The sequence below is a fragment of the Nocardiopsis gilva YIM 90087 genome, assembly GCF_002263495.1.
In the GTDB taxonomy this organism is placed as follows: Bacteria; Actinomycetota; Actinomycetes; order Streptosporangiales; family Streptosporangiaceae; genus Nocardiopsis_C; species Nocardiopsis_C gilva.
Map to the genome: position 1 here is coordinate 4,966,428 of NZ_CP022753.1, position 115,343 is coordinate 5,081,770.

The 115,343-nt window shown below is 70.3% G+C and carries 91 protein-coding genes, 5 tRNA genes and 2 pseudogenes (2 of these 98 cut by a window edge); 34 read left to right on the forward strand and 64 right to left on the reverse strand.

What is annotated here, in order from left to right; genetic code table 11:
• Both CDO52_RS22120 and CDO52_RS22125 read left to right on the forward strand, forming a co-directional pair.
• Positions 1 to 536, forward strand: partial view of an arsenic resistance protein gene (locus tag CDO52_RS22120; RefSeq protein WP_017620397.1) — the 3' portion only. It extends 442 nt beyond the left edge of the window; 536 of the gene's 978 nt are visible here — the last part of the coding sequence; the start codon falls outside the window, past its left edge; its stop codon occupies positions 534 to 536.
• Positions 537 to 974: 438 nt separating this feature from the next.
• Positions 975 to 7,619, forward strand: coding sequence for a type I polyketide synthase (locus CDO52_RS22125; RefSeq protein ID WP_198345776.1), 6,645 nt, complete (start codon positions 975 to 977; stop codon positions 7,617 to 7,619).
• 81 nt (positions 7,620 to 7,700) lie between these two features.
• On the opposite strand, the gene CDO52_RS22130 is transcribed toward CDO52_RS22125, so the two are convergent.
• The 4 genes from CDO52_RS22130 to CDO52_RS27810 all read right to left on the reverse strand — a co-directional run bounded on the left by CDO52_RS22130 (position 7,701) and on the right by CDO52_RS27810 (position 9,357).
• A complete protein-coding gene (locus CDO52_RS22130; protein WP_394340764.1) occupies positions 7,701 to 7,943 on the reverse strand; it encodes a DUF397 domain-containing protein in 243 nt (80 codons plus the stop codon).
• Entirely contained in the window at positions 7,898 to 8,086 is a 189-nt protein-coding gene (locus CDO52_RS22135) for a DUF397 domain-containing protein (protein ID WP_017620395.1), read from the reverse strand. The genes CDO52_RS22130 and CDO52_RS22135 overlap by 46 nt, the downstream gene beginning before the upstream one ends.
• A gap of 5 nt (positions 8,087 to 8,091) precedes the next feature.
• On the reverse strand, positions 8,092 to 8,946 hold the full coding sequence (locus CDO52_RS22140) for a helix-turn-helix domain-containing protein (RefSeq protein WP_017620394.1): 855 nt from the start codon (positions 8,944 to 8,946) through the stop codon (positions 8,092 to 8,094).
• A gap of 177 nt (positions 8,947 to 9,123) precedes the next feature.
• On the reverse strand, positions 9,124 to 9,357 hold the full coding sequence (locus CDO52_RS27810) for a hypothetical protein (protein WP_017620393.1): 234 nt from the start codon (positions 9,355 to 9,357) through the stop codon (positions 9,124 to 9,126).
• Between the two features lie 146 nt (positions 9,358 to 9,503).
• Between CDO52_RS27810 and CDO52_RS22150 the strand changes: the two genes are divergently transcribed.
• Entirely contained in the window at positions 9,504 to 9,974 is a 471-nt protein-coding gene (locus tag CDO52_RS22150) for an ATP-binding protein (RefSeq protein WP_094932663.1), read from the forward strand.
• A gap of 141 nt (positions 9,975 to 10,115) precedes the next feature.
• Here the strand turns inward: CDO52_RS22150 and ligD (CDO52_RS22155) are convergent, their stop codons facing one another.
• From ligD (CDO52_RS22155) to CDO52_RS22185, 7 genes are all read right to left on the reverse strand, one after another.
• On the reverse strand, positions 10,116 to 11,027 hold the full coding sequence (gene ligD, locus CDO52_RS22155) for a non-homologous end-joining DNA ligase (RefSeq protein WP_017620391.1): 912 nt from the start codon (positions 11,025 to 11,027) through the stop codon (positions 10,116 to 10,118).
• 1 nt (position 11,028) lies between these two features.
• Positions 11,029 to 11,982, reverse strand: a complete 954-nt coding sequence (ligD, locus tag CDO52_RS22160) for a non-homologous end-joining DNA ligase (RefSeq protein ID WP_017620390.1) — start codon at positions 11,980 to 11,982, stop codon at positions 11,029 to 11,031.
• Positions 11,979 to 12,560 carry a DNA polymerase ligase N-terminal domain-containing protein gene (locus CDO52_RS22165; RefSeq protein WP_017620389.1) on the reverse strand — a complete coding sequence of 194 codons (582 nt, stop codon included), beginning with the start codon at positions 12,558 to 12,560 and terminating at the stop codon, positions 11,979 to 11,981. Before CDO52_RS22165 ends, ligD (CDO52_RS22160) begins: the two co-directional genes overlap by 4 nt.
• Positions 12,561 to 13,073: 513 nt before the next feature.
• Positions 13,074 to 13,703, reverse strand: a complete 630-nt coding sequence (locus CDO52_RS22170) for a GNAT family N-acetyltransferase (protein ID WP_017620388.1) — start codon at positions 13,701 to 13,703, stop codon at positions 13,074 to 13,076.
• Positions 13,696 to 14,322, reverse strand: a complete 627-nt coding sequence (locus CDO52_RS22175; protein WP_026126109.1) for a TetR/AcrR family transcriptional regulator — start codon at positions 14,320 to 14,322, stop codon at positions 13,696 to 13,698. Before CDO52_RS22175 ends, CDO52_RS22170 begins: the two co-directional genes overlap by 8 nt.
• 152 nt (positions 14,323 to 14,474) lie before the next feature.
• Positions 14,475 to 15,377: a serine hydrolase gene (locus tag CDO52_RS22180; protein WP_017620386.1), complete on the reverse strand. Its 903-nt coding sequence runs from the start codon at positions 15,375 to 15,377 to the stop codon at positions 14,475 to 14,477.
• Positions 15,374 to 16,294, reverse strand: coding sequence for a LysR family transcriptional regulator (locus tag CDO52_RS22185; RefSeq protein WP_017620385.1), 921 nt, complete (start codon positions 16,292 to 16,294; stop codon positions 15,374 to 15,376). Before CDO52_RS22185 ends, CDO52_RS22180 begins: the two co-directional genes overlap by 4 nt.
• A 216-nt stretch (positions 16,295 to 16,510) precedes the next feature.
• Here CDO52_RS22185 and bla point away from each other — a divergent pair, with 216 nt between their 5' ends.
• Positions 16,511 to 17,428 (forward strand): class A beta-lactamase, encoded by a 918-nt coding sequence (bla, locus tag CDO52_RS22190; protein ID WP_017620384.1) that lies wholly within the window; start codon positions 16,511 to 16,513, stop codon positions 17,426 to 17,428.
• A 102-nt stretch (positions 17,429 to 17,530) separates the two neighbouring features.
• On the opposite strand, the gene CDO52_RS22195 is transcribed toward bla, so the two are convergent.
• Both CDO52_RS22195 and CDO52_RS22200 read right to left on the reverse strand, forming a co-directional pair.
• Complete coding sequence (locus CDO52_RS22195) at positions 17,531 to 17,860, reverse strand: DUF4326 domain-containing protein (protein WP_017620383.1); 330 nt, start codon at positions 17,858 to 17,860, stop codon at positions 17,531 to 17,533.
• 211 nt (positions 17,861 to 18,071) lie between these two features.
• Positions 18,072 to 18,144 (reverse strand) — tRNA-Lys (locus CDO52_RS22200).
• A 594-nt stretch (positions 18,145 to 18,738) separates the two neighbouring features.
• On the opposite strand from CDO52_RS22200, the gene CDO52_RS22205 reads away from it, so the two are divergent.
• Complete coding sequence (locus tag CDO52_RS22205) at positions 18,739 to 19,284, forward strand: RICIN domain-containing protein (RefSeq protein WP_232524289.1); 546 nt, start codon at positions 18,739 to 18,741, stop codon at positions 19,282 to 19,284.
• A gap of 22 nt (positions 19,285 to 19,306) precedes the next feature.
• Here CDO52_RS22205 and CDO52_RS22210 read toward each other — a convergent pair whose 3' ends face one another.
• The 3 genes from CDO52_RS22210 to CDO52_RS22220 all read right to left on the reverse strand — a co-directional run bounded on the left by CDO52_RS22210 (position 19,307) and on the right by CDO52_RS22220 (position 22,400).
• A complete protein-coding gene (locus tag CDO52_RS22210; protein WP_017620381.1) occupies positions 19,307 to 20,098 on the reverse strand; it encodes an ATP-binding cassette domain-containing protein in 792 nt (263 codons plus the stop codon).
• Positions 20,095 to 21,150: an ABC transporter permease gene (locus tag CDO52_RS22215; protein WP_017620380.1), complete on the reverse strand. Its 1,056-nt coding sequence runs from the start codon at positions 21,148 to 21,150 to the stop codon at positions 20,095 to 20,097. The genes CDO52_RS22210 and CDO52_RS22215 overlap by 4 nt, the downstream gene beginning before the upstream one ends.
• Before the next feature lie 188 nt (positions 21,151 to 21,338).
• Positions 21,339 to 22,400, reverse strand: coding sequence for a substrate-binding domain-containing protein (locus CDO52_RS22220; protein WP_017620379.1), 1,062 nt, complete (start codon positions 22,398 to 22,400; stop codon positions 21,339 to 21,341).
• Positions 22,401 to 22,705: 305 nt separating this feature from the next.
• On the opposite strand from CDO52_RS22220, the gene CDO52_RS22225 reads away from it, so the two are divergent.
• A complete protein-coding gene (locus CDO52_RS22225) occupies positions 22,706 to 23,782 on the forward strand; it encodes a LacI family DNA-binding transcriptional regulator (protein WP_017620378.1) in 1,077 nt (358 codons plus the stop codon).
• Positions 23,783 to 23,902: 120 nt separating this feature from the next.
• Here CDO52_RS22225 and CDO52_RS22230 read toward each other — a convergent pair.
• The 4 genes from CDO52_RS22230 to CDO52_RS22245 form a co-directional block, all read right to left on the reverse strand.
• A tRNA-Lys gene (locus CDO52_RS22230) sits at positions 23,903 to 23,975 on the reverse strand.
• A 131-nt stretch (positions 23,976 to 24,106) separates the two neighbouring features.
• Positions 24,107 to 24,331: a hypothetical protein gene (locus CDO52_RS22235; RefSeq protein ID WP_394340765.1), complete on the reverse strand. Its 225-nt coding sequence runs from the start codon at positions 24,329 to 24,331 to the stop codon at positions 24,107 to 24,109.
• Positions 24,332 to 24,384: 53 nt separating this feature from the next.
• Entirely contained in the window at positions 24,385 to 25,365 is a 981-nt protein-coding gene (locus tag CDO52_RS22240; protein WP_094932664.1) for an N-acetylglucosamine kinase, read from the reverse strand.
• Positions 25,366 to 25,761: 396 nt separating this feature from the next.
• Positions 25,762 to 27,384 (reverse strand): AfsR/SARP family transcriptional regulator, encoded by a 1,623-nt coding sequence (locus tag CDO52_RS22245; RefSeq protein WP_017620375.1) that lies wholly within the window; start codon positions 27,382 to 27,384, stop codon positions 25,762 to 25,764.
• 323 nt (positions 27,385 to 27,707) lie between these two features.
• Between CDO52_RS22245 and CDO52_RS22250 the strand changes: the two genes are divergently transcribed.
• From CDO52_RS22250 to CDO52_RS22270, 5 genes are all read left to right on the forward strand, one after another.
• On the forward strand, positions 27,708 to 28,679 hold the full coding sequence (locus tag CDO52_RS22250; protein ID WP_017620374.1) for a MurR/RpiR family transcriptional regulator: 972 nt from the start codon (positions 27,708 to 27,710) through the stop codon (positions 28,677 to 28,679).
• A 122-nt stretch (positions 28,680 to 28,801) separates the two neighbouring features.
• Positions 28,802 to 29,734: an N-acetylmuramic acid 6-phosphate etherase gene (locus CDO52_RS22255; RefSeq protein ID WP_026126105.1), complete on the forward strand. Its 933-nt coding sequence runs from the start codon at positions 28,802 to 28,804 to the stop codon at positions 29,732 to 29,734.
• Between the two features lie 135 nt (positions 29,735 to 29,869).
• On the forward strand, positions 29,870 to 31,243 hold the full coding sequence (locus tag CDO52_RS22260) for an ABC transporter substrate-binding protein (RefSeq protein WP_017620372.1): 1,374 nt from the start codon (positions 29,870 to 29,872) through the stop codon (positions 31,241 to 31,243).
• Between the two features lie 208 nt (positions 31,244 to 31,451).
• A complete protein-coding gene (locus CDO52_RS22265; protein ID WP_017620371.1) occupies positions 31,452 to 32,381 on the forward strand; it encodes a carbohydrate ABC transporter permease in 930 nt (309 codons plus the stop codon).
• Positions 32,378 to 33,268, forward strand: a complete 891-nt coding sequence (locus CDO52_RS22270; RefSeq protein WP_017620370.1) for a carbohydrate ABC transporter permease — start codon at positions 32,378 to 32,380, stop codon at positions 33,266 to 33,268. The genes CDO52_RS22265 and CDO52_RS22270 overlap by 4 nt, the downstream gene beginning before the upstream one ends.
• A 63-nt stretch (positions 33,269 to 33,331) precedes the next feature.
• Here CDO52_RS22270 and CDO52_RS22275 read toward each other — a convergent pair whose 3' ends face one another.
• Positions 33,332 to 34,882: a DUF885 family protein gene (locus CDO52_RS22275; RefSeq protein WP_094932665.1), complete on the reverse strand. Its 1,551-nt coding sequence runs from the start codon at positions 34,880 to 34,882 to the stop codon at positions 33,332 to 33,334.
• A 185-nt stretch (positions 34,883 to 35,067) separates the two neighbouring features.
• On the opposite strand from CDO52_RS22275, the gene CDO52_RS22280 reads away from it, so the two are divergent.
• The gene (locus CDO52_RS22280) at positions 35,068 to 35,691 is read left to right on the forward strand and encodes a SanA/YdcF family protein (RefSeq protein WP_017620368.1); all 624 of its coding nucleotides are present in this window, start codon (positions 35,068 to 35,070) and stop codon (positions 35,689 to 35,691) included.
• Between the two features lie 62 nt (positions 35,692 to 35,753).
• Here the strand turns inward: CDO52_RS22280 and CDO52_RS22285 are convergent, their stop codons facing one another.
• The 7 genes from CDO52_RS22285 to CDO52_RS22315 form a co-directional block, all read right to left on the reverse strand.
• Positions 35,754 to 37,202 (reverse strand): hypothetical protein, encoded by a 1,449-nt coding sequence (locus tag CDO52_RS22285; RefSeq protein WP_094932666.1) that lies wholly within the window; start codon positions 37,200 to 37,202, stop codon positions 35,754 to 35,756.
• Between the two features lie 141 nt (positions 37,203 to 37,343).
• Complete coding sequence (locus CDO52_RS22290; RefSeq protein WP_033301297.1) at positions 37,344 to 37,988, reverse strand: SanA/YdcF family protein; 645 nt, start codon at positions 37,986 to 37,988, stop codon at positions 37,344 to 37,346.
• 136 nt (positions 37,989 to 38,124) lie between these two features.
• Positions 38,125 to 41,343 (reverse strand): tetratricopeptide repeat protein, encoded by a 3,219-nt coding sequence (locus CDO52_RS22295; RefSeq protein WP_094932667.1) that lies wholly within the window; start codon positions 41,341 to 41,343, stop codon positions 38,125 to 38,127.
• Between the two features lie 275 nt (positions 41,344 to 41,618).
• Complete coding sequence (locus CDO52_RS22300) at positions 41,619 to 42,392, reverse strand: hypothetical protein (RefSeq protein ID WP_017620363.1); 774 nt, start codon at positions 42,390 to 42,392, stop codon at positions 41,619 to 41,621.
• A 5-nt stretch (positions 42,393 to 42,397) separates the two neighbouring features.
• The gene (locus tag CDO52_RS22305; protein WP_017620362.1) at positions 42,398 to 44,425 is read right to left on the reverse strand and encodes a hypothetical protein; all 2,028 of its coding nucleotides are present in this window, start codon (positions 44,423 to 44,425) and stop codon (positions 42,398 to 42,400) included.
• An 89-nt stretch (positions 44,426 to 44,514) separates the two neighbouring features.
• The gene (locus tag CDO52_RS22310) at positions 44,515 to 45,432 is read right to left on the reverse strand and encodes a hypothetical protein (RefSeq protein ID WP_094932668.1); all 918 of its coding nucleotides are present in this window, start codon (positions 45,430 to 45,432) and stop codon (positions 44,515 to 44,517) included.
• 112 nt (positions 45,433 to 45,544) lie between these two features.
• Positions 45,545 to 46,258, reverse strand: a complete 714-nt coding sequence (locus CDO52_RS22315; protein WP_094932669.1) for a Crp/Fnr family transcriptional regulator — start codon at positions 46,256 to 46,258, stop codon at positions 45,545 to 45,547.
• Positions 46,259 to 46,519: 261 nt separating this feature from the next.
• On the opposite strand from CDO52_RS22315, the gene CDO52_RS22320 reads away from it, so the two are divergent.
• Positions 46,520 to 48,787: a UvrD-helicase domain-containing protein gene (locus CDO52_RS22320; RefSeq protein ID WP_017620357.1), complete on the forward strand. Its 2,268-nt coding sequence runs from the start codon at positions 46,520 to 46,522 to the stop codon at positions 48,785 to 48,787.
• Between the two features lie 142 nt (positions 48,788 to 48,929).
• On the opposite strand, the gene CDO52_RS28920 is transcribed toward CDO52_RS22320, so the two are convergent.
• Both CDO52_RS28920 and CDO52_RS22325 read right to left on the reverse strand, forming a co-directional pair.
• Complete coding sequence (locus tag CDO52_RS28920) at positions 48,930 to 49,097, reverse strand: hypothetical protein (protein ID WP_232524290.1); 168 nt, start codon at positions 49,095 to 49,097, stop codon at positions 48,930 to 48,932.
• 293 nt (positions 49,098 to 49,390) lie between these two features.
• Positions 49,391 to 50,248, reverse strand: coding sequence for a hypothetical protein (locus tag CDO52_RS22325; protein ID WP_232524291.1), 858 nt, complete (start codon positions 50,246 to 50,248; stop codon positions 49,391 to 49,393).
• Between the two features lie 293 nt (positions 50,249 to 50,541).
• Here CDO52_RS22325 and CDO52_RS22330 point away from each other — a divergent pair, with 293 nt between their 5' ends.
• The 3 genes from CDO52_RS22330 (at position 50,542) to CDO52_RS22340 (ending at position 54,165) form a co-directional block, all read left to right on the forward strand.
• The gene (locus tag CDO52_RS22330; protein ID WP_157745683.1) at positions 50,542 to 50,985 is read left to right on the forward strand and encodes a hypothetical protein; all 444 of its coding nucleotides are present in this window, start codon (positions 50,542 to 50,544) and stop codon (positions 50,983 to 50,985) included.
• A gap of 504 nt (positions 50,986 to 51,489) precedes the next feature.
• Entirely contained in the window at positions 51,490 to 53,040 is a 1,551-nt protein-coding gene (locus CDO52_RS22335; protein ID WP_094932671.1) for a hypothetical protein, read from the forward strand.
• Positions 53,041 to 53,274: 234 nt separating this feature from the next.
• The gene (locus tag CDO52_RS22340) at positions 53,275 to 54,165 is read left to right on the forward strand and encodes an EI24 domain-containing protein (RefSeq protein WP_232524292.1); all 891 of its coding nucleotides are present in this window, start codon (positions 53,275 to 53,277) and stop codon (positions 54,163 to 54,165) included.
• Here CDO52_RS22340 and CDO52_RS22345 read toward each other — a convergent pair.
• The 4 genes from CDO52_RS22345 to CDO52_RS22360 form a co-directional block, all read right to left on the reverse strand.
• The gene (locus CDO52_RS22345) at positions 54,162 to 55,277 is read right to left on the reverse strand and encodes a D-alanine--D-alanine ligase family protein (RefSeq protein ID WP_094932673.1); all 1,116 of its coding nucleotides are present in this window, start codon (positions 55,275 to 55,277) and stop codon (positions 54,162 to 54,164) included. The genes CDO52_RS22340 and CDO52_RS22345 overlap by 4 nt on opposite strands.
• Positions 55,278 to 55,344: 67 nt before the next feature.
• Positions 55,345 to 56,562, reverse strand: coding sequence for a trans-sulfuration enzyme family protein (locus CDO52_RS22350; protein WP_026126104.1), 1,218 nt, complete (start codon positions 56,560 to 56,562; stop codon positions 55,345 to 55,347).
• Positions 56,563 to 56,686: 124 nt separating this feature from the next.
• On the reverse strand, positions 56,687 to 57,694 hold the full coding sequence (locus CDO52_RS22355) for an NAD(P)H-dependent glycerol-3-phosphate dehydrogenase (protein ID WP_017620350.1): 1,008 nt from the start codon (positions 57,692 to 57,694) through the stop codon (positions 56,687 to 56,689).
• Positions 57,695 to 57,739: 45 nt separating this feature from the next.
• Entirely contained in the window at positions 57,740 to 58,597 is an 858-nt protein-coding gene (locus CDO52_RS22360; protein WP_083920010.1) for a lysophospholipid acyltransferase family protein, read from the reverse strand.
• A gap of 212 nt (positions 58,598 to 58,809) precedes the next feature.
• On the opposite strand from CDO52_RS22360, the gene cofC reads away from it, so the two are divergent.
• A complete protein-coding gene (cofC, locus tag CDO52_RS22365; protein ID WP_017620348.1) occupies positions 58,810 to 59,487 on the forward strand; it encodes a 2-phospho-L-lactate guanylyltransferase in 678 nt (225 codons plus the stop codon).
• Between the two features lie 105 nt (positions 59,488 to 59,592).
• Here the strand turns inward: cofC and CDO52_RS22370 are convergent.
• From CDO52_RS22370 to leuC, 4 genes and pseudogenes are all read right to left on the reverse strand, one after another.
• Positions 59,593 to 59,870: pseudogene (locus tag CDO52_RS22370) on the reverse strand (HU family DNA-binding protein).
• A 77-nt stretch (positions 59,871 to 59,947) separates the two neighbouring features.
• Positions 59,948 to 60,229, reverse strand: coding sequence for an SCO5555 family protein (locus CDO52_RS29700; protein WP_086003461.1), 282 nt, complete (start codon positions 60,227 to 60,229; stop codon positions 59,948 to 59,950).
• Positions 60,208 to 60,798, reverse strand: coding sequence for a 3-isopropylmalate dehydratase small subunit (gene leuD / locus CDO52_RS22380; RefSeq protein WP_017620346.1), 591 nt, complete (start codon positions 60,796 to 60,798; stop codon positions 60,208 to 60,210). The genes CDO52_RS29700 and leuD overlap by 22 nt, the downstream gene beginning before the upstream one ends.
• A 44-nt stretch (positions 60,799 to 60,842) precedes the next feature.
• The gene (leuC, locus tag CDO52_RS22385) at positions 60,843 to 62,240 is read right to left on the reverse strand and encodes a 3-isopropylmalate dehydratase large subunit (protein ID WP_017620345.1); all 1,398 of its coding nucleotides are present in this window, start codon (positions 62,238 to 62,240) and stop codon (positions 60,843 to 60,845) included.
• 204 nt (positions 62,241 to 62,444) lie between these two features.
• Between leuC and CDO52_RS22390 the strand changes: the two genes are divergently transcribed.
• A complete protein-coding gene (locus CDO52_RS22390) occupies positions 62,445 to 63,134 on the forward strand; it encodes an IclR family transcriptional regulator (RefSeq protein ID WP_017620344.1) in 690 nt (229 codons plus the stop codon).
• 463 nt (positions 63,135 to 63,597) lie between these two features.
• On the opposite strand, the gene CDO52_RS22395 is transcribed toward CDO52_RS22390, so the two are convergent.
• Positions 63,598 to 64,746 carry a PQQ-dependent sugar dehydrogenase gene (locus CDO52_RS22395; RefSeq protein WP_094932674.1) on the reverse strand — a complete coding sequence of 383 codons (1,149 nt, stop codon included), beginning with the start codon at positions 64,744 to 64,746 and terminating at the stop codon, positions 63,598 to 63,600.
• Between the two features lie 124 nt (positions 64,747 to 64,870).
• Between CDO52_RS22395 and CDO52_RS22400 the strand changes: the two genes are divergently transcribed.
• The 5 genes from CDO52_RS22400 to CDO52_RS22420 all read left to right on the forward strand — a co-directional run bounded on the left by CDO52_RS22400 (position 64,871) and on the right by CDO52_RS22420 (position 70,542).
• Entirely contained in the window at positions 64,871 to 65,800 is a 930-nt protein-coding gene (locus tag CDO52_RS22400) for a M24 family metallopeptidase (RefSeq protein ID WP_033301291.1), read from the forward strand.
• Positions 65,797 to 67,536 carry an SDR family oxidoreductase gene (locus CDO52_RS22405; RefSeq protein ID WP_094932675.1) on the forward strand — a complete coding sequence of 580 codons (1,740 nt, stop codon included), beginning with the start codon at positions 65,797 to 65,799 and terminating at the stop codon, positions 67,534 to 67,536. The genes CDO52_RS22400 and CDO52_RS22405 overlap by 4 nt, the downstream gene beginning before the upstream one ends.
• Before the next feature lie 57 nt (positions 67,537 to 67,593).
• Positions 67,594 to 68,571, forward strand: a complete 978-nt coding sequence (locus CDO52_RS22410) for a metal-dependent hydrolase (protein ID WP_017620339.1) — start codon at positions 67,594 to 67,596, stop codon at positions 68,569 to 68,571.
• A 75-nt stretch (positions 68,572 to 68,646) separates the two neighbouring features.
• On the forward strand, positions 68,647 to 69,735 hold the full coding sequence (locus tag CDO52_RS22415; RefSeq protein ID WP_094932676.1) for a PDR/VanB family oxidoreductase: 1,089 nt from the start codon (positions 68,647 to 68,649) through the stop codon (positions 69,733 to 69,735).
• A 192-nt stretch (positions 69,736 to 69,927) separates the two neighbouring features.
• The gene (locus CDO52_RS22420) at positions 69,928 to 70,542 is read left to right on the forward strand and encodes a TetR/AcrR family transcriptional regulator (RefSeq protein WP_017620337.1); all 615 of its coding nucleotides are present in this window, start codon (positions 69,928 to 69,930) and stop codon (positions 70,540 to 70,542) included.
• Between the two features lie 31 nt (positions 70,543 to 70,573).
• On the opposite strand, the gene CDO52_RS29590 is transcribed toward CDO52_RS22420, so the two are convergent.
• The gene (locus CDO52_RS29590) at positions 70,574 to 70,918 is read right to left on the reverse strand and encodes a type II toxin-antitoxin system RelE family toxin (protein WP_394296730.1); all 345 of its coding nucleotides are present in this window, start codon (positions 70,916 to 70,918) and stop codon (positions 70,574 to 70,576) included.
• Positions 70,827 to 71,078, reverse strand: a complete 252-nt coding sequence (locus CDO52_RS22430) for a hypothetical protein (protein WP_017620335.1) — start codon at positions 71,076 to 71,078, stop codon at positions 70,827 to 70,829. The genes CDO52_RS29590 and CDO52_RS22430 overlap by 92 nt, the downstream gene beginning before the upstream one ends.
• Positions 71,079 to 71,209: 131 nt before the next feature.
• Here CDO52_RS22430 and CDO52_RS22435 point away from each other — a divergent pair, with 131 nt between their 5' ends.
• Positions 71,210 to 71,731, forward strand: coding sequence for a hypothetical protein (locus tag CDO52_RS22435; RefSeq protein WP_051060861.1), 522 nt, complete (start codon positions 71,210 to 71,212; stop codon positions 71,729 to 71,731).
• A 4-nt stretch (positions 71,732 to 71,735) separates the two neighbouring features.
• On the opposite strand, the gene CDO52_RS22440 is transcribed toward CDO52_RS22435, so the two are convergent.
• Both CDO52_RS22440 and CDO52_RS22445 read right to left on the reverse strand, forming a co-directional pair.
• Positions 71,736 to 72,194 carry a carboxymuconolactone decarboxylase family protein gene (locus CDO52_RS22440; protein ID WP_017620334.1) on the reverse strand — a complete coding sequence of 153 codons (459 nt, stop codon included), beginning with the start codon at positions 72,192 to 72,194 and terminating at the stop codon, positions 71,736 to 71,738.
• A 135-nt stretch (positions 72,195 to 72,329) separates the two neighbouring features.
• Positions 72,330 to 75,410, reverse strand: a complete 3,081-nt coding sequence (locus tag CDO52_RS22445; RefSeq protein WP_157745685.1) for an AfsR/SARP family transcriptional regulator — start codon at positions 75,408 to 75,410, stop codon at positions 72,330 to 72,332.
• Between the two features lie 418 nt (positions 75,411 to 75,828).
• Here CDO52_RS22445 and CDO52_RS22450 point away from each other — a divergent pair, with 418 nt between their 5' ends.
• From CDO52_RS22450 to CDO52_RS22465, 4 genes are all read left to right on the forward strand, one after another.
• Entirely contained in the window at positions 75,829 to 76,230 is a 402-nt protein-coding gene (locus CDO52_RS22450; protein ID WP_017620331.1) for a hypothetical protein, read from the forward strand.
• Positions 76,231 to 76,347: 117 nt separating this feature from the next.
• A complete protein-coding gene (locus CDO52_RS22455) occupies positions 76,348 to 76,785 on the forward strand; it encodes a hypothetical protein (RefSeq protein ID WP_017620330.1) in 438 nt (145 codons plus the stop codon).
• 119 nt (positions 76,786 to 76,904) lie between these two features.
• Entirely contained in the window at positions 76,905 to 77,966 is a 1,062-nt protein-coding gene (locus CDO52_RS22460; protein WP_232524293.1) for a M23 family metallopeptidase, read from the forward strand.
• Between the two features lie 209 nt (positions 77,967 to 78,175).
• Positions 78,176 to 79,276, forward strand: coding sequence for an NlpC/P60 family protein (locus tag CDO52_RS22465; protein ID WP_094932678.1), 1,101 nt, complete (start codon positions 78,176 to 78,178; stop codon positions 79,274 to 79,276).
• Between the two features lie 168 nt (positions 79,277 to 79,444).
• Here CDO52_RS22465 and CDO52_RS22470 read toward each other — a convergent pair.
• The 7 genes from CDO52_RS22470 to CDO52_RS22500 form a co-directional block, all read right to left on the reverse strand.
• Positions 79,445 to 79,517: transfer RNA gene (locus CDO52_RS22470), tRNA-Glu, on the reverse strand.
• A gap of 124 nt (positions 79,518 to 79,641) precedes the next feature.
• Positions 79,642 to 79,714: transfer RNA gene (locus CDO52_RS22475), tRNA-Glu, on the reverse strand.
• A gap of 54 nt (positions 79,715 to 79,768) precedes the next feature.
• A tRNA-Gln gene (locus CDO52_RS22480) sits at positions 79,769 to 79,840 on the reverse strand.
• 143 nt (positions 79,841 to 79,983) lie between these two features.
• A complete protein-coding gene (gene gltX, locus CDO52_RS22485) occupies positions 79,984 to 81,441 on the reverse strand; it encodes a glutamate--tRNA ligase (protein WP_083920084.1) in 1,458 nt (485 codons plus the stop codon).
• A 150-nt stretch (positions 81,442 to 81,591) separates the two neighbouring features.
• Positions 81,592 to 82,272, reverse strand: coding sequence for a nitroreductase family protein (locus tag CDO52_RS22490; protein ID WP_033301830.1), 681 nt, complete (start codon positions 82,270 to 82,272; stop codon positions 81,592 to 81,594).
• Positions 82,273 to 82,441: 169 nt separating this feature from the next.
• Positions 82,442 to 83,242 carry a fumarylacetoacetate hydrolase family protein gene (locus CDO52_RS22495; protein WP_017621037.1) on the reverse strand — a complete coding sequence of 267 codons (801 nt, stop codon included), beginning with the start codon at positions 83,240 to 83,242 and terminating at the stop codon, positions 82,442 to 82,444.
• Between the two features lie 148 nt (positions 83,243 to 83,390).
• A complete protein-coding gene (locus tag CDO52_RS22500) occupies positions 83,391 to 86,627 on the reverse strand; it encodes an amidohydrolase family protein (RefSeq protein WP_017621036.1) in 3,237 nt (1,078 codons plus the stop codon).
• A 128-nt stretch (positions 86,628 to 86,755) separates the two neighbouring features.
• On the opposite strand from CDO52_RS22500, the gene CDO52_RS22505 reads away from it, so the two are divergent.
• Together CDO52_RS22505 and CDO52_RS22510 are read left to right on the forward strand one after the other, a co-directional pair.
• On the forward strand, positions 86,756 to 87,118 hold the full coding sequence (locus CDO52_RS22505; RefSeq protein ID WP_026126250.1) for an antibiotic biosynthesis monooxygenase family protein: 363 nt from the start codon (positions 86,756 to 86,758) through the stop codon (positions 87,116 to 87,118).
• A 131-nt stretch (positions 87,119 to 87,249) separates the two neighbouring features.
• Complete coding sequence (locus CDO52_RS22510; RefSeq protein ID WP_017621034.1) at positions 87,250 to 88,080, forward strand: DUF3152 domain-containing protein; 831 nt, start codon at positions 87,250 to 87,252, stop codon at positions 88,078 to 88,080.
• A gap of 487 nt (positions 88,081 to 88,567) precedes the next feature.
• Here the strand turns inward: CDO52_RS22510 and cimA are convergent, their stop codons facing one another.
• From cimA to CDO52_RS22525, 3 genes are all read right to left on the reverse strand, one after another.
• Positions 88,568 to 90,151, reverse strand: a complete 1,584-nt coding sequence (gene cimA / locus CDO52_RS22515) for a citramalate synthase (RefSeq protein WP_017621033.1) — start codon at positions 90,149 to 90,151, stop codon at positions 88,568 to 88,570.
• A 344-nt stretch (positions 90,152 to 90,495) separates the two neighbouring features.
• On the reverse strand, positions 90,496 to 91,614 hold the full coding sequence (locus CDO52_RS22520; RefSeq protein WP_017621032.1) for a branched-chain amino acid aminotransferase: 1,119 nt from the start codon (positions 91,612 to 91,614) through the stop codon (positions 90,496 to 90,498).
• A 248-nt stretch (positions 91,615 to 91,862) separates the two neighbouring features.
• Positions 91,863 to 92,927: a 3-isopropylmalate dehydrogenase gene (locus CDO52_RS22525; protein WP_017621031.1), complete on the reverse strand. Its 1,065-nt coding sequence runs from the start codon at positions 92,925 to 92,927 to the stop codon at positions 91,863 to 91,865.
• A gap of 997 nt (positions 92,928 to 93,924) precedes the next feature.
• On the opposite strand from CDO52_RS22525, the gene CDO52_RS22530 reads away from it, so the two are divergent.
• Entirely contained in the window at positions 93,925 to 94,404 is a 480-nt protein-coding gene (locus tag CDO52_RS22530) for a hypothetical protein (protein WP_017621029.1), read from the forward strand.
• A 56-nt stretch (positions 94,405 to 94,460) separates the two neighbouring features.
• Positions 94,461 to 95,138, forward strand: coding sequence for a hypothetical protein (locus CDO52_RS22535; RefSeq protein ID WP_017621028.1), 678 nt, complete (start codon positions 94,461 to 94,463; stop codon positions 95,136 to 95,138).
• Positions 95,139 to 95,343: 205 nt separating this feature from the next.
• On the opposite strand, the gene serA is transcribed toward CDO52_RS22535, so the two are convergent.
• The 7 genes and pseudogenes from serA to gatB all read right to left on the reverse strand — a co-directional run bounded on the left by serA (position 95,344) and on the right by gatB (position 105,973).
• Positions 95,344 to 96,930, reverse strand: coding sequence for a phosphoglycerate dehydrogenase (gene serA / locus CDO52_RS22540; protein ID WP_017621027.1), 1,587 nt, complete (start codon positions 96,928 to 96,930; stop codon positions 95,344 to 95,346).
• Positions 96,931 to 97,166: 236 nt separating this feature from the next.
• Positions 97,167 to 98,234, reverse strand: a complete 1,068-nt coding sequence (gene ilvC / locus CDO52_RS22545) for a ketol-acid reductoisomerase (RefSeq protein ID WP_332459745.1) — start codon at positions 98,232 to 98,234, stop codon at positions 97,167 to 97,169.
• Between the two features lie 16 nt (positions 98,235 to 98,250).
• The gene (gene ilvN / locus CDO52_RS22550; protein WP_017621025.1) at positions 98,251 to 98,775 is read right to left on the reverse strand and encodes an acetolactate synthase small subunit; all 525 of its coding nucleotides are present in this window, start codon (positions 98,773 to 98,775) and stop codon (positions 98,251 to 98,253) included.
• A gap of 23 nt (positions 98,776 to 98,798) precedes the next feature.
• Positions 98,799 to 100,586, reverse strand: a pseudogene (locus CDO52_RS22555) (acetolactate synthase large subunit); the annotation flags it as partial.
• 293 nt (positions 100,587 to 100,879) lie between these two features.
• The gene (locus CDO52_RS22560) at positions 100,880 to 101,155 is read right to left on the reverse strand and encodes a hypothetical protein (protein WP_094932679.1); all 276 of its coding nucleotides are present in this window, start codon (positions 101,153 to 101,155) and stop codon (positions 100,880 to 100,882) included.
• 116 nt (positions 101,156 to 101,271) lie between these two features.
• On the reverse strand, positions 101,272 to 103,980 hold the full coding sequence (locus tag CDO52_RS22565; protein ID WP_026126248.1) for a putative bifunctional diguanylate cyclase/phosphodiesterase: 2,709 nt from the start codon (positions 103,978 to 103,980) through the stop codon (positions 101,272 to 101,274).
• A gap of 445 nt (positions 103,981 to 104,425) precedes the next feature.
• On the reverse strand, positions 104,426 to 105,973 hold the full coding sequence (gene gatB, locus CDO52_RS22570) for an Asp-tRNA(Asn)/Glu-tRNA(Gln) amidotransferase subunit GatB (protein ID WP_394296737.1): 1,548 nt from the start codon (positions 105,971 to 105,973) through the stop codon (positions 104,426 to 104,428).
• A gap of 387 nt (positions 105,974 to 106,360) precedes the next feature.
• On the opposite strand from gatB, the gene CDO52_RS22575 reads away from it, so the two are divergent.
• Both CDO52_RS22575 and CDO52_RS22580 read left to right on the forward strand, forming a co-directional pair.
• Positions 106,361 to 107,560 carry a thioester domain-containing protein gene (locus CDO52_RS22575; RefSeq protein ID WP_017621020.1) on the forward strand — a complete coding sequence of 400 codons (1,200 nt, stop codon included), beginning with the start codon at positions 106,361 to 106,363 and terminating at the stop codon, positions 107,558 to 107,560.
• Between the two features lie 493 nt (positions 107,561 to 108,053).
• Positions 108,054 to 109,280 carry a Cys-Gln thioester bond-forming surface protein gene (locus tag CDO52_RS22580; protein ID WP_017621019.1) on the forward strand — a complete coding sequence of 409 codons (1,227 nt, stop codon included), beginning with the start codon at positions 108,054 to 108,056 and terminating at the stop codon, positions 109,278 to 109,280.
• Positions 109,281 to 109,560: 280 nt separating this feature from the next.
• Here CDO52_RS22580 and gatA read toward each other — a convergent pair whose 3' ends face one another.
• The 4 genes from gatA to ligA all read right to left on the reverse strand — a co-directional run.
• Positions 109,561 to 111,075: an Asp-tRNA(Asn)/Glu-tRNA(Gln) amidotransferase subunit GatA gene (gatA, locus tag CDO52_RS22585; RefSeq protein ID WP_094932680.1), complete on the reverse strand. Its 1,515-nt coding sequence runs from the start codon at positions 111,073 to 111,075 to the stop codon at positions 109,561 to 109,563.
• Positions 111,072 to 111,371 carry an Asp-tRNA(Asn)/Glu-tRNA(Gln) amidotransferase subunit GatC gene (gene gatC / locus CDO52_RS22590; protein ID WP_017621018.1) on the reverse strand — a complete coding sequence of 100 codons (300 nt, stop codon included), beginning with the start codon at positions 111,369 to 111,371 and terminating at the stop codon, positions 111,072 to 111,074. The genes gatA and gatC overlap by 4 nt, the downstream gene beginning before the upstream one ends.
• Before the next feature lie 131 nt (positions 111,372 to 111,502).
• Positions 111,503 to 113,563 carry a putative bifunctional diguanylate cyclase/phosphodiesterase gene (locus CDO52_RS22595; protein ID WP_094932681.1) on the reverse strand — a complete coding sequence of 687 codons (2,061 nt, stop codon included), beginning with the start codon at positions 113,561 to 113,563 and terminating at the stop codon, positions 111,503 to 111,505.
• Positions 113,564 to 113,921: 358 nt separating this feature from the next.
• Positions 113,922 to 115,343, reverse strand: the 3' portion of a protein-coding gene (gene ligA, locus CDO52_RS22600; RefSeq protein WP_017621016.1) for an NAD-dependent DNA ligase LigA. Its footprint extends 759 nt past the window's final position; the window shows 1,422 of its 2,181 coding nt (coding positions 760-2,181); its start codon lies beyond the right edge, outside the window — the gene reads right to left on this strand; it ends in the stop codon at positions 113,922 to 113,924.

Here is a 115,343-nt window from a genome sequence, read left to right on the forward strand (position 1 = left end):
GCGGACAGGCGGCGATGGTGGACGCGGGCACGCTCGCCGAAGCCGTCCTGCTGGTCCTCGTCGTCCCGCTCCTGGCAGCGGTGATCCTCCGGTGGGCGGCGGCGCGGTTCCGGGGCGCGGCATGGCGTGACACGGTGCTGGTGGGCGCCGCCTCGCGCGTCGTGCTGCCGCTGCTGTATGTCGCGGTCCTGGCGATGTTCGCCTGGCAGGCCCGCACCGTCATCGAGCACGGCACCGATCTGCTGGCGATGCTGCCGCCACTGGCACTGTTCTTCGTTGTGGCTCCGCTGGTCGCCGTAGGGACGGCCAGGCTCCTGCGGCTGCGCCCGGACGAGCGGGTGACGCTGACCATGACCACGGTGGCCCGCAACTCGCCCATCGCCCTGGCCATCGCGGTTGCGGCGTTCCCGGACCGGCCGCTGATCGCGGTCGCCCTCGTGGCCGGGCCGCTGCTGGAACTTCCGGTATTGGTCGTCCTGAGCCAGATCGTGCGTGTTCCGGGCGAATCCGGCACGGCGCCGCGCGCCGATCGCTAACGCCCGATAGCGATGGCCGCACAGCCGGTGAACAACGGATTGTAATTCCTTCAACACGCACCGAGCGCTTTCAGCATTCGGTCGCATTCACCGGCCGAATACCGCGATCTCCCCACGAACTCCCTGCACACGGGCCATACTGATGAACACGGACTGCGGACCACTGACGCGATGCCGGACGCGCGGTCGCAGCACCGTGATTCGCGCCGCCCCGCGACGACATCAGGACGCCCCGTGTCATCTGAATTCCCAACCCCCAACGCATCCCCTACTTCTCCTGCACTCCCCGACCGCCGCATCCGGATCATCCGAACGGATAGATAGCGCCCCGAACTTGCCTTTCTGACCGTGGGACGCTTTTCTTTTTCTATTCTATTTCTCGGAGGTTTTTTCGGCGTGCAAAAAAATGAGCCAAATTCCTCATATTCCGCGGTTCCGGTGGCGATCGTCGGTATCGGGTGCCGGCTACCGCAGGCACGCGGTCCCCGCATGCTGTGGCAGCTGCTCCGGGACGGTGTCGACGCCGTCTCCGCGGCGCCGCCGGAGCGCTCACCGGAAGCACGAAATGCCCTGAGCGCTCCAGGGACCCCTGGGGGACGGGGTGGGTTCCTGGACGGGATCGAGGAATTCGATGCCGCGTTCTTCAGCATCTCCCCCCGTGAGGCCATCTGGATGGATCCGCAGCAGCGGCTCCTGCTGGAGACGGCGTGGGAGGCGTTCGAGGACGCCGGCCTCACCCAGGATCAGCTCAGGGGAAGCGACACCGGGGTCTTCGTCGGCCTGCAGTCGGGAGAGTACTGGGAGCTTCTCCACCGCGCGGAGGAGTCCGGGGGGCCGGAGCGGGACCTCCATGCGGGCCTGGGCAGCGGCTTGCGCAGTGTCATGTCCGGCCGGATCTCCTACGCCTTCGACCTGCGGGGCCCATCGGCGACGGTGGACGCTGCCTGCTCATCGTCGCTGGTCGCGGTGCACCAGGCGGTGCAGAGCATTCGCAGTGGCGAGTCCGGGATGGCGGTGGCGGGCGGCGCCAACCTCCTGATCCGGCCGATCCTCTCGACGATCATGGCGGGCGCAGGGGCGCTCGCCCCCGACGGGCGGTGCAAGTTCGGCGACGCCGACGCCGATGGGTTCGTTCGAGCGGACGGTGTCGGGGTCGTCGTGCTGAAGCCGCTCGACCGGGCGCTGGCCGACGGCGATGACGTCTACGCCGTCATTCGGGGCACCGCGAGCGGGAACGACGGCCAGGCCAGCGGCTACCTGATGGCCCCTGCGGTCGAGGGGCAGCTGCGGACGATGCTCGCCGCCTACGCCGACGCCGGTATCGACCCGGCCACTGTGGACTATGTCGAGGCGCACGGCACAGGCACAAGCGTCGGCGACCCCGTCGAGCTGGAGGCGCTGGGCACGGTGCTGAGCCCCGGCCGCGATCCGGACCGCCCCTGCCTGGTCGGCTCCGTGAAGACGAACATCGGGCACACCGAGGCGACCGCGGGCGTCGCCGGGCTGATCAAAGCGGCGTTGTGCCTGAAGAATCGGGTGATCCCGCCGAGCCTGCACTGTCGGGAACCCCACCCGCTGTTGCCTTGGCAGGACTGGCGGCTGTCGATTCCGGCGGAGCGGGCGATGCCCTGGCCGGATACAGGGGACCGCGACCCGGTCGCCGGGGTCAGTTCCTCCGGCATATCGGGAACCAACGTGCACCTCGTGCTCACAGGCCTTTCCGAACCCGCACGGAAGGACGACGCCCCCGCACTCGCCGATGAGCCCGCACCCGACCCGAAGGAGAAGGCCGTCCACCTGCTCCCGCTGTCGGCCCGCGACCCGCAGGCGTTGCGGGAGCTCGCCGACTCGCACGCCGAGTACCTCGGCACCACCGGCCGGAATGTCCCCCTGCGCGATATCTGCCACAGCGCGGGCGAGCGGCGCTCCCACTTCGAACACCGGCTGGCCGTCACCGGTTCTGATCACACGGAGCTGCACGCCCGGTTGGCGGCCGCTGCCGCCGGTAATACGGAACCCGGGATCGTCGGACCGGGTGAGGCAGCGGAACACCGCGTGGCCTTCGTGTTCCCCGGGCAGGGGGCGCAATGGACCGGCATGGGCCGGGAGCTGCTGCGCGACTGCCCCGAGTTCCGGCGTGTCATCGAAGAGTTCGACGCGGCGATCGCCGCCGAGGCCGGGTGGTCGCTGCTGGAGCTGCTCAATGATTGCGACATGGACACGGCTCCCATCGATCGGGTCCAGCCCGCGTTGGTGGCGGTCGAGGCCGGAATAGCCCGGGTACTGCGCGACTGGGGGATCGAGCCGGACCTGGTGGTCGGACAGAGCATGGGCGAGATCGCCGCCGCGTACACCGCGGACGCGCTGAGCCTTGAGGACACCGTGCGGATCATCTGCCGACGGTCCACCCTGATGCGGCGGCTCAGCGGCCGCGGGGCGTCGCTGTGGACGGCCCTGTCCGAGGCGGAGGCCGCAGAACAGGCGGAACGGTTCCCCGACCGGGTCTCGATCGCGGTGATCAGCGGGCCAGGGAGCACGGTGCTGTCCGGCGACGCGGAGGCGATCGAGGAGATCCGTGCCGGGCTTGAGGCGAGCGACGTCTTCTGCCGCCTGATCAAGGTCGACATCGCGACACACAGTCCGCAGATGGCGGAACTGCGCGACGACATGCTCACCGAACTGGAGGAGCTCGCGCCGCGGGCCGCCCGGCTACCGATCTGGTCGACGACCGACGCCGGACCGATCGACGGCACCAACCTCGACGCGGACTACTGGATGCGCAACCTGCGGGAGCCGGTGCGCTTCGGGCCGGTCCTGCGGGAGATCGCCGACGCGGGTCCGCTGATCTGCTGTGAGATCAGCCCTCATCCGGTCCTGCTCCCGGCCTTGCAGGAGATCCTTGGGCCGGACGACCTCACCGTCAATCCCCTGCGCAGGGACCTGCCGGAGCGGACCGGGATGCTCACCGCCCTGGGGGAGCTCTATGTGGCCGGACGGCCAGTGTCGTGGTCCGCTCTCGTTGGTGACGAAGCCAGCTTCACCAGGCTGCCCACCTACCCGTGGCAGCGCGAGCGGTTCTGGTACACCGACCGAACGGGCGAGCCCGGTCCGGGGCAGGAGCAGGGGCACGGGCAAGCGCTGTTGGGGCTCCGGCAGGACCAGGGGGCCGACGGGGCCGACATCTGGGAGGGGCGCCTGGACCTCGCCCGCCACGCCTTCCTCCTGGACCACCGGGTGGAGGATGAGTCGATCCTTCCCGGGGTCGCCTATGTGGAGCTGGTACTGGAGGCGGTCGCCGAGCTGCATGGAGACGAGTCGGTGGCGGTGACCGACGTGGCTCTCGACCGCGCCCTTTTCCTCGACCCGGCCCGCGAACCGCTGATCCGGTTGCGCCTCCAGGCGACCGAACGGGGACAGGACGGCACCGTCTTCCGATGGTTCGAGGTGAGCAGCCGGAACAGCGAAGACACCGATAGCGGTGATGGGGGCGGCTGGATCGTCCACGCCCGCGGCCGCCTCCGATTCGGCGCCGCCGACCTCCCGGAGTCGTGGGAACCAGGGGCGTCACTGGCCGAGGTCCGGAAACGGTGCACCGCGGCCGTGCCCGCCGCGGACTTCTACCGGAGCCTGGGCCGCACGGGAAACCAGTGGAGCGGCGGCTTCCAAGGCATTACCGGACTCTGGCAGGGCGACCGTGAGGTGCTGACCCGGATCGAGCTGACCGACGACGTCTCCACGGCCGGTTTCCAGGTCCACCCGTGTCTGCTGGACGCGTGCCTGCACGGGGTGATCGCGGCGAAGTCCGCCGCGGGCGGCCCCGGTGGCTCCATCGTCGGCGGCGGGCTCGGCGCCGTCGTCTTTGGGCGTCGGCCACACCGGCGGGTGTGGTGCCATGCGCGGCTCACCGGCACGGACACGACCGGCTACCGGGGCGACGTGCGCCTCTACGACGACGAGGGAACGGTGGTCACCGACATCCGCGACGTCGGCGTCCGCTACCTGGAGCCAGGGCCGGAACCGCACTCCGCCGGGGTCGCGGCCGTCGCGGGGCCGACGGGTCCCGCGGACGACTCGGGTGTCTACACAGTGCGCTGGGAACCGGCCGATTCGGCGCCCGCGCCCGAAGCTGCCGAATCCGCGCCCGGCCCCTACGTTGTCTTCGCCGACTCCCGTGGAGTCGGCGAAGGACTCGTCGGCAGGCTCCGGTCCCACGGCCGGGACTGCGTCCTGGTCCGCCCCGGCGACGCCTTCCATCGGCTCGGGCCCGGGCACTACACGATCCGGCCCGGTTCGACCGACCAGCACCGGCAGCTGCTCACCGAGGCTCTAGCCGACACGCTCACCGACGGCAACGGCACAGATCAGGCGCACGTCGTCCACCTCTGGAGCCTCGACGCCACGACGCTCGCCGACGCCGAACGTCTTGGCTGCGCCGACGTGCCCGCACTGATGCGCGCCCTGACGACGCTCCCCGATCCGGCTCTGACCCTCGTCACCTCAGGCGCCCATGCCGTACACGACGGCGGCTGCCCCCACCCCGAGCAGGCACCGCTGTGGGGGCTGGGGCGGGCGATCACCAGTGAACTTCCCGGTCTGCGGCTCCGGCTCGTCGACCTCGACCCGGCCGCCCTGACGTCGGGTGCTCCGCACCAGGCGGCCCCCGACCCCGCCGCCAGCACGCGGCACATCGACGGCCTCCTGTCCGAGTTGTCCGCACCGGACACCGAGGACCAGGTGGCCTTCCGTGGGGGACGTCGGCTGGTTCCACGGCTGTGCCCGTACCGCGGAAACGGTGTCGGCACCCGCCCCGAACACCGTGGTGGCCCCGTGGAACTGGCCGTCGGAACCGCGAGCCCCACCGGGTCGACCCGTCGCGCGGCTCCCAGTCCGCTCACAAGGGCCGGCACGAGCGACACACCCAACACGCTCGACTCGCTGAGGCTTCAGCCGATGGCGGCGCGCCCGCCGGGGCACGGTGAGGTGGCCATCAAGTCGGCCATCGCCCCCCTCGCGTTCCGCAGTGTGCTGGTGGCCCTGGGGATCCTGGAGGCTCCCGACCCGGACCGGCCCGGCCTCGGGTTCGAGTGTGCCGGGACCATCACCGCTCTAGGCACAGGCGTCCGCGGATTCTCGGTCGGGGACGAGGTGCTCGCCCTCTCCCACCAGGCCATCGCCAACCACGTGCTGGCCCCGGCGACGCTAGTGTGCCGCCGCCCGGCCAACCTGGGGCTGGAGGAGGCGGCAACGGTTCCCGGCGTCTTCACCACCGCCGACGTGGCGCTGCGCCACGTCGCCCGGGTGCGGCCAGGGGAGAAGGTGCTCATACACAGCGCCGCCGGAGGCGTCGGACTGGCCGCCCTACAGATCGCCCGCCGCGAGGGCGCCGAAGTGCTCGCGACGGCGGGGACCCCGGAAAAGCGCTCCCTGCTGCGTTTCCTCGGCGCCACGGTCGTCGGCGACTCCCGGTCGACCGAGTACGCCGACACCGTCAGGGAGATCACCAACGGGTACGGCGTCGATGTCGTGCTGAACATGCTGTCCGGGGAACCGCGTGCGGCGAGTTTGGACCTGCTGGCCCCGTTCGGACGATGGATCGAGCTCACCAAGCACGACATCCTCCAGGGCGTCCCCATGGACATGCGACCGTTCGAGCGGGCGCTGAGCTTCACCTGCGTGGACGTCCTGCAGATGGCCTATGACCGGCCCGAACAACTCGGATCGTCGCTGCGCGAGATGACGGACCTGGTCGCCCGCGGCGAACTGCGACCGCTGCCATACCAGGTGTTCCCCGTTGAACGCGCCGCCGACGCCTTTCGCCTCATGGCCCGCAGCGGGCACACGGGCCGGGTGATGCTCTCCTTCTCTCGACCAGAGCAAGCATCGACATCGCCCCCGGCGCAGCACCCTCCCGTCCACGCGGACGCCGGATACCTGGTCACGGGCGGCGTCGGCGGCATCGGACTAGAGGTGGCACGGCGGCTGGTCGCGCGGGGAGCCCGCAACCTTCTGCTGGTGGGGCGCAGCCCGCTCACCCCAGAGCGGGCCGAGGCCGTGCGCGAACTGCGCGCCACGGCACACGTCGGCTACGAGGTTGTGGACGTCGCCGACGAACCGGGGATGAAGCGGGTTCTCACCGAGTGGGCGGCACAGGGCAGGCCGTCGATCCGGGGTGTGGTGCACGCAGCGGGGGTGATCGAGTATGCCGACGTCACCGACCTGACCGAGGATGACGTGTCCACGATGATGCGCCCCAAGGCGCACGGGGCAGCAGTACTCGACCGGCTGTTCTCCGGGCAGGACCTGGACTTCTTCGTCCTGTTCTCGTCGGGCTCGGCGCTGCTTCCCTCCCCCATGATCGGCGCCTACGCCGCCGCGAACGCCTACCTCGACGCTCTCGCTCACCGGCGGCGCGCCCGTGGCGAGGTTGCGACCAGCGTCGACTGGGGATTCTGGGCCAAGGTCGGCATGGTCGCCCGGTACCAGCGCGAGAAGGACATCGACATGACACCGGACGGCATGCGCAGCTTCGACCCCGATGAGGGACTCGCCGTCCTCGATCGGCTGATCAGCGACGGGACGACCCAAGCGGCTCTGCTTCCCACCGACTGGCGCCGCTGGGCCGAAGCCCACCCGACCGCGGCCCGCGTTCCGTTCCTGTCCCGGGTTGTCCCGGCGTCCGTGGACCACGGCACCGTAGGGCCCACACCCCCGGCATCCACCTCTCGGTCGGTTCCGACCAGCAACTCCCTTCCCACCGCCGAGCAGGACACCGCAACGAAGGAGATGGAGAACACCACCCTCACATCCCAACAAGAACCGCGTCCGGCACCCACCGGTCACGACGAGATCGTCGCCTACCTCCGCGACGTCACCGGCGAGATCCTCGGCCTTCCCTCCGCCCGTGTCCATCCACGGCGCGCCCTGAACTGCCAGGGCCTCGACTCCCTGATGGCGGTCGAAATCCGCGCCCGTATCAAGCGCGACCTGGGCGTCGACCTCCCCATCGTGAAATTCCTCAGCGCAGGAACCCTCACGGACCTGGCCACCGCCCTGATCGACCGATCCACGCCCGGCGGGAGGTGATCCCCTCCATAGCCTGACCGCCGCCTCCACGGCAAAAGGCCGCCCCACCGATGCGATCGTTGGGGCGGCCCTGTTCGGTGATCAGCCTTGGAAATCGCCTCTTTGGAGACCTCTGACAAAGGCGTGCCACTCCGCCTCGGGGAAAGTCAGAGCGGCAACACCCGGGTTCTTCGAGTCACGGAGTGCTGTGGCACCGACGAGGTCAGCGACCTCGACGCAGGCCTCGCGACCTCCGCTGTAGCTGCTCTTTCTCCATTCCGGCTGGTCAGACACTTGTCTCACTTGAGGTCTCCGGCCTGGAGCCCCCAGACGAAGGCACTCCACTCGGCATCAGCGAAGGTCAGAGCTACGGCATCAGGGTGCTTGGAGTCACGGATCGCGATGATGCCGGTGAAACAGGCGATTTCGACACAGTTGTTGTGCTGCCCGCTGTAGCTGCTCTTCCTCCACTTCCGCTGTTCAGACACTTGTCTCACTCTTCTAGGGCTTTGATGGCGTCGTCGATGAATCTGAGGGACTTGTCCGGGCTGAGCGCGGCCCCCTGCGCCCCTCCGAACATGGCCTCAAACTCATCCAAATCGTCGCTTTCCTCCAGATACAGGCTAGATGTCGGCGTGTCCATGTACGCGATACTGGTGTCTCTCGGGTCGGGAAAGTCCATGATGACGAAGCTTCCCGTGGTAGCAGCGTGCGCCCCCTCTGAGAAGGGCAGCACCTGGATGTCGATGTTGTGCCGAGCCGCCATGTGCGTCAGATGCGTCAGTTGGATCGTCATGACCTCATGGGAGCCGACGGTGCGTCGCAGTGCAGCTTCGTCGATGATCACCCAGTAGCGGGGTGGATTCACACGGTTCAGAATGTCTTGCCTCTTGATGCGTGCTGCGACCCGCTCCGCTATCTCTTCGTCAGACCGAACTCGGTTCGCACGAAAGATCGCCGTCGCGTAGTCAGGCGTCTGCAGCAGCCCTGGGATCACCTGGCACTCGTATGTTCGGATACGCGACGCTTCAGCTTCGAAGTCCGGCAAGGCTGAGGAGAGCACGGTCCTGTACCGCATCCACCATCCTCGCTGCTTGGCTTGACGTGCGCATTCATGCAGGCCAGCCCGGATCTCCTGGTCATCCTCCCCGTAGTAGTCGAGGAGTGTTTCAAGCTCTTCGGCGGACACGGCCTTTTTGAAGCCTGTCTCGATGCGGGACACCTTGGCCTGCTGCCACCCCAACTCCTTCGCAACCTGCCCTGTTGTCTTCCCAGTGGCTTCCCTGTAGCGACGAAGCTGGGCGCTGAGACGTCGCCGCCTCACGCTTGGGCTGTACACCTCCTGCATACGCGACAGTGTAGATCGCCTCCCGGATTTTTGCATAATGCAGAGAATCGCTTGACTGACTGAGTGATGCACTTCACGATTGATGTTGCCCGCAGTACTCAATCTTCGCGAAGCCAGACGCTCCTTAAGGGAGGTTTCCGCATGTCCGCACACACTTCTTCCCCTCACCCCGCGTCCTCAGAGGACAACCAACGCCGCGATCACCTCACCCGCCTTCTCACCGCTGTCCGTGCGCGCGGTGGGCTGGCGCTCCTCGCACTGGCAGGGACTGATCACCCCGTCCTCTACGTCCGCCACAGGGGCCGCCTCATGCCCGTCGTGGTCGTTCGCGGCGTCACCGGTGGGTGGTGGTTCATCTGGGGCCGTTCGGGCTTCGCCGATGCCGCGCACGTAGAGGTTGCCGCCGATCACCTGGCGGGGCCGCCCGTCCCTCCTCCTGACCGCGACCCGTACGGCCGGGTGGTGTCCCTGCCCCCGGCACGGGCCGCATCACCGCGGCTGCCGCAGTCTCCTTCGCAAGCCCACAACGGAATCGCCGTCAAGGCGGTGGCGTAGTAATGCCCGGATACCGGCTCGGCAGCCTCACCGCCGTATCCGAGTTCAAGGAATTCCCCGGGCAGCCCGCTTACTGCCCCGACGCCCGCCACTTCATCCGCACCGTGCTCGCCGACCACCGGCGGGTCGTCGAAGACGCCGAACTCGTCGTCTCGGAGCTGTTCGGCAACGGCTGCCGCCATACACGCAGTGGCGAAGGCGGAACTCTCGGGGTCAGCGTCAGCGCCCTCGTCACAGAGCTGACAGTGGTCTCCGTGGCTGACCAGGGTCCGACCGCCGCCGACCTGGCCGCCCGACGACGCCCCGTTCCAGTCCTCAAACCGGCCGACTCCGACACACTCGGCTGGCGGGGAATCCACCTCGTCTCCGAAGTGGCCGATGACTGGGGCTACTCCCCCAACGATGACGGCGGCCTGACCGTGTGGGCCGTCTTCGAATCCCCGCACCCCTCCATGGCTCGCCTCACCGGCTGACGCCACGCCCACCATCACCATCCTCCGCCCCCTGCAGCTGATGGGTTTCGACCAGCCAGGCCCTCGCCATCTACCCCAACCGCGACGAAGCCATCTCGGGGCCTCCCCTGCGGTGACACTGCGATGACGCCGAGGACCGTATCAATCCGCGAGAGCCGCCAGCCGATCGCGAGCGGTGGCCGGTGTGGCGGCCTGCTCGTCGATAGTCGCCCAGGGGTCGGATTTGTGCCCGAGGCGGTTGCGGATCGTCGCATGGGTGTGGCCGTTCGGGGTGGAGCGGCCGAGTTCGTGCCAGTCCAGTGGGGTGGCCACCGTTGCGCCGGGGCGAGCGCGTAGCGAGTACGGCGTGATAAACGTCTGGCCGTAGGCGTTGCGGTTGACGTCGAGAAAGATCCGGTCGCCGCGGCGCTCCTTGCGCTGCTCGGTGGTCAGCAAGCCGGGGTCGCCATCGGCGAGGTGGTCCGCGATGCCGACGGCCAAGTCGCGGACGAACCGGAAGTCGGCCGAGCGGTCCAGCGGCGCGACCACGTGGTAGCCGCGCCCGCCGGTGGCCTGCACGAAGGGGGTCAGCCCGAGCTCGCGGTACAGGGTGCGCAGACGGCGCGCGACCTCGCGCAGCGTGGCCACCGACACGCCTGGTGGCGGGTCGATGTCGATCGCCAGCCGGTCGGGGCAGTCCAGCTTGTCTACGGTGGACAACCCGACGTGGAACTCGATCGTTGCCTGGTTGGCCAGGTACACCAGCATGGCGGCGTCGTCGCACACCACGTGACTCACCGAACCGTCACCGCGCTGGGGCACCTCGACGACGCGCAGCCAATCGGGAAAGTAGTCCGAGGCCTCCTTCTGGTAGAAGCCGTCGGCGCCGATCCCGTCCGGGTAGCGGCGCATGGTCAGCGGACGGTCGGCGAGGTGCGGAAGCATGACATCGGCGACGGCCCGGTAGTGGTCGAGCACGTCGCCCTTGGTGAGGTGATCGTCCGGGTAGAACTCCTTGTCCAGTTTGGACACGTCGATGTCGTGGCCGGCGACGTGGATGGTCTGTGCCCCCATGTCAGCTTGTCTCCCTCACGACGTCGGCCGCCGACTTGTCGGTGCGCATCCCGAGGTAGCGCGGGTGGCGCAGCCGGGCGTCGGTGGTCCACTCAGTGAAACCGACCTGCACCACCAGGTCCGGGTGGATCCAATGCGCGCCCCGCTCCCGCACCGCGTCGGCGAAGGGGCTCTCCCGGCGGGTCATGCCGTCCATCCGTTCGCGCAGCGAACGCAGGGTCGTGTTGTCGTAGCCGGTGCCGACCTTGCCCGCGTAGCGGAACCGGCCGGACCCGTCGTGGTAACCGACGAGCAGCGCGCCGAACCCGACGCGCGAGCGCTGCGGGTCGGTGAAGCCGCCGACCACGAACTCCTGGTCACGCACGCACTTGAACTTCAGCCAGTCGGTCGACCGTCCGCCGCGATACGGTGCGTCCGCGCGCTTGGCGATCAGGCCCTCCCAGCCACGCTCGCACGCCTCCCGGTAGTAGGCCTCACCATCGGTGTTGCGGTGCGGGGCGAACCGTAACGGATCGCGGAAATCGAACACGTCCCGCAGGATCCGCTTGCGTTTCCGCAGCGGCAGCCCAGTCAGATCCTCGCCGTCGTGGGACAGCAGGTCGAACAGGTAGTAGTAGGCGGCCACCCCGGTGGCCGCGATGCGCTCAGGGTCCGTCAGGTGGATACGGGCCTGCAGCCGGGCGAAGCTCGTCTGCTCACCGTCGAACGCGACGATCTCCCCGTCGGCGACGAACCGGGAGCCGCCACGCTCGGCGAGCGCGTCGACCAGCTCCGGGTAGCTGTCGTCGATGCGCTTCTCGTTGCGCGACCACAGCTGCGGGGCGCCATCCTTGCTGTCATCGTCCCGGACGGACAGTGCGCGCATGCCGTCGAACTTGCGCTCGAACAGCCAGTTCGGATCGGAGAACCGCCGCTCGGTGAGCGTCGCGAGCATGGGTTGCCGCCAGCCGGTCATTCGCCTGCCAGCTCCTCGTTGGTCCGCCCGGACAGCACCGACTCGGGCTGTGTTACGGCCGGCTTGCGGCGCCGGTCCGCGCCCTCGTCGTCCCGCTTCACCAGCAGCCACTGCTCCCGGCCGCGCATCCTCGTCAGGGCGAACGCGCCGGTGAGCTTCCGCCCGTCGAGCCACACCAGCAGGTGTCCGCCGTCGACGGCCTCGGCGATCGGCACCTGCTCGCCCCGCCGCTCGGTGAGGTTGCGGTAGGTGCCGGTGTCCCACACCACCACCGTGCCTGCGCCGTACTCGTCCTCCGGGATCCGGCCCTCGAACTCGGCATAGTCGAGCGGATGGTCCTCGGTGGGCGTGGCCAACCGCTTGTCCGCCGGGTCCAGCGACGGGCCCTTCGGCACCGCCCAGGACACCAGCACGTCGCCGACCTGCAGCCGGAAGTCGAAGTGCAGCGTGGACGCATCATGGCGCTGGATCACGAACCGGTCGCCGTCCCCCGCCCCGAGCCCGCGGCCGACCGGCTCCCCGGAGCGGGACGGATCCCGCTTCGACCGGTACTCGGCCAACCGGTCACTGCGTGCCATAGGCGTGAGCTACCCGACCAGCGGCGACGACAAACCGCGCCAGCGGTGCGGCGAATACCCCAGGTCACCGACTGGACGCGGACTGGACAGTGCACGCCGACGCCGCCGGAGTGCCGAGCCCGCGCCGTGACTCTCGGGCCCGGCGGTCGCGAGTCCGACCACCCCATTTCCCCCTCTACCCCCCGACAGGGGAGGATCAGGCGGAGGGACGCACGAATGTGACGAGGACTATAAGTGCCCCTCTAGCGACGCACCGTCCCGAGAATCCAGCCACTGGTCACGGCGATGAGTACACCGGGCCCGGCGGCCAGTGTCGCAGCGGTGGAGACAGCGAGGAGTGCCAGGGGAGCGGAGGATGAGGTGACCCACGAGGCGCCAGGTGCCCCTGTGGAACCGGCCCATCCCCACGTCCGTGGGGCTCACACACAGCGCAATTCCGGCGGGGATGTTCTGCTTTCTCATGGTCAGGCCCGGTGATTACCTGGCGCAGCCAAGTGCATTCCCGACAGCCGCTTAGACGCGAGGGGACGGTGCGTTCCTCTTCATGGACACGTACTCGTTGATGCCGCTCCACCGCGTGTGATTGACCTTGCGGCGCTTGTACTCGCGGAACCCGACCCGCTCGTACAGGCGCAGGGCCAGTTCGTTGACGTCGGAGATGTCCTCCAACAGGTACTCGTCGTACTGGGGCAGGGCGAGCAGGTGGTTCAGGACGGCCTTGGCCGCTCCCCTGCCCCGGTGTCGCCTGGACGACGCGACGAAACCGATCTCCGCCCGGCCCGGCCCGGGGTCGGGCATGGGGCGCTGGAACTGGGTGCGGAACACCCAGTCGGCCGCGATGCCCTTGTACCAGCCCAGATGGCTGCGCAACTTCCGGGCGTCGTGCTCGACGCACCTCTGGTCCCCCTCGATCAGGGCCGCCAGCGCGGCGGGTTCGCCGTCGATCAGGGCGACGTGGAAGCGTTCCAGCACCAGCATGTGCTCGACGGCCGCCGCCAGCCTCCCTGGGTCCTTGGAGAAGAACGACAGGTCGTCGCCGAACCCGTCCACGAACACCTCCGTGATCCGCCGACGGTACCCCTCGCCCAGCTCGTCGCCCCGCTTGACCTCGATCCCCATCGAACCCCGCCTGTCCTCACCCATCGTGCTCTCCCTCGGCCAGAAAGCCGGTCAGCGTGTCCACCCCCGGGACGCAGAAGCCCTCTCCCAGGCCGAACCGCATCGTCACCAGCCCGTCGAGCATCGCGAAGTAGCAGTCGGCCAGCTCTCGCGGGTCTCCGGCACGGAACCCGCCCGACCGCTGGCCGCACCTGATCAGCTCCACGGTCGCCCGCAGCAGTTCGTCCCGCCGCTCCACCAGGGTCCGGACCGCCGCGGAGGCCCCGTCCCCCTCCTGGAGGCCCTGGGCGAACGCCTGGTGCACGAGGCGGTGGAACTCCGCGTACTCACCGTCACCTGACAGGTCCCCCACGAACTCCTCGGTGAAGGCGCGCAGCGTCTCGCCAGGGCGCCGCGCATCCCGGAAGCGTTCGGCGACGGTGCCGAGCCCTTCGGCGGCCCGGGTGACCAGGTCGGCGAACAGCTCCTCCTTCGTGGCCGCGTGGCGGTAGATGAGCCCGGTGCTGATCCCCGCCTCGGCCGCGATCCGGCGCATGTTCGTCGCCGCGTACCCCTGGCGGGCGAACACTCGCACCGCCGCCGACCACACCCTCTCCCGAGTGGCGGCTCGCATCGCCTCGTACTGCTCTGGACTCCGTGGCACTGCGCTGTCAATCCCCACTCTTTTGAATGAACAGATGTTCATTATAACCGGACGGCATGCGCACACGAAGGGGCCCACCGGAAGATCCGGCGGGCCCCAAGTCGGGACTTTGTCATCGAGACCGGCTCCAGACTCCAGTGGAGACCGGCTGCCTACGTACTCCGCAGATAGTCGCGCAGGCGCTTGGCCACATGCGCCATCAGTGCTTCGGCTCCCGGTTGGCTGATGGCGGGGACGCGGGACTCGGTGAGCACCGCGACGCCGAAGGTCTGGCCGTCGGCGTGTTCGACGACGCCGGCCTCGTGGCGGAGGTTGAGAAGGGTGCCGGTCTTGGAGGACCACGTCGAGGCGTCGGAGGTGAAGTCGGGCGCCAGGCGGTGGCGCAGGACGTTCTCACCCATGAGCATGCGCACGCGATCGGCGACCTCGGCGGGGATGGACGACGGCGTCCACAGGGCCTGCAGCAGGTCGACGACGGAGCGTGCCGAGCCGGAGTTGGCGCGGGTGACGTCGAGTTGGGCGATGTGGTGTCCGCGGCCGGCCGTACCCGCCCCGATGGCCAGGGAGTGGGCGAGGTGGACGTCGTCCGGGTCGAAGCGTTCGGCCGGGGTTTCGACGAGGTCGCGCAGGGTGTGCCGGACGGTGATTCCGTTGACCCCGAACTCCCGCAGCGACGCCGCGACGTCGGCGGGCGGGGTGAGGTCGAACAGCGTGTCCGCGGCCGTGTTGTCGCTGACGGACGTGCTGAGGTAGAGCAGGTCGTCGATCGCGATCTCGACCGGGTGGTGGAACTTGGTGAGGCCCATGGGACCGCGGATGGTGCTTCGTCCCGGTTGCACCACGAGCCGCGTGGAGCCATCGAGGTCACCCGTCCGGATGCGGTCGAGGGTCGCGATGGCGAGCGGGATCTTGACGAGAGAGGCGATCGGAAACTCGACGTCGGGATCGATGCCGATCTCGTCCCCGGAGTGCAGGTCGCGCACCAGAAACGCGCCGGACAGTCCCGCGTCGTCGAGCTCGGAGCGCAGTTCGCGCAGGAGGGCCTCGGCGCTCATGCGGCGGCCTCGCTGTCGGCCACGGCCCCCAGGCACCGGGCGACGGCGCTCCGCAGCCGCGCCCGAAGGGACTCCGCCGTCTCCCCGTCGGTGGCGACGATGTCGAAGCTGCGGGTGAGGCGGATCTCGCCGATCGGACGCCAGTGCAGATCGAGTTCCTCGGCCTGGTCGGAGGAGGCCAGCACGAAGTCGGCCGAGCCGAGCACCTCCGCCACCGCGCGCGTGAGTGAGGAGGCGATCATGAGCTGCGCGGGTTGGAGGCCGACGGAGTCGCGGATCCGCACGATCCGATCACGGATATGGGGGACGTCGTCCTCGGGCTGGATCCAGATCCGCCGTCTGCGTGACGTCCGGTCGGCTCGGCTGCCCCGCAGGGTTTCGACGAAGACCGCGTCCGCGCCGGGGTCGACCGCGCTCGCCAGGCCCAGGGGCACCGACCACCTCCCCTCGCCTGCGGGCACGTTGGCAATGGCGGCACGGGCCTGCCGGGAGCGCACGAACTCGGCGCGTTCACCGGGCGGGGCCGGGTGGAAGTCGAGGTAGACGCCCAGTTGGCGCGCCTCGGCGTCGAGGTGCGCGAGATCCCGGGCCGAGCAGATGTCGGGGACGGCGATGCGCAGTGGCGTGAGCTTGGCGCGTTCGGCGTCGTGCTCCATGGCGTCGGCCAGCTGGACGAGACGTTGTGCTGACGGCAGCATGTCGCGGCCGAACGGCGTGAGTGTCGCCCTGCGCGTCGATCGGTCGAACAGCCGCCCGCCCAGGTGCTTCTCCAGGGCCGCGATGCGGCGACTCGCGACTGGCTGCGGGATCCGCTGGCCCGCGGCACCAAGGGTAAAGCTGCCGCTCTCACTCACGCTCACGAAGGCCCTACAGGCGCCGACCAAGTCCATGGTCCGCAGCGTATGCCGTTTCCGCATGGAACTGCTCATTTTTGTCTTCGACAGCATCACCGAACGCCCGGAGACTGCACAGTGCGGGGCCGCCCGCTGGGGGGCGGAGTCCGTGATCGCGAAGCGCGCTGCCCGGAGGGGGATCCGGGGACACCGCGGTCGGGACACCGCTCGAACTCGTGAGAGTCGAGGGCCCACGTGCGCACGACACACGTGAACACCCAAGGACAGGAGGATGCGACCATGCCCATCCAACTCACTCGGCGTGCCGCGCTCGCGGCGGTGGCCGCGCTCTCGTTCGCGCCGCTCTTCGGCTGCGCGGCGGGTGGCACCTCGCCCGGCTCCACGTCCGCATCGGCGGCCCAGACGGCGGCGGATGCGTCCTTCGAGCAGGAGTTCAAGCAGCTCGAGAAGGAGTTCGACGCCCGGCTCGGCGTGTACGCGATCGACACCGGCACGGACGAGGCCGTCAGCTACCGGGCCGATGAACGCTTCGCCTACGCCTCCACCCACAAGGCCTTCTCCGCCGGGGCCGTGCTGCAGCAGACGCCCCTCGAGGAACTCGACGACATCGTCACCTACGCCGAGGACGACCTGGTCAGCCACTCGCCCATTACGGAGAAGCACGTCGATACCGGGATGCCGCTGCGCGACGTGGTTGACGCCGCGATCCGCTACAGCGACAACACCGCGGCCAACCTGCTCTTCCGCGAACTCGGCGGGCCGAAGGGTCTAGGCGAGGCACTGAAGGAGATGGGGGACGAGACCACGCACGTGGACCGGGTCGAGACCGAACTGAACGAGGCCGCGCCCGGCGACATCCGCGACACCAGCACACCCGAGGCCATGGCCACCACCCTGCGCAAGTTCACCCTGGGCGACACTCTGCCCGCCGACAAGCGCGAGATCCTGACCGACATGCTGAAGGGCAATACCACCGGCGACAACCTGATCCGCGCCGGAGTACCCGACGACTGGACGATCGGCGACCGCACCGGAGGAGGCGGCTACGGCACCCGTAACGCCATCGCCGTCGCATGGCGCCCGAACGGCGACCCGGTCGTCTTCGCCATCATGTCCAGCCGCGATGACAAGGACGCCGAATGGAACGACAAGCTCGTCGCCGAAGCCACTGAGATCGCGGTCGACGCGCTGACGTAGGCGACCTCCCCCGAGCGAGCGGCATCCGGGTCCCGCCCACTCACCCAGCCCCAGGTTTCGCAGACCGAACAACATCGGTCCGACCTGGGGCTGTGGGCGTGGTCATGGCTGTTCTCCGCCGTTCACGACGCCCAACCAGATGTCGGCGTGGCAATCCACGTCGAGCGGGCAGTAGCAGGCGAGATCCCACCCGGCCAGCTCCCGGCGCGCGGCGGCGACAAGGTCGGGGTGGGCGCGCAGGTGCTCCCGGAACAGCCGGAGGGACTCGGGCCGGTCGTGGACGGCGCCGCCGCACTGCGGGGCGTCGCACGGCTCATCCAACAGGTGAGGATTGCCCCACCGGGTGGGGCGGCCGACGTACTTGACGCTGGCGGGCTTCTTGCCGCCGGGTACGCGCCAGGTCACGCGCACGCGGCGTGGCTGGTCGTTCATTGGTGCGCCTCCGTGGACTGCTGTCCGTTACGACTATGGCCACGGTGGCGACTCTGGCCAAGACTCGGGCGCTGGCCAGCGTGTCCAGCGAGGGATCCCCCGTAACGACCGGGTCGGGGAGCCCGGTCCGGCCGGTTCCCCACAGGCGCCAAAACACGAACGGGCGCCCTTCCCGCGGGAAGAACGCCCAGGTCAACAGGTCATCTGAGGGTGCGCCATCAGGGACTCGAACCCCAAACCCACTGATTAAGAGTCAGTTGCTCTGCCTATTGAGCTAATGGCGCCCGCCGCCGTGTCTGCTGCGGTGTTCCGCGCTCCCGGCGACAGAGAAGACTCTACCGGACCCGGCGGGGTCGCCCGACCACCGTGGAGTGCTGCCTACGTCACAGCCGCCCATGGCCGCTCCGATCAGGCCGCGCCCGGCCAACCACCGCCATGCCCCGTCCGTGCCCGGATACGGCGACGGACGCGGGCGAGGGTCGGATGCGCACAACGAGCGGATTTCGCTCGTTTCCGCGATCCAGAGGCTTTTTGTATTCCCCGGTGACCGTGGGTGATATGTCATTTCCTTCGATATTCGGCGAATTTTCCCGTCGGTTTCGGCGTGCAGATAATAGGGCCCACAGAGCGCGGCCTGCGGGGCCGGCCGCGGTTGCGTTCGTGCAGGTCGGCGTGGGTCCTATGGACACGCAAGCTCGACCGTGGCATTCGTCCCCCGATTACGGCACGACACAGATACCCGTTTGGGCCCCGATACGAGGGAACCGCGGTTGCGAGCCCGCGCGGACGATTCGATACTCTGCGTGACAACCCCAGGTCATGGCTGATTCTTTCCGAGGAACATTGGCCCTCCTCCACTACAGAGAGAAAGGATTCCGGTGGCGAATCGCACCATGTTCGTATCCGCCGCGGCCGCCTGTGCGACGGCCATCGGGATAATGCCGGCACCCTCGGCGTCCGCATCGGTGGTCGACATAGGCGAGAGCGAGTATCAGATCGCCTTCGAGAAGACGGGCGCGAAGATGACCCCCTGGAGCGGCTCGACCGAACGCACGGCTATCCGTGTATGGCCCGATGACCGGGCGGGGATGGAATGGGCCGTCTCACGCATCGGGGTTAACCTTGGACACACCACATACGAGATCCGCAATCTCCGCAGCGATCTCTGTCTCCAGCCCATGTACGGAGTCACCGAATCCGGGCGCCGCATCGAACAGGCCCCCTGCGATGAGCGGCGCACGCAGAGGTGGCACGTCGAGCACGTCGGTGGACCCGCGTTCCAGATCATCCCGTTGAACAACACCTACCTGGCCATCACGCCGGAGAGCCCGACCGCCACGAAGTCGTTCCTCAAGCTCGACTACAGGAACCCCATCGACCCCGACTACCGGTGGGACTTCCGCCCCACCATCCAGCCGGTCTGAGGGCGAGCTGACGGCGGCTGGGTCACGCGTCTCCCACCCGCGGTTCCTCGAGGGTCATCGCCCCGGTCATGATGGCCACCGCATCAGTCATGTCGCACTCGTCCGGAGTCACGGTCGCCACGCGCCGACCGAGGCGCTGGATGTGGATCCGGTCGGCGATCTCGAAGACGTGCGGCATGTTGTGGCTGATCACGATCACCGCCAGCCCGCTCTCCCGCACCCGCAGGATCAGGTCGAGCACCGCATGGGACTCGCGAACGCCCAGTGCCGCCGTGGGCTCGTCCATGATCACCACACGGCTGCCGAACGCCGCGGCGCGGGCGACGGCGACTGCCTGACGCTGCCCCCCGGACAGTGTCTCGACCGCCTGGCCCGGGTTCTGGATCGTCATCACTCCGAGAGCGTCCAGGTGCCGCAGGGCCTCCTCGCGCATCCGCTTGTGGTCCAGCGTCCGGAAGACCGCTCCCACCACACCCGGTTTGCGCAGCTCGCGCCCAAGGAAGAGGTTGGACGCGATGTCCAGGGAGGGTGACACCGCCAGGGTCTGGTGCACGGTCTCGATCCCGGCGGAGCGCGCCGCGAGCGGGGTGTCCAGCCGCACCGGGCCCCCGTCGAGGCGGATCTCGCCCTCGTCCGGCACGACCGCGCCCGACAGGCACTTGATCAGCGTCGACTTTCCGGCCCCGTTGTCGCCGATGACCGCGAGGATCTCGCCGGGGTACAGCTCCAGGTCGGTGCCGTCCAATGCGGTCACCCTGCCGTATCGCTTGACCAGTCCATGCGCTTCCAGCAAGGGGGTGTTCGGGATGTTCACGCCTTGACCTTTCGGATCCACTGGTCCAGGGAGACCGCGATGATGACAAGCACGCCGACCGCGAAGTTCTGCCACAGCACCTCGACCCCGGCGAGGGAGAGCCCGTTGCGGCAGATGCCGACGATGAGCGCGCCGATGAGCGTCCCGACGACCAAGCCGCGTCCACCGAAGAGGCTGGTGCCGCCCAGCACCACGGCGGTGATGCTGTCGAGGTTGTCCATCTCCCCCGCCTGGGGGCTCGCCGCCCCGACGCGGCCGATGAGCACCCACGCCCCCACCGCGTAGATCAGACCGGCGGTGACGTAGACGCTGAGCAGCACCCTCTTGGTGCGGATACCGGACAGGCGCGCCGCCTCCCTGTCGTCACCCGTCGCGTAGACGTGCCGCCCCCACGTCGTCGCCTTCAGCACGTAGGCCAGGACCGCGACGAGCAGCAGCATCAGCACCGAGCCGTAGGTGACGCTGGTCTGGCCGACCCGGAACACCTCGCCGGTCCACAGCAGCAGCTGGGGAAGGTCCGTGCCGCGCACGGTCTCGCTGCTGGATATCCACAGGTTCAGGGCGAAGTAGATGTTCATCGCGCCGAGCGTCACGATGAACGGAGGCAGGTTGAGCCGGGTGACCAGAGTTCCGTTGAGCAGCCCGCACGCGGCGCCGCAGAGGAATCCCGCCAGCAGCGCCGCTGGGCCGGGGAGACCGAGGTCGATCGAGAGCCTGGCCATCACCATCGAGCAGAGCACCATGACCGCCCCCACCGAGAGGTCGATCCCGGCGGTGAGGATGATCAGCGTCTGGCCGACGGCCAGCGTGCCGATGACCGCCGTCTGCTGCAGGACCAGCGAGATATTGCCGGGTTGCAGGAAGTTGGGGGAGACCAGGGAGAAGGCGATGACGGCGACCACCAGCACCGCGGCGGGCCCAAGCGTGGCCTGCGCGTGCAGCAGGCGCTGGACGTACAGCAGCGGGGAACGCCGCTCGCCCTCCTCCACCCGCGGATCGGGAGGGGGCGGCGCGGCCGACGGCCGCAGGGCGGATGTGTCGGAATTGCTCACGAGCGGTTCCTCGGTCGGTCGGGGAGCGGTGTGGGATGGGAACGCGCGAAGCTCCCGGGGTCACGGGGAGTCGGTGGCGAGGGAAAGGAAGGATGAGGAGAGGAGGACGTGGGCGTGGGTGGGGGTGAGGCGGCGGAGGTGGAAGGCTGTGCCGATCCCCCGCGGAGAGCGGGGACGAGCGGTGCGGCCTACCCCCAGCAGTTCTCCAGCCCCCAGTCGGTGTCGCGGGAGTCCAGGCCGTCCACGGGGTCGTCGGTGATCAGTTCGACGCCGGTGTCAACGAAGTCCTTACCCTCGCTGGGCTTCGGTGCCTCGCCGGTCTCGGTGAACTCGGCGACGGCTGCGACCCCGTCTTCGGCCATCAGCAGCGGGAACTGCATCGCCGTCGCCCCGATGACTCCGGACTGCACGTGCTCCACCCCAGGGCACCCACCGTCGACGGAGACGATGGTGACGCCCTTCTCCTTCCCCGCGGTCTTCAGCGCCTCATAGGCACCGGCCGCGGCCGGCTCGTTGATGGTGTAAACGAGGTTGATGTCGGGGTCGCGCTGGAGCAGCTTCTCCATCGCGTCCCGCCCGCCCTGCTCGGCGCCCTCGGTCACCTCGTGGCCGACGATCCGGTCGTCGTCCTCGTCGCCGATCGTCCCCTCGTCCTTGAGGTCGATCCCCATCCCACTGAGGAACCCCTGGTCGCGACCGACGTCGACGGCGACCTGGTTGGGGTTGAGATCGAGCATGGCGATGCGCGGCTCTTCGTCCTCATCCTCGAACTTCGCCTTGGCCCACTGCCCAATGAACTCTCCGGCCAGGAAGTTGTCAGTGGCGAAGGTGGCGTCGGCGGCATCCGCCGGATCGGTCGGGTTGTCCAGGGCGATCACCAGCATTCCGCTCTTCCGGGCCTTGTCCAGGACGGGCACGATCGCCTCGGAGTCGTTCGGCGTGATCAGCAGGCCGGTGGCGCCGGCGGAGATCAGGTTCTCCACGGCCTGGACCTGGCTGTCGTTGTCGCCGTCGTACTTGCCCGCGTAGGTCTGCAGGTCCAGCCCGTGCTCCTCAGCAGCCTTCTGCGCCCCTTGCTTCATTTTCACGAAGAAGGGGTTGGTGTCCGTCTTCGTGACCAGACCGACCAGCTCCCCCTCCCCACCGGAATCGGATCCGCCACCGCACGCGGTGAGCGCGAGCACGAGGGCGAGTCCGGCACCGACTGACTGCGGAACGGAGAACCGTCGGGGGCGTGCGTGGGAGGGCATTGGGGGGGACTCCTCGGAGACGGCGGTGTGTCCTGGGTCACGAGAGACAACGTTGTCCCCGAAGTTTCACCCTCCCCGTGATGTATGTCAATGGCCCTGTATGAGGCTTTTTTCGCGAAGGAAAGAACCGGGCGATGGCGATTGACAACGTTGACTCATCGAGTCACGGTAGGTCGGCGCGCTACCGTGACTCTTCCCGGCCCGGGTCGCGCGCACGCGAGAAACCGCCCCGGTCTTCTCCGCCCGCTTCCTCGGCATCGGGGAACCGGGCGCTGTGCACAGGAACGAACGGGAGAGGGACGTCGGTGTCAGTCGAGGAGAACGCCCCGGTCCCCCAGGGTGCGCCGCACCCCCCGGTCCGACGGGCGACCATGCGCGACGTCGCGGCGCTCGCGGGAGTCAGCATCAAGACGGTGTCCCGGGTGATCAACGGGGTGTCCAGCGTGGCGCCACCGCTCCGGGAGAAGGTGCAGCAGGCCATCGACCAGCTGGAGTTCCAGCCCAACCTGGCGGCGAGCAACCTGCGCCGGACCGACCGCCGGACCGGCCAGATCGCCCTGCTGCTGGAAGACCTGTCCAACCCGTACTCCGCTACGCTGACCCGCACCATCGAGGACGTCGCCCGCGCCCACAACACCCTGGTCGTCGCCGGAAGCGTCGACGAGGACCCGCAGCGCGAGATCGAGCTCGCCCGGGCCTTCACACAGCACCGCGCCGACGGGCTGGTGATCGTACCGACCACCTCCGACCAGGCCTACCTGCACAGTGAGGTCCGGGTCGGTACGCCTCTCGTCTTCGTCGACCGCCCGCCGCGCGGCATCCTCGCCGACAGCGTGCTCAGCACCAACACCGACGGGGCGGCGCAGGCCGTGCGCCACCTGGTCGACCACGCGCACCGGCGGATCGCCTACCTGGGCGACTACTCCTCCATCAGCACCGCGGAGCAGCGCTTCCGCGGCTACCAGGAGGAGATGGGGCGCAACGGACTGCCCATCGATCCACGCCTCGTCCGGCACGACCTGCACGACATCGAGGCCGCGGTGTCCGCCGCCAGGGAGCTGCTGGCCCTGGACGATCCGCCGACCGCCCTCTTCACCAGCCAGAACCTGGTCACCATCGGAGCCCTGACCGCGCTGCGCTCCCTGGGGCTGCAGCACCGCGTGGCCGTGGTGGGCTTCGACGACTTCCCGCTGGGCGACCTGCTCGACCCGGCCGTCACGGTGGTCGCCCAGGACGTGCCGCGCATCGGTGCCACGGCCGCCCGGCTGCTGTTCGAACGCATCGAGGCCAGCGACCAGCTGCCGCCCCGGGAACACCTCGTCCCCACCCGTTTCCTCGTCCGCGGCTCCGGCGAGATCCCGCCACTGGACGACGTCCGCTGACCCGGCACTCGCCTTCGGCAGGAGGTCAGTGAGGGGGCGCCGGACAGCAGAAACTGGGCAATACAAATGGGCTCCCTTCCCTCAGGAAGGAAGCCCATATGAATGATCTTCTTATCTGTGTGCGCCATCAGGGACTCGAACCCCAAACCCACTGATTAAGAGTCAGTTGCTCTGCCTATTGAGCTAATGGCGCCCGCCTCGCGGCTATGTCAGCGGCGGTGAGCTGGGCCCTCGCGCCTTCCGACGTCGATAACTTTAGCAGGCTCTGGGAGGGCTTGCGAACCGATTGTGGGGCGCCCCCACCGTCCATGCGGAGGTGGGGGCTCAGTGCTGTGCGTCGGTGACAGTGCGCATCAGGACCACATCATGACGACGGCCACGATGATGCCGATCGCCACGATCGCCCCGACGCCCGCCAGGACGTAGGGGTGATCGGCCGCTTGGGGCCGGTTCCGGCTCGTTGTTCTCCTTGACGAACCGCTGGAACATCATCGTCGACCCCGCAGGGTCCATCTGTTGCTGCTGTTCGGTGTTGTTGTTCTCAGACATGGGCCTGACACTAGCGACTCCCGCGCACCATGTGCGCCTTTCCCCGGGATGAATTACCTCAATCCGCCACCCGCCCGAGGATCACTCGCCTTCCCCAGGGGTTCCAGGAGCCGCGCGTGGACCGATTCCGGTGCGCCCGACCTGCGTAGCGCGAGTCCGGCCGCTCCCAGGGCGCCGTCGACGGCAACGCGGGGGGTGGTCCCGTGGCGGGTTCGCAGCCCCTCCCGTACGGCATCGGCGACCGGGCCTGCGGACAGCAGCGCCCCCGCGAACACCACCGGGTCGGCGCCCAGCGGGTCGGGGGCGACCGTCGCGAGGTTGGTGAGGAGCCGTTCGGCCGCGTCCGCCACGATCTCCCGCGCGACCGTGTCGCCGTCCGTCGCCGCCGCGGCCACGTCCGGCGCCAGCTCGCCCAGCTCGGCCGGTGGGCGCGCGTAGGCGGCGCGGACGAGCGACTGGGTGTCGCCCGGCGTGCTCTCCAGGGCCGCCGCCAGCCGCTCGGCCAGCACCGTCGGACGCCCCCTGCCGTCGATCGACGCGAGCGCCGCGCGCAGCCCCGCCAGCGCGATCCACACCGCCGAGCCCTCGTCGCCGAGCAGCCAGCCGTAGCCGTCGCATCGACGCGCGACGGCGCCGTCGCGCACATAAGCGGCGACCGCGCCCGTTCCCGCGACGAGCACCGTGCCCGCCTCGGCCGCGCTGCCCGCCGCGAAGGCGATGGCGATGTCGTCGGTGACGTAGGGGGTCCCCGGCAGGCCCAGCGCCTTCCACGCGTCGGTGACCGTCCGGACCGCGGTGGCGTCCCCGACCGATGCCCCGGACACTCCGAACACGGCGGCGTCGACCGTGATGTCCCCGGCGTCGGCGAGCGCCGCGCGCAGCACGGACTCGAACGCTCCCGCCGGGTCGGCGCTGGAGTACTGGTTCCCTCCCCCGGCGCGGCCGTGGGCGAGCACCTGCCCGCCGCGGGTCACCACGGCGCAGCGCGTGGACGTCCCGCCCGAGTCGACTCCGATCACGACGTGCTCCGTCATACACGGCAGCCTAGGCGAGCGCGCCCCGCGTGAGGAGGGACGCCGCGGCTCGGACGGCCACTACTGGTCCGGTGATTGATCCCGACCGAAACCACGTGCTCCGCTCCGGCCCCGCCCAGGAATCCGCGCGGCATACCGCGACATTCCCTGCCGAGCCCGACCCCGCGCACCGGGGTGAAAGCAAACCCCAAGTGCACTGAAAGCCGGGTAAGGCAAGCTCTTGTGCTGAGAGCGAGGCGCGGCCGGTACTTCCCCGCGGCCGTGCACTCTCACAGCACGCGGGCCGGGTCCGTTGAGCGGGTCCCGGATCCCTGGGGGCCGGAGGACGGACGGTCCGCGGGGATGGGGTGAACCCCTCAGGGGGTCGCCGGCGCCTGGCGGGATGAGCGGGGATGGTCATTCCCGCCAGGCGCATCCGCTCGGTGGCGGATCACCGAGCAGGAAGCGCGGGTCGCCGCCCAGCGCGGCGGCCACCCGCTCCACCACATCGGCCTCGCGTCGGGCCTCGATCTCCTCGGCCAGCGCGGCGATCCCGTTGTCGGGATGGGTCGTCAGCCATGCCGCCGCCATGCGGATCGCCAGCGGGAGCCGCTCCGCCGCCGCGGTGAGCCGACGCACCGCCCCGGGCTCGGCGGCGACACGCCGCGGGCCGATCAGGTCGCGCAGCAGCTCCACCGCCTCCTCCTCGGAGAGCGCGCCGACCGCCAGCGCGGACATCCCGTCGCGCGCGATCAGATCGGCCAGCCAGTACCTGCTGGTGACGATGACCCCGCACGACGACGAACCCGGCAGCAGCGGGCGCACCTGCGCCGCGCAGTGCGCGTTGTCCAGGACCATGAGCACCCGGCGCGACGCCAGCACCGAACGCAGCAGCGCCGCACGCTCGTCCGTATCCACGGGCACGCCATCGGCCATACCGAACGCGCTCAGGAAGCGCCGCAGCACCTCCCCCGACGACAGCGGCGCTTCGCCCTCCCCGCGCAGGTCGACATAGAGCTGGCCGTCGGGGAAGCTCCGAGCCGCCCCGTGCGCCCAGTGCACCGCGAGCGCCGTGCACCCCGCGCCGGGCGGCCCGCTGATCAGCGCCCGACCCGCCGACCGCGGCCCGCCCCCGACCCGCCGTTCCAGCTCCACGAGTTCCTCCGCCCGCCCCACGAAGCCGTGCGTATCAGCCGGAAGCTGCGCCGGGACGGAGCGCTGCCCGCGCCAGACCTGGCCGCGTACGGCGGTGATCCGCGCCGAACGCTGGCGCGGCACACTCGGCGCCTCCAGGTTGCCCCGGAGCACGCCGTGGAACGTCTCCCGCAGGTCCCGCCCCGGGTCCACGCCGAGCCGGTCAGCGAGCACCCGGCGCGTCTTCTCGTAGGTCTCCAGCGCCTCGCTCTGCCGTCCACACCGGTAGAGCGCCGTCATGCGCAGCCGGACGAGCTCCTCACGCTCGGGGTGCCGGGCCGTCACCGCGGCCAGCAGGTCCAGGACCTCCCCCGGCCGCCCCAGTGCCATTTCGGCCGCACACCGCTCCTCGGTCGCGCGCAGTAGTTCCTCACGCACCTGGGCGACGTCGTGTTCGTGCAGCGTGTCGGAGGAGATGTCGCGCAGCACCGGCCCCCGCCACAGGCCAACGGCCTGCCGCAGCGCGTCGCACCGGCGCGGCAGGTCCCCCTGGTGCTCGGCCTCCCGCGCGGCCAGCATCAGCTCACGGAAGCGCAGCAGGTCGAGCTGGTGGGAGGCGAGCTCGATGCGGTAGCCGGACGACACACTGGTGATCAGCGGGCTGTCGTGGATCTTCGCCAGCGCCGCCCGCAGCCGCGCCACCTGGACCTGCAGTGCGCCGATCCGGGACGCCGGCGGCCGCGGCCCCCACGTGCGCTCGACGATCTCCTCCACCGGGACGGTGCGGTTGGCCCGCAGCAGGAGCGTGGCCAGCAGGATTCGGCGCTTTCCGCCCCGGAGGCGGAACGGGACGTCCGCGACCTGCGCGGTCAGCGGTCCGAGCACTCCGAACGAGATATCTGCCAAGGCGACACCCCCGTAGGCTGGGCTTCCCTCCCCTCACATTCCCCCGGGGTGTTGTGGGATCGGTGCAGGCCCTTCTACAGTGCCGGTCGGCCCAGCGGGGTCGCAAACGACAACCATCACCCGCTCCACTTGTGTCACCGCCGGAAACCGCGGGAAATTCATCCGCTTCGTACATTGACTCCGGCCCGCGACCGAAAGAAACTTTCCAACATGGCGAAAAAGGCGGAGCCGCGCCTGGTGCGAAGGGCACCGGCCGACCGGAGCAACCGGCTTCGCCCCATCGCGACAGCCGATTCACGTCGGCCGAGAGGCGAGTGAGGACTATGACCGCGGAAGGCGACGCCACCGCGAACGGCACGGGGAGAACCGACGGCGCCGACGACGTCACGGCCAAGCCCCCGCCGTCGACGGTACTGCGGGTCCGGTCGCTTCTGCCATCCCTCGCGCCCGCCGAGCAGCGTGTGGCGCAGCGCATCATCGACGACCCCGAGCGCGTCGCCGCCTCCTCCATCACCCAGCTCGCCAAGGACTGCGACACCTCCGAGGCGACCGTCATCCGCTTCTGCCGCACCATCGACTTCACCGGTTACCGGGAGCTCCGGCTCACGCTCGCCACCGAGGCCGGGCAGGCGCGGGGCGCGGGTATCAGCGCACGCGAGGTCGCCAGCGACATCAACCCCGACGACACACTGGTGACCGTCGTGGAGAAGATCGCCTTCACCGACGCCCGGGCGGTCGAGGACACCGGGGCCCAGCTCGATGTCGGTTCGCTGCAGACCGTCGTCGAGTCGCTGGCGGCGGCGCGGCGCATCGACGTGTACGGCGTGGGCGCGAGCGCCTTCGTCGCCGCCGACTTCCAGCAGAAACTGCACCGCATCGGCCTCACGTCTTTCGCCTGGTCGGACAACCATGTGATGCTGACGAGCGCGGCCTTGCTCAACGAGGGTGACGTGGCCATCGCCATTTCACACAGTGGAACCACCATCGATACGATCAACGCGCTGGCCGAGGCCAAACGCCGCGGCGCCACAACGGTGGCCATCACCAATTTCCCCCGTTCCCCCATCAGTCAGAGCGCGGATCATCTCCTGACCACCGCCGCACGCGAGACCACGTTCCGCTCCGGCGCCACGGCGAGCCGCCTCGCCCAGCTCACCGTGATCGACTGCCTGTTCGTCGGTCTCGCCCAGCTGCGCTATGCGGACAGCCGCACGGCCCTGGAGACCACCTACCAAGCGGTACGCGGACTGCGCGTCGGTGAGACGCGGCGGCAGAGCCGAGCCAACGACGGCTGATCCGGAGCCGGTCCGACGGCGCGAGGGAGCACGCGCGGCGGGTCCGGACTCCTGACCGACGAGGAGGGGCGGCCATGAAGCCGGACCACGAGCGCGCCAGCGCGGAAAGGAGCCCACTGGACATGTCAGCCACTCCCGCGGGACACATGGAGATCGTGCGGGCGCCGACCGAGCGCAGGAACTCCGGAACCTATGACATCGACGTGCTCCCGACCATCGACGTGCTGCGGGAGATCAACGCCGAGGACGCCACCGTCGCGCGCGCCGTGCACGCGGTCCTTCCGCAGGTGGCGCGCGCGGTCGACATGGGCGTCGAGACCCTGCGCGGCGGGGGACGCATCCACTACTTCGGCGCCGGCACGTCCGGCAGGATCGCCAGCATGGACGCGGCCGAGTTGCCGCCGACGTTCGGCGTCGACGAGGAGCTGGTGGTGGCCCACCACGCGGGCGGCGCGCCGGCCCTCGGCCACGCACTGGAAGGCAGCGAGGACGACGCCGATCTCGGCCACGCCGACGCCGCGGAGCTCACGCCCGGCGACCTCGCGGTCGGCCTGGCCGCCAGCGGGCGCACCCCCTATGTCGCCGGAGCCCTGCGCCGCGCGGCGGACGTCGGTGCCCGCACGCTGCTGGTGACCGCCAACCCCGACGCTCCGCTCGCCGCCCAGGCCGATGTGCACATCGGGGTGGACACGGGAGCGGAGGTCATCGCCGGGTCGACCCGGATGAAGGCGGGGACCGCGCAGAAACTCGTGCTCAACGCGTTCTCCACGGCGGTGATGGTGCGGATGGGCCACACCTACTCCAATCTGATGGTCGGGGTGAACGCGAGCAACGCCAAGCTGCGCGGCCGGGTGGTCACCATCCTCACCGAGGCCAGCGGGCAGTCCGAGGAGGCCTGCGCCGAGGCGCTGGCCCGCGCCGGGGGCGACACCAAGGTCGCCTTGGTCGCGCTGCTGACCGGTGTGGACACCCAGCGCGCCGCGGCCGAGGTCGTGGCGGCGGGCGGGCAGGTCCGCGAGGCCCTGCGCCGTATCGGAGCCGCCGAGCCGCGCTAGGGGCGCGGCGGCCTTTCCAGCAGCGGACCGGCCGATGAGGAGAGTGCAGAGAGACGACAGAGGCACGGCCGACACGGTCACCTCCACGGTCGCCGTCATTGGCACGGCACCGTCGCACCGAGAGGGGTCTTTCCGATGTCCCATCCGTCGACGACCGTCCCCCGCACCGGTGGGGCCGTGCCGCACGGCTCGCGCGGCCCCCGGTCCCCCCGTGCGCTCCCCAGGTTCCCGCAGCCGACGACCCTCCTCACCGCCGCCCTGACGGTGGTGACCGTGCTGACCGGCTGCGCCCCGGGCACCGGCGGCGGCGCGGACGGCGACGGAGGCGGGGAGACCACCCTCACCGTGTGGAGCTGGCGGCCCGAGGACGCCGCCGGCTACGAACGGATCTTCGACGCCTACGAAAAGCGCCACCCCGGGGTGAAGGTGGAGTTCACCGGCCACAAGAACACCGAGTACCCCGCCATCCTGCAGACCGGCCTCACCCAGCGTTCCGGCGGCCCCGACGTCGTCCAGCTCAAGCCCTACGGCCCCATCCAGGCGTTCATCCAGGCGGGCCAGCTGGCCCCGCTCGACGAGGAGGTGGACCTCTCCTCCTGGCCCGAGGAGACCGTCGACGCGGCGCGCGGGCGCGAGGACGGCGGGATCTACGGGGTCCCGTTCGCCCTGCAGACCCTCGGTGTGCTGTACAACCGCGAGATCTTCGCCGAACACGGGCTCGAACCCCCGGAGACCTGGGACGACATGATCGACGCGGCAAAGAAGCTGAAGAAGGCCGACATCATCCCGTTCGCCACCTCCGGCCAGGAGCCGTGGGTGCTGGCCCTCCTGCGCGAGACGATGGGCGCCACCCGGGTGGGCGGCGACGCGTTCTCCCAGAAGGTGCTCGACGGAACCACCGACTTCACCGACCCCGACTATGTGGCGTCGCTGCGGGCGGTCGCGGACCTGAAGCCCTACCTGCCGTCCGACGTCACCGCCGTCGGCTACACGGACGCCCAAACCCTGTTCACCAGCGGCCGGGCCGCGATGTACCCGGGCGGCGGCTTTGAACTGGCCCCGTTCCGGCAGGCCAACCCGGACCTGGACATCGGCTACTTCGACGCCCCGGTCGTCCCGGGGTCGCCGGTCGACGCGCCGCTGACGCCCGGCTTCGCCGACGGCTCCTACGGTGTCAACGCTTCCTCCCAGAACAAGGACGCGGCGGTCGAGCTCGTGGCGTGGATGGCCACCGAGGAGTTCGGGCGGGCGTTCGCCGAGGAGCTGCACCAGATCCCGGCCGTCCCCGGTGTGGAGCCGACCGACCCGCTCCTCGCGGCAATGCTGCGCGGGTATCAGGACCACGGCACCCCCTACATGATGGGCGTGCACTTCGGGTACGGGGACCCGCTGGGCCGCGACGCCGAGGGGATGGCGCTCGCCTCCCTGCTATTGGGCGAGCTCACGGCCAAGGAGGCCGGGAAGCAGGTGCAGAAGGACGTCGCGGCGTGGTTCGAGCCGAAGGGGTGACCCCGCCCCGACATCGACGACCGGCATGCCCGGCGCGCGCCGCTCGGCCGCTAGGCGAACCAGCCGGGCCGACATACTCCCCACCCGCCAGGCGGGGAGCGGCCGGGGGAGCCGCAGCGTGGAGGGAGGCCGCCATGCCGATGTGGTTCGCGCCCAGCGCGCCGCGGCCCGACCGCCGTGATGCTCGGGGACTCCTTCGGGAGGCGTGGTGACAGGCGGCGCGCAGCGGGTGGTACGCGACCGGCCGCCGTGGTGGGTGCTGGCGCTCTTCCTGGTGCCCGCTGTGGCGCTCTACACGGTGTTCATCGTCTACCCGCTGTTCAGCGCGCTGCAGTACAGCATGTTCTCCTGGCAGGGCACGCAGCGGCTCGGCTTCGCCGGTCTGGACAACTTCGCCCACCTGTTCAGCGGCGTCTACGGCGACCGGCTGTGGCGCGCCTTCGGGCACAACCTCGCGTTCTTCGCGGGCACGATGCTGGTGCAGACGACGCTGGGCCTGGCGTTCGCGGTACTGCTGCGGCACACCCGCGCCGGGCGGCGGTTCCTGCAGACCGCCTACGTGCTGCCGCACCTGGTCAGCCCGATCGTCGTCGGGTACCTGTGGAGCCTCATGCTCAGCCCGCAGTTCGGCGCCGTCAACGCCGCGCTGCGTGCTGTCGGGTTGGACGCGCTGGCCCAGCCGTGGACCGGCGACCCGGCGCTGGCGCTGCCCACGCTGATCCTGGTGAACGCCTGGCAGTGGATCGGCTTTCCGATGCTGCTGTTCTCGGCGGCGCTGGCCGGTATACCACCGGAGTACGAGGAGGCCGCGCGCGTCGACGGCGCGTCCGGGTGGCAGGCGTTCCGGACGGTGACGCTGCCGCTGCTGATGCCCGCCATCGGCATCGTCACGGTGCTGACGTTCATCGGGAACATGAACGTGCTGGACCTCGTCTACGCGATGCAGGGGTCGCAGGGCGCCCCGGCCGGGGCCACCGACGTGCTGGGGCTGCTGTTCTACCGGACCGCGTTCAACAACCCCGATCCGGGTGCCATCGGCCAGGCTTCGGCGCTGGCGGTGGTGATGTTCGTGTTCATCTTCGGCGTCTCGATCGCCGCCACGCGGGTGCTGCGCCGCCGGGAGGCCCAGCTGCGATGACGACAACCCTCCGCCCCTCTCCCACCACCCCCGCCACCGCCCGGCCACGGCGCACCGGCCGCCCATCGGGACCGCCGCTGGGCGACCTCGCGGCGCGCCTGCTGCTGTGGGGCTACGCGGTGGTGGCGCTCGCCCCACTGGCGCTGATGGTGCTCTCCTCGCTGCGCCCCGAGGCCGAACTGCGCGCCGACCCGCTCGGGCTGCCCACCGCACCGGCGTTCGACAACTACACGCGGGCGTGGGTGGACGCCGACTTCGGCGGCTACTTCGTCAACTCCCTGCTCGTCACGACGGGTGCGGTGGTGCTCGGCACAGGCGTGTCGGTGCTGGCGGCCTACGTGCTGGGCCGATACGCGTTCCCCGGTGCGGGGCTGGTGCTGGGCTACCTGATCGCCGGGCTGATGATCCCGATCCGGCTGGGCATCGTGCCGGTGTTCTACCTCTTCGACTCGCTGGGCCTGCTCGACTCACGGCTGGGGCTGGTCCTGGTCTACGCGGCCAGCGGGGTGCCGTTCGCGGTGTTCATCCTGACGGCGTTCTTCCGCCAGGTGCCGGGCGAGCTGGCCGAAGCCGCCCGGATCGACGGCGCGGGCGAGTTCCGACTGTTCGCCCAGGTCATGCTGCCGCAGGTGCGCCCGGCCCTGGCCACGGTGATGCTGTTCCAGGGCATCCAGCTGTGGAACGACTTCTTCTTCCCGCTGGTGCTGATCCGCGACAGCGCGAAGTACACGCTGCCCGTGGGTCTGACCGCGTTCTTCACCGAGTACGGGCTGAACCAGTCGCTGCTGTACGCCGGTCTGGTCATCACCACGCTGCCGCTGGTGGTGCTGTTCCTGCTGGCCACTCGGCAGGTGGTCGACGGCCTGACAGCGGGCATCGGCCGGTGACCGGTTGCCACGCGTCGCGCGGCAACCGGTGGGGCGGGCGCGGGGCGGGGTCGACCGACCGGCTCAGCCCCTCTCCAACGCGGTGCCGAGCAGGCCGAGTGGCGGGGCGCCCAAGTCCAGCATGGCTTTGTGGAAGCGCCCCAGGCTGTAGTCGCTGCCCCAGCGCTGCCGCGCCTCCTCGCGCAGTTTGAGGATCTCCAGCTTCCCCCACGTGTAGCGGCCGTACGTCGGGTCGATGGTCGCGCGGCGTGCCTCAGCGAGCGCGGCCGGACCGGCCAGGGGAGTGTCCTCGGCGAAGCGGCGCGCGGCGTCCTCGACCGTTATGGCGCCCGTGTGCACACCGATGGCTGAGGCCAGCCGGGTGACCCGGATCAGCGCCTCGATCCAGACACCGGCTTCGAACTGCGCCGCACTGAACCCATCACCCACGGCCTCCTCGGCGTAGGCACCGAAGCCTTCGTCCACGCACAGCTCTTCGGCGTAGTGCGCCCACCCCTCGACGAACGACATGGACCGGAGGGTGCGCCGCACTGGTCCGACGGCCCGGCGCACCGCGCGACCGTGCGAGAAGTGGCCGGGCGCGACCTCGTGCACGCTGATGGCCGGGAGTGTGGTGGGACTGAACATCTCCAGCCACTCGGCCGACTCCTGCTCCGACCACGCGGGGTCGGGCGGAGAGACGAAGTAGTAGCTGGGCCCTTCCGGCTCGCCCGGCGCGGCCCACACCAACATCGCGGGTGCCCACCGCTGCGACTCGGGGGAGAGCCGCACCTCGCATTCCCCGTCGGGGTAAGGGGCCAAGCCGCGGTCGCGGGTGAACGCGATGGCGTGCTCGGTCCACTTCGCCGCCTCGGTCACGACGCTGTCGGGGTCGGGGTGGTCACGGACGAGCCCACGCACCACGTCCATCGGGTCGCGCCCCGGGTCGATCCGGGCGGTGGTCTCCGCGAGCCGCTCCTTGAGCCGGTCGCGCTCGGTGTCGGCCTGCTCGGCGAGGCTGCCCAGGTCCGCCTCCAGGCCCTCGGACGCGCCCATCAGCCGGGCCAGCGCGGAGCCGCCCAGGGCGGCGCTGGGGTCACCGTGCTCCGCCGCCTTCTCCAGGAACTCGACAAGCCGGCGCTGCGCCGCCAGCGCGGCCGTACGCACATTCTCGGGTGCGTCCGCGGGAACGGCCGCCGCCAAGCCACGCGCGGAGTCCACAAGCGAGGCGGCGACCGGCGCGCTGAGCCGGTCGAGCGTGGCAAGCGCGGTGTCGACCACGCGCGGCCACTCCGCGAGGTGGCGCTCGCGCGCGGCACGGCGCTCGGCCTCGGGCGCGTACTCCCTCTCATACACCATGACATCGAGTTCGTCGAGGTGGTAGAGCGGGTTCGAGCGGTGCAGCTCCAGCTCGCCGAATTCGACGCGCAGCCCTTCCTCGGCCACGCTGGCGTGTGCCTCGTCGTGGTCGTCGGCGAAGCGGTCGCCCCGACCCACGCGCGTCAGCTTGTCCCGCACTCCGTCGGGAGACAGGTCCGCCGGAGCGCCGTCGTACTCGTGTCGCCCGCCCTCGTCCCGCATCATGGCGACTTTCAGGTCCGCGATGGCGCGCAGGCGCGCCGGGAAATCGTCCATGGGCCGGACCCTACACAGCGCCCAAGCGCCGATACGAAGGGTTTTTCGACCGGTACCGTCCGAACTGGCAGAACCGTTCGGGGCCGCGCCGCGTCGAAGAGGTCGTGGGCAACGAGTGGTGGACGCAAGGGCGAACGCGGGTACGGCGGCTATGGCGGGAACGGAAGAAACCGATCATCGCGGCGGTGATCGTGCTGCTGATCCTGGTTCCGGCCCCGTTCGCCTGGATCACCCTGTCCACGCAGGACCGCAGGGCCGGGGTGGAGGACGTTCCCCAACGGCCCGTGGCGCTCGTGCTGGGCGCCGGGCTGAGCGCCGAGGGGCGGCCGACCACGCTGCTGCGACGGCGGCTGGACATCGCCGCCGACCTGTATCTGCGCGAGAAGGTCGACGCGGTGCTGGTCAGCGGCGACAACAGCTTCGACACCTACAACGAGACCGACGCCATGCGCGAATACCTGGTCGCGGCCGGGGTTCCGGACGCGAAGATCGCCGGTGACTACGCGGGGTTCAGCACCTGGGAGTCGTGCGTGCGGGCGCACGAGATCTTCGGGGTGGAGGCGGCGACGGTCGTCACCCAGGAGTTTCACCTGGCGCGGGCCGTCAGCCTGTGCGAGGCGGCGGGGATCGATATCCAGGGGGTCGGTGACCCGAGCATGCGGATCCGCACGACCGCCACGGTCTACGGCTACGTGCGGGAGGTGCCCGCCGCCTTCAAGGCGGTGATCGACGCACTGTGGCAGCCGGATCCGACCTTCCTCGGCCCGAAGGAGACGGGCGTCGAGGAGGCGCTGGGCGCGCCTCGCTGATCAGCTCGTGCCGTGCCGGCCCGGGTCCCGGGGTCGGCACGGCACAGCCCGGTTTGCTGGCGTCAGCGGTCGGATCCTCCGCCGAACAGCCGACGGAACAGCCCGCCCTCGGGGGAGGCGCTCGGCCCGGACGGACCGGGCCGCGGCTCCTCTGCTTCGGCGGCCGTTTCCTCGGCCTCGCCCTCGGTGTCGTCCTCGACTCCGGCGAAGGCGAGGAAGTCGGCGCGCTCGGTCGGCAGTCCCCAGGCGTCCAGGGTGTCGACGAGCTCGCCGCCCTCCCAGGCTGCGGCCGGGAGTTCGGCGATCGCCCACAGCACCTTCAGCTGGTCCTCGCTGAGGTCAGCGGTGTCGTCGTGCGCGGTCTCCGCATCCGCCTGCCGGACACGGGGGCCGAAGACCATCTCCAGCGATGCGCCGATGACAGCGGCGCGGGAGTCGCCCTCACTGTGGGCGAGCACGTCCGGCAGCATCTCCAGGCGCGCGGTCGCGGTCCTGGCGCCACCGCGGCCCAGTGCGAGGAAGCCCAGGACCTCCGGCTCGGTCCGCCCGCAGTGCGGCCAGGAGTCGCCGAACAGGCCGTGGTAGCCCATGCGGGTCCGGCCGCCCTCGTCGATCCGGGACAGCGCCTCGGCGGGCGTCTTCTCGCCGTGGACCGTCGCCATGGCCACGGCCGCGGCGAAGGAGTTGTAGAGGTGACCGGAGGACATGGCGTGGGTCAGCGTGACGGTCACCGAGGGGTCGTCGGCCGGGGCGAGCATGCCCAGCGCGAACAGCTCCGCGGAGTCGATCTCGGCCCGGGGCGCGCCGGCTCCGGATTGGGCCGGGAGCGGGGTCAGTGCCTTCTCCAGTCGGCTCCGGACGCCCTCGGCCGCCTCGGGGACGAACGCGAGGACGTAGGAGGCCCATTCTGCGGGAGCCTCCAACTCCCGGCGGTTCGACTCGCCGTCGAGCAGGCCGAGCAGGTCCTCGACACGTTCGCGCACCGTGTCGTGCACGGCGAGTTCGGCCTGGAGCAGCGCGGGGCCGTTGTCGCGGCCGATGGCGTCGAGGCGGTGGCGCATCCGCCGGTACTGCTGCTCGTCGGGGGCCTCCTGCAGCCAGGCGGCGTACTGCTCGCGCACCTTGTCGAGGTCGGTGCTGGCCGCCCACGCGACCTCGTCCCGCCACAGTGCGACGTCGACGCGGTCGGGTACGAGGGTCGTGGCGGCCGGGACGAGCAGCTCCAGCAGCAGGCTCAGCGGGCGCCACCGCAGCAGGGAGGGGGTCAAGGACGCGCAGGCGATGTCGATCAGGAAACCCGCGACCGCCGGGGCGGCCGTGTAGCCGGGGCCGGGGAAGCGGACGATGTCGTACAGGGTCGACAGGCTTTCCCCGGGACCGGTCGTGGTGTCGTCACCGGCGGCGATCTTGCGGAGAAGGGCGGGGATCTCGTCCCCGCGCGTGGGCGCGAGGGCGCGCCAGTCGATGTCGTCCACTCCCCGCAGGGGGCCGTTGTTCGTCGTCGCTTCCATGGTCAGCCATTATCGCGGCACATGGCGCCGCGTCGACACGCCCCTCGGCTCGGCGCGTCCCCTGCGTTGATCTCGGGGATATCGACCGAATTCGCGGCGGAATAAGGTCGATATCGCCGAGATCAACGCAGAAGGGGCGGGTCAGGACAACGCGGAGCGGAGGTCGTCGACCGGCGGATCCTCCTTCAGGGGCGCCGGGCGAAGGACGGCATCGCGCACGGCCTTCGCGTTCGCACCCAGCTCGCGCGCGTAGCCGAGGACGACGGAGCGCGTCCTCCCGCCCACCCTCGGGTCGCCCACACCCACGGCGTCGATGCCCGCCGCCCGGCACAGCGCCACCGCGCGGGGCAGGTGGAAGGACTGGGTGACGATGATGGCGCTGTCCACGCCGTAGGTGGCGCGCGCCCGGATGCAGGTGTCCCAGGTGCGGTAGCCGTGCGGGTCGGCGACGATCGACGCAGTGGGGACGCCGCGGTCGACGAGGTAGTCGGTCATGGCGTCGGTCTCGAAGTTGGACAGCGCCCGGTTGTCTCCGGAGACCAGGATCGCGCGGACCTTCCCGCTGTGGAACAGGCGGGCCGACAGGTCCAGGCGGCGGGCCAGCAGGGGACAGGGGCCGCTCGGCCACACCGCGGCTCCCAGCACGATGGCGACCGTGCGCGTCGGCGCTCCCTCGGTGTCGAATCTGCGGCGCGCGGTGGCCAGGAGGGCCCATGCCGTCGGAGCCACCGCCAGCGCCACCCCCGCACCTGCGACCGCCGTCCACAGTCCCGGATCCACGCGCATATCCCCTTTGTCTCACGGGCCGCCTCGGCCCACCGAGCCCGACCCTAGCGTCCCCTATCGACATCCGCAGCGCCGATGTGAGGATCGTTTGGCGTGCGGGCCGAGAGTGGTCGGGAAGGGCCGGTGGAGGTCCTCGTCACACGCGCGTGCCCGGCTCTCCGATGACGTCGTCTCCGTCGGTGACCGCGGTGTCGGTGGCCTCCGGCTTTGCGAGCGACGGCCAGTTTCCGCGTCCTTGCCGGAAGATCTGGCGCAGCAGCCCGTAGGCCTTCAGCCGGCGGGGGTTCACCCCCTGCCGCTCCGCCTGGCGCAGGGCGTCGCGCAGGGGGTGGACGGCCTCCTGGGTGTTGCCGGTTTCGTAGAGGATCTCGCCGAGGAGCTCCTGGGCGGCGATCCGGTTGCTCGTGGTGGGCAGCCGCTGGTAGTGCTCGCAGGCGAGCTGGGCGTCGTCCTGCGCGTAGCGGGCATGGCCTGCCCGGTACAGGGCATGGGCGGTCATCCAGTGGGCGCGGGCGTGCCACAGGTCGTCGCCGAGCTCGCGCATGCCCTCAGCGGCGTTCCGCATCGTCCCCATGACGGCGTCCGGGCCGTAGCCGGCGCGCAGCTGGGCCCGCCCCAGGGCCAGGCGGGTGCGGTGCGTGCCCCAGACGTCGCCCATGTTTTGCAGCAGCTCGATCGCCTGTTCCAGGAGTTCGATGCGCTGCTGGGGCGACCATGCCGAGCGGGCGGCGGCCGCGCGGCGCAGGCCGACGCGCCGCTGCGTGGGCGGAGTGCCGAACTCCTCCTCGCGCACCTCGTAGTACTCCCCGAGCAGGAGGCGGGCGGGGCGCTGGTGTTCGGCGATCGATGGGCGCTTTCGGCGTCCGAAGCGCGAGATCCTGCTCTCGGCGCGCGCCGGGTTGAAGGCCAGGTCGCACTGCTCGTACTGGGCGTCCAGCACGTCGGAGTCCAGTTCTCCCATGCCACGCAGACAACGGGCCGCGTACCACCACTCGCCGCCGCGTTCGAAGCACTGCCGCACTTCGGTGAGCATGTACCAGGCGTTGAGCTGGCGCCCGCGCGCCGCGAGCACCTCCGCCAGGGTGATCCGCGCCCGGTTGAACTGCTCCCAGTCGCCCTCGGTACGGAAGATCACGCAGGCGAGGCGGAGCAGGGCTTGGGCGCGGCGCAGACGGCCCTGCTGGGCATAGACCTCGGCCAGTTCGCACATGGCGCGGGCGCGCCACCAGAGCAGACCGACGTCGGTGAACATGCGCTCGGCGTTCTCCAGGGCCTCCTGGGCGCCGTCGAGGTCGCCGCCGCGCTGGAGGTTGACGCCGAGTGCGCGCCAGGCTCGGGCCTGCCAGCGCGGGTCGGGGGTGGCGGGCTCGTCGAAGACGAGCTGCGCGGTCTGCGCGAATTCGATGCCGCGCTGGTAGTCGCCCTGGGCCCGGAGGGATTCGGCGCGGTCGAGCAGGGCCATGCCGCTCGCGCGCCGGTCGCCGAGGGCGATGGCCATGTGGAACTCGACCCGGGTGGCCACCTCCCAGTCCTCGAAGAACAAGCGCCAGGTCTGGCACAGCGCGGCGAAGGCTTGGGTGAGGCGCCATCCCAGTTCCGGGAAGCGGTACTCCTCGGCGAGGAGGAAGCACGTCATGAGCGACTCCCGCTCTTGGGCCAACCACTGGCGGGGACGGCCGGGCATGGCGAGGCGCAGGGCGGTGGGCGGGGTGATCTCGGGGAAGGGGACCTGGTCGTAGCGCTCGTAGGCGGGGGTGACCTGGGCGCGCGCCCCCTCCAGGAACCACGTGTAGGCGGAGAGGAGGCGCCCGATGGCGGCCCGGGCCGCCGGTTCCTGCCAGCCGACGCATTCAAGGGCCGGGAGGCCGAAGTCGCGCGGGTCAAGGAGGCGCAGGGTGTCGCGGACGAGGTCGTGGAGCCGGTAGGTCTGCTCGCCGCCCACGGTGTACTCACCGGGCAGGACGAGGAAGCGGCGACGCAGTTCGTCGATCAGGTCCTGGGCGGTTTCGCGCGGGACGCCGAGCAGGGCGGCGGCGGTCCAGTCGGAGAACTTCTCCAGATCTGCGTCTGCGACGCGCTTGAGGAGCAGGCGCTCGCGGCGCTGGCAAAGCTGGAGGCTGAAGGCGAAGGAGGAGGCGAAGCCGTTGGGGCCGTGCAGCAGCGGGGCGTTGTCGAGTTTGTCGAGCTCCCGCAGCAGATCCTCGGGGCTCGGGTCGGCCAGCTCGGCCAGTCGGCCGCCGCACAGGCGGATGGCCAGCGGGAGGCCGCAGCAGCGGCGGACGATATCGGAGCGACGCTCGCGGTCGGCCTCGCGCTGCTCCAACGTGCCGCGGCGGCCCGCTGGGGCGAGCTTGTCCAGCAGCTCCTCGCCCTTCTCCTGCGGGAGGCCGTCGAGTTCGCACGGCTCGTACTCGAAGGTGGCGTCGCCGAAGGCCCGGCGGGCGGTGACGAGCACGGCACAGCGCGCCCCGCTGGGCAGCAGGGGTTCGACCTGCCCGGCGTCCTTGGCGTTGTCAAGGACGACGAGCAGGCGCTTGTGGTGGGTGAGCGACCGCCAAGCGGCACTGAGTTCACGCAGCGGCGCTCCCGTGCGCGGGGCGCCCTGCAAGGACTCCAGCAGCACCTCCAGCACCTTCTCGGGACGGCGGGGCGCGCGACGCGGAAGGGCGACGCGGAGCTGTCCGCGGGTGGTGGTGGCGCGGTCGATGAGGCGCTGCGCGAACTCGCGGAACCGCTCCCGGGCGTTGCGGGGCTGGCTCGGGTCCTCCGCCTCCAGGTCGCTGTCCAGTCCGCGGTCGCCGGAGAGCGACACCCAGCGCACACCGTCGGGAAAGCGGTCGGCGACCTCGTGGGCGATCTGGGTGACCAGCTGGGACTTGCCGGTCCCGGGCGGGCCGGTGACGACCATGACCAGCGGGGACAGCCGCGATCTCCGGTCGCTGAGCCAGCTGGGCCGGTCCAGGAGGCGCCGTAGTCCGCTGCGCGGAAAGCGGGCGAACCGGCGGCGCATGTGCGCCATAAGGACCTCGTGGCCGGTGAAGTGCCTGCTGTAGGGCGGCAGCTCAACGAGGGGCGGTGCGCCCCGGGCTGCCGTCGGGAACCTCGCCCGCTGGACGGCGCGCATCTGCGGGTCCATGAGGAGCGTCATGGTGGCGGTGCCCAGGGCACCGATGACGGACAGCGTCCACATCAGCGGCCGGGGAAGCCCCTGCATCAGGTCCGGGGTCATCTGCAGGAGGAGAGCGGCGGCGAGCAGGACCAGCGGCACGCCGATGCCCAGTGTGGGGCGCGCGACCGTGCTCCGCGACGACCTGTTCTCCGGATACGGCCCACCCGGCGCCATCTCGCCGCTCACCTCAGCACTCTCAGCAGTAGCCCCCCGCACAGCGCGAGAGCGTTCACGTTCGTGGTGTGTGTCCCCGTCTCGACCGGTGCCACTGTGGCCGAGCCTCTCCGCAGTGGGACCACTCCGTCCAGCCTTGCCAGGAATTCCCCATACATGCTCCTCACCGCCGACCGGTTCCGGACACCACACAGGCCCCCGGTCCCCCGCATGGGCCGGCCACCGCAGTCAGGCCGACAAGCGTGACCGGGTGCCCAGGCCTCCTCCCCAACCCGGGCACCCGGCGGCTAGGCGGCCCCGTGCACCGCCTCTGACCAGCGCTCCTGCAGCGTTTCGGCGAGGTCGTCCCGCTCGAACTCGGTGAGGAGGCCGACCAGTCGCTCGAGGACGTCCTCGCGGTCGTCCGGCGGCAGGCTGTGCAGGAATCCGTCGATCACTGAGTTGGCCGGTGCGAACCGCTGCGTTCCGTCGACCACCCGGCCCCGGGTCGCGATCATCGTCTCCAGGGCCCGGCCCGCGCTCTCGACGTCGAGGAGTCGGTCGGGGTGCTGTTCGTACCACCAGATCCGGGCGCGGAGCGGATCGGTGAGGACGTCGTTGGCCAGGGTCTCCACGCGCCGCATCCGCACCTCGTGTTCGGCCGCGTCGACGGCCGCCAGGGCCGCGGTGCGCTCTCTGCGCTTGACGGTGGCGATGTCCTCGTCCTCGGCGGTGATCCGCACCGTGATGTCATGCGCCGTGATCCGCGGGCTGTCGAACACATCCAGGCCGTGCAGGCGGCAGGCGGTCTCGGCCTCCGCCGCCCCGTGGTCGGCCACCGTGTGGTGCCGGGTCTCCCGGGCCGCCTCGACGAGCGCCTCCCGCCGCGCCTCGGTCTCCAACCGGGAGCGGGTGTGGGTGTCCGGCGTGGCGAAGCTCAGCCGCATTGCGAACTGCGCGCTGAACCGCAGCCCCGCGTCGCTGCTGGGGAGCCGGGACGAGAACGTCAGGGTTACCGGCTCCTGGTGGAACGCGATACTCCAGTGCGGCAGCTCGCCGCGTGTACGCCACCAACCCCACATCGCTGTCACCTGCCTTTCTGCTTGCGCCCGGCGACCAGGGGGTCCTCCAGGCGGATGCGGTCCGCCAGCACCGCGAACACGGGTTCTCTCCGCCGCTCCTCGACCACTCGGGTGATCCGGACGTTGGCGCGCGTGCTCCTGCGTCCGGCACAGACGAGCGACCGCATGACGGGTCGAGGATCGCCTTCGTAGGCCGCCACCGTTGTCAGCCACCCGCGCAGCACGTCGGTTGGTTCACCCACCGTGGAAGCGGCTCCGGAGGTGAACAGGGCGACCCACGCGTCCCCCACTGCTTCCGGTGTGATGTTGTTCCTGGTCAGCACCAGGTCATCGAAGAGGAGTGGGCGCTGCCCGCCACCCGACCGTGTCAGCAGCCCGGCCAGGAACGCCCCCGCGATGCCCGCCCGGCCCCGGCCATCCGCGATCCACTCGCCCAGTTCGCGGACGACCGCCGCCCGACCGCCGGCGTCATAAGCGATGGAGGTGAGGGCGTCGTGGAGCTCCACGCGCAGCCGGTCGACGTCAGCGCGGTCGGCGATCCACTTCAGGCGGGTGAGCGCGGACCGCGGCTCCACGCGCCCGTAGTACCCGCAGACGCGGACCAGCGCCGCGTCCGTGGCGACGCTGCGCCGCGCGGACGGGGTGTTGGCCAGGTCGTAGACGAACCGGCGCACCGGCCGCGCGAGTTCCGGGTGGACGGCGGCCCGCGCCGTGATGTCGACGATGGCCGGCTGGAGCGGGAGTGACTCCGCCCAGTCCAGGAAGAGGCGGGTCAGGGGGCGCACGTCGCCGTTGCGGGCCGCGAGCGCGTACCAGCGGTGGGCCACGTCCGCCCGCTGCCACCACGGCAGGGCGAGCGCGGCCGTCCGCGACCAGCGCAGCACGGCGTCGCGGGAGCGCGGGTACTCGTGCCAGAGGAAGTCCAGGACGGCCGCGCCGTACCCCTGCTTGGGCAGGTGGACGGTCTTGTCGTCGGCCAGTTCGGCGCCCACGTCCTCCAGGAGCTTCCACAGCGCGGCGCCGGACACCACCGTGGGGAACGGCGACTCGACCTCCCAGAGCCGCGCGAGCCGATGCGTCTGCTCCAGCACCACGTCGGAGGGGCATCCCTCCAGCAGGGCCACGGCCTGGAGGAGGGCGATGTCGAACTCCCCGGAGCCCTCGCGCCGACCGAACCAGGCGCGCAGCTCCTGTGACCAGTTGCCGAACGCTCCCAGGGTCGTCGTGACCCACTGTTTGAACTCCTCGTCCAAGAGGACGGGGGCGCCGTGGCGGAAGCGGTCGGCGTCGGCGGCGAGACGCGCGGCTTCCGCCGGGCTCCGCCCTTTCAGCAAGGCTCGCACCTCGTCGTGCCGCAACCAGCGCTGCGCCTCGTCGTTCGATCTCAGGTGGGCGAGATGTCGGGCGAAGACGGGCTCGGGGTCGGGCGGCGTGCGGAGATCCAAGCGGGCGAATCCATCGATGGGATCGGCCTGCCACTGGCGGGCGGTGGCGACGAGCGCCAACCAGGACTCGGACTCGGCGACACGGGTGGCGAAGTCGCGGACCCGTGGGCGGTACCGGGTGATGGCCTCCCCCAGCGACGTCAGGTCGAGAAGGTAGGCGTATCCGGGTTCCGCCACGAGGCGCCGCGGGTCCCAGTCGGCGTCCTCTGGGGACACCTCGCGTATCTCCTTGCCGCTGAAGGCCAACGCGTGGATCGCGGCGGTCGTACGGCCGGTGCCCGGTTCTCCGGTGACCACCCCGATCCGCACGTCCAGAAAGTCCGGAAGAAAACCCCGCTCGTATTCATCGCTGTCGGGAGGGACGAATGTCGAACAGACATTGTGCACGCGCTCGGCGTGAACACGGATCGCCCGACTGATCCACTGCTTGTCCTCATATGTCTCACGCTCAGCACGCGGCTGCTCGTGGAAGTGGTAGTGGGCGTACATCCCGCCGGTCAGCGACCCCACTTGGATGAGATGCCCGCTGACGTCCCCGGCGCTGTTGTCCGTGTTGTCCGTCTCCCCGGTGGTGACCGGGTCCTCCACCGGGCCCGTCCTACCCGGTGAAGGACCCGGTGGTTCGTCGCCGAGTCCGTGCCGTTCCTCAGGGACCGGCCCGTCCGGGGGTGCCGGGCTCACCGGCCCTCCGATCCACCGGTGGACTTGCCGTGGAAGCTGAGGTCACCGGTGATGGTGTCGGCCTGGATGACCTGGCCGTTGTTGGTGCCGACGCTGTTGTGCGTCCTGGGGCCGGCAGGGCCGGTGGGGGTGGGCGTGGCCGTCGTCTGGTTCGGGTCCGGTCGGTCGTCTACCCGTGCCGCCGCGGGTGCCGCACCCGTGGGGTCTGCGGATGCGGCACGTTCGGCGGCCCCGTCTCCGTTCGCCTCGCCCGCGCCCGGGGGACGGGACGACGGAACGGGAACGTACAGGTAGCCCTCGGCGGCGAATTCCTTCTCCGCGATGCTGACGTGGACCGGGCGGAAGCGGCTCTGGTGTACGCCGCCGAATCCGCTGAGGACCGCGTCCTCATAGACGCGGCGGGAGACGATCGCGGCCAGCAGGGTGGCGTCGGGGTGGGAGTCGGCGAGCGCGCGCTTGACCGGCTCGGCGTCGAGCAGCCGGTGGGTGTGGATCATGGCCTCGCCCATGGCGTCGATGGGGCTGCCGGTACCGCTGTCCGGCAGCGGGCCGACGTCGATGCTGGCGCGCAGCCGCAGCCGCAGGTCCGGATGCTGCGCGGAAAGCTCCGACCTGCGGTCGAACAGGACATCCTGCAACCGGTCCAGGAACGGGTGGATGAGGAAGGGCAGATGCTCCGGTTCCAGGCCGATGACGTAGCCGTCCCCACTGTGGCGCGGAAACCGGCGGTCCGCCCAGAGTCGGCCCAGCCCGCTCCGCTGGAACGCGCGCTCCAGCACGTCCGGGATGGCCTCGCCGATGACCTGCTGGTACCGGGCGGGGTTGCGGCTGAACTTCTCCGCGTCCACGGCGAGCACCGCGCGGTACGGGGGCAGCGCGACACTGGTGGTCTCCGCGCGCACTGGGATGTCCATTCGGGGGGCTCCGTTTTCTACCGGGATCTCCGGGTCTCGACCGAACGCCCCCAGCTTCCACCGCACCGGGCCCGTCGTCTGTCCGAAACTGAACACACGGACACCGCGTGAGCTATATCACCTCGGACTCTCCCGCTTCGGCGAGTGACTCCAGCAGGTCCAAGTCGTGGATGGCGACGTACTTCCGACCGGTCCGAATCGCCCCGAGCTCCTTCAACCGCGTGTACTCCAGGGCCACCGACGTCCGAGAGAGGCCGATGTAGTCCGCGATGTCGCGCTGGGACAGGGAGATCGCGAGCAGCACGCCGCGTCGGCGTGGCACCGCACCGTCGCTCACCTCGGGATCGATGGGTTCGCCCAGAGTCCGGGCGAGTCGGAGGAGGGCGGCCGCCAGCCGGCGTCCGGCGGGCAGGGCCGATTGTTCGGCCCGGAGCTCGTCGCTCTCACACTGCCGGGCGAGGATGTTCCCCCAGACCGCGTCTTCTAGACCCCATTCCCGCGCGAGCGCGCGGAACCGGTCTGTGGGGAATACCCGCGTCTGGCACGGCCCGACGGCCAGGACGGTGGCGGCACGCTTCGCGCCCGACCACGCGGAGAACTCGCCCAGAATCTCTCCCGGGCCGCGGAAGGCCAGGGCCACCAGCGACCCGTCCGGGCGCACCATCGCGACTTTGACGGCGCCCTCCAGCAGGAGATGAACGCTACCTCCCGGGTCTCCCTGGTTCATGATCGGGCTGCCCGGCTCATAGCGCTGCGGCCGTCCGGCCTGGATCAGCCGTCCCCACGTCTCATCGGTGAGCCGTGCACCGAATCCGTGTCGCGTCACACGCCCTCATTTCCGCTGTTCCGTTATCGCGCTCGAGCGCGCCGGGCCGAGTTCCCCACCCTGGACCGGATCGTCGCGGCTCCGCCGCGATTGGCCGGTTCCGGTCGCCATTCAATGGTAATGAGGGACAAGTCGGTGAAACAGGAAAGGAAAAGGTCGATTTCCCTCCGTTCTGTCATCACCATCGGTTAGAACAGCAAGGGAAGGGCGGTCAATGCGCGGCTCCACTGCCGTCAGGCACGCCGAAAGCAAAGGAGGCTCATGCCCCAACTGGCCATCGACGCGACGTGTCTCCCGCAGTACGAGAAACTCGACCGGCCCACCCGTGAACGGCTGCTCGCCGTCACCCGAAAATTCCGCGAGCTGCCGCTGCACGCCCTGCTTTCCCACCCCGACCTGCGAATTCAATCCCTTCCATCGGGCCAGGATCCGCGTATCCGCACATTCCGCATCAGCGATTCGTGGACCGGGGTGATGCTCGCACCCGAGTCCGGCGAGACCTTCCTCCTGGTGCATCTGCTGCCGCGTGGAGCCGCCGAGGAGTGGGCGGTCGACCAGCGGCACGACGTCAATCAGGTCATGGGCACCCTGGAGCGGCGCGACGCCACCGCGCTGCGCGCACCGGCGCCCGAAGCCGTCCCCGCTCAGGCATCGCCGCCGGCCACACCCACGGCACCGTCCGCACCGTCGGCCCCCACGTCCGCTCCCCCACCCGTGGCCCCTCCCCCACTCTTCGACCACGTCAGCGACCGCGACCTGGCCCGGCTGGGTATCGACCCGGAGATCCGCGAGTTCTGCCGTGCCCTGAGCGGCATCGGTGAACTGCGGAACTGGGGACCGGCGCTGCCCCAGGACCAGTACGAAGTGCTCACCGCCCTCGCCGACGGACACTCGGTGCAGCGCGTGCTGGAGGAGGTCGTGGGGCCGAGGCGGCCCGTCGTGGGCGCGGTCGCCACCGACGACTACGACACCGCGATCCGGCACACCCGCGAGCGCGTCATGGTCGTCAACGACGACCAGGAGGTCGAGGACATCCTCGCGGGCGAGTTCAACGCGTGGCGCGTCTTCCTCCACCCCAAGCAGCGCGCTCTGGCCTACCGGCCGCGCTTCAACGGACCGGCCAAGGTGTCGGGCGGTCCGGGAACCGGCAAGACGGTCGTAGCGCTGCACCGCGTGAAACACCTGGCGGAGAACCTGCCACTCGACGGCCGCATACTCCTCACCAGCTTCACCAACGCGCTGGTCGAATCGCTCAGGCGGAACCTGGGGCTGCTGCTCCCACCGGAACTGGTCGACGACGTCGACGTGGTCACCACCGACAAGCTGGCACTGGACGTCGTCAAGGAGGTCCATCCCGACGTCCGGCTGCGCACCGACACGCGCGGCTTCTTCGCCAACTACACCCGGCAGCACCGGCTGCCCTGGCCCGTCGACTTCCTGTTCTCCGAGTACCGGCACGTAGTCACTGCCCAGGGGATCGGCACACTCGAGGGCTACCTCGACCCCGACGCGCGGCGCGGCCGCAGCACCCCGCTGACCTCCGCCCAGCGCCGCGACGTCTGGCACGCGATCAGCGACGCCCGCGCCCAGATGCGCAACAGCCGCCGCCTCCCGGTCGAGGACCTCCACACCGAGGCGGCACGCATCCTCGACAGCCGGGGCGAGCGCCGCTACACCAGCGTCGTCGTGGACGAGGCCCAAGACCTCCACCCCGCCCAGTGGCGCACTCTGCGCGCCGCCGCGGCCCACGGGCCCAACGACATGTTCATCGCGGGCGACAACCGGCAGCGCATCTACGACAACACCGTCTCCTTCAAACGGCTGGGGATCGAGGTCGTCGGCCGCTCCTACCCACTGCGCGTCAACTACCGCACCACCGAGGAGATCCTGACCTGGGCCGACAGCATCATCCGCGGCCGCACCATCGCCGAACTGGGCGAACCGGTGTCCCTCAGGCGCAGCACGGCGCCGCCGGGAGGAACGCCGTCGCCGTCACCCAGCACGGCACCCACCGCGAACGGTGCGGCCGAACCCTCCGGCAGCACCCGCTGCGTCCTCAGCGGCCCACCACCCGAACTCCACGGAGCCGCCGACGAACCCGCCGAACTCGACGCCCTGGCCGACCGGGTCCGTCGCTGGCTGGCCGACGGCATCGCCCCCGGCGACATCTGCGTCACGGCCCGAACCAACCGCCTCCGCGACTCCGTCGCCGCCCACCTCCGCGCCCGCTCACTCCCCGCCACCGTCTTCAACCCCCGCGAACACGCCGTGACCGACGCCACCGGCTCCGTCCGCGTCACCACGATGCACGGCGTCAAGGGCCTCGAATTCCGCGCCATCGCCGTCACCGGAGTCACCGCCGACGCCCTCCCCCAGATGGACCACGTCACCAGCGCGGACCTCGACGAAAACCAACACCTCGCCGACCTCGACGCCCAGCGCTCCCTCCTCTACGTCGCCTGCACCCGCGCACGCGAAGCCCTCTACGTCAGCTGGCACGGCCAACCGAGCCCGTTCCTCCCCCGGTGAACGGGAGACCCCCGTGGCTGAGTCCCCCACGGGCGTGCGGCGCTCAATCCCACCAGTTGAAGACGATCTCTCCCACGGTCGCTGGCCGCCACGACGAGATTTGCCCCCGTTCAACCGGCCCCAGAAAGGAGAGGTCGGCCTCCTAGGTGCGAACGTCCAGTTCCTCAGGGGTGAGCACAGTGAATCTGGAAACGGTGTGCAGTGTGTGAGCCAGATCGGTGTTCCAGGCGAACTTCAGCATCGCGTCGTTCGGTGACGACGGCCGTGCCAGGGCCAGCAACGGCAGAAGGGTGTGACAGAGGACGCTCATCGCCGTCCCGCGTCGGGTGACGTCGAACCGATGAAAGGTCGGTGTCACGGAGGCCGGTTCGAAGTGGACGACCCGCCACCCGGCTATTCGCGCAGCCGTCCGGCAGATGCCCTGGTAGGTGTCTTCTCGGATCGACTGCGGTGGCTCTGTCGTGGGTTCATAGAAACCCGTCGCCCAACGAGGAACCGTCCACACCGCTCCACCGCCTCACCATTGCCCACCGTCGCGGGGGAGCCTACCGGCGATCGTCACCGATGACGGCGGCTCGGCCCCTGGAGATGACCGAGCACCGATCACGTGGGGTCCGGGGCTTCCAGGGCGGAGCGGATCATTGTGACGATCTCGCGGGGATGTTGCAGGTCGCTCCAGGTGAAGCGGAGGAGGACGAGCCGGTCGGGTGAGCTGACGATCCTGTTCTGGCGGTGGCGGTCGGTGAAGAGTGCTCCGGGGAGGGAGTGGGGGTCGCGGCCGTCGGCTTCGACGATGACGCCGTGGCTGGGCCAGGCGAGGTCGGCGTGGCCGGCGAGGTGGCCCTGGGAGTCGTAGACGGGGTGTTGGAGGGTTTCGGGTGGGATCCCGGCGTCGGCGCAGATGAGGCGGATGCGGGTCTCGAAGGTGCTCTGGGACCGTCCGTCGGCCTGGCTCCACCAGGGGCGGGTGCGGGAGGCGCCGAGGCGGCCGGCGTTGGCCGCTTCGAGCTCTGCGAGGTCTTCGGGGTTGACCAGGCCCTGTTGCAGGGCGGAATCGATGACACTGACGGCGGCGTAGCGGTCGGCCAGGAGAACGGTGTCGCGCAAGGTGCGGCCCGGGGTGCTGAGGCGGATTCCCTTGTACAGGGTCGTCTCGCCCGGTGTGACGTCCCACCCGTGGAGGCGCAGCCCCATGGGGGCGGCGCTGGATCGGCCTGGGACGGTGACGTGGACGTGTTCGTATCCAGGACCGGAGAGCAGGCCTTGCATGCGCCACAGGCGGGCCGCCGTGGGGCCGACGGCTACGGCGCGGGGGCCGTAGGCCAGCTGCACCGCCATCACACGCGCGGCCAGTGCCGGGGCCGGGTCCCCGCGCACGAGGTAGATCCCCGTCCGTAGGCGTCTCCACTGGCCCCTGCGGATGAGGTTGGCGATCTGCCTGCTGGTGAGGCCGCACTCCACCGCCTGGAGACGGGAGACGACCCGTGCTGGGAGGTGGCGAGCGCCTGCACGTTGGAGAGATCCGGCATCCCTCCAGGCAAGTGTCCGCGGAACGGCTGGCAAGGCGGGAGGGTGGCTGTGGAAAGCCGCCCGCGCTGCGCACCAGAAACTTATCCACAGGGCGCGGAGGGACTCGACACGCTCTGCGGTGCCTGCCTAGCTTGGAATTCCGCGCCGCTTCCGGTACCGAGACCTGCGAACGCGAAGACGGGCGATTCCGCGCGGAACATCGGCTTCCAGTGATGGGGATCGCCATGCCTGACACCGCCCGAACGCACATCACCCCACCGTCCGGTGCCGACGCGCCGCCGGACCAGCCACGCGAGTCGGAGTTGCGCCGCCTGGCCGAGGGGGCGCTGCTCGTCGCACTCATGTTGGATTTTCTGGCCTGGATCAGCACGGGAAAGGAGGTATCGCGGGAACGGCTGGACCACCCCTACCGATCCACGCACTACACGCTGGCCACCCTGGGTCGTCACCTCGGCAAGCATGAGGAAGCGGGCGACCACGTCGCCTGCCCGTTCGATCGCGGGGCCGAACTCCTGACGGTCGCGCTGAAGGCACACATTCTGAAGCTCGTCCCCGAGCGCACCGAGCGGCGGCGCGGGGATGTCGAGCGGCAGCACGGCTGGGTCATCCCGGGCCCGATTACCGGCGTCTCCGCCATGACGCGCTGCACCTGGTGTGCGTGCTCCTAGACCACGCCCCACGCTGTGGCGGCTGCAGGACCCCGCGTCTTCTACGCCCGGCCGAGCGGGTCATGCGCGGGATGCTCGGGCTTCTCACGGAGAGCGGTGGGGACCACGTCTCCTCGGATGCGCTGTGGGAGCGGGTACGGCATGACGGCGTGCCCATCGCCATGTTCCCGGTGGGATCGGGTGCTGAGCGCGCTCGGGTCATCGAGCACCGCGAGGTCGCGGAGGTCGCGGACGGCTCCGAGGTGTCCGCGGGCAACGAACGTGGCTTCAGCGTCGGCGGGTTCAGCTTCGCCCTGACCCGGTGGGCACCTATGCGGTGGAGCAGGGCGCCCTGGTCGGCGTGCGTCCCGGTATCGAGCGGTCGACGGCCGGAGGGAGTCCTGATGCGCCTCGTGTTCACCCACGCCGATGAGGCCACGTTCGCCGTGTACCGCAAGGGTTCGTCGAGCGGACGGTCGACTTCGCGCGGCGGACCGGCCGCGATCTCACCCCGCCGCCCTGCGTGTGGTCCTCGACTACAAGTACGGGGAGCCGGACGCCGGTGGCGACGGACTCCTGGCCCGGTGGCACACGTGGGACATCGCCGCCCTGTTCATGGACTGGGTGTGGCGGCGGGGCGGCACGGCGCCGCCGACGGCCGAGGAGGTCGGTACGGCGATCCGTGTGTGGTGGTCGATGCTCGCCGAGCAGGGATGGCTCGATCCCCGCTGTTCCCACGTCGATGACCTGCGTACGGCGGTCGACGCGTTCGCCGTCTCCTGCCGCGCCGCGTTCGGCCAGCCGGTGCTCTTCGCGGGGCCGGGTCGCAACGGGTACCGGAAGCGGGCGGCTCGGCTTCCGACCGCCGCGAAGTTGGCGGAGGCCATACGCGCCGTACCGGCCTTCCGCCGCGATGAGGACGGGGACGGAGCGCGTCCGGCCCGCGACCGCGCGTTCGAGGCGTCGCCGTGGGTACCCCGCGCCGCCATGCAACTGTGGCGGGAGTTCTACGAAGCGATCTCGGAGGACCTGCCGGAACGCCTCTACCTGGCCGATCAGGAGACCTTCGAGAAGGAGTACGGCGTCCCGCCGGACGCCTTCGTCGAGGGCGTCCTCTCGGTGCTCTTCTCGGAACGCAGGCCGGTGGCGATTCCGTTCATCGCCCGATCCCTCCTTCGAGCGGATGAGCAGGCGGATGAGCCGGATGAGCGGTGGGACGACACGTCGGACGAGTCCGCCGCACGCCTCATGGCCATCCACGTGGTCCTCGACGACCTCGAACGGCTGGGGGCCATCGCCCGCAGTGAGCCCGAACCCGGCGGGTGTCCCGAGGCGGGTGTGGTGTTCGGGCTCACGTCGGTCGGCGAGTGGGCGGCCTACGAGCGACTGACCGCCGCCGGTCAGCCGCTCCGGACCTTCAACGCGCTCATGGCCGAAGAGGCCGAGGTCCTCGTGGAACGCGCGGCGGGCGGTGCTCCGGGGACGGCGGCCGACCTCGACGCGTGGATCGCCGCACGCGGGACGAAGCGGGCGATGCGCGACCTTGTCGATGTCGCCCGCCGCACCGACGACTGCCTGCACAGGGCCCTGGTCGGTTCGGTGACGACCCGGCACCCGCATGCCGCCGCAGCCGCCTATGAGCGGCTGACCGACGATCCCGATTTCGGCCCGCAGGCCCGGATGTGGCTCCACGACCGCGGTCTGGGGACGACGACGGCCCTCCGGCCCGGCGACCGGGCATGGGTGACCGTCGACCAGATCGCGGAGATGATCCGCCTGCACCTCATGACCGACGACCGCGCCCGCGCCGTCAGCGCTCCGAGAAGCGTCGACGGGGTCTCGTTCTTCGACGTCATGTCGGCGATCGATCACCCACAGGCCGGTTCCGTGCTCCACTGGTTCGAGCTGAACCACCCCGATCGCGCCGCTCGCCTCCATGCCCGCGACGCGCTGGGGCGGCTCAGCCCCCAACGGCACGGACAGGCCGCGCCCCGCAGCGGCGATGGTTCTCCAGCGGAACGTCTCGACAGCAGTGGGCGTCGCGACGGTGTGATCGTGCCGAGGGTGAGGGGGTGACGTGATCTCCGGGGGCGCCTCGGCGCCCCCGCCGCCCCCGTTGCACCGCTGTTGTGGGTGTGCAACGACGTCCGGGGCGCATCACCAGGCGACCACGCGCTCACCGACGATCGTCCACGTGCTCGGCTGGGGATGCGTCCATCCCCGCCGGAGTTCCTCAGGACGCCGGGTTGCCAGGTCGGACCGCCAGGAGCCGTGTGCGCGCAGCCCGCCTCCCGACTAGGGTCGTGCCTTGTGAGTCAAGCCATCCGTGACATGTTCTCTGGCGTCGGCATGCTGTTCCGTGGGTTCGGGATGGTGGTCCGGCGACCCAAGCTGTTTCTCATGGGGGCGATTCCGCCCCTGATCACCTCGGTGCTGTTCCTCATCGCACTGATCACCCTGCTGATGAACATCGACGACCTCGTCACCTGGATGACGCCGTTCGCCCAAGGGTGGGCCGAAGGATGGGCCACCACCCTGCGCATCGCGCTGGGGATCACCGTCGTGGCCGGGGTCGTCCTTGTCATGGTGGTGGCGTTCACCGGCGTCACGCTGGCGTTGGGCTTCCCCCTCTACGACAAGATCGCCGAGGAGGTCGAGGACGAACTGGGCGACGCTCCGCCGGAGGTCGAGGAGCCACTAGCGGGGATGGTCGCTCGGGCGGGGCGCCAGTCGCTGACCCTGATCCTGATCGCGGCGGTGGTGACGGTCCCGCTGTTCGCCGCCGGGTTCATCCCGGTGATCGGGCAGACCCTGATTCCCGTGGTGTCGGCCGTCTTCGGCGGGTGGATGCTCGGTATGGAGCTGGTAGGTACGGCCTTCGACCGGCGGGGGCTGCGTCGGTTGCGGGACCGGCGCCGGGCGATGGGGCAGCGGCGGGCGTTGGTGCTGGGGTTCGCCGTGCCGTCGTACCTGCTGTTGGCGATCCCGTTCGTGGCGGTGGTGGTGTTCCCGGCCGCCACGGCCGGGGGCACGATCCTCACCCGTGAGCTGCTGCCCGCGGCTCCGTCGCGAGATCTGGGGCGCGTTCGGGCAACGTCCGCGAGTAGGGCGGTATCCGCCGGTGTGATGCCCGCATCCGGGCACCCGCGTCCCCTGCGGGGCGGGTGCCCCGGACGGAGTCAGTCCGACGGTCGAGCCTAGCGCAGGCCCGGCTGGCGGAGCAGCGCGGTCTGGATAAGTCGGTCGACCAGGGCGGGGTAGTCCACGCCCGTCGCCGCCCACATCTGGGGGAAGGCCGACGTCGGGGTGAATCCCGGCATGGTGTTGATCTCGTTGACGTAGATCTCGCCGTCGTCGCCGTAGAAGAAGTCGACGCGAGCCAGCCCCTCGCAGCCCATGACCTCGAACGTGCGCGCGGCCAGTGCGCGGATGTCGGCGATGACCTGTTCCGGCAGCTCGGCGGGGATGGTGAGGCTGCTCGTGGAGAGGTACTTGGCCTCGAAGTCGTAGAAGTCGAAGCCGTCGGCGACGTGGATCTCGGCGGGCAGCGACACATCGGGCAGGCCGCCGTCCAGCGATTCCAGCACGCCGCACTCGACCTCCCGGCCGGAGATCGCGGCCTCGACGATGACCTTCGGGTCGTGCTCGCGCGCCGCCTCGATTGCGGCGATGACGGCGTCGGTGTCGGCGGCGTCGGCCACCTTGCTGATGCCGACGCTGCTCCCGGCGCGGGCCGGCTTGACGAAGAGCGTGCCGCCGAGCTCCGCGATGTCGTCAAGGACGCGCTTGCGCTCACGCTGCCACTCGCGCTCGGTGATCGGCACATAGGCGCCGGTGCGAATGCCGTTCCCGGTGAGCAGCGCCTTCATGAAGATCTTGTCCATGGAGGCGGCGCTGGCGAAGACCCCGGCACCGGCGTAGCGGGCGCCCATCATCTCGAACAGGCCCTGGATGGTGCCGTCCTCGCCGAACGGACCGTGCAGCAGCGGCAGGACGACGTCGACCTCGCCGATGCGCGACGGCACCCGGTCCGGCTCGACGACCATCAGGTCGGTGGCGGAGTCGAAGGGCAGCGCGAGGGCGGCTCCTCCCTCATCGACGCTGGGCAGCCGACCGTCGCGGATGGCCAGCTGCTCGCTCGCGCCGGAGGTCAGCACCCAGTTGCCGTCGCGGGTGATCCCGATGGGCACGATCTCGTAGCGGTCGGTGTCGATGACGGAGAGCACACTGCCCGCCGTGACACAGGAGATCTCGTGCTCGGAACTGCGCCCGCCGAAAACCACGGCGACCCGAATCTTTTGCTGCTCGGCCATGGGCGTGACCCTATCTTGCATTGGTGCAGGACCAGAACCGATCGATTCCGGTACCGGTCCCCTTCGTTCATCCGTCGGACGTGCACCGGTCCAAGGCCGCCAACGCGTCCTCGATGAGATCGGCCGGATCCTCGACACCGATGGAGAACCGAACGGCCGCCGGTCCGATCCCCGCGGCCTCCAGTGCCTCGTCGCTCATCTGCCGGTGCGTCGAAGATCCTACGTGCCCAGCCAGCGTGTGGGTACCACCCAGCGACGCGGCGACGGTGGCCACGCGCAGCCCGTCGGCGAACGCCATGCCCGCTGCCCGGCCACCATGCGGCGTGACGGTGACGACCGCACCGCAGCGACCCGCGTCGAACAGCTCCCCGGCGAGTTTGTGTCCCTGGTGGCCAGGTAGCCCGGGATAGTCCACGCGCGCCACGGCCGGATGCTCGGCGACTGCCGCCGCGAACTCCGCCGCGGTGGCGCACTGCCGGGCGAGGCGCAGCGGGAGCGTCTCCAGTCCCCGGTGCAGCAGGAACGCCTCGTCGGGGGCGAGGCACGGTCCGAGGTCGATACGGGCCGACCGGATCGCGTCGACCAGCTCGGGACGGCCGACCACCGCGCCACCGGTGGCGTCGCTGTGCCCGCCGATGTACTTGGTGGCCGAATGCAGCACCAGGTCGGCCCCGTGCTCCAGAGGGCGGCAGACGGCCGGCGAGGCGAACGTGGAGTCCACGACGAGCACCGCCCCCGCCCCGCTCGCGATCTCCGCCAGCCCAGGGATATCGGACACGGTCATGGTGGGGTTCGACAGCGTCTCGGTGAAGATCACCGCCGTCTCCGGCCGCACCGCGGAGCGGACGGCGTCCAGATCGGTGATGTCGACGAAGTCGGTGGCCACTCCGAATCGGCGGAGGAGCCCGTCCAACAGCGAGTAGGTGTTGCCGTAGATCGAACGGGAGGCCACCAGGTGCGCCCCTGCCGACGTCAGCGCGAGCAGCGTCGTGCTGATCGCCGCCATCCCCGAGGCGAACGCCTGCCCGCGCACCTCGCCGTCCAGCCCATGGCCCTCCATCGCGGCCAGGGCACGGGCGAACGCCTCGCTCGTCGGGTTGTCGATCCGGGCGTAGGAGTAGCCGTCACGTGCGCCGTCGAGCACGTCCGCGTACTCCTGCGAGGTCGCGAACGCGTAGGTGGTGCTGCGGTGCACCGGCATCCGCATCGGCCGCTCGGCCGGTGCGGGCCCCGTGGGCAGGCCAACAGCGCGGGTGTTCTCCCCTGGGTCGGGCCTACCTGTCATCCGCACTTCTCCCCAGCTGTCGATCGAACGTCGCGAACGTCGCGGCCGCCGCCCACGCGGACCCCTGGTCGACCGCGTGGACGCGCCGGACGCGCTCCCCTTTCTCGGGTGCCCGGAACAGCGCTCAGACGCCGTATCTCTCCGGTTTGGTGCTGCGCGACATGAACGCCAGCAGCGCCTCCTCCGGGCTCAGGTCGTGGTGCATCATCCCGACCACGGCCTCGGTGATCGGCATGTCGACGCCGTTGGCCCGGCCCAGCGCCAGAATCGACTCCGACGACTTGACGCCCTCGGCCGTCTGCCGGGTCGCCGCCACCGCCTCCTCCACGCTCATGCCGGACCCCAGCTTCTCGCCGAAGGTGCGGTTGCGCGAGAGCGAGGACGTGCAGGTGGCCACAAGGTCGCCCATCCCGGCGAGCCCTGCCAGCGTGTGCTCATCAGCACCGAGGGAGACCGCCAGCCGCACCGTCTCGGCCAGACCGCGCGTGATGAGCGACGCCTTGGCGTTGTCGCCGAACCCCATGCCGATGGCGACGCCGACGGCCAGCGCGATGACGTTCTTCACCGCGCCGCCCAGTTCCGCGCCGATCAGGTCGGTCGTGGTGTACGGCCGGAAGTAGGCCGCGTTGCACACCTTCTGCAGCCGCACGGTGGTCGGCTCGTGCGGGCAGGCGACGACGGCCGTCGCGGGCTCGCGCTGGGCGATCTCCCGGGCCAGGTTGGGGCCGGTGACGACGGCGATCTGCGCGGCGGGGAGCTCCAGCACCTCCGCGATGACCTCGCTCATCCGCCGCGACGTGCCGAGCTCGATGCCCTTCATCAGGCTGACGATGACCGCGTCGGCCGGGATGTGCTCACGCCAGGCGGCGAGGTTCTCCCGCAAGGACTGCGAGGGCACGGCGATCACGACGAAGTCGGCGCCGTGCAGGGCCTTGGCCGCCTCGGTCGTCGCGGTCAACTTCGGGTTCAGCTCGATACCCGGGAAGTAGTCGGGGTTCTCGGCACGCTGCCGGATCGCGTCGACCACACCCGCGCGTCGGCCCCACATCTCGACCTCGGCGACACCGGCGTCCGCGACCACGTTGGCGAACGCCGTACCCCATGAGCCGCAGCCCATGACGGCGACCTTCATCGTCTCTCCCATCCCTCGTACGTCCAGGTCGACTGCTGCGGCGACCTACGACGCGTCGTCGTTCTTGCCACCGCTGGTGGCGGTGTTCTCCGCCTGCTCCCGCTCATTCTTCTCGGGCGGCGTAGCGGGACCGGCCTCCTCCCGGGTGCCGTCGGGCGCGTCCGTCCCACCCTCGGTGACCCGCTCCTGGCGCGCCGCCTTGGGGTCGAAGGGGATCGCGGGCGGCTCCTCGCCCCGGATCTCCGCCTGCAGGACGGTGATGGCCCGCATGATGTCGGCGGTGGCGTCCTTCAGCAGCGACGACGTAATCGGCTCGCCCCGGTACTTGTCCAGGTCCACCGGCGGACCCGCCAGGTACTGGACCCGCTTGCGGGGGAAGGGCCGCACCTTCGTCGTGCCGTACCGCAGCAGCTCCTGCTCGCCCCAGTGGGCGACCGGGACGACGGGCACGCCCGCGGTCAGCGCCAGCCGCGCGACACCGGTCTTGGCGACCATCGGCCATTCGTTCGGGTCACGGGTGCAGGTGCCCTCGGGGTAGAAGATCACCGAGCAGCCGTCCTCGACCAGCGCCCTCTCCGCCTCCTGCAGTGCCTTGACCGCATCGGTGCTGCCCCGCTTCACGCCGATCTGGCCGGTGCTCCGCGCCACGAAGCCCACCACGGGGATGCGGAAGACGCTGTCCTTCGAGGTGAACGTCGGCCACCGGCGCCCCGCAACGTACAGGTAGTGCGCGACGGTCAGCGGATCGGCCAGAGAGAGGTGGTTGGAGGCGACGATCACACCGCCCTCACGCGGGATGTGGTGCTGCCCGCGCCAGTCGACCTTGGTGATGGCCGCCATGATCGGGCGGACGATACTGGCCACCACAAGCTTCACCCAACGCGATTCCCGTTGCTTTGCCACGGACTCCTCCGGATTCGACCCTGGGCACGGCGCGTCCAGGCGACGCGTGCCGACAGTGGGAGACGCCCGAAATGACCCCGGGCGCGCGGTCGCCCCAGTCTAGGCGGATATCACGATCGCCCACGTCGCACCCTCGGGGAACAGGCCTGGGCGGCGCTGTGTTGGGCATGGTCATACCCTTTCTACGTCCTAGCCGCCGTACGAGTCGAGAGGTGTCCGTGAGCACGAGCAGAGGCGGAGCGGACCACCGGTGGTCGCTCCTCGTCCCGGTGAAGCGCCTGGTCGGCGCCAAGACGCGGCTCGCGCGCCTGGCCGGACCGCACCGGGGCGACCTCGCGCTCGCCATCGCCTGCGACACGGTCATGGCGGCCGTGGAGTGCCCGGAGGTCGCGTCGGTGTTCGTCGTGACCGACGACGCTCGCGCCGCCGAGGCCCTGCGCGACCTGGGGGCGCACATCATCGCCGGTGAACCCGGAACCGGGTTGAACCCCGCGCTGGTGCACGGCGCGGCCGAAGCCGTACGGCGGGAGCCGGGGCAGGGGCTGTGCGCGCTCTCGGCGGACCTTCCGGCGCTGCGTCCTGCCGAGCTGGGTGCGGTACTGGCCGGGGCCGCGCGGCACGAGCGCGCGTTTCTCGCCGATGCGCCCGGGGTCGGCACGACGCTGTACACGGCGGCCCCCGGTGCGGACTTCGCCCCCGCGTTCGAGGGAGCGTCGCGGCGGCGCCACCTCGGCGCCGGCACCGTCGAGCTGACCCCCGCCGACGTGCCGACCGTACGCAGGGACGTCGACACCCCCGAGGACCTGCGCGAGGCCGTCGACCTCGGCGTCGGCCCGCACACCGCCAAGCTGCTGGATCTGGTGGGGCTGCTGGACGCGCCGCAGCGGTGACGGCGGTCGAGCGCGGGAGCCGCCCCGCCCCGGACATGGCGCTGCCCGGGTCTCATGGGAGACCCGGGCAGCGCCGTGAATGGTCAGGCCCGACGGGCCAGGGCCCTACTTGCCCTTGTTGACCCGCTCCTTGAAGTCAGCGCCAGCGCGGAACTTCGGAACCTTGCTCGCGGGACGTTGATGGTGGCCCGGTAGCGGGTTGCGGGCGGTGCGGGCGGCGCGGTCGGACTTCTCGAACACACCGAACCCAGTGATGGCGACCTTGTCGCCTTTGGCGACGGTCTTCTGGATGGTCTCCAAGATGGCGTTGACGGCCTCGTTGGCCGTCTTCTTGTCTCCCCCATCTCCTTGGAGACGGCGTCGATCAGGTCACGCTTGTTCATTGTTTCCTCCGGTTCCCCTTGCCCGCACGAAATTAGGGGACACACGGGCTCCAGCACAAACACCTAAGCCGGGAAATTCAGCGTGTCGGGGGGTCATCGACCTGCGGAGGAAGCTCGTCGAGCATCCGATCGAGACGTCGGGAGGCGCGAACTGGATCCCTTTTGACCGCTTCTGTAACCGTCAAAAGCCTACGAATAACCGGAATCCGGACGCCCTCGGGAAGCGCGTTGGCCCGCCGGTGGGCGTCCCGGAGTCGTTCGGCCAAATCCAGGTAAAATTCCGGCGCCTCGGCCGGATCCGCGTCGGATCCGGCCTCGACGCCGGGTCGCTCGGGCCCTAGGTCGTCACCGGGAGCCATGGGTTGCGCCGCTTCTCGAAGTCGTCGATCGCCTCGGTCTGCCGAAGGGTCAGGGCGATGTCGTCCAGCCCCTCGAGCAGCCGCCAACGCGTGTAGTCGTCGAGTTCGAACGTAACCGTGATTCCCGGCGCGCGCACCTCGCGCTCCACCAGGTCGACCGTGATCTCGGTCGCGTGGTCGGCCTCGACCAGCTCCCACAGCCGCTCGATGACCTCCTGCTCCAGCGCGACGGTGAGCAGCCCGCCCTTGAGCGAGTTCCCGCGGAAGATGTCGGCGAAGCGCGGCGCCAGCACGGCCTTGAAGCCGTAGTCCTGCAGCGCCCACACCGCGTGCTCGCGCGAGGAGCCGGTGCCGAAGTCGGGACCGGCGATCAGCACGGTGCCGCTGGCGAACTCCGGCTTGTTCAGCACGAACTCGGGGTCGTTGGCGCGCCAGGCGGCGAACAGGCCGTCCTCGAACCCGGTCCGGCTGACCCGCTTGAGGTAGACGGCGGGGATGATCTGGTCGGTGTCCACGTTGCTGGCGCGCAGCGGCACGGCGCGCCCGGTGTGGACGGTGAACTTCTCCATGGCGGTGTGGTCCCTCGTGTGTCGTCGGGGTCGAGCGGTGCGGTCTACAGGTCGGCCGGTGAGGACAGGGTGCCGCGGATCGCGGTCGCCGCGGCGACCAGCGGCGACACCAGGTGCGTGCGTCCGCCCTTGCCCTGCCGGCCCTCGAAGTTCCGGTTGGACGTCGACGCGCTGCGCTCGCCCGGCTTGAGCTGGTCGGGGTTCATCCCCAGGCACATCGAGCAGCCGGCCTCGCGCCACTCGGCCCCGGCGTTGGTGAAGACCTCGCCGAGGCCTTCGGCGTTGGCCTGCTCCTTGACCCGCATCGAGCCGGGGACGACCAGCATCCGCACGCCGTCGGCGACCCTGCGGCCCTTGATGACCTCGGCCGCGGCGCGCAGGTCCTCGATACGGCCGTTGGTGCAGGATCCGAGGAACACCGTGTCGACGGAGACCTCGCGCAGCGGCGTGCCGGGGGCCAGGTCCATGTAGGCCAGCGCCTTCTCGGCGGCGGCGCGCTCGGTGGCGTCCTCGATCTCCTCGGGGACCGGCACCGCGGCGTCCAGCGACGCACCCTGGCCCGGGTTGGTCCCCCAGGTGACGAACGGACTGAGCTCGGCGGCGTCGAGCACGACCTCGTGGTCGAAGACCGCGTCGTCGTCGGTGCGCAGGCTCTTCCAGTGCTCGACGGCGGCGTCCCACTGCGCCCCCTGCGGCGCGTGCGGGCGGCCCTTGATGTAGTCGAACGTGGTGTCGTCCGGGGCGATCATCCCGGCGCGGGCTCCCGCCTCGATCGACATGTTGCAGATGGTCATCCGGGCCTCCATCGACAGAGACCGGATGGCCTCGCCCCGGTACTCGATGACGTAGCCCTGGCCGCCGCCGGTGCCGATCCGGGCGATGACGGCGAGGATGATGTCCTTGGCGGTGACGCCCGGCTTCAGCGTGCCGTTGACGGTGACCGCCATGGTCTTGAACGGGGTCATCGGCAGCGTCTGGGTGGCCAGCACGTGCTCCACCTGGCTGGTGCCGATGCCGAACGCGAGCGCGCCGAACGCGCCGTGCGTACTGGTGTGGCTGTCGCCGCAGACGATGGTCATGCCCGGCTGGGTCAGGCCCAGCTGCGGGCCGACGACGTGCACGATGCCCTGGTCGATGTCGCCCATTGGGAACAGGCGGACCCCGAAGTCCTCGGCGTTGCGGCGCAGCGTCTCGATCTGGGTGCGCGAGACCTTGTCGGCGATCGGGCCGAGGATGTTCTCGGTCGGGACGTTGTGGTCCTCGGTCGCGATGGTGAGATCCGGGCGGCGCACGCGGCGACCGGCCAGCCGAAGCCCCTCGAAGGCCTGCGGGCTGGTGACCTCGTGCACGAGGTGCAGGTCGATGTACAGCAGGTCGGGTTCTCCCTCGGCACGTCGGACGACGTGCTCCTCCCAGACCTTCTCGGCCATCGTGCGAGCCATGTGCGACGCCTCCTAGCGTCTCGATGTTGCTGTTCCCGCGCTTCTCACCAGCGGGGCCGACGGTGGCGCCGGTGGCGCCCCTCCTCGCGCCCGACGCCCGCCTTGCGGGGTTCGAGCAAATTTGCATTCCAAATAGCGAGACGGCAATATCAAGCCATGGACAACTCTAGCTCATCCAGTGGCGTCGGTGTCCTGGACAAGACAATGTCCGTCCTCGACGCCCTGGAGTCCGGGCCGGCATCGCTCGCCCAGCTCGTGCAGATCACGGGATTGGCGCGCCCGACGGCGCACCGCCTGGCGGTCGCGCTCGAACGCCACCGCATGGTCACCCGCGACAGCCAGGGCCGCTTCATCCTCGGCCCGCGCCTGGGCGAGCTGTCCATCTCCACCGGCGAGGACCGCCTGCTGGCCGTCGCCACCCCGGTCCTGACCCAGCTGCGCGACCTGACGGGCGAGAGCGCCCAGCTCTACCGCCGCCAGGGGGATGTCCGCGTGTGCGTGGCCGCCTCCGAGCGCGCCAGCGGGCTGCGCGACACCGTGCCCGTCGGCAGCGAGCTCCCGATGAACGCGGGGTCGGCCGCGCAGATCCTGCTGGCCTGGGAGGACGGCGAGCGGATCCGGCGCAGCCTGCGCGGCGCGCGCTTCACCGCGGCGACGCTGTCGCAGGTGCGGCGGCGCCGGTGGGCGCAGAGCGTCGCGGAGCGCGAGCAGGGGGTCGCCTCGGTCTCCGCGCCGATCACCGGCCCCGGCGGCCGGGTGATCGCCGCCGTCTCAATATCCGGACCGATCGAACGCCTGAGCCGCTCGCCCGGCCGCCTGCACGCCCAGGCCGTGACCGCAGCGGCGGACAAGATCAACGAGGCGCTGCACAGCAACGAGGGCCAGGCGAGGTAGCAGGGGGGCGAGTAGCACCCGTCTGCCCTGAGATCGGCTGGGCGGCCTTGTCCGCCTGCATCTCCTCCGGCGCCCTGTGGGGAAAAGCGGCAGCCAGGGCGGAGGGGGCGGGCGCCGGTCCCCCACCGGGTGCGGCGGAGCCGCGATCGCGGCGTGCGGGGCTCCTCTCGCTTCGTGTGAAGGGCTTTCCGCGATGCGGGAGCACCATCCCGCCCCAGGCCTCCTCCGCCGATGATCATGGGGAGAGTTCCGATTCTGTCCGTTTTGCCGGAAGAATCGCCATGATCATCGCCGACAGGAGTGCGGACAGCGCTTTCCCACCCCTTGGGGCCACACGGCCCCACCCGGTGGCCGACAGGGAGCCCCACCCCCACCGGCCGTCGCTGCTGCTTTTCACCCAAGAACACCGGTCAGGTGAACGCCGACAAGGCCGCCCAGCAGACACCCACTCCCAGCCCCGCGCCTACGCGTCCGTCGGCACCCGCAGGATGCGGTCGTCGCCGGAGGCCGGTGACCCGCGGCCGTCGCGATTGCTCGTGCCGACCCAGAGCTCCGTACCGCCGGGAGCGGTGGTGACGGAACGCAGACGGCCGTAGCGCTCGACGTACAGCGCCTCCGGGTCCCCGACGGGGTCGTCGGCGTCGCCCGTGAGCGGGACCTTCCACAGCCGCTCCCCGCGCAGGGCGGCCACCCACAGCGCTCCTCCGGCGATCGCGCCCCCGCTCGGCGACGCCTCGGCGGGCCGCCAGACCACGACCGGCTCGGTGTAGCGGTCGTCGCCGCCGATGCCCTCCACCTCCGGCCATCCGTAGTTGTCGCCGGGCTCGATCACGTTGATCTCGTCGTAGGTGTCCTGGCCGAACTCGGTGGCGAACAGCCGCCCCTCGTCGTCCCAGGCCAGGCCCTGCACGTTGCGGTGGCCGTAGCTGTAGACGAGGTTGCCGAACGGGTTGTCGTCCGGTGCCTTCCCGTCGGGGGTCATCCGCAGGATCTTCCCGCCGAGCGAACCGGTGTCCTGCGCCGTCGACCCCTCGGTCGCATCCCCGGTCGACGCGTACAGCAGGCCGTCGGGGCCGAAGGCGATGCGCCCGCCGTTGTGGACGGCGGCCTTGGGGATGCCGTCGAGGACGACCTCGGGCTCCCCGAGACCGGAGTCCGCGGCATAGGACATGCGGAGGATGCGGTTGTCGTCGGCGGCGGTGACGTAGACGTAGATGGCGGGATCGGCCGGGTAGTGGGGGTGGACGGCGAGGCCGAGCAGCCCGCCCTCACCGCGCGGCGCGGCCGCGTCGACCGTGCCGACCTCGGTGACCTCGCCACCGGGCTCGACCCGGACGATCCGAGCCGAGTCACGTTCGGTGACGAGCGCCGCGCCATCGGGCAGGAATGCGATGTCCCACGGCACCTCCAGGTCCGTGGCGACGTCCACCGGCTCCGTGAGCTTCTCCCGCTCCTCCAGAGTGGCGGTCGGCCCACCCCCATCTGATGTTTCCGCTGGTCGTCCCGTATCGTCAGGACGTCCGGACTCGCCGTCGGCACACGCCGCGGCCAGCATCAGCGCCACCGCCATCACTGCGGCGCGCGAGCGGGTGCGATCGAAGGCGCAACGCATGCCCCTGTTGTGCCCCGCCCGCGCATGATCCTCACCCGATCCCCGCGCCCTCGAAACGGCTACCCAGGGTGAAAATCGCCCCCCACCCCTAGATCCTTGTTGACACTTTGTTTAACATGACGCCATGTCCCACACTACTGTGACGAACGCCACCGACATGGCGCGCTTCCGTGAGCTCCAACAGCTCGCCTACGCGGCCGCCGCATCGGTCGCGGCCACCCTCGAACCGGGGGTCACCGAACGCCAGGCGGCCCGCCGCATCCGCACCTGGCTGGAGGAGCGGGGCGTGCAGGACTGGTTCCACACCCCCTTCGCCTGGTTCGGCGACCGCACCGCCTTCCGGAACTTCCGGGTGCCCCTGCAGTTCTTCCCCACCGGCCGCCGCCTGGAGGAGGGCATGCCCTTCATCCTCGACTGCGCGCCGGTCCGGGACGGCTATGTCGCTGACATCGGCTTCGCGGGGTGCCTCGGCGACAACCCCGTGCACGACCGGCTGATGGACGACCTCGCCGCCTACCGCGACCTGATCGTCCGCGAGGTGCGCGCCCAGCGCCCGCTGCGCGAGATCTACCAGGAGGTCGACGCCCTGATCACCCGGCAGGGCTACGACAACCGGCACCAGGTCTACCCCGGCCGGGTCATCGCCCACCAGGTCGCCAAGGTGCACTCACGCCTGCCCAAGGCGATCGTCGCCGGGTTCGGGATCCGCTCGCTGCAGACCCTGTTCGGCGACCTCATCGTCGAACGCATGCACCACCGCTCCCCCCTGTGGGCCGACGGAAAGATCTCGCAGCACCCGGCGACGCCCGGCCTGTGGGCGGTGGAGCCGCACATCGGCTTCCGCGGCGTCGGCGTGAAGTTCGAGGAGATCCTCGTGGTGACCGAGGACGACGCGTACTGGTTGGACGACGACCTGCCGCACGTCCGCCGCTGGGCGGGCAGCCCAAGCGAGGCGAAACCGGTGGAGGCAGAACCGGTGGAGGCGGCGCCCGCGGAGGCGGCGGGCACGGACACGACCGCGGCACCGGCCGAGAAGAGGGATGCCACCCCATGAGTACCCCCCACGATGTCCAGCACGTGTGGACCGCCGACGGCCTGCGCTTGGCCGTCTACACCCACGGCGACCCCGCCGCCCCCACCGTGCTGTGCGTGCACGGCTACCCCGACAACGCGTCGGTCTGGGACGCCGTCGCCGAGCGGCTGGCCGACCGGTACCACGTCGTCACCTACGACGTGCGCGGCGCCGGGGCCTCGACCGCGCCGCGTGAGCGCTCCGGGTACCGGATGGAGCGGCTGGCCGACGACGTCGTCCGGGTGGCCGACGCCGTCAGCCCCGACCGGCCGGTGCACCTGCTCGCGCACGACTGGGGATCGCTCCAGTCCTGGCACGCCGTCACCGACGAGCGCCTCGCCTCCCGGTTCGCCTCCTACACCTCGATCTCCGGCCCGTGCCTGGACCACGTCGCGCACTGGATCCGCTCCGGCCTGCGCGCCGGAAACCCGGGGCGGCTGCTCAGCCAGAGCGCGCACTCCACCTACATCGGTTTCTTCCACCTGCCCGTGCTGCCCGAGCTGTCGTGGCTCACCGGCATCGGCGGGCTGGTGCTCGGCGCGGCCGAGCGGGTCGGCGAGTCCGGACGCCCGCGTGTACGCGCCCGGCGCGCGATGCGCGACTTCCTCAACGGCCTCGACCTCTACCGGGCCAACATGCGCGATCACCTGCGCAGCCCTGGCCGACGCCGCACCTCGGTCCCCGTCCAGGTCCTCGCCCCCACCCGCGAAGCCTTCATGCCCGACGGTGCGCAGACCGCCGCCGCGGAATGGGTCCCGGACTTCCGCTTCCACCGGCTCAACGGCGGCCACTGGGCGCCCCGCACCCGCCCCGATGTCGTCGCGCTGCGGGTGGGCGAGCTCATCGAGGAGGTCGAGAGCGGGCGCGCCCCCGCAACCCGCGCCACCCCGCGTCCGCGCCGGTTCGCCGGGCAGCTCGCGGTCGTCACCGGGGCGGGCGGCGGCATCGGCCGTGCCACCGCCTTCGAACTGGCTGAACAGGGTGCGCGGATCATCGCCGTCGACATCAACGAGGAGACGGCCGCGCGCACCGCCGAGCTCGCCTCCCTGCTCGGTCCCGGGGCCGCGTCCTACCGGCTCGACGTCGCCGACGGCGCGGCCATGGACCGCTTCGCCAAGTGGGTGCGTTCGGAACACGGGGTGCCCGACATCGTCGTCAACAACGCCGGGATCGGCATCGGCGGATCGTTCATCGGCACCACCCCCGCCGACTGGGAGCGCGCCATCGACGTCAACCTGTGGGGCGTCATCCACGGGTGCCGCGCGTTCGCCCCGATGATGGTGGAGAACGGCGGGGGCGGGCGGATCGTCAACACCGCGTCGGCCGCGGCCTACCTGCCTTCCCGCGCCTACCCCGCCTATGCCACCACCAAGGCGGCGGTGCTGATGCTGAGCCGCTGCCTGCGCGGCGAACTCGCCGACCACGACATCTTGGTCACCGCCGTGTGCCCCGGTGTCATCAACACCGGGATCATCGCCGCCACCCACTTCGCCGGGACCGACGACTGCGCCGCCACGGCCGCCAGGGAGCGCCTCGCGCGGCTCTACCGGATGCGCGGCTACACCCCGGAGCAGGCGGCACGGCGCATCGTGAACGCGGTCGACCGCGGCCCGGAGCTGCTGCCGATCACGAGCGAGGCCCACGGCGGCCTCCTGCTGTCCCGCCTGGCCCCGGGGGTGCTGCGCGCCGCCGCCAGGAAGGCGCCCCCAATCGAATAGCACGCCTGCCATCCCACCCGCCCGTCCGACCTTCCGAACCCCTCCGGAGGCCCTGCCATGACGCTCGAATCGACCTCACCCGGCGGTCCCGACCTCACCGCGCGGCCCGCCACGGACGCGGAGCCGCACGCGCCCGCCCCTGCTCCCGCTCCCGCTCCCGCCGACGAGCCGGACCACCTCGTCCTGCACCCCCGCGACGTGAACTTCGACTGGTCCGATCTGGACCTGCACTGGATCCCCGCCGAGCCGTTCGCCACGCACGTCATCAACGTGCTGCACCTGCTCCTGCCCGAAGGCGAGCGCTGGTTCGTCCAGGTCTTCAAGGAGGCGGTGCCGCTCATCCGCGACGAGAAACTGCGCGAGGAGGTGCTCGGCTTCATCGGTCAGGAGGCCGTCCACGCCGAGGCGCACGCCGGGGTGCTGGACCACATGGACGCCCACGGGCTCGATCCCGAGCCCTACGTCAGCCAGGTCGCCTGGATGTTCCGCAAACTGCTCGGCGACCGCGGCCTGACCGGCCCGCGCGCCTCGGCGTGGCTGCGGTCGCGGCTGGCCCTCATCGCCGGGATCGAGCACATGACGGCCGTTCTCGGCCAGTGGGTGCTCGACGCCAAGGCGCTGGACCGGGCGAAGGCCGACCCCACCATGCTCGACCTGCTGCGCTGGCACGGCGCTGAGGAGGTCGAGCACCGGGCCGTCGCGTTCGACCTGTTCGTGCACCTGGACGGCCGGTACAGCAAGCGGGCCCTCGCCATGGCCGTCTCCACGGTGACGCTGGGGGTGCTGTGGGTGCGCGGCGTGCGCTTCCTGATGGCCAACGACCCGGTGCTGCGGGGGGCGGTCAAGCCGCAGAAGCCGCGCTGGCGGGACATGCTGCGCAGCGGGCGGGTGGGGATCACCCCGAGCCTGTGGCACCTCGCGCGGTCGGTCCCGGGCTACTTCCGCCCCGGCTATCACCCCTCGCAGCACGGATCCACCAGCCAGGCGGTGGCCTATCTTGCCAGCTCACCGGCGGCCCGCGCCGCCGAGCACTGAGCACCGGGGCGCCGAGCGGCACAGCCCGCCCGCGCACGACGCAGCATCAGCGAGAACCAGGAAGACACATCCGACGTGAAGCACAGCGAAGAGAAGTACGCCGACCCGCCCTATCCGCGCGACCCGCGCGGGCGACCGGACCGGTTCTACCGGACCCTGGAGCGCCTCGTTCCGGCGCTGGAGCGGGTATCCGCGATGATCGGCACGGCGTCGCCGCCGTCCCCCGTCGACCGCGACCTGGAGGTCACCGTCGCGCGGATCGACCGGCCCGCCGAGGGCGTCGCCGCTCTGACCCTGAAGCCGGTCGGCGGCGCTCCCCTGCCCGCCTGGCAGCCGGGCTGTCACGTGGACGTCGTCCTACCGTCGGGACGCGTCCGCCAGTACTCCCTGTGCGGGGACCCGGCCGACCGCGGCCGGTACCGCATCGCGGTGCGGCGCATCCCGGACGGACGGGGATCGGGCGAGGTGCACGAGCTGGCCGACGGCGCCCGGCTGACGCTGCGGGGGCCGCGCAACGCCTTCCCGTTCGCCCGCTCCGAGCGCTACCTGTTCGTCGCCGGCGGCATCGGTATCACCCCGATCCTGCCGATGGTGCGCGCGGCGGCGCACCGCCGCGCGGAGTTCTGCTTCGTCTACACCGGGCGGTCCCGCGCCACCATGCCGTTCCTCGACGAGCTGCCGTCGGTCCCCGGTGGTGACTCCGGTTCACGGATCGACATCCGGCCGGACGACGAGCTCGGCCAACCCGACGCCGAGACTCTGGTCGGGGACGTCGCACCGGGCACGGCGGTGTATGTGTGCGGCCCTCCGCCGCTCATCGCGGCGGTGCGGAGCGCCCTTCCCGACCGCCCCGACATCCCCCTGTTCTGGGAGCGCTTCTCGCCGCCACCGATCGTCGACGGCACCGCGTTCGAGGTCGAACTGGCGCGCTCCGGCCAGGTGCTGCGGGTGCCCGCCGACCGCACCGCGCTGGACGTGATCTCCGACGTGCGGCCCGAGACCCCCTACTCCTGCCGCCAGGGCTTCTGCGGCACCTGCCGGGTGCGGCTGCTGTCCGGTCCGGCCGACCACCGCGACCGTCCGACCGGTGGTTCCTCGCGCCGGGAGGAGATCGCGATCTGCGTGTCCCGCAGCCAGGGCGGGCGGTTGCGCCTGGACATATGAAGCACGGGGTGGGGAACCCGGTGTCCGACAGAAGCGGATACCGTGCCAGATGCAGGTGGAATCGCAGCGCGACCGCGACGCCGAACATGCGTCCGGTCAACCAATGCGGTTGGGGTAAGGGGTAGTGGCGACGACATGGTGAGGCGCGAGGCATCGGACGGTCGAACACCCACGGGACGCCGCCCCCGCCGCATGTCCCCCCACCAGCGCCGGGAAGACCTGATCGCGACAGCGCTGCGCGTGTTCGCCGAGCGCTCCCCCGACAGCGTGACCCCCGAGGACATCGCCGAGGCCGCCGACGTCTCGCGCACCCTGGTCTACCGCTACTTTCCGAACATGACCGAGCTGCGCACCGCCGCACTGCGCAGCGCCATGGACGAACTGGCCCCGATGCTCGTCCCGCCGTCGGACCTGCCGCTGCTGGAACAGCTCCGCACGGCGCTGCGGGCGTTCATCGACTTCGCCGACCGGTACGCCCCCGCCTATGTGGCCCTGCTGCGCGGCGGCTCCAAGGTCGCCAGCGACCACACCGAATCCGTCATCGACGAGGTCCGAGACCAGGTACTGCGGCTGCTCCTCCAGCGCTCCGGCATCGAGCACCCGTCGCCGCGTGTCCTGCTGGCGATGCGCTGCTGGATCTCCTCGGTGGAATCCGCCCTGCTTATCTGGCTCAAGGAACGCCCGATGTCCGAGGCGGAACTGGCCGACTGGCTCCTCGACCAACTCCTGGCCATGCTCGGCGCCTCCGGCGCCGGAGAGGTGGAGCTGGAGGCACTTACCGCCACCATTGGTTCGGCCGACGGTTAGCCGTCCGAAGCGGTTCACCCCCGGTGATCGACTAACGTTCCCGCCGATAAATCTCGCGCCGGTGGCCGAGGCTGATCACTTCGATTACGAGTACATCGTCATGCAGTTCGTAGACGATCCGATAGTGACCGACCCGAATTCGATACTCACCACGCCCACCCACCAACTTCTTGACCCCCGGAGGTCGAGGGGCATGTGTCAGAGCATCGATTGCCTTCCGCAGCCGGGTAACAGCGTCCCGCGGGACGCTTATGCCGCCGCCGGAGTGAACTGCACGCTGCACGTCATACGCCGAGCTCCGCCCAGAGCTGGTCCGCGGGAATCCGCTCTCCGGGTTCTTCTCGCGCGGCCTGGGCCGCTGCGATGTCGGCCGCATCTTCCAGCGCCTCGATCACGGATTCTCCCACGGCAGCGACGTCCAGGGGCACGATGGCAGCGAGGCGGTGACCGTTGACACCGGTGATGTAGACGACCTCGGGTACCTTGACTATTTCGGTCAGGTACTCCGAAACCTCTTCAATCGGCAGCCCACTCACGCTTTCAGGGTAACCGCGGGGATCCCCTTCTGTCCGGCGGACTGTACGTATGCGCTGTCATCCCGGTCATGCAGTGGGGTGGCTCCTTCATGCGACGGATTCATCGTAGATGTAGCCCTTGTGGCCGCGGGATGGGAGGCCGAGGCGATCGCGAACGGCGTTCCGGTCGCGACGATCAAGTTCTACCTACGCGAGGGGCTGCTACCGAAAGGGGAGGCGACCTGCTCGGCTCCGCCCAGCACGCGTTCTTCGCCGACGCGAAGGAGGCGGAGGTCAACGACCCATGCGAACAGGAGGCCGAGGAGCGTACCGGCGCGCTCCTCGCCGAGCTCGGCTGGAGCGTGACTCCCCACTCCCCGGCCAGAGACCAGTTGGCCCGAGCCATCGCGACCATGGACCGGCTGGGACGCCCGGTCGGCGACGAGATGCTGCGTGTCTACGCCGACGCCGCACGCATGGTGGCCGAGGAGGACCTTCGCTGCCTCGACCCCGCGGCGCCCCGGGAGGAGATGGTGGAGTACGCGGTGGCGGTCAGCGCCGTCATGGAGAGGGCGCTGATGGCGCTGCGCCTCCTCGCCCAGGAGGACGCCTCCGCTCAGCGCTTCGAGTGGGGCCGCCCGCCCGAGGGGCGGTCCCACTGCTCCGAGGACTAGCCGGTCAGGAGCGCTGTGCCGGCTGGTGCCCCGAGGAGATGGCGACGCGGTTGAAGAAGTTGATCAGCCCGATCGCCGCGATGAGGGCCGCGATCTCGCGATCCGAGTAGTGCCGGGCGACGGCCGCGTACACCTCGTCGGAGACACCGCCGTCCAGCTCGGTCACCTCGTCGGTCAGCGTCAGCACCGCCTGCTCGGCCTCGGTGAAGTGGTCGCGGGCCTCGTGCCAGGCCGCCACCAGGAACATCCGCTGCTGGCTCTCGCCCGCCTTCATCGCGTCGAACGCGTGCATGTCGATGCAGAACGCGCACCCGTTCACGTACGAGGCCCGCAGCTTGATCAGCTCATAGGTGGTGTGGTCGAGCGTTTCGCGCAGCTCGGCGTCGATGCCGCGCAGGCTGGTGAAGACATCCGGCAGCTCAGTGAGGACCGTGACCCGTGCGCGCGCTTCGGTCTGGGACATGGGGGTGCTCCCTTGCTCATCGTTCCCTCGCCCCGATCAACGGGGTCTCGCGCACAAAGACCCCGCACCGAACGGATTCGTGACAACCGATCGCTGTGACCGCCCCCACACCGCGCTCCACCACGCGGGACCGCATCACCGGTCAGCGGCGAGCCGCTCCGATTCGCCACGGACCGCGGCGGCCTCGCTGTGGAACCCGGACTCCTCGAACACCGCGACGGCCATCCGCCGACTCCGCTCCGCCTCCTCGAGCCGACCGGCAAGGGCCAGTCCCCGCCCCTGCTGGCGCAGGGCCCGCGCGTACTCGTGCGGCAGATGCAGGCCGGCCGTCGCCGCTACCGCCCGCTCGGCCAGCTCCAGCCCGGTGCCGGTGTCCCCGGACACCAGCGCGACCTCGGCGAGCAGCCGCCACGCCCACGCGCTACCGACGCGCTCGCCCTTCTCCTCGAAGAAGGCCAGCGCCCGATCGATCTGCTCGCGGGCCGCCTCGGTGCTCCCCGCCATGAGCTGGATGTCGGCGAGGAGCAGCCGGATGTTGGCGGTCATGTCAGGGTCGTGGAGCCCCTGGGCTAGGGCCAGGCTCTCCTCGACGAGCCGGCGCGCCTCCGCCACCTCGCCCATGGCCTGGTGCAGGCGCCCGCGTTCCAGGACGGCCGCCAGCCTGGCCTGCTTGTCCGACTCGCACTCCGCCAGTCGACAGGCTCGATCGAGGAGGTCGGCGGACACGTCGAACGCTCCCGAGCGGCGCTCGATCGCACCGAGTGAGCACAGCACCTCCAGCTTGCCCTGTGGGTCGCCGACATCCACCAGGTTGGCCATCGCCCGCTGGTGGCACAGGCGTGCCGCGTCCTGGCGCCCCTGCCACTCGTGCATCCACCCGATGCCGTGCCAGGCGTGCCCGGCGCCGGCGGCGTCGCCCGCACGCGTGAAACCGTCCCGGGCCCGCTCGAAGTCCGCGGCCGCCTCATCGAACCGGTGCTGGCGCCCGCGAAGCAGGCCGCGCTGGAGGAGCAGCACCGCCTCGGCGCGGGGGTCGGCATCACCGCCGCGCCGGAGCTCCGCCACGCCGATGTCATTGACCCGGTCCCAGTCGTCGAACCGGGCGCGCAGGTCGCAGAAGGCCGCCGAGGCGGCGGCGATCCGCGCGGCCTGGTCGTGCAGGCCGAGCTGAACGCTCTGCTCCACGACCGCCCGCAGGCCGTGCCACTCCGCGTCGAACCATGCGGCTTCGTTCCCGTCCACCAGTCGGGACCCCAGCGTCCGCGCCGTCCCGCTGATGACCTGGGGTGCGTCGTGCAGCCGCGGCCCGTGCTGGGGCAGGGCGGCGTTCGCGCGTTCGGCCAGCTCGCGCCAGACCTCGAAGAGGGCACCGATCCGGCTTCCGGGGTGCTCGGCGTGCTCCCCCTCGGCGGCCTCCCGCCCGAACACCCGGAGGAGGTCGTGCAGCCGGTACCGGGCCTGGCCGAGGGCGTCCCGCCCCACATACTCGACGAGGCGGGCGTCGACCAGCGCCTCCACGACGTCCTCCGCCCGCTCCAGCCCCACGCCGAGCAGGGGTGCGGCGACCCACGCCGGGAAGTCGGGCGCGTCCTGGAGGGAGAGGAGCCGGAACGCGCAGCGCTCACGGGCCTCCAACCCGTCGTAGCTGGAGGCGAGGCTGGCCCGCACGTCCAGGTCGCCCACCCGCAGCTCATCGAAGCGGCGGCGCTCGTCGGAGAGGCGGGAGGCCAGTTGGGCCAGCCGCCAGTGCGGGCGGGCCACCAGACGGGCCGCCGCCACGCGCAGCGCCAGGGGGAGCCGACCGCAGTACTCGGCGATCCCGGCCGCCGCCTCGGGTTCGGCCGCCACGCGGGCCTCGCCGACAGCCTGGCGGAGCAGTTCCAGAGCGTCTTCGAGCGGCAGCACGTCGAGCCGCACCACCTGTGCCGCCTCCAGACCGGCCAGGACACCGCGGCTGGTCACGAGCATCGAGGACGCGGACGTTCCCGGCAGCAGCGGGCGGACCTGGGCCTCGTCGGCGGCGTTGTCCAGGATAACCAGGACCCGGCGGTCGGCCAGCCGCTCCCGGTACAGGTCGATGCGGTGGTCCAGGGACGTCGGGATGGCGGAACCGGGCGTGCCGAGCCCGCGCAGCAGTCGGTCCAGGGCCTCGGCCGGCCGCACCGGGTTCGGCTCGGTGCCGCGCAGGTCGAGGTAGAACTGCCCGTCCGGGTGGTGCTCCCGCACACGGTGGGCGACGTGCACGGCGAGGCTCGTCTTGCCGGCGCCGCCCTGGCCGGTGATCGTGTGGACCCGGAAGCACCGGCCCTCGGCCGCGAGGGCCGAGTGCAGCAGCTCCACGTCCGCTTCGCGTCCGGAGAAGTCGGCCACGGCGGGCGGGAGATGGCAGAGCCCTTCGCGGATCGGCTCGCTCGCCGACTCCGGCGGCGCCCGGCGCACGGGGGCGCTGACCGGCTCGGTCGAGTCCGCGAGGACGGCCAGGTGAAGTTCGCGCAGCTCCGCGTTGGGGTCGACGCCGAGTTCCTCGGCGAGGACCTCACTGGCACGACGATAGGCATCGAGGGCCTGGGCCTGCCGTCCGCTCAGGTGCAGGGCGCGCATCAGCTGCGCCCAGAACCGCTCGCGCAGCGGCTGCTCGGTGACGAGTACGCCGAGCTCGTCGATGAGCTGGTCGTGCCGCCCCAGCTCCAGCTCCATGTCGTTGCGGCGCTCGGCGGTCGCCCAGCGCTGCTCATCCAGCCCGGCCGCGGCCGGGCGCAGCCGTTCGGAGTCCAATCCGGCCAGGGCGGGGCCGCGCCACAGAGTGAGCGCTTCGGTCAGCAGCCGGGCCTCCTGCTCCCGGTCTCCGGTCTCCGCGGCCGTGGCCGCCTGCCACCGCAGCTCGTGGAACCGGGAGACGTCGAGGTGGGCCGGGTCGACCCGGATCACGTAACCGCCCTGGGCCGTGCTGATGAGGTCGCCGCCGCGCAGGGAGCGGCGGAGCCGCATCACGTGCGCCTGCAGTGTCGAGCGGGCGCCGCCGGGTGGGCGCTCGCCCCAGAGGGTGTCGATCAGCTCATCGGTCGACACCACGTCACCGGCCCGCAGCAGCAGTGCGGCGAGCAGCACCTGCTGCTTGGCGGATCGGAGGGCGACGTGTCGACCAGCGCAATCCACGCGCAGGGGACCGAGCAGGCGGAAATCCCAATGGTGTTCCACGCCCATCGTCCAGGTCACGCTCCTTACGGCCACCGACGGTCGCTACCTCACCCCGAGACCACGGAACCACAGGGCTTACTGGCGGGTAGAACTCTAACGGAGTTCTTACTGGACGAGCAGCCCCGAGTCAGCGATGAGTCAGCGGACCCTGCTACCGGCCCAGCCCCGATCGCCGGGCGCTCCATCGCCCTGGGTGACCTTCCGCTGGTGACACGGGTGAGGCGCGGTGCTGACAACCAGTCCGCGCGGATGTCCGTTCCACGGTCGGCAGAGCGGCCGGTCCCGACGCGGATGGTCGGCCCTGTGGTCGGCCCCACCGCATTTCAGCGACCGTTCAGGGGCGAGTCAGCACGTCGCGGGATGCTCATCGGCGCGGGACAGCCGTCCCGCCCGCGCAGCCCCCACTCGCGCGGTGGTTCCGACACGGAAAAAGCACATGAAGAAGTTCCTCGCCACCCTCGGTGCCACCGGGGCCCTGCTCGCCGGCACGCTCGCCTTCGCCGCCCCGGCCGAGGCAGCGTCCAACCCCTACACCCCGAAGGGCGTCTGCGGCTCCAGCTACCGGGAGATCGACCGGCTCACGCTCGGCAGCTCTGACGTCGTGTTGATGTACAACGGCAGCTACAACTGCGTGGTCACCATCAAGAACGAGCAGGTCGGCAAGGCCACGGAGACGTTCGCCCGGCTGCGGGTCAAGGGCGGCGGCAGCCACGAGGACCGCGGCAAGTTCAAGTACTACGCCAAGACGAAGGCCTACGCCAAGGGCAAGTGCATCCAGTGGGGCGGCGGCATCACCAACATCGCCTACTACACCACGCCCTACACGCACTGCGGCTAAGACGGGGACGCCCAGTTCTCGACACTCTGGGGCGCCACCCAGCGCCCCAGCCCACTCACAGGTGCGCCGCCGCGTCCGCACGACCGCGGCGGCGCCGAGGACGGACCTGCGAAGAACATGAAGAACTCCCTGCGAACCCTGCTGGTCGCCACGGTCGCCTGCGCCGGTCTCGGCGCCGGAGCCGTGGCCTCCCCCGCCGTCGCCGCCGCCAACCCCTACACGGCGAAGAGCGTGTGCGGGTCGGGCTACTACCAGGTGGACAGGCACCGGGCCCCGAGCGGCGCATCGACCACGTACCTGATGTACAACGGCAGCTCGAACTGCGTGGTCACCATCAAGAACCGCGACGTCGGCACGCCGACCCACGTGTGGGCGTCGCTGCAACGCCAGTCCCCCTACGCGATCGCCAAGGACGATGGCGGTCCCTACGCGTACTACGCCGGGCCGGTCCGCCTGCGGGCCAAGGCCACATGCGTGAAGTGGGGCGGCGGTCCGGGCAGCACCAGCGGCTCGCGCGGCGACCTCTTCGTGAGCGGTTGGGGGCACTGCGGCTGACGCCGCGGACCTCCCACCGGCCTCGGCTGATCCGGGTGCCGAATCCCGCAGCACCTCCCCCATCGGATCGACGCCGCCCCCGCCCGCGGGCGCGGCGCTGAAAGGACGACACCACCACCATGAATCTCGCGAAAGCACTGCGGACGGCGCTCGTCGGCGCCGTCGCCTGCGCCAGCCTCACCGGCGGGCTCGCGCTCACCGAGGGCACGGCCAGCGCGGCCGTGAAGACCTACCCCGCCTCGGCCAACCTGGACGGCCGGACCGTGAAGAAGGTCGACGTCAAGGTCGGCAAGCAGCGTGTCTCCGACATGTACGCGAAGGGCTCGTCGGTCTCCATCGTCTGCCAGTCCCCGGGCGAGGACTACGCCGGCAACAACATCTGGGACCTGACCACCGACGGCGTGTGGGTGCCCGACAAGTACGTCAAGACCGGCGTCGACGGCTACGTCATGGGCAAGTGCAGCAGCTACAAGTCCTACAAGGCCAAGGCCGACCTCAACGGGCGCAAGAGCAAGGGCGACTCCGCCAACGCGCCGGGTTCCGTTGTCGACAAGTACAAGGCCGGACAGAGCGTCAAGGTCAAGTGCCAGGCCACCGCCAAGGGCGCCATCTGGGACAAGACCACCGACAACCTCTGGGTCCCGGACAAGTACCTCAAGACCGGTACCGATGACTTCGTCCAGGGCCTGCCGCGCTGCGACACCGACGGCGTCTCCGCCGGCGGTGGCGGCGGTGACGACAGCGGGTCGGCCAGCAACCTGCGCACCCCGTTCGACTGCGGCCAGTCCTGGACAGCCAAAACCTACAGCAAGCACAGGCCGAAGAACGCGGTGGACTTCCAGGCGCCGAACGCGCATGGCAAGAACGTCCGCTCCAGTGCCCCTGGCAAGGTGACCAAGGTTGCCAACCGCGGTAACCGGAGCTACGGCCGGTACATCGTTATCGACCACGGCAGCGGCGTCACCACGCTGTACGCGCACCTGAGCGCGCAGAGCGTGAGCGTGGGCCAGCGGGTCAAGACCGGCACCATCATCGGCAAGGTCGGCAACACCGGCGGCTCCACGGGCCCGCACCTGCACTACGAGCAGAAGAAGAACGGCACCCCCGTCCGGGTCAAGCTCAACGGCGTAGCGATCAAGTACTACGGCGCCACCGGCATCAAGAGCAGCACCGGCTGCTGACGCGCTGAAACCCCACGGGGCGGCGGGCGCGGCTCGCCGCCCCGTTTCTTCTCTCCAACTCTTCGGCTCTGCGACCGAGCGCCTACGGCTCGGCACTCCCCACCCGATCCGGGCGCCGCGACCACGCGGCGCCTCCCCCATCGGATCAACGCCGTGCCACCGCGTGGCACGGCACCGAGAGGACGAATCTCTTGTTTCTGAAAAAAACCATGAGGGCGCTGCTCGTCGGCGCCGTCACCTGCGCCAGCCTCACCACGGGGCTCGCGCTCACGGAGGGAACGGCCGCCGCGGCCACCAAGACCTTCCCCGTCAAGACGGCGCTGGACGGCCGGACCGTCAAGGATCCGAAGGTCGCCGTCGGCGAGCACCGCATCTCGGACATGTACCCCACCGGCTCGATGGTCTCCATCGTGTGCCAGGAGGAGGGCCCGAGCTACGGCGGCAGCACCGTCTGGGACCTCACGACCGACGGCTACTGGGTGCCGGACGCCTACGTCAAGACCGGCTCTGACGGCTATGTCATGGGCAAGTGCAGCATCCCGAAGTCCTACAAGGCCAAGGTCGACCTCAACGGCCGACAGAAGAAGGGGCAGGACAACAACGCCCCCGGCGCTGTCGTCGACAAGTACAAGGCCGGACAGAGCGTCAAGGTCAAGTGCCAGGCCACCGCCAAGGGCGCCATCTGGGACAAGACCACCGACAACCTCTGGGTGCCCGACAAGTACATCAAGACCGGCACCGACGGCTTCGTCCAGGGCCTGCCGCGCTGCGACACCGGCTCGGGCGACACCGGCGGCGGTTCGCGGGTCCACGGCCGCAACAACGGCCCGGCCGGCTCCACGGCCGGCACTCGGCAGCAGAAGATCGAGCGGGTGATCAACGCCGCTGTGTCGCAGACCGGCAAGGGCTACGACTACTCCTGGGGAGCGGGTGGCAAGGGCGGCCCGTCCTACGGCATCCACCACTTCCCCGACGGCAACCCGGCCAACGGGGACGATTACAACCGCTACGGCTACGACTGCTCCGGCCTCACCCTGTACGCGTTCTGGAAGGGTGCGGGCGTCGACATCGGAAGCTGGACCGGCGCGCAGTACCGCTCCGGCACGAAGATCCCGGTCAGCCAGATGCGCCGTGGCGACATGATCTTCTGGGGCAAGGGCGACGACGCGGGCACGACGACCCACGTCGCGATCTACCTGGGCAACAACAAGCTCATCGAGGCCGCCCCGCCGCGGGACGGCAAAAGCGTGCACGTGCGGTCGCTCTACGAGCGCTCCGCGTGGACCAAGCACGTCATCCGGGTGATCTGACAACCGACTCGTCCGGCGCGCCCGGACACCCTTGACCGACCAAGCGGGGCCGCCCACACCAGGGGCGGCCCCGCTGCCGTTGCAGATGACGCCGGAACGAGGAGAGAGAAAACCGTGTAGCCAGAAATGGAAAAAGGCCCTCACTCGCGAACGAGTGAAGGCCTTTAGTACCCCCGAGCGGATTCGAACCGCCGTTACCGCCTTGAGAGGGCGGCGTCCTAGGCCACTAGACGACGGGGGCCTGGACATCGCGGAACCCACCTTATCGGAACCCGATGGGTGGATCGCCCCGATTCGATCGGCCGGCTGATGCGACCGATACCAGAAAAAATGCCCCCACCTGGGTGGGAGCTTCTCCCTGTGCGTACCCCCGAGCGGATTCGAACCGCCGTTACCGCCTTGAGAGGGCGGCGTCCTAGGCCACTAGACGACGGGGGCCTATCCGGACCGGAGACCCGGTCCGCCGCGCCTCCGGAGACCGGAGGCCGCTTGCTGGGGTACCAGGACTCGAACCTAGACTAACTGAACCAGAATCAGTCGTGCTGCCGATTACACCATACCCCAGTGCTTTCGTCGGGGGCCTGGTCCCTTTCGGGCCCTGCTCCCCTCGGCGCAGTGACTACATTAGCGGACATCTGGAGTGCTCGCGAACTGAATAGGGGGCGGCCGAGTGTGCGCCGGGCCACCCCCCATGCGCGCGAGTGCGCCTACGCTTCCGCGCCGTCGACCGCAGCCTGCTCGGCGGCCTCCAGCTTCGCCAGGGCGGCCCGCAGCCGCTCCTGGACGCGCTCACGGCCGAGCAGCTCCAGCGACTCGAACAGCGGCAGGCCGACGGTGCGCCCGGTGACCGCGACGCGCACCGGCGCCTGCGCCTTGCCGAGCTTGAGCCCGAGCCCTGCACCGGTCTCCTCCAGCGCGGTCTTCAGCGCCTCGGGCTCCCAGGCCAGGTTCGGGTCGGCGAAGCGCTCCAGCGCGGCGGTGAGCATCTCCTTGCCCACGCCCGGCTTCATCGCCTTGTTCCAGCTCTTCTCGTCCTCCACCGGCTCGTCCAGGAACAGGAAGTCCACGTTCGGGACGATCTCGCTGAGCACCGCCACCCGGCTCTGGGCCAGCGGGGCGATCGCGCGGAAGGCGGCGTCGTCGTAGTTCTCCGCCGGCCAGGGCGCCTGATCCGGCGCCAGGTAGGGGCGGCAGCGCTCGACGAAGTCGTCGACACTCAGGGCGCGGATGTACTCGCCGTTGAACGCCCGCAGCTTCTTCTCGTCGAAGAACGCGCTGGAGCTGTTCACGTCGGAGATCCGGAACAGCGGCTCCATCTCGGCCCACGGCATGATCTCCCGGTCGTCGCCCGGCGCCCAGCCCAGCAGCATCAGGTAGTTGATCATCGCCTCGGGCAGGTAGCCCTCCTCCTGGTAGGACTCCAGGGCGACCTTGTCGCGGCGCTTGGACAGCTTCTGCCGCTTCTCGTTGACGATGACGGGCAGGTGCGCCCACACCGGCGGGGTCTGGCCCAGCGCCTCCCACAGCAGCTGCTGCTTGGGGGTGTTGGACAGATGCTCCTCACCGCGGATGACCTCGTTGATCCCCATCTCGACGTCGTCGACGACGTTGGCCAGGACAAAGAGGGGAGAGCCGTCGGCGCGGGCGATCACGAAGTCCTCGATCGAGGCGTGCTCGAACTCCACCCGGCCGCGGATCTGGTCATCGACGACCGTGGGGCCGCCGTCGGGCACGCGGAACCGCAGCGCCCGGCCGGGGCCGGGCTCCAGGCCGCGGTCGCGGCAGAAGCCGTCGTAGCCCAGGTGCGGGTTGTCGCGGCGCTCGACCACCTGATCGCGGGTGCAGTCGCAGTAGTAGGCCCGCCCCTCCTTGAAGAGGGTCTCCGCGGTCTCGCGGTGCTTGTCGGCGTAGGCCGACTGGAAGTAGGGCCCCTCGAAGTGCGGGTCGGACTCGGCGATACCCAGCCACTCCAGTGCCCGGATGATGCCCTCGGTCCACTCGGGCTTGTTGCGCGCGGCGTCGGTGTCCTCGATGCGCAGCACGAACTTGCCGTCGGATTGCTGGCGGGCCAGTGCCCAGTTAAAGAGCGCGGATCGCGCGCCGCCAACGTGGAACATACCGGTGGGGGACGGCGCGAAGCGCACACGAATCGAAGTCTCAGTCACGGCCCCAGCCTACTGGGGACACGGCCGCGGAACGGAGGATCGCCAGCTCACCAAGGGTGGCCGGACCGCCCTCACACCCTCGCCGACATCTGCCATGCCACGAGCCCTCGACCGGCCCCGGAAGCGGGGGCGTCCATCCAACCCACCCGGTCAGGGCATCTCGATCAGCACCTCCGAGAGCGGCTTACGGGTCAGATCGGGCACCTCGGCGTCGTCGGCCGCATACCCGACCGGGAAAAGGATGTAGGGCCGCTCGTTGGACGGACGCTCACAGATCTCGGTGAGGAAGGCCATGGGATTGGGCGTGTGGGTGAGCGTCGACAGCCCCATGGTGTGCAGGGCGGCGATGAACATCCCGCAGGCGATGCCCACGCTCTCGTTGACGTAGTAGTGCTTGCGCTTGGTGCCATCGAGGCGCGGCTCGTACTTCTCCGCGAAACAGACGACCAGCCACGGCACGGTCTCGAGGTACGCCTTGTCGGACGTCGTCTCCAGCGGAGCGAGAGCCTCCCGCCAGTCGGGCGGCAGCCGCCCACCCTCGTAGTTCCGCCGCTCCTCCGCCTCAGCGGCCTCGCGCACCCGCTTCTTGGTCTCGGCATCACCGATCAGCACGAACTTCCACGGCTGCTGGTGCGCCCCGGACGGAGCCGTGTTCGCCGCCCGCACCGCCAGCTCCACGCATTCCCGCGGCACCGGGTCGTCACTGAAGAACCGCACACTCCGACGCTGATCCATGAGCTCGTAGAACCCCCGCCCCCGCCGCAGCATCTCGTCCTCCGGATACCGCTCCGGCCGGTACGGAATGAAGGGGTAGGAATGCTCTCGCGTCACGATCAACCTCCCGCGAACCACCGACAAGGCGCCCCTAGTCTCGTTCGCAGGCTGCCAGAGGGCAAGAAGCTCCTTAGCAAATGGAAATGACGCTGCTCCCTCTGGGGCAGCGTCATTTCCATTTCGGTGAGAAGGCACCGAATCGCCCGGTCCCTGCTCGGCGCAGGGGTCAGTCGCGGGTCGTGACGCGGTTGGTGAGGTCGCCGATCTTGTCGATGGAGACGGTGACCTGGGAGCCGACCTCGACAGGGCCGACTCCGGCCGGGGTGCCGGTCAGCAGGACGTCGCCCGGGAGGAGGGTCATGAACGAGGTGACGTAGGCGATCAGGGCGGGGATGTCGTGGAGGAGCTGGGAGGTGCGGCCGTCCTGCTTGGTCTCGCCGTCGACGGTGGTGGTCAGGCGAAGGTCGGCGGCTTCTTCCAGGGAGAGGCCGGTCTCGATCCAGGGGCCGATGGGGCAGAAGGAGTCGAAGCCCTTGGCGCGGGTCCACTGCTTGTCGGTCTTCTGCAGGTCGCGAGCGGTGACGTCGTTGGCGCAGGTGAAGCCGAAGATGACGTCCTTGGCGCGCTCGCGGGGGACCTCGCGGCAGACGCGGGAGATGACGATGGCCAGTTCGCCCTCGTAGTCGACGCGCTTCGACATCGCGGGGTAGAAGATCGGCTCGCTGGGGCCGGTCACCGCGGTGGAGGGCTTGAGGAAGACGGCCGGTTCCTCGGTGGCTTCACCCGTGACGTCCTGCATCTCGGCGATGTGGTCCGCGTAGTTCTTGCCGATGCAGACGACCTTGCTGGGCAGGACCGGGGACAGCAGGCGCACGTCCTCCAGTTTGGCGCGCTCGCCGGTCATCTGGACGTTCCCCAGCAGTGGGTGGCCCTTGAGTCGGGAGATGAACTGCTCTCCGGTGTCCTGATCCGTGTCGATCAGGCCGAACCCGACCTCGTCCTCGACCGAGTACCTCGCGATGCGCACGACTTCCCTATCTGTTCCGCGGACGATTTCCGGCGTCCAGGCTATCCGCGCGCGGGGCCGCGGCATGCGCGCGGACACGAGGGAGAAAGCACACCGAAGGGCGGTTGCCCATCCTGGTCAGACCGCCCCTCGTCGCCGCGCATCCGGGTCAGCAGCAGTGCGGTGAGGTCCGTTCGGACTCACCGTGCCACCATTCGGCGGGTGATGTGACCGAGGCCAGCGGGGGCCGCTTGGTAGTGGCCGCCGCTGGGCCGACCGGCCCCGACCGCTTGGTTGTTTCAGCCGGCTCGCTTCGGCTGGCGACCGACGCGACGAGGTCGTCGACGGAGTGCACCTCACCGTTGCGCACGACCCAGCGCACCGCCGCCGCGTCGGCGATGTCGGTCAGGGGGTCGCCGTCGACGATCGCGAGGTCGGCCAGCTTGCCCTCTTCGACGGTGCCGAGGTCGTCGCCGAGGCCGAGCCACTCGGCGGCCGTGCGGGTGGTGACCGTCAGCGCCTCATAGGGGGTGAAGCCGTGGCGCACCATCGCCCGCATGTTCTGATGCAGGCTCACCGCCACGTTGTCGAGGGGCGCGTCCGTGCCGCCGAGCAGCGTGCCGCCACCCCTGTGGATCTCCAGCAGCATGGCCACGTTGCCTTTCAGCGCCTCGCGGGCCAGCCGCGCGAAGGGGGCGTCACTCCCCATCAGGTCCGCCTTGCCCACCAGCGCCTCGTACTCCCAGGCGGGGAACAGCTTGCGGGTGCGCTCGTCCTCGATCAGGGAGCTGTCGTCACCGTACAGCGCGCCGGAGGTGAACAGGGTCGGGGTGATGGGCATCCGCGACGCCGCGAACAGCGTGGTGGCGTCGCCGTAGGAGCGTCCGAGCTTGCTGACCGTGTGCGAGTACCCCAGGCGGTTGGTGGCCCCGGTGTGCTCCATGCCGTCCATGCCCAGCTCGACCGCGGGGTAGAGGTAGTGCGATGACAGCGGGATGTCCTCGGCGTGCGCCTTCTTGATCGCGGCCCGCTGCATCGTCACGGGCAGCCGCACGTAGGTCTTGACCATGTCGTAGTCGAGCGCGAAGGCGCGGTCGAGCTCCAGGTCCAGCTGCTCGCCGTCCAGGGTCGGCCGCATGAAGTTGTAGTAGATCCGGCTTCCGTCGATCGCCTCGCCGGTGGCGAAGTACCGCGGCCCGAGCTGCTTGCCCGAGTCCAGCGCCTCCCGGGTCTCCAGCATCTGGTAGACGGGATCGCCCGGTGAGCGGGTGGAGGTGATGCCGTAGGCGAGGAACAGCGGCCCCGTACGCGAGCCCCAGGCACGGCCGCGCAGATGCCAGTGCACGTGCGCGTCGATGAGGCCGGGCATGACGGTGTGGGAGGTGGCATCGACCACCGTGGTGTTCTTGGCCGACTCCTCCGCCTGCTGTTCCTTGGCGCCCGCGCGTGGACGGACCTCGGCGATCCGATTGTCGTCGATGATGATGTCGACGTCGCGGCGGAGCTTGCCCGAGGTGCCGTCCCACAGCGCCCCCGCCCGGATGATGGTGCGTCCGCTGGGGCGGGACCGCTTCCAGGACAGCCGGAGGGGGACGGTCCTGGGCCGTCCGCCCTCGGCGGGGATCCGCCGGAGTCGACCGTTGTTCAGGTAGAGCAGTGTGCGGGAGTCGCCGCTCCAGCTGGGGGCGTCCGTCACCTCGGTGGTGAGCTGCCGCGCCTCGCCCTGGAAGGTTCCGTCGGCGGCGACGTCGACGACCCACAGCACGCTTTCCATGACGAACGCCATTCGCGTGCCGTCGGGCGACCAGACCGGTCCGTCATCCCCCCGCGTGGACAGCGAGCGGTACGGGGCCGGCTTGGTGTAGCGCGTGCGCCCTGTGGCGAGATCCACCGTGAGGATCTGGCTGGTGCCCTCGCGGAAGCGGTTGGAGCGGGGCCGCACCGCCGCCAGAGCGAGCGTGGCGCCGTCCGGCGACCACGTGGGCCGCCCCGGCATGAACAGCTTCGGCAGCACCTGCTGGGTGGAGCCGTCACTGACGTCGAAGACCCATGTCGCACTGTCCTCGTCCTGGTAGGCGATGCGCTCGCCGTCCGGCGCCCATCTCGGCGTGAGCTGGGCGCCGTCCAGCCGGGTCAGCCGCTCGTCCGTGCCGTCGTCGAGGTTGTGCCGCCACAGCGCCGGCGTGCCCTCGCGGTCGCTGGAGTAGACGAGCGAGCGCCCGTCCGGGTGCCAGTCGGGGTCGGAGCTGAAGGAGCCGTCCTCGACGATCGCGCGCGGCCGTCCGCCGATCGGCATCACCCACAGCGCCCCCAGCGCCCGGAAGGCCACCTGCTCGCCGTCGGGCGACAGTACTGGGCCGGCGATCCCGCGCACGGGGTGGCGGTCGCGGTCGTCCGGGTCGCGGCGCGGCCCGCGCGTCTGGTGGTCCTTGTAGGAGACCCCGGCACGGAAGTCGATGTCGGCCACCTCGCCGGTGGACAGGTCGCGGCTGCGCACGCGCCCGTCCGCCGTGTACAGGACGCGGTCGGCGGCCAGCCAGGAGACGGCGCCGAGGAACACGTCCTCTGTCCCGCTGACCTTCGTCTCGCCCACCACCAGGTGCACCGAGTCGGCGTGCGCGGCGACGTAGGCGAGGGTCGTGCCGTCCTCGGCCAGCGCGGGAGCGTAGACCGTGGTGTCGGACGCGGCCGGGACGAGCTCGCGGGTCTTCCCCTCCAGGGTGGTTTCGTGCACGCTCTCCCGCCCCTGGACGTAGACGACCCGCTCGCCATCCGCCGACCAGCTCGGCTCGGCCTCGTCGACGTCGCTGTCGGTGAGCGCGGACAGCTTCTCCGATTCGAGGTCGTAGAGCCAGATGCCGTACCCGTTCCCCCGGTCGCTGGCCAGGGCGATCGTCCGGCCGTCGGGGGAGAACCGCGGTTCTCGGTGGTCGTGCGGGCCGTCGGTCAGCCGGCGCGGCTCGCCCCCGGCCATGTCGATGACGTGGATGTGGAAGTTGCCCTCGGCGTAGGCCTGGAAGGCGATGCTCGCGGAGTCGGGCGCGAAGTGCGGGCGCGTGGCGTCGACGAGGGGACCGGTGAGGCGGCGCGCCGCGCCTCCGCCCGCCGGTGCGACCCAGATCGAGGTGTAGAGGTCGAACACGATCCATTTCCCGTCGGGGGAGGCCGTGGCCGAGATGTTGGTGCCCTCGGTGACGGTCACGCCCGGCCCGTCACCGCCCGGATCGGCCCGCGCCTCGGGCGTGGTGGCCAGTGAGGGGCCGAGCAGCCAGACGGTGCCGCCAGCCAGTGCGACGCGCCCGGTCGCGGCGAAGAGTTCTCGGCGGTCGAGGGAGGGTGTGGCGGCGTGGTCCGGGAGGGGTGTGGGGGAGTCGGGGGTGAGGGGGGATGATGGGAAACGGCTCATTCCAGGCTCCGGCTGTCGCTTGGTGACCGAGTGTTGTGCGGAGGCAACTCTCCTCCACGTCCCCTGGGGAATCAAGGCTCTCGGAAACCGCGCATGTCACGGAGCCGCGGTGCGATGAAAGGTGACCAGTGGCTTCTGTCGTGAAGTTCAACGTACTGACCGTTCCCGAGGGCGCCGGGGCGACGCTGGAGGAGCGGTTCGCCAACCGGGCCGGGCTCGTCGAGGGGCAGCCCGGCTTCGAGGAGTTCCAGCTGCTCCGCCCGGTCGAGGGGACCGACCGCTACATCGTCTACACGCGGTGGAAGGACGAGGAGTCCTACCAGAACTGGCTGCAGAGCCGGGCGTTCCAGCACGGCCATGCCGAGGCCGCCGCCGAGGCCGAGAAGTCCGGCCACGGCCATGGGCACGGCCACGGCCAGGGAGGTCTGGCCGCGATCGACAGCGAGCAGTGGGGGTTCGAGGTCGTCCAGCACGTCACGGCCGCGGGGTGATCGAGGGTCATCGGCGCGGGTCGGATCCCAACGGTCTTCTGACCCGCGCCTGACCGTCGCGATGCTCGCTGTAGGCCCGGTTTCTGGAATCCTGGAGGGACGTTCGCCACCACCCCAGGAAGGTCCGCTCCTTGTCCAGGCCCGAATCGGATGCAGCACGCGAAAGAACCGCGGGGAGACACCGTCGCGGCCGGTACCGGCTCGAGCTCATCCTTGGCCTGGCCGCCGTCGCGGCGGGCGTCAGCCTCATCGTCATCGACGACCGCACCTCCGGCCACGAGGACGGCGTCGAGACCACGGCGTCGACCCCGGCCGCTCCCTCCCCCTCAGCGGGCACCGACGGGTCCCCCGGGGAACGCCGGGCGGCCGCGGACGACGGCGCTGAGGACAGCGGGGAGGACGAGGACGCCCCGGTTCTGCTCCGCTCGGTGGAGGACGAGGTCAAGGACGCCAGCGGCGACCTCAAGGTCGTTCCGGGAACGAGCGACGTCGCGGGCAAAGGGCCGCTCAAGCGCTACATGGTCGAGGTCGAGAAGGGCCTTCCCGGTGACCCCGAGGACTTCGCCGCCGCCGTCGATCAGGTCCTCAGCGACAAGCGCAGCTGGATCGCCGACGGCGCCGTGTCGATGCAACGGGTGGACTCCGGCCCGGTCGATTTCCGTGTCACGCTCGCCGCACCCGACACCGTCGACTCCCTGTGCGCCCCGCTGCGGACCATGGGCTACGTCTCCTGCCACCAGGGCGAGCGCTCGGTCATCAACCAGAACCGCTGGGTCAGCGGCGTCAAGCACTTCGACGACGACCTGGAGACCTACCGCACCTACGTGATCAACCACGAGGTCGGGCATGCGCTCGGCAAGGGCCACGTCCCCTGCCCCGGCCGCGGTGAGACCGCTCCGGTCATGCAGCAGCAGACCTTCGGCTTGGACGGGTGCGAGGCCAACGGCTGGCCGAACCCGTAGCCGCTTCGGGGACGCGGGGGCCTGGGCCGCCTCCGGCGTGGCCTCTCCCCCGACGGGCATTTCATCGCGGGTTGGATGAATTTGGGAATGTTGAATATTGCCCGAGTTCAATTTTGACGATCGCGGCAGTGAATAGCGCGAATCTCCGCCATGACTACGGTATTGAGCTGGGTATTTCCATTCTTTGTAGAATCATGAACCTCGATTGCAGGTAGCATTAAAATGCGATGATCGCAATATTGGACGAAGGATTTCGTGGCCGCTTTCGGCCACCCCAACGCATTTTCTGATCTTGTTACTACTGCTTTACTCTACGAAGTCGAGTCGTCACCCTCCCCTCCGGAAGGGCCCCATAGGACGGCGCCGGGAGCGGCCGGCCGCCGCACGGGCCCCGCGCCGGCCGTGCCGTCGGGACCCGGCACGGCCGGCGCCATCTTCGTTTCGGGCGCTCCCCACCGACCGCGCGGCGTGCGGACGGTCCCGCACGCTACGGCTGCGCGTAGCCCTGCCGGAGGAGCCCGTAGGTCACGGCGCTCTCCAGAGCGATCCAGGAGGCGTCGATGACATTCTCGCCGACACCGACCGTGGTCCACTCGCCCTTGCCGTCGCTGGACTCGATCAGCACGCGGGTGACGGCGTGGGTGCCGGTGGCGCCTTCCAGGATGCGGACCTTGTAGTCGACGAGTTCGAGTGCGGCCAGCGCGGCGTACACGCCCTCCAGGGCCGAGCGCAGGGCGCGGTCCAGGGCGTTGACCGGTCCGTTGCCCTCGCCGGTGGCGATCACCCGTTCACCCTTGACGTGGAGTTTCACGGTGGCCTCGCTGACGCTTCCACCGTCGGCCCGCCGCTCGCTGATGGTCCGCCAGGACTCCACCTCGAAGTAGCGCACCGGGCGGCCCAGCTCCTCGCGCAGGAGCAGTTCCAGGGAGGCGTCGGCGGCCTCGAAGCTGTAGCCGGACCTCTCCATCGCCTTCACCCGCTCGACCACGCGCCCGAGCACCTCGCGGTCGCCGCCGAGGTCCACGCCCAGTTCCCTGGCCTTGAGCTCGATGGAGGCGCGCCCCGCCATGTCGGAGACCAGCATCCGCATGTCGTTGCCGACCCGCGCCGGGTCGATGTGCTGGTAGAGGTCGGGGTCGACCTTGATCGCCGAGGCGTGCAGCCCGGCCTTGTGCGCGAACGCGGAGACCCCCACGTAGGGCTGGTGGGTGCCCGGGGAGATGTTGACGATCTCGGCGATGGCCTGGGAGACGCGGGTCATCTCGGGCAGGCACCCCTCCGGCAGCACCGCGCGGCCGTACTTCAGCTCCAGCGCCGGGACCACGGAGAACAGGTTGGCGTTGCCCACCCGCTCGCCGTAGCCGTTGGCGGTGCACTGCACGTGCGTGGCGCCCGCGTCGACGGCGGCCAGCGTGTTGGCGACGGCGCAGCCGCTGTCGTCCTGGGCGTGGATGCCGAGCCGCGCGCCGGTGCGCTCGGCCACATCGGTGACGATCCGGGTGATGTCGGCCGGCAGCATCCCGCCGTTGGTGTCGCAGAGCACGACCACATCGGCCCCGGCCTCGGCGGCGGTGCGCACGACGCTGGCGGCGTACTGGGGGTCGTGGTTGTAGCCGTCGAAGAAGTGCTCGCAGTCCAGGAAGACCCGCCGCCCGTGCTCGCGCAGGTGGGCGACGGTGTCGGCGATCATCTCCAGGTTCTCGGCCAGCGTGGTGCGCAGGGCGCGCTCCACGTGCCGGCCGTCACTCTTGGCGACGAGAGTGACGACCGGCGCACCGGATTCGCGCAAAGCGGCGACCTGGGGGTCATCGGCCGCCCGCACACCCGGACGGCGGGTCGCGCCGAACGCGGTGAGTTGCGCGTGCTTCAGCGCCAGCTCTTGTGAAGCGCGCTGAAAGAACTCGGTGTCCTTGGGGTTCGCCCCGGGCCAGCCGCCCTCGATGAATCCCACGCCGAACTCGTCGAGCAGCTTCGCGACGGCCAGCTTGTCGGCGACGGTGAGGTTGACGCCTTCACGCTGGGCGCCGTCGCGCAGCGTCGTGTCGAAAACGTGGAAACTGTCGTCAGGCATGGGTCGAACTCCCGCGGGTGGATGTACGTCCTGGTCGTGGTGGCCCGCCCCCGCCAACAAAAAAGACCCCTCGTGGACACGAGAGGTCAGCGCGCTGGCGGGTCCGGGTCTAGCCAGCGCGCCTCGAAATAATGATCACCTGAGACGGCACGGGATCGAGTCTGCCACATGCCCCGCGAGGAACACGAGCTCATCCGGCGTTTGTCTCACAACATGAGACACAATTTTCTCAGTTCGGACGTTTCGCCCGCGTCGAGTACCCGGTGCGAACCGCCCGGCCCCGGACACACAAGGGCCGGTTCGGGGACGCCCCCGAACCGGCCCTGAACCTCGGCCCGAGACCGTCAGCCCATGGAACGGATCCATCCGTGAGTGTCCTCGCGCGTGCCGTACTGCAGCGCCACCAGCTCCTCGCGCAGGCGCATGGTGACCGGGCCGGGCGTGCCGTCACCGATCGTGAACTCGCCCTGGTTGCTCTTGACCGCGCCGACGGGGGTGATGACGGCGGCGGTGCCGCAGGCGAAGACCTCGGTCAGCTCACCGCTGGCCACGGCCTCCCGCCACTGGTCGGTGGAGATGCGGCCCTCCTCAGCGGGGATGCCCAGCTCGGGGGCGAGCTTGAGCAGCGAGTCGCGGGTGATCCCGGGCAGCAGCGTTCCGGTCAGGCCGGGCGTCATGATCCGGGCGTCGCCGCCGGAGCCGAAGACGAAGAACAGGTTCATGCCGCCCATCTCCTCGACCCAGCGGTGCTCGACGGCGTCGAGCCAGACACACTGGTCGCACCCCTTCTCCACGGCCTGCGCCTGGGCCAGGAAGCTGGCGGCGTAGTTCCCGGCGAACTTGGCGAAGCCGGTGCCGCCCGGGGCGGCGCGGGTGTAGTCCTCGCAGAACCAGACCGTCACCGGCTTGATTCCGCCCGCGAAGTACGGGCCCGACGGCGAGGCGATGAGCACGAACATGTAGCTGCGGGAGGGGTTGTTCACCCCCAGTCCGACGTCGGTCGCGAACATGAACGGACGCAGGTACAGGCTGCTGTCCTCTTGGGTGGGGATCCACGCGGCGTCCTGGCCGAGCAGGGTCTCGATCGCGCCGACGAACAGGTCCTCGGGCAGCTCCGGCATGGCCATCCGGGCCGCGCTGCGGTTGAACCGCGCCGCGTTGGCCTCGGGCCGGAAACACACGGCCCTGCCGTCAGGGTGCCGGTAGGCCTTCAGCCCCTCGAAAATCTCCTGGGCGTAGTGCAACGCCGCCGTCGCCGGATCCATCGACAGCGCGCCGTACGGCTCCAGCCGAGCGTCGTACCAGCCCTTGTCCTCGGTGTAGCGGATGGTGACCATGTGGTCGGTGAACACGTTGCCGAACCCGGGACTTTCTAGAAGCGCCGCTCGCTCCTGCGGGGTCTTCCGCTGGGTCGAGGGCTGAATCTCGAACGTCAACCCGCTTGTGGTGGTGCTGCTGTTCATGGGTGGTGTGGTCCTCTCGGGTACGTCGAACCGGCAGCACTGCCGGTCCAAGATCTAGTGTGACGGAAATGACGCGCCTGGGGCCATAACCTCACCTACCCGGGTCAGTCGCTCACGCGGGCTCGACCCGGGCATGCACCGCGAAAAGCAGCGGGCGCGCCTGTCGGCGCGCCCGCTGCTTGACACCGGTAGGGGGTCGAGGTCCCGGCCGCGCCACTGAGGAATCAGCAGGGCCGAGACCGCTGAGCTCAGCCCTGCTCGGCTACTCGCCGGGCGAGGTCGTCGCCGATCTGGGTGGTCGACCGGTCCCCGCCGTCCTTGGCGCGGGCCTCGAGGTCGTCGGCGACGGCGTTCTCGACCTGGCGCGCCGCGGCGCCGAGCCCGAGGTGGTCAAGCATGATCGCGGCCGAGAGCACGGTGGCGGTGGGGTCGGCCTTGGACTGGCCGGCGATGTCCGGGGCGGAGCCGTGCACCGGCTCGAACATGCTCGGGAAGGCGTTCTCCGGGTTGATGTTGCCGCTGGCCGCCAGGCCGATGCCCCCGGCGACGGCCGCGCCGAGGTCGGTGATGATGTCGCCGAAGAGGTTGTCGGTGACGACGACGTCGAAGCGCTGCGGCTGGGTCACGAAGAACATGGTGGCCGCGTCCACGTGGCAGTAGTCCACGGAGACCTGGGGGTAGTCCGCACCGACCTCGCGCACGACGCGCTGCCAGAGCTCACCGGCGAAGGTGAGGACGTTGTCCTTGTGCACGAGGGTGAGCTTCTTTCGGGGGCGCGCGGCGGCCTTCTCGAAGGCGTAGCGCACGACGCGCTCCACCCCGAAGCGGGTGTTGACGCTGTCCTGGGTGGCGATCTCGCCGGGCGTGCCCTTGCGCAGCACGCCGCCCATGCCGGCGTAGGGGCCCTCGGTACCCTCGCGGACGACGAGCATGTCGACGTCCTCGGGCGCGGCGTCGGCCAGCGGGCAGGTGACACCCGGGTAGAGCCGCACCGGGCGCAGGTTGACGTAGTGGGAGAAGTTGAACCGCAGCCGCAGCAGCAGGCCGCGCTCCAGGACGCCGCTGGGCACCGACGGGTCGCCGACCGCGCCGAGGAAGATCGCCTCGTGGCCGCGGAGTTCCTCCTCCACCGTGTCGGGCAGGGTCTCACCCGTGGCGTGCCAGCGTTTGGCGCCGAGCTCGTAGGTGGTGGTGTCGAAGGCGATGTCGTGCCTGGAGGCAACGGCGGAGAGGACCTTCAGCCCCTCGGCGACGACCTCGGGACCGATGCCGTCACCGGGGATGACGGCGAGCTTGACGGTGCGAGCAGCCATGGGAGAGCCAGCTTCTTCTTCGGCGGTGGTTGTCGTCTCACGCGGGTGGCGGATGGACGATGTCCACCCGCCACTCACCTCACTCGTCTCACATCATGGGACGAATGACATCAGCTGATGAGACAAGGGTAGCGAGCGCGGCGAGCGCATGTGCCCACTCCCCCCATTCCGCGACCGGCCCATGGGCCGCCCGACCGAATCAGTGGCCCGCGGGGCCACCGTTGTCGCGGCGGTCCAGAGCGGTCTGCACGGCCTCGGTCGCCTCGTCCTGGGCCGGAACGTCGGTGGTGTCGTACATGGTGGCGATCCTCTCGCTGAGAACGAGCAGGGAATCTGCTCGGAGCTTCTGAGACAGGAATCAGGAGTGCCGCGCATCGACGGTGAACGTGTCAGCGGATGCGGCACCCGGCTCGGCCGCAGATGTTCGCCCCCGGGTCAGCCGGGGCGGCCGTGAGCTCGGGAAAGGTCGCGCGTTCCGGTGGGATCGCCATACCGGATCGGCCGCCGCCAGAAGTGGTGACTACGTGCGCGGAAGCCTGGTGCGCCGGGCCGCTGCGGCGTCGTCGCCGCAGCGGCCGGTAACTCCTAGGACGACAGACTATCGGATGTCCAATTAATCGGCCAGAGGATCCGTACACCCAGGGGTCCCATCGGTCACGCTCCGCATCCCCATGCCCCGGCGCGCCCCCCGCGTCCCGACCCGTCACACCGCCGGCGCACCGCCCGAACCCGGGTTTTCGGCCGACCCCATCACGGCGGTTCTGCCTTTCGTTCCCCTGGTCGGCGACCCGGTAAGGACGATTTCTCCCCACTTGGTGTCGGGGCGCTCCGACGAATCCGCACCGCGTGCGTAGGCGCGTTTTCCGCGCTCAGCGCCCCGGGAATCGAGAGGGGCAGAACCGGGCCCGGGTTCGACCCCCAGCAACACACACGAGGAGTGACAGTGACCCCGACCCCGCAACGCGGATCCCCGAGAAGACCTGGGTGGAGGGTCGCCGTGAGCACGGCGACCGCCTCCGTCCTCGCCGCCGGGCTCGTCGGCGCCCCCGCCGAGGCCTCGGTCAGCGTCGACCTCGACACCGACGCCCCGCCGACAGCCGCGCTCGGCCCGCAGGACGCCCGGGCCCGCGCCGCCTTCAGCCCGGCCGGCTGCACCGGCCGGACCCACAGCCCGCACAAGTCCTCCGTTGCCCGGGGGACCGTCAGCGTCGTCGCCGACACCCGATGCCGGTGGTCCGTCCCCACCCTCGGGGTCGCGACCGTGCTCTACCGCTCGCGCTGGTACGGCTGGGAGGAGAGCGGGGCGAGCGGCATGAAGGAGCGTCGCACCAGTCGGTCCGTCAGGGCCAACGCGGGGTCCGCGAGCTGCGCCGACGACGCCCACGACTGGTTGGGATCCTCCTACCACGAGAGCGTCGAGGGCGGGACGTCCTTCGTCGGCCGGACCTCCAAACGCCGTAACGACATCACCTGTTGAGCCCGGCCCGACCAGGAAAGAGTGAGCCGCCGCCGTTGATCGGGAAAGAAGACGCCATGAGCATGCTCCGCCCGATCGCGGCGGTGGCCACCGCGGTCGCCCTTCTCGCCGCCTGCGACTCCGAACCGGCGGCATCGCCCGTGTCGTCGCCGTCAACGGAACCCGAATCCGAGGGCACCGGCGCGCGGATCGAGGCCGTCCCGCCTCCGGAGGACATTCCCCGCGCCTGGTGGGAGAGCGGCTCCGGTGCGGAGCGCGTACCCGGCGAGCGCGTCTATTCCTCCTGGTTCGTCGACGGCGAGCTGCAGGAGGCGACCGCCGAAGGCGTGGCCGACGACGTCCAGGCTCCGGCCACCGACAGGGTCACCATCGAACTGGCCACCGGCGTACCGCCGGTCCGGGTCGACCTGCTCCTCTACGACGAGCTCAGCGCGTCCGGCACCCCCACGGGGGTGATCGACGAGTACGAATGCGCGCTGACCGACACGGACCCCGGCGACGCCTCCACCGCCGAGCCCGGCGGTGACGACGCGGAGGGCGAGGCTGATTCCGACACCGACTGCTCCTACCGCACCGGCGACCACGTCGAGGTCGCCGCCGCGCTCCCACCGGAGACCCGTGTGGTCATCGTCAACGCCGGGTGGTACATCCCCAGCGAGGAGCGGGAGGCGAACAAGGAACCGTCGCCCGAGGTGTCGGCGTCGTGGGCGTTCGTGGTGGAGAAGGACGGCTGACCCCGCCCGGAGACGGACGCGGCGCCATCACCGGCAACCGCGCCACCGAGCATGCCCAGGCCGTCCCCTCCGCACCGGGCCGCCCCGCGGCGGACCGTGGGCACACCACACGCGGGGGCCGCCCGCGTCCACGGACGGCCCCTCGACGCTCGCTGCCCTGGTGCGGCCCTGCCGCCGCGCTTCCCGGGCGGCAGGGGTACGGCCGCTAGTCGAGCTCCACCTGGCGGGTGGTCTCGGCGTGGATCTCGGTGGAGATCGCGTCCAGGGTGACGTCGGGGATCGCGGAGTCGACGGTGAGCGTGATGAGCGCCTTGCCGCCCTGCTCATCCCGGCTGACCTGCATGCCCGCGATGTTCACCTGGGCGTCGCCGAGCAGCGCGCCGACCGTGCCGACGATGCCGGGGCGGTCGTCGTACAAGAAGAAGGCCATGTGCGCGCTGAGCGGGATCTCCATGCTGTAGTTGTTGATCTCGACCAGCTTCTCGGTCTGCCGGGGACCGGTCAGCGTGCCCGACACCGAGACCCGCTGACCGTCGGGCATGATCCCGCGCACGCGGATCAGGTTCCGCCAGTCGGAGTGGTCGTTGCTCGTCACCAGGTTGACCTCGACCCCGCGCTCCTTGGCCAAGAGCGGGGCGTTGACGAAGGTGACCGCGTCCTCGACGACGTCGCCGAAGGCGCCCTTGAGGGCGGCGAGCTCGACGACCTTGACGTCGTGCGCCGCGATCTCGCCGTGGACCTCCACGTCGATGCGCTCGGGGATCCCACCGGCCACGGCGGTGAAGATGCGGCCGAGCTTCTCGGTCAGCGGCAGGCCCGGCTTGACCTCCTCGGCCACGGTCCCGCCCTGCACGTTGACGGCGTCGGGCACGAAGTCGCCGGAGAGCGCGAGCTTGACCGAGCGCGCCACCTGGGTCCCGGCCTTCTCCTGGGCCTCCTCGGTGCTGGCACCCAGGTGCGGGGCGACGACCACGCTCTCGAACTCGAACAGCGGGCTGTCGGTGCACGGCTCCGAGGCCCACACGTCGATACCGGCCCCGGCGACGCGCCCCTCCTTGATAGCGCGGTACAGCGCGGCCTCGTCGAGGATGCCGCCGCGCGCGGCGTTGATGATCCGCACGCTCGGCTTGACCTTGTGCAGCGCCTCGTCGCCGATCAGGCCGAGGGTGTCCTTGTTCTTCGGCAGGTGGATGGTGATGAAGTCGCTCTGCTCCAGCACCTCGTCCAGGCTCAGCATCTCCACACCGATCTGGGCGGCGCGGGCCGGCTGCACGAAGGGGTCGTAGGCGACCAGCTTCATCCCGAACGCCGACAGACGCTGGGCCACCAGGGTGCCGATACGGCCGAGGCCGATGATGCCCAGCGTCTTGTCGTAGAGCTCGACGCCCTTGTACTTGGATCGCTTCCACTCGCCCTTGACCAGCGCGGTGTGCGCCGGGGCGGTGTTCCGGGAGCAGGCGAGCAGCAGGTTCACGGCCTGCTCGGCGGCGCTCACGATGTTGGAGGTGGGCGCGTTGACGACGAGCACACCGGCCTTGGTGGCGGCGTCGACGTCGACGTTGTCCAGACCGACACCGGCGCGCGCCACCACCTTGAGGTTGGGGGCGGCGGCCAGTGCCTCGGCGTCGACCTGGGTCGCGCTGCGCACGATCAGGGCGTCGACGTCGGCGAGGGCGGGCAGGAGCTCGGATCGGTCGGCGCCATTGGCGTGGCGGACCTCGAAGTCCCCCTCCAACAGAGCGATTCCAGCGGGCGAGAGTTCTTCCGCGACGAGTACGGAGGGTTTGGGCACAGCTTGATCCTTTTGTGGGTTGCGACGGGGCCGCACGGGTGCGGCCTTGGGCAAACTCCGCGCCTTGGCTAGGCGGGCCGCATGGCCGTCAAAAGTCTAGTCCGCAGGTCGGGAACCCGACAGGCGTGGGTGGCGGTACGGCGCGGACCGACCCCGGCGAACGCGTACGGCCCCGCTCCGCCCTGCCGTAAAGCCCCGGGAGCGACGGATCGCTCCCGGGGCCCACCGGTCGGAGACTACCCCTTGAGCCAGCTCATCAGCGGGCGCAGCTCGGCACCCACCTTCTCGATCTGCTCGTTCTGCTCGGCCTCGCGGCGCTTCTTGAAGGTCGGCTGCCCAGCGTCGAACTCGGCCATGAGCTCCTTGGCGTAGCTGCCGTCCTGGACCTCGCGGAGGATCTTGCGCATCTCCTCGCGGGTCTGCTCGGTGATGACGCGCGGGCCGCGGGTGTAGCCGCCGTACTCGGCGTTGTCCGACACCGACCAGTTCATCTTGGAGATGCCGCCCTCGTACATGAGGTCCACGATGAGCTTCAGCTCGTGCAGGCACTCGAAGTAGGCGATCTCCGGCTGGTACCCGGCCTCGACGAGGGTGGCGAAACCGGCCTTGATCAGCTCCTCGGTGCCGCCGCACAGCACGGCCTGCTCACCGAAGAGGTCGGTCTCGGTCTCCTCCTTGAAGGTGGTCTTCAGCGCGCCGGCGCGGGTACCGCCGATGCCCTTGGCCCACGAGAGGGCGAGGTCCCAGGCCTGGCCGCTGGCGTCCTTCTCCACCGCGACGAGGACCGGGACGCCGCGCCCCTCCTCGAACTGGCGGCGGACCAGGTGGCCGGGCCCCTTGGGGGCGACCATGGCGACGTCCACACCCTCCGGCGGCTGGATCAGGCCGTAGCGGATGCTGAAGCCGTGCCCGAAGAAGAGCGCGTCGCCCTTCTCCAGGTTGGGGGCGATCTCGTTGGCGTAGAGGTCGCGGTGGATGTGGTCCGGGACCAGGATCATGATGACGTTGGCCTCGCGCGCGGCCTCGGCCGGAGTGACGACGCGCAGGCCCTGCTCCTCGGCCTTGGCCCGGCTCTTGGACCCCTCGGGAAGGCCGATGCGGACGTCCGCGCCGGAGTCCCGCAGCGACAGGGCGTGCGCGTGCCCCTGGCTGCCGTAACCGATCACGGCGACCTTGCGCCCCTGGATGACGCTCAGATCGGCGCTGTCGTCGTAGTACATCTCTGCTGCCACTTCGGCGTGCTCCTTGTTTCGATGCTTTCTCGTCGGCCCGTGGCGGCCGACGTGAACGGTGATGGGGGTCACGGGGTGGTCGAGCGCGTCAGGCGCTGCGCTCCACCGGCCGCAGGGAGCGGTCGGTGATCGACCTCGGCCCGCGGCCCAGCGCGACCAGCCCGGACTTCACCAGTTCCTTGATGCCGAACGGCTCGAGATTGCGGATCAGCGCTTCGAGCTTTTCCGGCTTTCCGGTGGCCTCGATGACGACCACGTCCGGGCTCACATCGACGATGTTGGCGCGGAACAGTTCGGCCGTCTGGATGACCTGCGCACGGCTGGCGGCGTCGGCCTTGACCTTCGCCAGCAGGAGTTCCCTGCGCACCGAGGCGTCGTTGTCCATCTCGACGATCTTGATGACGTTGACCAGCTTGTTGAGCTGCTTGGTCACCTGCTCCAAGGGGTGGCGGTCGCAGTTGACCACGATCGTCATCCGGGACAGTCCCTCGTATTCAGTGGTACTGACGCTGAGGGAGTGGATGTTGAACCCGCGGCGGGAGAACAGCGCCGAGGCGCGGGTGAGAATGCCCGGCGTGTCTTCCACGAGGACGGAGAGCGTGTGCTGGCTCATGGGAGGTGTCCTTTGGCCCTTTCCTATTCCTCGTCGTCGTCCCAGTTCGGCGCGATGTCGCGCGCGTACTGGATCTGGTCGTTGCTGACACCCGGGCCGACCATCGGCCAGACCATCGCGTCGTGGTTGACGATGAAGTCGACGACCACCGGCGCGTCGTCGACGGCCATCGCCTTCTCGATGGTGGCGTCGATGTCCTCGGTGCGCTCGCAGCGGAGTCCGACACAACCGTACGCCTCGGCGAGCTTGACGAAGTCCGGAACCCGGACCTTCTCCCGCTCCTTGGGCGCGGTCTGCAGGTCGGTGTTGGAGTACCGGCCGTCGTAGAACAGGGTCTGCCACTGGCGGACCATGCCGAGGTTGCCGTTGTTGATGACCGCGACCTTGATCGGGATGCCCTCGATGGCGCAGGTCGCCAGCTCCTGGTTGGTCATCTGGAAGCAGCCGTCGCCGTCGATCGCCCACACGGTCTGGCCGGGGTTCCCGGCCTTGGCGCCGAGGGCCGCGGGGACGGAGAAGCCCATGGTGCCCAGGCCGCCGGAGTTCATGAACGACCCCGACTGCTCGTAGTTGATGAACTGCGCGGCCCACATCTGGTGCTGGCCGACGCCCGCGACGTAGGCGGCCTCCGGGCCGACGATCTCGCCCAGGCGCTTGATGACGCGCTGGGGCGCGAGGCTGCCGTCGTCCGGCTCGTCGAAGCCCAGCGGGTAGTTGTCGCGCAGCCGCCCGAGCTGGTCCCACCAGGCGGAGTAGTCGCCGTGGCGCCCGTTGGCCTGGTTGTTGCGGACCGCGATGACCAGGTCGGCGATGACCTCGCGGCAGTCGCCGACGATCGGGACGTCGGCGTGCCGGTTCTTGGAGATCTCCGCCGGGTCGATGTCGGCGTGCACGATCTTGGCGTCCGGAGCGAAGGTGTCCAGTTTGCCGGTGACGCGGTCGTCGAAGCGGGCGCCGAGCGCGATGATCAGGTCCGCCTTCTGCAGGGCGCCGACAGCGGCGACCGTGCCGTGCATGCCGGGCATACCGACGTGCTGCGGGTGGGTGTCGGGGAAGACCCCGCGCGCCATGAGCGTGGTGACGACCGGCAGGCCGGTCAGTTCGGCCAGCACCCGCAGCTCCTGCGCGGCCCCGGAGCGGAGGACGCCGCCGCCCACGTAGAGGACGGGGCGGCGGGCCTCGGCGATCATCCGCGCGGCCTCGCGGACCTGCTTGCCGTGCGGCTTGGTGACGGGGCGGTATCCCGGCAGGTCGAGGCGCTGCGGCCAGTTGAACGCGGTCGGGGACTGCAGGGCGTCCTTGGCGATGTCCACGAGGACCGGTCCGGGGCGCCCGGTACCGGCGATGTGGAAGGCCTCGGCGATCGTCTTCGGGATGTCGGCGGCCTCGCGGACCAGGAAGTTGTGCTTGGTGATCGGCATGGTGATGCCGCAGATGTCCGCTTCCTGGAACGCGTCGGTGCCGATCGCCTGGCTCGCGACCTGGCCGGTGATGGCGACCATCGGAACCGAGTCCATGTGCGCGTCGGCCAAAGGGGTGACCAAGTTGGTCGCGCCGGGACCGCTGGTCGCCATGCAGACGCCGGGGCGTCCGGTGGCATAGGCGTATCCCTCGGCCGCGTGACCGGCGCCCTGCTCATGCCGCATGAGGACGTGCCGGACCTTGGTGGAGTCGTAGAGGGGGTCGTAAGCGGGAAGGATCGCTCCACCGGGAATCCCGAAAACCACGTCCACGCCGGCGTGCTCCAGCGACCTGATGAGCGATTGGGCTCCGGTCATCTGCTCGGTCATCACAAGATCCTTTGGAGAGGGCGGGTGGTCGGTCGAATGTGCCTGGCAACAAAAAACCCCTCACCGCCGAAGTGCGGTTGAGGGGAGCGCGCAGCGAATGACCTGGTCAGCTGGCTGCGCGCCGACCAAGTACGAGAATGAGGAAGTTGCTCTGCACGCTGTTAACAATGGCCGAGCGCACACCAGCCCGTCAACCGAAACACGTTTTTGTCTCACGATGTGGGATGTGATGCTCACCATACGGTTGCATGATGGGCTGCGGAAACGGCGGTGCCCCGGCGGGTTCCCGCCGGGGCACCAGGCAGACCAACGCGTCAGATGCCGAGCTTCTCCATGATTCTCAGGGTCATACCGCGAAGCTCGTGGAGATGGGACTCGATCCGGTCGAACGTCGCATCCATCGCGTCGAACCGACTGTCGAGTTCTCCATGGCCGTCGGACGCCTGCCGGTGCGTCGAGGCGGTCTCTTCAAGCCTCCTGAGGCGTTCCTCCACCACCCGCTGCCAGCCGACCGCCTGGAGGTTGGCGAGGGCTTGAGACTCCACCTGGCCTTCGAGTGCCGCAACACGGTGTTCGAGATCCTTGGACATGGTGTATCTTTCGCTGTGTGTAGGGGCGCCCCCGCAAATGACACCCAACATGTCTGCGGGGGCGTTTCTTTGCGTGGATCAGCCTAGCCATCACGCCTTTCCCACGCCGGGGTTATTCACAACGCGACTTCGGCCCCGCCGCCCACCAGGGCCTCCACTCCCTCGGCCACCATCGGCCGGGCCACCAGGAAGCCCTGGCCGTGGCCGCAGCCCATGGAGCGCAGCTGTTCCAGCTGGTCGGAGCGCTCGATGCCCTCGGCCACCACCTCCATGCCCAGGTCCTGCCCCAGGCGGATGATCGTGTGGGTGAGGAGGGTGACCGTGCCGTCCTGTCCCAGGTCGCGGATGAACGAGGGGTCGATCTTGATGGCGTCGACCCGCAGCTCCCGCAGGTGCGCCAGCGACGCGTAGCCCATACCGAAGTCGTCGATGGCCAGCCGGACCCCGAGGCGGCGCAGTTCCGCCAGGCGTTCCACCGCTTCGCCCGGGTTCTCCAGCAGGACCTCCTCGTCGACCTCCATGGTCAGCACGTGTGCCGGGAGACCGCTGTCCTCCAGGACCCCGGCCACCGTCTCCACGAACCGGGGCGAGAGGATCTGCTTCACCGACAGGTTCACCGACAGCCCGATGTCCCAGTCGGAGGCGCGCCACATCGCGACGCGCTCACAGGCCTCGCGCAGGATCCACTCCCCCAGCGGGGTGATCAGCCCCGACTCCTCGGCCGGGCCGATGAACCCCTCCGGCTGCACCCGCTCGTCGCCGCGCTGCCAGCGCACCAGCGCCTCGACCGCGGTCACCTGGGACGTCTCCAGGTCCACGACCGGCTGGTACTCCAGGGTGAACGCGTTGTCGGCCAGCGCCTGGCGCAGCTCGGTCTGCAGCTCCAGGCGGTTGACCACCTTGGTGTGCATGTGCGCGGCGTAGATCTCCAGGCGCCCGCCGCCGCCCTGCTCCTTGGCGCGGGCCATGGCCATATCGGCGTTGCGCAGCAGCTCACCGCTGCCCATCCCGCGTTCGGCGAAGGCCACACCGGCGCTCGCGGTCAGCACGACCTCCTGGTCGGCGACCTGGAACGGCTCGGCGCTGATGGCCCGCACCAGGCGCTCGGCCAGGTCGACCACCTGCTGGGCGTGGGCGCCCTCCTCGATCAGGACGGAGAACTCGTCTCCGCCCCACCGGGCGAGGGTCACCCCGGCGCGGGTGGTCGTGCGCAGCCGCCGCGCCGCCTGGGCGAGCAGGTAGTCGCCGAAGGTGTGCCCGGCGGAGTCGTTCACGGCCGTGAACCCGTCGAGGTCGAGGAAGATCGCGGCGACCTCCTCCGACGGCCCGAAGGCGAGTTCGCGCCGCGTGAGCACCTCGCGGGTGCGCTCCTCCAGGTAGGCGCGGTTGGGCAGACCCGTGATGCCGTCGTGGAAGGTCAGATGGTTGACCTGGTCCTCCAGCGCGACCTGCGCGCTGATGTCGCGGGTGGTCACCAGCAGCCGGTCGGGCTCTCCGGGCTGCTCGTACAGGGACGCGGTGGACTCGGTGTGCCGCCATGTGCCGTCACCCGCGAGCACCCGAGCCCGCAGGTGGATACCATCCTTGGCACCGCGCTTGAACGCCGACATCGCCGCCCCGACGCGCGGCAGGTCCTCGGGGTGGATGAGGGTGGTGACGGGCTCGGCGAGGATGTCGTCGAGCCGGTAGCCGAACGCCTCGGCCGCTCCCGGGCTCACGTAGAAGATCCGAGCGTCGTACTCCAGGATCAGAATGACGTCGCCGCTGTTGCGGGCCAGTTCGTGGAAGTGCCGCTCCCGCGTGTGGACGATGCGGGTGAGCGTGACGTTCTCCTCCAGCAGGCCGCTCGCCCGCACCAGCAGCACCAGCACCGCCGACCCCGCCGCCAGGGGCAGCACGGGCGCCACGCCCTCCAGCCGCAGCGCGCCCCAGGTGATCACGATCGTGGACACGAACACCGCGATCGCCGCCGCGATCTCCGGCGCGAACCGGTAGAGGCCGCGGCCGGTGATCTTGCGCGGGGTGGTCCCCGCGCGCTCCCTGATCAGCCACGGGAGGCTGCCGAGCAGGGCGAAGCCCAGCAGCCGCACCGGGTGCTCGATCCCCCCGGCCAGCGGCTCACCGGTCAGCCGGGTGATCGCGCCGATGAGGTCGGCGCCGCAGATGATGACGAACGCGCCGATGGCGATGAGCACGGCGCGGCGCGTGCTGTGCGGCGAGGTGAACACCAGCGGCGCCAGCAGGCACAGCACAGCGATATCGGCGATCGGATAGACCAGCGCGAAGGCGAGGAACCCGGCGCCCTGGCCCAGCTCGTTGTAGAGCGGCGCGAACACCAGCAGCCACACCGCGGCGAACAGGGCGGCGGCACACACGTAGCTGTCGGTGAAGTGCCGCATCGACGGGCGGATACCGCGCGGCAGCGGGGCGAAGCGGGTGAACCCGATGACGAAAAGCGGCAGCGCGAACAGGGCGAACAGGTCGCCGAAGGTCAGCGAGAACGCCACGCTGGGGGTGATCAGCCCGGTCACGGCATAGGTGACGGCACCGGCACACCAGGCCAGCGCGGAGAACCCGAGGAAGCGCAGGGCACCGACACCGTCGGCGCCGTCGGCGTTGGCCTCGGAGTCGTCCGTCCCCCGCGCGCGGCCGCGCGCCGCGTACAGCAGGGAGGCGGCGGCCAGGCCCGCGGTGACCGCGGTCGGCCAGGTGCCGAGCCAGGTGGTCAGCGACAGACCGCCGCCGACGTCGACGAGCGCGCCGAGAGCGTAGAGCACCGACAGCGCCAGGATGCCCCCGAGCCAGAGCCGCGTAGTGCCGTTCATCGCGGCGCCCACGCGAACGCGAACTCAGTGCGGTCGGAGAGGGCGGCGCGTCCCACCGCGACGGCCGTGATCATGGGCACCTTCCGATCATGGGAGTCGAAGAGGGCAGACCCTCTGGGAAAATTCAGCGTCGAAGAGGGCACGCCCCCTTCGACTCCCAAGGTCCGTATGGCGAAACGCGCCGGGCTCACGGCTGTCCGGCGGACCCCGAGGCGCTGCTCAGGGGAGGACTGTCCCCTTCGGCGTTCGTTTTTCCAAGAGCGCTCGTCCCCGTGAACACCTCGGCTGAGGACCCGCTCCGCTGGATCATCCGTTCAATCCGTCCGTGCTACTGCCGTGACCAGGCTAATCAGCCAATGTCACGCGGAGATAGAGGATGAGCCACAGACACGGCGACAAGTCGCTCACGCTGTGTGACGCGAGCGACTGCCGCCACGTCGGAGGATCATGCGGCCCCGAGCTTCTCCAGGATCAGCTCACGGGCGCGGCCGGCGTCCGCCTGTCCACGCGTCGCCTTCATGACGGCACCGACCAGCGCACCGGCCGCCGCCACCTTGCCGCCGCGGATCTTCTCGGCGACGTCGGGGTTGTCGGCGATCGCCTGGTCGACGGCGGAGCCCAGCGCGGAGTCATCGTTGACGACCTTGAGTCCACGCGCCTCGACCACGGCGTCGGGTTCGCCCTCACCGTTGAGGACACCCTCGATGACCTGGCGCGCGAGCTTGTTGGTGAGCGCGCCCTCCGCGACCAGCTCGACGACCCGGGCGACCTGCGCCGGGGTGATCGGCAGCGCGGACAGCTCGATCTCGTTCTCGGTGGCGCGGCGGGAGAGCTCGTTCAGCCACCACTTGCGGGCATCGGCGGACGGTGCTCCGGCGTCGACGGTGGCCGAGACGAGGTCGATGGCGTCGGCGTTGATGAGGTCGCGCAGCTCCTCATCGGACAGGCTCCACTCGGCCTTGATGCGGGCGCGCTTGGCCGCGGGCAGCTCGGGCAGGGTGGCGCGCAGCTCCTCGATCCACTCGGCGCTGGGCGCGACCGGCACCAGGTCGGGGTCGGGGAAGTAGCGGTAGTCCTGAGCCTCTTCCTTGCTGCGGCCCGATACGGTGGTGCCGCTGTTCTCCTGGAAGTGGCGGGTCTCCTGCACCACGTGCTTGCCGGCGTCGAGGACCCCGGCCTGCCGCTCGATCTCGTAGCGCACGGCCCGATCGACGGAGCGAAGCGAGTTCACGTTCTTGGTCTCGCTCCGGGTGCCCCACTCGGTGCCGCCGCGCGGCATCAGCGAGACGTTGACGTCGCAGCGCAGCGACCCCTCTTCCATGCGGACGTCGGAGATCCCCAGGGAGCGGGCGAGGTCGCGCAGCTCGCTGACGTAGGCGCGGGCGACCAGCGGGGCCAGCTCACCGGTGTGCTCGATCGGCTTGGTGACGATCTCCAGCAGCGGGATACCGGCGCGGTTGTAGTCGACGATGGAGTAGTCGGCACCGTGGATGCGACCGGTGGCACCACCGACGTGGGCGGTCTTGCCGGTGTCCTCCTCCATGTGCACGCGCTCGATGTCGACCCGGAACTCCTTGGGGCCGTCGGGGGTGTCGACCGTGACGTCGAGGTGCCCGTCCACGCAGATCGGCTCGTCGTACTGGGAGATCTGGTAGTTCTTCGGCATGTCCGGATAGAAGTAGTTCTTCCGGGCGAAGCGGCCCCACGGGGCGATCGAGCAGTTCAGCGCCAGGCCGAGGCGGATCGCGCTCTCCACGGCCTTGCCGTTGACCACCGGCAGCGAGCCGGGCAGGGCCAGGCAGACCGGGCAGACCTGGGTGTTGGGCTCGGCCCCGAAGGTGGTGGAGCACGAGCAGAACATCTTCGAGGCGGTCCCCAGCTCGATGTGCGTCTCCAGGCCGAGCACCGGTTCATAGGACCGCATGGCGTCGTCGTACGCCACCGGCGCAGGACCGCCGTTGGTGCCAGGGCCGCTCGTTACCGCGCCAACCATCGCCGCACTATCCGTTTCCGTCTTCCCAAGCGCCCCGCTGCGCGCCGTCCCGCCGGTGGGGACTTTCCGACATGTGCTGTGGGACCGGTGGCCCCGTCCCCGCTCAACCGGCCGCCGACGGGGACACCACGAAGCCTACCGATCCTCCGGGCCGCGCCATGCACGAACGCGACGCGAAACCCGCCGTGAGCTGCGCCATGCCTGCGTATGGGCGTTCTTGTCGTTGTGTCACAGCCCGCGCACGATTCGGCGACTCCTCCGTGCTTTCACCGAACCGGGGGGAGCCCGGCGGCTATCTTGGGACCGCAACGATCTCCCGCCCTCCTGCCCGCCTCGTTCCTGCTGTCATCGGTCCCAGGAGCCCGCCTGTCAGGGAGCCAGTCACGCATGCGAGACATCCTGCGGCGCTGTGGCGCGGTGCTGAGCACCGCGGCCGTCCTGTGCCTGGGCGCCATGCCGGCGGAATCCGCTGACGGCATCGCCCGGGTCGACCGCGATCCCGTACCTGGAGACACGGTCCGGTTGTCCGGCGGTACCGATGTCGAGACCTCCCTGTACCACCTGCGCGTGGACGGCGCCACGTCGCTGCCGGCCTACTGCGCCGACATCAGCACCAGCGTGGACCGCACGGCGGCCTACACGGAGGCGTCCTGGGAGACGGACCCGGCGGGCCGCGGCATCGACCCCGGCCCTGTCAGCTGGATCGTGCGCAACTCCTATCCGCGGGTCGACCTCGACGACCTGCGCGCGGACAGCCGAGTCACGCGGCTGGGCAAGCGCCAGGCCATCGCCGGGACGCAGGCCGCCATCTGGCACTACACCAACGACATCGAGCTCGGGAACGCGCTGAACCTCGGCGACCGGCGGTCGGCGGCGGTGCGCGCGCTCTACGACTACCTGGTCGCCGCGGCCGACGAGAGCGGTACCGCCCCGCCCGTGCCGTCCGTGGCGGTGACGCCGGAGCGGATCGAGGGGGCCGACCCCGCCGAGCCGCTCGGCCCGCTGACCGTGCGGACGACGGACGACGCGCCGGTCGCGGTCTCGGTGAAGGGCGCGCGTTCGGCGCGGCTCACCGATGGTGAGGGGACCGCGATCACCGAGGTGGCCGACGGCGGATCGTTCTTTGTGGAGGTGGATCCCGCCGTTCCGGAAGGTATCGCGACCGTGTACGCGCGGGCCGAAAGCGCGGTCCTGGCGACCGGCGGGCTCTTCACCGGTAAGGACGGGGTGCGGACCCAGCCCCTGATCACCGCGGACTCCGGCAGATCCGCCCGCACGGCGTCGGCCAAGGTGGACTGGAGCGGCGACAGAGGCATCGAGGAGTCGGCCAAGGCCCCGTCCGCGCCCGCCACCCCGCCGCCCTCCGACGCCGAGTCCGGTCCCCCGGCGGCCCCCTCGCCGTCGCCCCCGCCCTCCCCCGTACCCTCCAGCTCCCCCAGCGGTGTCGTCGTCGCGGACGACCGCCGCCCGGAAAGCGAACTGAGCCTGACCGGCACCTGGGCGGGGTCGCTCATCCTCGGCGGGGCGGCGCTGCTGGCCGTCGGCGCGACTGTGATGTATCTGTCCCGGCGCAACCACCGAAAGTAGCCGTCCCACGCGGCCGCGGAAGGTTTCCGCAGGTCGTTACGGACATCGACGATCCAATTAGGTACCGACCTATTCCGGGTCTCCTGAGAAAGACGGCGTCCGAATTGGGACCTCCGCCCCCATCTGACCTTGGGAATCACCAGAACGCACCGCCCAAGGTGCTACAAATAGGGCAGACCGCAGCAGATATCCGTCTTTTTTGCGACGACTGTTGGAAGGCCGGAAACGGGTCGCTAGTATCAGGCGGTGCGGTCTGGAAAGCTCGCCGTCGCGGTCCCGTGACCCTCACCGCGAAACCGGCGATTGACAAACACGCCCCCAGGGCGTGCCACCTACATCCAATGTTGTGGCCGAACTACCGCACATGACGCACCGGACCCGCGTCGCCGCCTGGCGGAACACGCGGCCCGGGCCTTGCGGCCACACCTGTCATCCGCGTTGGACAGCACCGGATGACACCATCCGGTTCCCCTAGTTCTCACCGGGACACAACTTGATCGACACGATGAACCCCCACAGCCCCCACCGCCGCGGCCGTGCCCTGACCACGGTCGCCGCGACCGCCACCGCCGCGCTGCTCGCGTTCGGCGTCGCCGCCTCTCCCGCGCTGGCCAACGCCGCCCGCGGGACCTACGTGGGCAACGCCGTCAACGGCCCGCACCTCTACTTCGAGGGCACGCACCAGAGCGTCCGGCCCAGCCTCTTCAACCTCAAGCTCGAGGGTGGCGAGACGCTGCAGACCTACTGCATCGACTACGAGACCCAGATCATCGGCGGTGCGAAGTACGAGGAGAACGAGTGGGCCAACTACCCGGGTAAGGGCGACTTCGCCGACCCGGCCAAGGTCCACTGGATCCTGCAGAACTCCTACCCGACCGTCGGCGTGCAGGCCGTCGCGGAGAAGAGCGGCGTCGCCGGGCTGACCAAGGAGCAGGCGGTCGCCGGTACGCAGGCCGCCATCTGGCACTTCAGCAACGGCACCAAGCTCGACGAGAGCAACCCGCGCAACGACGCAAGCGCCATCGCGCTCTACGAGTACCTCGTGAAGAACGCGAAGGCCATCGAGCAGCCCGAGCCGACCCTCACGATCACCCCGAAGTCCGTCGAGGGCAAGGCCGGGGAGACCATCGGCGAGTTCAAGGTCGAGACCAGCGCCGAGTCGCTGGAGCTGGACCTCACCGCTCCCGACGGCGTCGAGCTGGTCGACCTGGAGACCGGAAAGCCCGTGGAGAAGGTCGCCGACGGCGGCTCCTTCGGTGTCAAGGTCCCCGAGGACGCCAAGCCGGGCGAGGCCACGGTCTCCGCGTCCACCACGGCCGAGGTCAAGGCCGGGCGCCTGTTCAAGGGCGTCGAGGGCCAGAAGGCCACCCAGACGCTGATCACCGCCAAGTCCAGCGAGATCTCGGTCACCGACGAGGTCGCCGTCAAGTGGGCCGAGGCCGACAAGGACAAGCCCACGCCCACCCCGACGCCGAGCGACAAGCCGGGCGAGAAGCCGTCGCCCACGCCGACGCCGGACGACAGCGAGTCCCCGTCGCCGACGCCGGACGACAAGGAGACGCCCGCGCCCAAGCCGGATGACAGCAAGCCGTCGCTCCCGGTGACCGGTGCCGCGCTGACCGGTCTGGTCGCCGCTGGTGTGGCCGCCGTCGGTGCCGGTGGCGGCGCGATCTACCTGAGCCGCAAGCGCCGCAGCGCCACTGACAGCGCCGGAGAGTAAGAGCGGGTCACGCCGCTCAGCGGCTCCGTGCGGAGCGCCTGACGCCCGCCGCCGTAGGACTACGGCGGCGGGCGTTCGTCGTCTTCTCCCCCGGTGGCACCGGTCCGTCGAAGGATCGGCGGTCCATCTCACGCGCCATGCCCGGGAAAGCACGAAGGCCGGGGGCCCGCATCGGACCCCCGGCCGTGTCGTATCGCGTGGCGGCCAGCGGTGGCGCGTCCGCGCGCGGTTCTGCCTACACCGCGTATCCCTCCACTGCGTATTTCTGCACCGCGTATCCCTACACCGCGTAGGGGCTGGTGCTCAGCAGGTCGGCGCCGCTCTTGCTGTTCAGAGCGGCCTCGAAGGCCGCCCCCACCCGGTAGGTGCGGTCGTCGGCCAGGGCCGGAGCCATGATCTGCAGGCCGACCGGCAGGCCGTCCTCGGGGGCGAGCCCGCACGGGACCGACAGCGCCGCGTTCCCGGCCAGGTTGGTCGGGATCGTGCACAGGTCGGCCAGGTACATCGCCATCGGGTCGTCCGCGCGCTCGCCGATCGGGAAGGCGGTGGTCGGCGCGGTCGGCGAGACCAGCACGTCGACGTCCTTGAAGGCCGCCTCGAAGTCCCGCTTGATGAGCGTGCGCACCTGCTGCGCCGAGCCGTAGTAGGCGTCGTAGTAGCCGCTCGACAGCGCGTAGGTGCCGAGCATGATGCGGCGCTTGACCTCCGGGCCGAAGCCCTTGGCCCGCGTCAGCGACATGACCTCCTCGGCGCTGCGCGTGCCGTCGTCCTCGACGCGCAGGCCGTAGCGCATGGCGTCGAAGCGCGCCAGGTTGGAGGAGCACTCACTCGGGGCGATCAGGTAGTACGCGGCCAAGGCGGTGTCGAAGCTCGGGCAGGAGACCTCGACGACCTTGGCGCCCAGGGACTCCAGCGTCTCCACGGCCTCGTGGAAGCGCTGCAGCACGCCGGGCTGGTAGCCCTCGCCCGCGAACTCCTTGACGACGCCGATGCGCATGCCCTCGATGTCGGCCCGCTTGGCGGCCTCGACCACCGGCGGGACCGGGGCGTCGATGGACGTGGAGTCGTGCGGGTCGTGTCCGGAGAACGCCTCGTGCAGCAGGGCGGCGTCGAGCACGTTGCGGGCGAACGGGCCCGGCGTGTCGAGCGAGGAGGCGAACGCGATCAGGCCGTAGCGGGAGGAGCCGCCGTAGGTCGGCTTGGCGCCGACCAGGCCGCAGACCGCGGCCGGCTGGCGGATCGAGCCGCCGGTGTCGGTGCCGGTGGCCAGCGGCGCCTCGAACGCGGCGACGGCCGCCGAGGAACCACCGGAGGAGCCGCCCGGGATGCGGGCGAGGTCCCACGGGTTGCGGGTCACGCCGTAGGCGGAGTTCTCCGTGGAGGAGCCCATGGCGAACTCGTCCATGTTGGTCTTGCCGAGGATGACCAGACCGGCCTCGCGGAGGCGGGCCGTCACGGTGGCGTCGTAGGGCGGACGCCAGCCTTCGAGGATCTTGGAGGCGGCCGTCGTCGGCATGTCGACCGTGGTGAAGACGTCCTTGTGCGCGACGGGGACACCGGCCAGCGGGCCGAGGTCGGCCCCCGACGCCAGGCGCGTGTCGACCGAGCGGGCCTGGGCCAGCGCGGTCTCCCGGTCGATGTGCAGGAAGGCGCTGATGTCGCCGTCGACCTCGGCGGCGCGGTCCAGGAAGGCCTCGGTGACCTGGACGGCGGTATAGGTGCCCGCCTTGACGGCCGCCCCGATCTCGGCCGCGCTCAGCCGGATGATCTCGGCGCGTTCCTCTGCGCTGGTCACTCTTCCTCCCCCAGGATCTGCGGAACGCGGAAGCGCTGGTCCTCCACCGCGGGCGCACCCGCGAGCGCCTCCTCGGGGCTGAGTCCCTGGTGGACCTCGTCGGGGCGGTACACGTTGGTCAGCGGCAGGGCGTGGGAGCTCGGCGGGATGTCGCCGGTGGCGACCTCCTGCACCTTGGCCACAGCCGAGATGATGACATCCAGCTGGGCGGCGAGCTGGTCCAGCTCGTCCTCCTGCAGCGCGAGCCGCGACAACCGGGCGAGGTGAGCGACCTCATCGCGGGTGATGGCGGACATGAATTCTCAAACCGTTTCTTCGGCGGATCGGGACAGGTCAATCCTATGACCGTTGAGGAGGGGCGGGCGTCGAAGCGGGCCGTCCCCCAGGGCGGCGCCGGGGGAACTTCCCCACCGCGTCCCCGCTCACCCTAGGCCGAGCGGGTGGGCTCCTCCGCGGTCAGGTCCAGGCCACCGTCGCGCAGCAGCCACTCGGTGGCCTCCACGGCCTCCATGGGAGGCGCGAAGAACCGGCCCTGGGCGGCGTAGCATCCCATGGCCGCGGCGGCCTTGGCGATGGCCTCGCTCTCCACGCCCTCGGCCACCGCGCGCATGCCCAGCGAGCCGACGAGGTCGACGGCGGAGCTCACGATGACGTGTCCGTCGGGGTCGTCGACGATCCGGCGGATGAACGACTCGTCGATCTTGATCTCCTCCACCGGCAGCCCGTTGAGCCGGGCCAGGGTGAAGTAGCCGGTGCCGAAGTCGTCCAGGGAGAGGGACACACCCAGGTCGGCCAGCGCCAGTATGGTCGGGGTGACGGCCTCCGCCTCGGCCACCATGACGCGCTCGCTGATCTCCAGGCGCAGCGCCTCGGGCCGGACGGCGTGGCGGCGCAGCCCGGCGGCGACGATGTCGGGCAGGGTGGGGTCGAGCAGTTCGCGCGCGGAGAGGTTGACGGCCACCGGCAGCCGGATGCCCTCGGCCTGCCAGCGGGCCACCTGCGGCAGGGTCTTCTCCAGCACCTCGTGGGTGAAGCTGCGCATGAGGTAGGACTGCTCCACCAGCGGCACGAACTCCTCGGGCGGCAGCACACCCCGCTGCGGGTGGCGCCAGCGCACGAGCGCCTCCAGGCCCACCGCCCGGTGCTCCCCGCTCAGGGTCACCTTGGGCTGGTAGAACATCTCCAGCTCGTTTTCGACCAGGGCGCGGCGCAGCTCGCCGAACAGGCTGAGCCGGGCGGTGGAGTTGCGGTCCTTGTAGGGGGCGTAGAGCTCGACGCCGGTGCGGTGCTCCTTGGCGACGTACATCGCGACGTCGGCCCGCTGCATGAGCAGCTCGAAGTCGGGGGCGTGGTTGGGGTAGAGGGCGATGCCGACGCTGGCCTCCAGGTCGAACTCGACGCCGTCGAGGCGCATCGGCTCGGCCAGCGACACCCGCAGCCGCGCCGCCACCTCGCGGGCGGACGCGGCGTCGCGCACCTGGGGGAGCAGGACCGCGAACTCGTCGCCGCCGAGGCGGGCCACCAGGTCGCCGGGGCGCACGCTGTGCGTGAGCCGCCGCGCGACGGTCTGCAGGAGACGATCGCCGGTGGGGTGGCCCAGGGTGTCGTTGACCTCCTTGAACCGGTCGAGGTCGAGCAGGAGCAGGCCGACGCGGTGGTCGCGCTGCTGGGCCTCGCTCAGCGCCTCCTGGGTGCGCAGGATCAGCAGCTTGCGGTTGGCCAGCCCGGTGAGTTCGTCGTGGTTGGCCTGGTGCTCGCGCTTCACCGACAGGGTGGCGCTGGTGTACAGGGCGACCAGCGGCAGGGAGAAGAGCGGGACCAGCCAGATCTCGTGGGTCATGGCGACGACGACGAGCGGCGCGAGGCTGAGCAGGACGCCGTTGACGAACAGGCGCTGGCCCAGGTCGCGGGTGAGGGTGCCGTGCAGCGGCGCGCGCTCGTGCATCGCCACCGCGCACTCCACCAGGACGAGGTTGGTGACGAAGTAACAGACCCCGGCGAGGGCGACGACGAGCAGCTCAGCGCCGTCCGGAACCCAGGGGATCCGCTGTGCGTGGGGGACGATCATCCGGATGACGGCGTCGGCCACGCCGAAGCTGAGGACGTACTGGGCCACGTTGAACGCGGTGCGGTGCGGGGCGTGGCCGCGGGCCATGCCCGCGATCATCGAGGCGATGGCCTGGACCAGCCCGGCCACGGCCAGGCCGTAGAAGATGAGGAGCGCGAACGCGAAGGGGAGGGAGGTCGGTGCCCCGTTGTCGGCCGGGGTGCGCGGCGTGGCGATGGGGCGCAGCTCGCCCAGGACCACCATGCACAGCATCACCCAGATGAGCGGCTGCCCCGCGAGCAGCTGCAACTGGTCCAGGCCGAGCCAGTACAGCGACAGGCCGAGGAGAGCACAACCGGACACCGTGGTGCCGGCGAGGTAGAGCCACAGCGGCGTCCCGACCCGGGGGCCGACATCCCGGGTGTTGTTGGGATCCAACATAGACATCCTCGGGGTGCTTCATGGAGTGCCGCGCCGAGTCGGCGGATCCATCGCGGCGCAGGTACTCCTCACGAAATCTGTCTCAACCGTTCCGGTCACCCCCATGACCGTTACAGCCATCGTCTGCAATCTGCGGGTAAACCCGGTCACCGCCTCACCCTACGATGATTTGTAACCAGGTGTCGCCACACGAGGACTTTTAGTAAGGCAGGCCGGGCCTGGCGAAATTGCCCGATTCACTCCACAATACTGCGACAGGTAGCCTAGTGGTCGCCCATCGTAGAGGGCCAGTGGCATAATCCGGCCGCGCGCCGCCGCCCGGAGGGTCCCGATCCAGGTCAGCGCGCGGCCGTAAAGGTCATTCGGTGGGCAGCCGGCGCTCCATGGCCGCTTCCGGCCCCTTTTCCAGGAGGACGGTGAAGCCGTCCTCGTCCAGGACCGGGACGCCCAGTTTCACGGCCTTGTCGTACTTGCTTCCGGGGCTGTCGCCGACCACCACGAACCCGGTCTTCTTCGAGACCGACGACGTGGCCTTGCCCCCCTGCTCGGCCACGGCCTCCTTGGCGCCGTCGCGGGTGAAGCCCTCCAGAGAGCCGGTGACGACGACTGTGACGCCGTCCAGCGGGCGCGGCCCGCTGCCCGCACCCTCCTCCGCCATTCTGACCCCGGCATCGCGCCATTTCCGGACGATCTCGCGGTGCCAGTCGACCGTGAACCACTCCACGATGGACTGCGCGATGGTGGGGCCGATGCCGTCGACCGACGCCAGCTCCTCTTCGGACGCCTCGGCGATCGCGTCCATGGACCGGAAGTGCCGGGCCAGGTCCTCGGCGGCGCGCGGACCGACGTGCCGGATCGACAGCGCCACCAGCACCCGCCACAGCGGGCGGCTCTTGGCCTGCTCCAGCTCCTCGAACAGCTTCTCGACCGTCTTCTTCGGCTCCCCCTTCTGGTTGGCGAAGAAGGTCACCACCTTGGGCTCGCCCGTCTTGGGGTCGGGCTTGGGCTCGGTGGTGTCGGGGTCCAGGACCAGGGTGCGGATCGGCAGCAGCTGTTCCACGGTCAGGTCGAACAGGTCGCCCTCGTCGGTGAGCGGCGGCTCCTCCGGCTCCAGCGGCTGGGTGAGGGCGGTGGCGGCGACGTAGCCCAGCGCCTCGATGTCCAGGGCCTTGCGGCTGGCGACGTAGAACACGCGCTCGCGCAGCTGCCCCGGGCAGGACCGCGCGTTGGGGCAGCGCAGGTCGACGTCGCCCTCCTTCTGCTGGCCCAGCGGCGAGCCGCACTCCGGGCAGGTCTCCGGCATCACGAAGGCGCGCTCGGTGCCGTCGCGCAGGTCGACGACCGGGCCGAGGATCTCCGGGATCACGTCCCCGGCCTTGCGCAGGGTGACGGTGTCGCCGATGAGCACGCCCTTGCGCTCGACCTCCTGGGCGTTGTGCAGCGTCGCGAACTCCACCTCGGACCCGGCGACGGTGACCGGCTCCATGACGCCGTACGGCGTGACGCGCCCGGTGCGGCCCACGCCCACCTTGATGTCGATCAGCTTGGTGGTGACCTCTTCGGGCGGGTACTTGTAGGCGATCGCCCAGCGCGGGGCACGGCTCGTGGATCCCAGGCGGCGCTGCAGGGCGACATCGTCCACCTTGACCACGATGCCGTCGATCTCGTACTCGGGGTCGTGGCGGTGCTCGCCGTAGTAGTCGACGTACGTGCGCACCTCCTCGGTGGTGGTCACCACGCGGTAGCGGTCGCTGACCGGCAGGCCCCAGTCGCGCAGCAG

What these genes read in the sequence shown, in the direction of transcription:
- CDO52_RS22240 (WP_094932664.1), bottom strand. Translation starts at nt 25,365, where the DNA reads ATGACGGAGCACGTCGTGATCGGAGTCGACTCGGGCGGGACGTCCACG.
- gatC (WP_017621018.1), bottom strand. Translation starts at nt 111,371, where the DNA reads ATGTCCGCCATCACCCGCGATGAGGTCGCTCACCTCGCCCGGTTGTCG.
- CDO52_RS22595 (WP_094932681.1), bottom strand. Translation starts at nt 113,563, where the DNA reads ATGTTGGATCCCAACAACACCCGGGATGTCGGCCCCCGGGTCGGGACG.
- CDO52_RS29700 (WP_086003461.1), bottom strand. Translation starts at nt 60,229, where the DNA reads ATGGCTCCCGGTGACGACCTAGGGCCCGAGCGACCCGGCGTCGAGGCC.
- CDO52_RS22140 (WP_017620394.1), bottom strand. Translation starts at nt 8,946, where the DNA reads ATGCAGGAGGTGTACAGCCCAAGCGTGAGGCGGCGACGTCTCAGCGCC.
- CDO52_RS22185 (WP_017620385.1), bottom strand. Translation starts at nt 16,294, where the DNA reads ATGCGGAAACGGCATACGCTGCGGACCATGGACTTGGTCGGCGCCTGT.
- CDO52_RS22395 (WP_094932674.1), bottom strand. Translation starts at nt 64,746, where the DNA reads ATGCGTTGCGCCTTCGATCGCACCCGCTCGCGCGCCGCAGTGATGGCG.
- CDO52_RS22250 (WP_017620374.1), top strand. Translation starts at nt 27,708, where the DNA reads ATGACCGCGGAAGGCGACGCCACCGCGAACGGCACGGGGAGAACCGAC.
- CDO52_RS22260 (WP_017620372.1), top strand. Translation starts at nt 29,870, where the DNA reads ATGTCCCATCCGTCGACGACCGTCCCCCGCACCGGTGGGGCCGTGCCG.
- CDO52_RS22405 (WP_094932675.1), top strand. Translation starts at nt 65,797, where the DNA reads ATGAGTACCCCCCACGATGTCCAGCACGTGTGGACCGCCGACGGCCTG.
- CDO52_RS22410 (WP_017620339.1), top strand. Translation starts at nt 67,594, where the DNA reads ATGACGCTCGAATCGACCTCACCCGGCGGTCCCGACCTCACCGCGCGG.
- CDO52_RS28920 (WP_232524290.1), bottom strand. Translation starts at nt 49,097, where the DNA reads ATGAGCGTCCTCTGTCACACCCTTCTGCCGTTGCTGGCCCTGGCACGG.
- CDO52_RS22420 (WP_017620337.1), top strand. Translation starts at nt 69,928, where the DNA reads ATGTCCCCCCACCAGCGCCGGGAAGACCTGATCGCGACAGCGCTGCGC.
- CDO52_RS22350 (WP_026126104.1), bottom strand. Translation starts at nt 56,562, where the DNA reads ATGACAGGTAGGCCCGACCCAGGGGAGAACACCCGCGCTGTTGGCCTG.
- CDO52_RS22150 (WP_094932663.1), top strand. Translation starts at nt 9,504, where the DNA reads ATGCCCGGATACCGGCTCGGCAGCCTCACCGCCGTATCCGAGTTCAAG.
- CDO52_RS22565 (WP_026126248.1), bottom strand. Translation starts at nt 103,980, where the DNA reads ATGAACGGCACTACGCGGCTCTGGCTCGGGGGCATCCTGGCGCTGTCG.
- CDO52_RS22275 (WP_094932665.1), bottom strand. Translation starts at nt 34,882, where the DNA reads ATGGACGATTTCCCGGCGCGCCTGCGCGCCATCGCGGACCTGAAAGTC.
- gatB (WP_394296737.1), bottom strand. Translation starts at nt 105,973, where the DNA reads ATGGTTGGCGCGGTAACGAGCGGCCCTGGCACCAACGGCGGTCCTGCG.
- CDO52_RS22440 (WP_017620334.1), bottom strand. Translation starts at nt 72,194, where the DNA reads ATGTCCCAGACCGAAGCGCGCGCACGGGTCACGGTCCTCACTGAGCTG.
- CDO52_RS22310 (WP_094932668.1), bottom strand. Translation starts at nt 45,432, where the DNA reads ATGGACATCCCAGTGCGCGCGGAGACCACCAGTGTCGCGCTGCCCCCG.
- CDO52_RS22500 (WP_017621036.1), bottom strand. Translation starts at nt 86,627, where the DNA reads ATGAGCCGTTTCCCATCATCCCCCCTCACCCCCGACTCCCCCACACCC.
- bla (WP_017620384.1), top strand. Translation starts at nt 16,511, where the DNA reads ATGCCCATCCAACTCACTCGGCGTGCCGCGCTCGCGGCGGTGGCCGCG.
- CDO52_RS22255 (WP_026126105.1), top strand. Translation starts at nt 28,802, where the DNA reads ATGTCAGCCACTCCCGCGGGACACATGGAGATCGTGCGGGCGCCGACC.
- CDO52_RS22560 (WP_094932679.1), bottom strand. Translation starts at nt 101,155, where the DNA reads ATGTCCAAGGATCTCGAACACCGTGTTGCGGCACTCGAAGGCCAGGTG.
- CDO52_RS22300 (WP_017620363.1), bottom strand. Translation starts at nt 42,392, where the DNA reads ATGTGGGGTTGGTGGCGTACACGCGGCGAGCTGCCGCACTGGAGTATC.
- CDO52_RS22180 (WP_017620386.1), bottom strand. Translation starts at nt 15,377, where the DNA reads ATGAGCGCCGAGGCCCTCCTGCGCGAACTGCGCTCCGAGCTCGACGAC.
- CDO52_RS22195 (WP_017620383.1), bottom strand. Translation starts at nt 17,860, where the DNA reads ATGAACGACCAGCCACGCCGCGTGCGCGTGACCTGGCGCGTACCCGGC.
- CDO52_RS22290 (WP_033301297.1), bottom strand. Translation starts at nt 37,988, where the DNA reads ATGCGCGTGGATCCGGGACTGTGGACGGCGGTCGCAGGTGCGGGGGTG.
- ligD (WP_017620391.1), bottom strand. Translation starts at nt 11,027, where the DNA reads ATGGGGGCACAGACCATCCACGTCGCCGGCCACGACATCGACGTGTCC.
- CDO52_RS22355 (WP_017620350.1), bottom strand. Translation starts at nt 57,694, where the DNA reads ATGAAGGTCGCCGTCATGGGCTGCGGCTCATGGGGTACGGCGTTCGCC.
- CDO52_RS22435 (WP_051060861.1), top strand. Translation starts at nt 71,210, where the DNA reads ATGGGAGGCCGAGGCGATCGCGAACGGCGTTCCGGTCGCGACGATCAA.
- ligD (WP_017620390.1), bottom strand. Translation starts at nt 11,982, where the DNA reads ATGACCGGCTGGCGGCAACCCATGCTCGCGACGCTCACCGAGCGGCGG.
- CDO52_RS22390 (WP_017620344.1), top strand. Translation starts at nt 62,445, where the DNA reads ATGTCCGTCCTCGACGCCCTGGAGTCCGGGCCGGCATCGCTCGCCCAG.
- CDO52_RS22330 (WP_157745683.1), top strand. Translation starts at nt 50,542, where the DNA reads ATGCCTGACACCGCCCGAACGCACATCACCCCACCGTCCGGTGCCGAC.
- cimA (WP_017621033.1), bottom strand. Translation starts at nt 90,151, where the DNA reads ATGCCTGACGACAGTTTCCACGTTTTCGACACGACGCTGCGCGACGGC.
- CDO52_RS22220 (WP_017620379.1), bottom strand. Translation starts at nt 22,400, where the DNA reads ATGCCCTCCCACGCACGCCCCCGACGGTTCTCCGTTCCGCAGTCAGTC.
- CDO52_RS22465 (WP_094932678.1), top strand. Translation starts at nt 78,176, where the DNA reads ATGAGGGCGCTGCTCGTCGGCGCCGTCACCTGCGCCAGCCTCACCACG.
- leuD (WP_017620346.1), bottom strand. Translation starts at nt 60,798, where the DNA reads ATGGAGAAGTTCACCGTCCACACCGGGCGCGCCGTGCCGCTGCGCGCC.
- CDO52_RS22575 (WP_017621020.1), top strand. Translation starts at nt 106,361, where the DNA reads ATGCGAGACATCCTGCGGCGCTGTGGCGCGGTGCTGAGCACCGCGGCC.
- CDO52_RS22345 (WP_094932673.1), bottom strand. Translation starts at nt 55,277, where the DNA reads ATGGCCGAGCAGCAAAAGATTCGGGTCGCCGTGGTTTTCGGCGGGCGC.
- CDO52_RS22235 (WP_394340765.1), bottom strand. Translation starts at nt 24,331, where the DNA reads ATGTCTGAGAACAACAACACCGAACAGCAGCAACAGATGGACCCTGCG.
- CDO52_RS22320 (WP_017620357.1), top strand. Translation starts at nt 46,520, where the DNA reads ATGCCCCAACTGGCCATCGACGCGACGTGTCTCCCGCAGTACGAGAAA.
- ilvN (WP_017621025.1), bottom strand. Translation starts at nt 98,775, where the DNA reads ATGAGCCAGCACACGCTCTCCGTCCTCGTGGAAGACACGCCGGGCATT.
- leuC (WP_017620345.1), bottom strand. Translation starts at nt 62,240, where the DNA reads ATGGCTCGCACGATGGCCGAGAAGGTCTGGGAGGAGCACGTCGTCCGA.
- CDO52_RS22525 (WP_017621031.1), bottom strand. Translation starts at nt 92,927, where the DNA reads ATGGCTGCTCGCACCGTCAAGCTCGCCGTCATCCCCGGTGACGGCATC.
- CDO52_RS22520 (WP_017621032.1), bottom strand. Translation starts at nt 91,614, where the DNA reads ATGAACAGCAGCACCACCACAAGCGGGTTGACGTTCGAGATTCAGCCC.
- CDO52_RS22460 (WP_232524293.1), top strand. Translation starts at nt 76,905, where the DNA reads ATGAATCTCGCGAAAGCACTGCGGACGGCGCTCGTCGGCGCCGTCGCC.
- CDO52_RS22400 (WP_033301291.1), top strand. Translation starts at nt 64,871, where the DNA reads ATGTCCCACACTACTGTGACGAACGCCACCGACATGGCGCGCTTCCGT.
- CDO52_RS22165 (WP_017620389.1), bottom strand. Translation starts at nt 12,560, where the DNA reads ATGGCACGCAGTGACCGGTTGGCCGAGTACCGGTCGAAGCGGGATCCG.
- CDO52_RS22450 (WP_017620331.1), top strand. Translation starts at nt 75,829, where the DNA reads ATGAAGAAGTTCCTCGCCACCCTCGGTGCCACCGGGGCCCTGCTCGCC.
- CDO52_RS22170 (WP_017620388.1), bottom strand. Translation starts at nt 13,703, where the DNA reads ATGGGTGAGGACAGGCGGGGTTCGATGGGGATCGAGGTCAAGCGGGGC.
- CDO52_RS22285 (WP_094932666.1), bottom strand. Translation starts at nt 37,202, where the DNA reads ATGGAAGCGACGACGAACAACGGCCCCCTGCGGGGAGTGGACGACATC.
- CDO52_RS22535 (WP_017621028.1), top strand. Translation starts at nt 94,461, where the DNA reads ATGAGCATGCTCCGCCCGATCGCGGCGGTGGCCACCGCGGTCGCCCTT.
- CDO52_RS22455 (WP_017620330.1), top strand. Translation starts at nt 76,348, where the DNA reads ATGAAGAACTCCCTGCGAACCCTGCTGGTCGCCACGGTCGCCTGCGCC.
- CDO52_RS29590 (WP_394296730.1), bottom strand. Translation starts at nt 70,918, where the DNA reads ATGCGGCCGACATCGCAGCGGCCCAGGCCGCGCGAGAAGAACCCGGAG.
- CDO52_RS22270 (WP_017620370.1), top strand. Translation starts at nt 32,378, where the DNA reads ATGACGACAACCCTCCGCCCCTCTCCCACCACCCCCGCCACCGCCCGG.